Origin of the sequence: Xanthomonas vesicatoria ATCC 35937 (assembly GCF_001908725.1) — a bacterium.
Classification (GTDB): domain Bacteria; phylum Pseudomonadota; class Gammaproteobacteria; order Xanthomonadales; family Xanthomonadaceae; genus Xanthomonas; species Xanthomonas vesicatoria.
Genome location: NZ_CP018725.1, coordinates 4858618 through 4973960, shown reverse-complemented (window position 1 = coordinate 4973960; position 115343 = coordinate 4858618). Strand labels below are relative to the sequence as shown.

General features: G+C 63.1%; 104 protein-coding genes, 1 tRNA gene, 2 other RNA genes and 3 pseudogenes (2 of these 110 only partly in view). 54 read left to right on the top strand and 56 right to left on the bottom strand.

Annotated features, from left to right (window positions below; all coding sequences use genetic code 11):
• On the top strand, window positions 1–339 hold the end of the coding sequence (locus tag BJD12_RS21780) for a methyl-accepting chemotaxis protein (RefSeq protein ID WP_005996370.1). It extends 1773 nt beyond the left edge of the window; only the last 339 of its 2112 coding nucleotides appear in the window; its start codon lies off the left edge, out of view; its stop codon occupies window positions 337–339.
• 93 nt (window positions 340–432) lie between these two features.
• Here the strand turns inward: BJD12_RS21780 and BJD12_RS21775 are convergent, their stop codons facing one another.
• Entirely contained in the window at window positions 433–1038 is a 606-nt protein-coding gene (locus BJD12_RS21775) for a DUF488 domain-containing protein (protein ID WP_005996372.1), read from the bottom strand.
• 135 nt (window positions 1039–1173) lie between these two features.
• Window positions 1174–1320 (bottom strand): hypothetical protein, encoded by a 147-nt coding sequence (locus tag BJD12_RS24405; RefSeq protein ID WP_155616367.1) that lies wholly within the window; start codon window positions 1318–1320, stop codon window positions 1174–1176.
• A gap of 632 nt (window positions 1321–1952) precedes the next feature.
• Between BJD12_RS24405 and BJD12_RS21770 the strand changes: the two genes are divergently transcribed.
• The 3 genes from BJD12_RS21770 to BJD12_RS21760 all read left to right on the top strand — a co-directional run bounded on the left by BJD12_RS21770 (window position 1953) and on the right by BJD12_RS21760 (window position 5114).
• The gene (locus tag BJD12_RS21770) at window positions 1953–3332 is read left to right on the top strand and encodes a ParB N-terminal domain-containing protein (protein ID WP_074059623.1); all 1380 of its coding nucleotides are present in this window, start codon (window positions 1953–1955) and stop codon (window positions 3330–3332) included.
• A gap of 54 nt (window positions 3333–3386) precedes the next feature.
• The gene (locus BJD12_RS21765; RefSeq protein ID WP_005996376.1) at window positions 3387–4241 is read left to right on the top strand and encodes a DNA adenine methylase; all 855 of its coding nucleotides are present in this window, start codon (window positions 3387–3389) and stop codon (window positions 4239–4241) included.
• 531 nt (window positions 4242–4772) lie between these two features.
• Window positions 4773–5114 (top strand): hypothetical protein, encoded by a 342-nt coding sequence (locus BJD12_RS21760; protein WP_042828469.1) that lies wholly within the window; start codon window positions 4773–4775, stop codon window positions 5112–5114.
• Between the two features lie 52 nt (window positions 5115–5166).
• Here BJD12_RS21760 and BJD12_RS21755 read toward each other — a convergent pair whose 3' ends face one another.
• Complete coding sequence (locus BJD12_RS21755; protein ID WP_058564015.1) at window positions 5167–6762, bottom strand: MobA/MobL family protein; 1596 nt, start codon at window positions 6760–6762, stop codon at window positions 5167–5169.
• 266 nt (window positions 6763–7028) lie between these two features.
• Between BJD12_RS21755 and traD the strand changes: the two genes are divergently transcribed.
• A complete protein-coding gene (traD, locus tag BJD12_RS21750) occupies window positions 7029–7358 on the top strand; it encodes a conjugal transfer protein TraD (RefSeq protein ID WP_058564014.1) in 330 nt (109 codons plus the stop codon).
• A 20-nt stretch (window positions 7359–7378) separates the two neighbouring features.
• Here the strand turns inward: traD and BJD12_RS25060 are convergent, their stop codons facing one another.
• On the bottom strand, window positions 7379–8134 hold the full coding sequence (locus BJD12_RS25060; RefSeq protein ID WP_070698657.1) for a reverse transcriptase domain-containing protein: 756 nt from the start codon (window positions 8132–8134) through the stop codon (window positions 7379–7381).
• 477 nt (window positions 8135–8611) lie between these two features.
• Between BJD12_RS25060 and BJD12_RS21740 the strand changes: the two genes are divergently transcribed.
• Window positions 8612–8980: a TIR domain-containing protein gene (locus tag BJD12_RS21740; protein ID WP_005989439.1), complete on the top strand. Its 369-nt coding sequence runs from the start codon at window positions 8612–8614 to the stop codon at window positions 8978–8980.
• On the top strand, window positions 8977–9966 hold the full coding sequence (locus BJD12_RS21735; RefSeq protein ID WP_005989438.1) for a caspase family protein: 990 nt from the start codon (window positions 8977–8979) through the stop codon (window positions 9964–9966). The genes BJD12_RS21740 and BJD12_RS21735 overlap by 4 nt, the downstream gene beginning before the upstream one ends.
• Window positions 9967–10472: 506 nt before the next feature.
• Here the strand turns inward: BJD12_RS21735 and BJD12_RS21725 are convergent.
• From BJD12_RS21725 to BJD12_RS21685, 8 genes and pseudogenes are all read right to left on the bottom strand, one after another.
• Entirely contained in the window at window positions 10473–11123 is a 651-nt protein-coding gene (locus BJD12_RS21725) for a hypothetical protein (protein ID WP_012438624.1), read from the bottom strand.
• Between the two features lie 40 nt (window positions 11124–11163).
• Complete coding sequence (locus BJD12_RS24800; RefSeq protein ID WP_074059469.1) at window positions 11164–15183, bottom strand: hypothetical protein; 4020 nt, start codon at window positions 15181–15183, stop codon at window positions 11164–11166.
• A 36-nt stretch (window positions 15184–15219) separates the two neighbouring features.
• The gene (locus BJD12_RS21715; RefSeq protein WP_005997387.1) at window positions 15220–15879 is read right to left on the bottom strand and encodes a DUF1629 domain-containing protein; all 660 of its coding nucleotides are present in this window, start codon (window positions 15877–15879) and stop codon (window positions 15220–15222) included.
• Between the two features lie 117 nt (window positions 15880–15996).
• Window positions 15997–16675: pseudogene (locus tag BJD12_RS24675) on the bottom strand (thermonuclease family protein).
• 50 nt (window positions 16676–16725) lie between these two features.
• Window positions 16726–17115, bottom strand: coding sequence for a hypothetical protein (locus BJD12_RS25055; RefSeq protein WP_005991136.1), 390 nt, complete (start codon window positions 17113–17115; stop codon window positions 16726–16728).
• Window positions 17116–17459: 344 nt separating this feature from the next.
• A complete protein-coding gene (locus tag BJD12_RS21695) occupies window positions 17460–17660 on the bottom strand; it encodes a hypothetical protein (RefSeq protein WP_005991140.1) in 201 nt (66 codons plus the stop codon).
• 70 nt (window positions 17661–17730) lie between these two features.
• Window positions 17731–18210, bottom strand: coding sequence for a JAB domain-containing protein (locus tag BJD12_RS21690; RefSeq protein ID WP_005991142.1), 480 nt, complete (start codon window positions 18208–18210; stop codon window positions 17731–17733).
• Between the two features lie 399 nt (window positions 18211–18609).
• Window positions 18610–18834 (bottom strand): hypothetical protein, encoded by a 225-nt coding sequence (locus BJD12_RS21685; protein ID WP_005997168.1) that lies wholly within the window; start codon window positions 18832–18834, stop codon window positions 18610–18612.
• A 420-nt stretch (window positions 18835–19254) separates the two neighbouring features.
• Between BJD12_RS21685 and xopG the strand changes: the two genes are divergently transcribed.
• From xopG to BJD12_RS21665, 4 genes are all read left to right on the top strand, one after another.
• A complete protein-coding gene (gene xopG / locus BJD12_RS21680; RefSeq protein WP_005997167.1) occupies window positions 19255–19896 on the top strand; it encodes a XopG/HopH/AvrPtoH family type III secretion system effector in 642 nt (213 codons plus the stop codon).
• Between the two features lie 735 nt (window positions 19897–20631).
• Window positions 20632–21261 carry a hypothetical protein gene (locus BJD12_RS21675; protein ID WP_029217237.1) on the top strand — a complete coding sequence of 210 codons (630 nt, stop codon included), beginning with the start codon at window positions 20632–20634 and terminating at the stop codon, window positions 21259–21261.
• Window positions 21261–21857, top strand: coding sequence for a hypothetical protein (locus BJD12_RS21670; protein ID WP_005997165.1), 597 nt, complete (start codon window positions 21261–21263; stop codon window positions 21855–21857). The genes BJD12_RS21675 and BJD12_RS21670 overlap by 1 nt, the downstream gene beginning before the upstream one ends.
• A gap of 549 nt (window positions 21858–22406) precedes the next feature.
• Window positions 22407–23807, top strand: a complete 1401-nt coding sequence (locus BJD12_RS21665) for a site-specific integrase (protein ID WP_058563997.1) — start codon at window positions 22407–22409, stop codon at window positions 23805–23807.
• A 56-nt stretch (window positions 23808–23863) separates the two neighbouring features.
• Here the strand turns inward: BJD12_RS21665 and BJD12_RS21660 are convergent, their stop codons facing one another.
• On the bottom strand, window positions 23864–24661 hold the full coding sequence (locus BJD12_RS21660) for a DUF3800 domain-containing protein (protein WP_042827861.1): 798 nt from the start codon (window positions 24659–24661) through the stop codon (window positions 23864–23866).
• Between the two features lie 300 nt (window positions 24662–24961).
• On the bottom strand, window positions 24962–25282 hold the full coding sequence (locus BJD12_RS21655) for a helix-turn-helix domain-containing protein (protein WP_074059468.1): 321 nt from the start codon (window positions 25280–25282) through the stop codon (window positions 24962–24964).
• 103 nt (window positions 25283–25385) lie between these two features.
• Between BJD12_RS21655 and BJD12_RS21650 the strand changes: the two genes are divergently transcribed.
• The 4 genes from BJD12_RS21650 (at window position 25386) to BJD12_RS25135 (ending at window position 27580) form a co-directional block, all read left to right on the top strand.
• The gene (locus BJD12_RS21650; RefSeq protein ID WP_005991158.1) at window positions 25386–26138 is read left to right on the top strand and encodes a hypothetical protein; all 753 of its coding nucleotides are present in this window, start codon (window positions 25386–25388) and stop codon (window positions 26136–26138) included.
• A gap of 49 nt (window positions 26139–26187) precedes the next feature.
• On the top strand, window positions 26188–26502 hold the full coding sequence (locus tag BJD12_RS21645; protein ID WP_005991160.1) for a hypothetical protein: 315 nt from the start codon (window positions 26188–26190) through the stop codon (window positions 26500–26502).
• Entirely contained in the window at window positions 26499–26837 is a 339-nt protein-coding gene (locus tag BJD12_RS21640) for a hypothetical protein (protein ID WP_005991162.1), read from the top strand. Before BJD12_RS21645 ends, BJD12_RS21640 begins: the two co-directional genes overlap by 4 nt.
• A 620-nt stretch (window positions 26838–27457) precedes the next feature.
• The gene (locus BJD12_RS25135; RefSeq protein ID WP_267475509.1) at window positions 27458–27580 is read left to right on the top strand and encodes a hypothetical protein; all 123 of its coding nucleotides are present in this window, start codon (window positions 27458–27460) and stop codon (window positions 27578–27580) included.
• 329 nt (window positions 27581–27909) lie between these two features.
• Here BJD12_RS25135 and BJD12_RS21630 read toward each other — a convergent pair whose 3' ends face one another.
• From BJD12_RS21630 to BJD12_RS21615, 4 genes are all read right to left on the bottom strand, one after another.
• The gene (locus BJD12_RS21630; protein ID WP_005991165.1) at window positions 27910–28209 is read right to left on the bottom strand and encodes a hypothetical protein; all 300 of its coding nucleotides are present in this window, start codon (window positions 28207–28209) and stop codon (window positions 27910–27912) included.
• Between the two features lie 85 nt (window positions 28210–28294).
• Window positions 28295–29764, bottom strand: a complete 1470-nt coding sequence (locus tag BJD12_RS21625) for a site-specific integrase (protein WP_005991167.1) — start codon at window positions 29762–29764, stop codon at window positions 28295–28297.
• Window positions 29765–29848: 84 nt separating this feature from the next.
• A tRNA-Ser gene (locus tag BJD12_RS21620) sits at window positions 29849–29938 on the bottom strand.
• Between the two features lie 253 nt (window positions 29939–30191).
• Window positions 30192–31211 (bottom strand): LysR family transcriptional regulator, encoded by a 1020-nt coding sequence (locus BJD12_RS21615; protein WP_005991168.1) that lies wholly within the window; start codon window positions 31209–31211, stop codon window positions 30192–30194.
• Window positions 31212–31312: 101 nt separating this feature from the next.
• Between BJD12_RS21615 and BJD12_RS21610 the strand changes: the two genes are divergently transcribed.
• Complete coding sequence (locus tag BJD12_RS21610) at window positions 31313–31891, top strand: FMN-dependent NADH-azoreductase (RefSeq protein WP_042827873.1); 579 nt, start codon at window positions 31313–31315, stop codon at window positions 31889–31891.
• 525 nt (window positions 31892–32416) lie between these two features.
• Here BJD12_RS21610 and serS read toward each other — a convergent pair.
• Window positions 32417–33697: a serine--tRNA ligase gene (gene serS, locus BJD12_RS21605; RefSeq protein ID WP_005991172.1), complete on the bottom strand. Its 1281-nt coding sequence runs from the start codon at window positions 33695–33697 to the stop codon at window positions 32417–32419.
• Window positions 33698–33808: 111 nt separating this feature from the next.
• On the opposite strand from serS, the gene BJD12_RS21600 reads away from it, so the two are divergent.
• Window positions 33809–34465, top strand: a complete 657-nt coding sequence (locus BJD12_RS21600; protein WP_005991174.1) for an energy transducer TonB — start codon at window positions 33809–33811, stop codon at window positions 34463–34465.
• A gap of 246 nt (window positions 34466–34711) precedes the next feature.
• Window positions 34712–35290: an energy transducer TonB gene (locus BJD12_RS21595; RefSeq protein WP_080553063.1), complete on the top strand. Its 579-nt coding sequence runs from the start codon at window positions 34712–34714 to the stop codon at window positions 35288–35290.
• On the opposite strand, the gene aroA is transcribed toward BJD12_RS21595, so the two are convergent.
• The 3 genes from aroA to serC form a co-directional block, all read right to left on the bottom strand.
• Window positions 35274–36590, bottom strand: a complete 1317-nt coding sequence (gene aroA, locus BJD12_RS21590) for a 3-phosphoshikimate 1-carboxyvinyltransferase (RefSeq protein ID WP_005991178.1) — start codon at window positions 36588–36590, stop codon at window positions 35274–35276. The genes BJD12_RS21595 and aroA overlap by 17 nt on opposite strands.
• 109 nt (window positions 36591–36699) lie before the next feature.
• The gene (pheA, locus tag BJD12_RS21585; RefSeq protein WP_005991180.1) at window positions 36700–37935 is read right to left on the bottom strand and encodes a prephenate dehydratase; all 1236 of its coding nucleotides are present in this window, start codon (window positions 37933–37935) and stop codon (window positions 36700–36702) included.
• A 67-nt stretch (window positions 37936–38002) separates the two neighbouring features.
• On the bottom strand, window positions 38003–39088 hold the full coding sequence (gene serC, locus BJD12_RS21580) for a 3-phosphoserine/phosphohydroxythreonine transaminase (RefSeq protein ID WP_005991182.1): 1086 nt from the start codon (window positions 39086–39088) through the stop codon (window positions 38003–38005).
• Window positions 39089–39264: 176 nt separating this feature from the next.
• On the opposite strand from serC, the gene msrP reads away from it, so the two are divergent.
• Both msrP and msrQ read left to right on the top strand, forming a co-directional pair.
• On the top strand, window positions 39265–40233 hold the full coding sequence (gene msrP / locus BJD12_RS21575; RefSeq protein WP_005991184.1) for a protein-methionine-sulfoxide reductase catalytic subunit MsrP: 969 nt from the start codon (window positions 39265–39267) through the stop codon (window positions 40231–40233).
• Between the two features lie 153 nt (window positions 40234–40386).
• Complete coding sequence (msrQ, locus tag BJD12_RS21570) at window positions 40387–41043, top strand: protein-methionine-sulfoxide reductase heme-binding subunit MsrQ (RefSeq protein ID WP_005991186.1); 657 nt, start codon at window positions 40387–40389, stop codon at window positions 41041–41043.
• Here the strand turns inward: msrQ and BJD12_RS21565 are convergent.
• Window positions 40985–41794, bottom strand: coding sequence for an FHA domain-containing protein (locus tag BJD12_RS21565; RefSeq protein WP_042827864.1), 810 nt, complete (start codon window positions 41792–41794; stop codon window positions 40985–40987). The genes msrQ and BJD12_RS21565 overlap by 59 nt on opposite strands.
• Before the next feature lie 257 nt (window positions 41795–42051).
• Between BJD12_RS21565 and BJD12_RS21560 the strand changes: the two genes are divergently transcribed.
• From BJD12_RS21560 to BJD12_RS24670, 4 genes are all read left to right on the top strand, one after another.
• Complete coding sequence (locus BJD12_RS21560; protein ID WP_005991192.1) at window positions 42052–42327, top strand: polyhydroxyalkanoic acid system family protein; 276 nt, start codon at window positions 42052–42054, stop codon at window positions 42325–42327.
• Window positions 42328–42487: 160 nt separating this feature from the next.
• Complete coding sequence (locus tag BJD12_RS21555) at window positions 42488–43048, top strand: phasin family protein (RefSeq protein WP_005991194.1); 561 nt, start codon at window positions 42488–42490, stop codon at window positions 43046–43048.
• A gap of 503 nt (window positions 43049–43551) precedes the next feature.
• Window positions 43552–44562, top strand: a complete 1011-nt coding sequence (locus BJD12_RS21545) for a restriction endonuclease (RefSeq protein ID WP_042827866.1) — start codon at window positions 43552–43554, stop codon at window positions 44560–44562.
• 242 nt (window positions 44563–44804) lie between these two features.
• Complete coding sequence (locus BJD12_RS24670; protein ID WP_139052584.1) at window positions 44805–45038, top strand: hypothetical protein; 234 nt, start codon at window positions 44805–44807, stop codon at window positions 45036–45038.
• Between the two features lie 34 nt (window positions 45039–45072).
• Here BJD12_RS24670 and hutC read toward each other — a convergent pair whose 3' ends face one another.
• Both hutC and BJD12_RS21535 read right to left on the bottom strand, forming a co-directional pair.
• Window positions 45073–45810: a histidine utilization transcriptional repressor HutC gene (hutC, locus tag BJD12_RS21540; protein WP_005991201.1), complete on the bottom strand. Its 738-nt coding sequence runs from the start codon at window positions 45808–45810 to the stop codon at window positions 45073–45075.
• Between the two features lie 42 nt (window positions 45811–45852).
• Window positions 45853–47223, bottom strand: a complete 1371-nt coding sequence (locus BJD12_RS21535; RefSeq protein ID WP_039422888.1) for a formimidoylglutamate deiminase — start codon at window positions 47221–47223, stop codon at window positions 45853–45855.
• A 60-nt stretch (window positions 47224–47283) separates the two neighbouring features.
• On the opposite strand from BJD12_RS21535, the gene hutI reads away from it, so the two are divergent.
• The 6 genes from hutI (at window position 47284) to BJD12_RS24400 (ending at window position 55424) form a co-directional block, all read left to right on the top strand.
• A complete protein-coding gene (gene hutI / locus BJD12_RS21530) occupies window positions 47284–48489 on the top strand; it encodes an imidazolonepropionase (RefSeq protein ID WP_005991205.1) in 1206 nt (401 codons plus the stop codon).
• Window positions 48490–48506: 17 nt separating this feature from the next.
• Window positions 48507–50048: a histidine ammonia-lyase gene (hutH, locus tag BJD12_RS21525; RefSeq protein ID WP_042827867.1), complete on the top strand. Its 1542-nt coding sequence runs from the start codon at window positions 48507–48509 to the stop codon at window positions 50046–50048.
• 187 nt (window positions 50049–50235) lie between these two features.
• Window positions 50236–51099, top strand: a complete 864-nt coding sequence (hutG, locus tag BJD12_RS21520) for an N-formylglutamate deformylase (RefSeq protein ID WP_005991209.1) — start codon at window positions 50236–50238, stop codon at window positions 51097–51099.
• A 16-nt stretch (window positions 51100–51115) separates the two neighbouring features.
• On the top strand, window positions 51116–52783 hold the full coding sequence (gene hutU / locus BJD12_RS21515) for a urocanate hydratase (RefSeq protein WP_005991211.1): 1668 nt from the start codon (window positions 51116–51118) through the stop codon (window positions 52781–52783).
• Window positions 52784–53280: 497 nt separating this feature from the next.
• Window positions 53281–54384, top strand: a complete 1104-nt coding sequence (locus BJD12_RS21510) for an acyltransferase family protein (protein WP_005991213.1) — start codon at window positions 53281–53283, stop codon at window positions 54382–54384.
• A gap of 311 nt (window positions 54385–54695) precedes the next feature.
• A complete protein-coding gene (locus BJD12_RS24400; protein WP_005991214.1) occupies window positions 54696–55424 on the top strand; it encodes a hypothetical protein in 729 nt (242 codons plus the stop codon).
• Window positions 55425–55622: 198 nt separating this feature from the next.
• On the opposite strand, the gene BJD12_RS21500 is transcribed toward BJD12_RS24400, so the two are convergent.
• The 6 genes from BJD12_RS21500 to ligA all read right to left on the bottom strand — a co-directional run bounded on the left by BJD12_RS21500 (window position 55623) and on the right by ligA (window position 68093).
• Entirely contained in the window at window positions 55623–58094 is a 2472-nt protein-coding gene (locus BJD12_RS21500) for a glucose/quinate/shikimate family membrane-bound PQQ-dependent dehydrogenase (protein WP_005991216.1), read from the bottom strand.
• A gap of 223 nt (window positions 58095–58317) precedes the next feature.
• Complete coding sequence (gyrA, locus tag BJD12_RS21495) at window positions 58318–61026, bottom strand: DNA gyrase subunit A (protein WP_005991218.1); 2709 nt, start codon at window positions 61024–61026, stop codon at window positions 58318–58320.
• Between the two features lie 210 nt (window positions 61027–61236).
• The gene (gene mtnA / locus BJD12_RS21490) at window positions 61237–62301 is read right to left on the bottom strand and encodes an S-methyl-5-thioribose-1-phosphate isomerase (protein ID WP_005991220.1); all 1065 of its coding nucleotides are present in this window, start codon (window positions 62299–62301) and stop codon (window positions 61237–61239) included.
• A 1207-nt stretch (window positions 62302–63508) separates the two neighbouring features.
• Window positions 63509–64192, bottom strand: a complete 684-nt coding sequence (locus BJD12_RS21465; RefSeq protein ID WP_005991223.1) for a DUF3011 domain-containing protein — start codon at window positions 64190–64192, stop codon at window positions 63509–63511.
• Between the two features lie 440 nt (window positions 64193–64632).
• The gene (gene epmA, locus BJD12_RS21460; RefSeq protein WP_005991227.1) at window positions 64633–65595 is read right to left on the bottom strand and encodes an EF-P lysine aminoacylase EpmA; all 963 of its coding nucleotides are present in this window, start codon (window positions 65593–65595) and stop codon (window positions 64633–64635) included.
• A complete protein-coding gene (gene ligA / locus BJD12_RS21455; protein ID WP_005991229.1) occupies window positions 65592–68093 on the bottom strand; it encodes an NAD-dependent DNA ligase LigA in 2502 nt (833 codons plus the stop codon). Before ligA ends, epmA begins: the two co-directional genes overlap by 4 nt.
• A gap of 332 nt (window positions 68094–68425) precedes the next feature.
• On the opposite strand from ligA, the gene BJD12_RS21450 reads away from it, so the two are divergent.
• Complete coding sequence (locus BJD12_RS21450; protein ID WP_042827869.1) at window positions 68426–69550, top strand: pyridoxal phosphate-dependent aminotransferase; 1125 nt, start codon at window positions 68426–68428, stop codon at window positions 69548–69550.
• A gap of 96 nt (window positions 69551–69646) precedes the next feature.
• Here BJD12_RS21450 and BJD12_RS21445 read toward each other — a convergent pair whose 3' ends face one another.
• The 7 genes from BJD12_RS21445 to BJD12_RS21415 all read right to left on the bottom strand — a co-directional run bounded on the left by BJD12_RS21445 (window position 69647) and on the right by BJD12_RS21415 (window position 76518).
• Complete coding sequence (locus BJD12_RS21445) at window positions 69647–70030, bottom strand: hypothetical protein (RefSeq protein ID WP_005991234.1); 384 nt, start codon at window positions 70028–70030, stop codon at window positions 69647–69649.
• 8 nt (window positions 70031–70038) lie between these two features.
• Window positions 70039–70773 (bottom strand): cell division protein ZipA, encoded by a 735-nt coding sequence (gene zipA, locus BJD12_RS21440; RefSeq protein WP_005991236.1) that lies wholly within the window; start codon window positions 70771–70773, stop codon window positions 70039–70041.
• 56 nt (window positions 70774–70829) lie between these two features.
• The gene (gene smc, locus BJD12_RS21435) at window positions 70830–74333 is read right to left on the bottom strand and encodes a chromosome segregation protein SMC (protein ID WP_005991238.1); all 3504 of its coding nucleotides are present in this window, start codon (window positions 74331–74333) and stop codon (window positions 70830–70832) included.
• Between the two features lie 211 nt (window positions 74334–74544).
• Entirely contained in the window at window positions 74545–74994 is a 450-nt protein-coding gene (gene rplI / locus BJD12_RS21430) for a 50S ribosomal protein L9 (RefSeq protein ID WP_005991240.1), read from the bottom strand.
• A gap of 196 nt (window positions 74995–75190) precedes the next feature.
• Window positions 75191–75421 (bottom strand): 30S ribosomal protein S18, encoded by a 231-nt coding sequence (gene rpsR, locus BJD12_RS21425; RefSeq protein WP_005991243.1) that lies wholly within the window; start codon window positions 75419–75421, stop codon window positions 75191–75193.
• 11 nt (window positions 75422–75432) lie between these two features.
• The gene (rpsF, locus tag BJD12_RS21420) at window positions 75433–75864 is read right to left on the bottom strand and encodes a 30S ribosomal protein S6 (RefSeq protein ID WP_005991245.1); all 432 of its coding nucleotides are present in this window, start codon (window positions 75862–75864) and stop codon (window positions 75433–75435) included.
• A gap of 315 nt (window positions 75865–76179) precedes the next feature.
• A complete protein-coding gene (locus BJD12_RS21415; RefSeq protein ID WP_005996447.1) occupies window positions 76180–76518 on the bottom strand; it encodes a HesB/IscA family protein in 339 nt (112 codons plus the stop codon).
• 187 nt (window positions 76519–76705) lie between these two features.
• On the opposite strand from BJD12_RS21415, the gene asnS reads away from it, so the two are divergent.
• The 13 genes and pseudogenes from asnS (at window position 76706) to BJD12_RS21350 (ending at window position 89292) form a co-directional block, all read left to right on the top strand.
• The gene (gene asnS / locus BJD12_RS21410; protein ID WP_005996449.1) at window positions 76706–78100 is read left to right on the top strand and encodes an asparagine--tRNA ligase; all 1395 of its coding nucleotides are present in this window, start codon (window positions 76706–76708) and stop codon (window positions 78098–78100) included.
• Window positions 78078–78478, top strand: a pseudogene (locus tag BJD12_RS21405) (ADP-ribosylation/crystallin J1); the annotation flags it as partial. The gene asnS and the pseudogene BJD12_RS21405, both read left to right, overlap by 23 nt.
• A complete protein-coding gene (locus tag BJD12_RS21400; RefSeq protein WP_005996452.1) occupies window positions 78475–78780 on the top strand; it encodes a hypothetical protein in 306 nt (101 codons plus the stop codon). The pseudogene BJD12_RS21405 and the gene BJD12_RS21400, both read left to right, overlap by 4 nt.
• Window positions 78777–79112, top strand: a complete 336-nt coding sequence (locus BJD12_RS21395; protein ID WP_005996454.1) for a hypothetical protein — start codon at window positions 78777–78779, stop codon at window positions 79110–79112. The genes BJD12_RS21400 and BJD12_RS21395 overlap by 4 nt, the downstream gene beginning before the upstream one ends.
• Before the next feature lies 1 nt (window position 79113).
• Window positions 79114–79746 carry an FMN-binding negative transcriptional regulator gene (locus tag BJD12_RS21390; protein ID WP_005996456.1) on the top strand — a complete coding sequence of 211 codons (633 nt, stop codon included), beginning with the start codon at window positions 79114–79116 and terminating at the stop codon, window positions 79744–79746.
• 93 nt (window positions 79747–79839) lie between these two features.
• A complete protein-coding gene (can, locus tag BJD12_RS21385; RefSeq protein ID WP_005996458.1) occupies window positions 79840–80502 on the top strand; it encodes a carbonate dehydratase in 663 nt (220 codons plus the stop codon).
• An 85-nt stretch (window positions 80503–80587) separates the two neighbouring features.
• Window positions 80588–81118: a 3-hydroxyanthranilate 3,4-dioxygenase gene (locus BJD12_RS21380; protein ID WP_005996460.1), complete on the top strand. Its 531-nt coding sequence runs from the start codon at window positions 80588–80590 to the stop codon at window positions 81116–81118.
• A 60-nt stretch (window positions 81119–81178) separates the two neighbouring features.
• Complete coding sequence (locus BJD12_RS21375) at window positions 81179–83308, top strand: FUSC family protein (RefSeq protein ID WP_005996677.1); 2130 nt, start codon at window positions 81179–81181, stop codon at window positions 83306–83308.
• A 32-nt stretch (window positions 83309–83340) separates the two neighbouring features.
• Entirely contained in the window at window positions 83341–84615 is a 1275-nt protein-coding gene (gene kynU, locus BJD12_RS21370) for a kynureninase (protein WP_005996679.1), read from the top strand.
• 171 nt (window positions 84616–84786) lie between these two features.
• Window positions 84787–86154: an FAD-dependent oxidoreductase gene (locus BJD12_RS21365; RefSeq protein WP_005996681.1), complete on the top strand. Its 1368-nt coding sequence runs from the start codon at window positions 84787–84789 to the stop codon at window positions 86152–86154.
• A gap of 324 nt (window positions 86155–86478) precedes the next feature.
• Window positions 86479–87924: an exodeoxyribonuclease I gene (gene sbcB, locus BJD12_RS21360; RefSeq protein WP_005996683.1), complete on the top strand. Its 1446-nt coding sequence runs from the start codon at window positions 86479–86481 to the stop codon at window positions 87922–87924.
• Entirely contained in the window at window positions 87921–88607 is a 687-nt protein-coding gene (locus BJD12_RS21355) for a DUF2461 domain-containing protein (protein ID WP_005996685.1), read from the top strand. Before sbcB ends, BJD12_RS21355 begins: the two co-directional genes overlap by 4 nt.
• A 118-nt stretch (window positions 88608–88725) precedes the next feature.
• Entirely contained in the window at window positions 88726–89292 is a 567-nt protein-coding gene (locus tag BJD12_RS21350; RefSeq protein WP_005996687.1) for a DUF2939 domain-containing protein, read from the top strand.
• A 214-nt stretch (window positions 89293–89506) separates the two neighbouring features.
• On the opposite strand, the gene BJD12_RS21345 is transcribed toward BJD12_RS21350, so the two are convergent.
• From BJD12_RS21345 to BJD12_RS21295, 11 genes are all read right to left on the bottom strand, one after another.
• Window positions 89507–90250, bottom strand: coding sequence for a spermine/spermidine synthase domain-containing protein (locus BJD12_RS21345; RefSeq protein WP_005996689.1), 744 nt, complete (start codon window positions 90248–90250; stop codon window positions 89507–89509).
• Window positions 90247–91212: a 5'-nucleotidase gene (locus BJD12_RS21340; RefSeq protein WP_005996691.1), complete on the bottom strand. Its 966-nt coding sequence runs from the start codon at window positions 91210–91212 to the stop codon at window positions 90247–90249. Before BJD12_RS21340 ends, BJD12_RS21345 begins: the two co-directional genes overlap by 4 nt.
• Window positions 91213–91376: 164 nt before the next feature.
• Window positions 91377–92153, bottom strand: coding sequence for an NAD kinase (locus BJD12_RS21335; protein ID WP_005996693.1), 777 nt, complete (start codon window positions 92151–92153; stop codon window positions 91377–91379).
• 127 nt (window positions 92154–92280) lie between these two features.
• Window positions 92281–92355, bottom strand: a non-coding RNA gene (locus BJD12_RS21330) — sX9 sRNA.
• 146 nt (window positions 92356–92501) lie between these two features.
• Complete coding sequence (rlmKL, locus tag BJD12_RS21325) at window positions 92502–94637, bottom strand: bifunctional 23S rRNA (guanine(2069)-N(7))-methyltransferase RlmK/23S rRNA (guanine(2445)-N(2))-methyltransferase RlmL (protein WP_005996695.1); 2136 nt, start codon at window positions 94635–94637, stop codon at window positions 92502–92504.
• A gap of 167 nt (window positions 94638–94804) precedes the next feature.
• Window positions 94805–96418: an ABC-F family ATP-binding cassette domain-containing protein gene (locus BJD12_RS21320; protein WP_042828586.1), complete on the bottom strand. Its 1614-nt coding sequence runs from the start codon at window positions 96416–96418 to the stop codon at window positions 94805–94807.
• 253 nt (window positions 96419–96671) lie between these two features.
• Window positions 96672–96746: non-coding RNA, sX9 sRNA (locus BJD12_RS21315), on the bottom strand.
• A gap of 180 nt (window positions 96747–96926) precedes the next feature.
• Window positions 96927–97886, bottom strand: a complete 960-nt coding sequence (locus tag BJD12_RS21310) for an SAM-dependent methyltransferase (protein WP_005996698.1) — start codon at window positions 97884–97886, stop codon at window positions 96927–96929.
• 169 nt (window positions 97887–98055) lie between these two features.
• Window positions 98056–98562, bottom strand: a complete 507-nt coding sequence (locus BJD12_RS21305; protein ID WP_042828587.1) for a GNAT family N-acetyltransferase — start codon at window positions 98560–98562, stop codon at window positions 98056–98058.
• 44 nt (window positions 98563–98606) lie between these two features.
• Window positions 98607–99134 (bottom strand): alpha/beta fold hydrolase, encoded by a 528-nt coding sequence (locus BJD12_RS21300; protein ID WP_005996700.1) that lies wholly within the window; start codon window positions 99132–99134, stop codon window positions 98607–98609.
• Window positions 99131–99622 carry an MOSC domain-containing protein gene (locus tag BJD12_RS21295; RefSeq protein WP_005996701.1) on the bottom strand — a complete coding sequence of 164 codons (492 nt, stop codon included), beginning with the start codon at window positions 99620–99622 and terminating at the stop codon, window positions 99131–99133. The genes BJD12_RS21300 and BJD12_RS21295 overlap by 4 nt, the downstream gene beginning before the upstream one ends.
• Window positions 99623–99645: 23 nt before the next feature.
• Here BJD12_RS21295 and BJD12_RS21290 point away from each other — a divergent pair, with 23 nt between their 5' ends.
• Complete coding sequence (locus BJD12_RS21290; protein WP_005996702.1) at window positions 99646–100221, top strand: N-acetylmuramoyl-L-alanine amidase; 576 nt, start codon at window positions 99646–99648, stop codon at window positions 100219–100221.
• A gap of 44 nt (window positions 100222–100265) precedes the next feature.
• On the opposite strand, the gene BJD12_RS21285 is transcribed toward BJD12_RS21290, so the two are convergent.
• The 4 genes from BJD12_RS21285 to BJD12_RS21270 all read right to left on the bottom strand — a co-directional run bounded on the left by BJD12_RS21285 (window position 100266) and on the right by BJD12_RS21270 (window position 103785).
• Window positions 100266–101216: a DUF1684 domain-containing protein gene (locus tag BJD12_RS21285; protein ID WP_005996703.1), complete on the bottom strand. Its 951-nt coding sequence runs from the start codon at window positions 101214–101216 to the stop codon at window positions 100266–100268.
• A gap of 87 nt (window positions 101217–101303) precedes the next feature.
• Window positions 101304–102176, bottom strand: a complete 873-nt coding sequence (locus BJD12_RS21280; RefSeq protein WP_005996705.1) for a sulfurtransferase — start codon at window positions 102174–102176, stop codon at window positions 101304–101306.
• Window positions 102173–102970 carry a CoA pyrophosphatase gene (locus tag BJD12_RS21275; RefSeq protein ID WP_005996707.1) on the bottom strand — a complete coding sequence of 266 codons (798 nt, stop codon included), beginning with the start codon at window positions 102968–102970 and terminating at the stop codon, window positions 102173–102175. Before BJD12_RS21275 ends, BJD12_RS21280 begins: the two co-directional genes overlap by 4 nt.
• A 116-nt stretch (window positions 102971–103086) precedes the next feature.
• Window positions 103087–103785 (bottom strand): FKBP-type peptidyl-prolyl cis-trans isomerase N-terminal domain-containing protein, encoded by a 699-nt coding sequence (locus BJD12_RS21270; protein WP_005996709.1) that lies wholly within the window; start codon window positions 103783–103785, stop codon window positions 103087–103089.
• 164 nt (window positions 103786–103949) lie between these two features.
• On the opposite strand from BJD12_RS21270, the gene BJD12_RS21265 reads away from it, so the two are divergent.
• From BJD12_RS21265 to nth, 3 genes are read left to right on the top strand one after another with little or no spacing between them, the layout of a single operon-like run.
• Entirely contained in the window at window positions 103950–104732 is a 783-nt protein-coding gene (locus BJD12_RS21265) for an enoyl-CoA hydratase/isomerase family protein (protein ID WP_005996711.1), read from the top strand.
• An 8-nt stretch (window positions 104733–104740) separates the two neighbouring features.
• Entirely contained in the window at window positions 104741–105112 is a 372-nt protein-coding gene (locus tag BJD12_RS21260; RefSeq protein WP_005996713.1) for a hypothetical protein, read from the top strand.
• A 41-nt stretch (window positions 105113–105153) separates the two neighbouring features.
• A complete protein-coding gene (gene nth, locus BJD12_RS21255) occupies window positions 105154–105819 on the top strand; it encodes an endonuclease III (protein WP_005996715.1) in 666 nt (221 codons plus the stop codon).
• Window positions 105820–106019: 200 nt separating this feature from the next.
• On the opposite strand, the gene BJD12_RS21250 is transcribed toward nth, so the two are convergent.
• The 3 genes from BJD12_RS21250 to BJD12_RS21240 form a co-directional block, all read right to left on the bottom strand.
• Window positions 106020–107585 carry a SulP family inorganic anion transporter gene (locus BJD12_RS21250; protein ID WP_005996717.1) on the bottom strand — a complete coding sequence of 522 codons (1566 nt, stop codon included), beginning with the start codon at window positions 107583–107585 and terminating at the stop codon, window positions 106020–106022.
• 11 nt (window positions 107586–107596) lie between these two features.
• Complete coding sequence (locus BJD12_RS21245) at window positions 107597–108277, bottom strand: carbonic anhydrase (protein ID WP_005996719.1); 681 nt, start codon at window positions 108275–108277, stop codon at window positions 107597–107599.
• Between the two features lie 115 nt (window positions 108278–108392).
• The gene (locus tag BJD12_RS21240) at window positions 108393–108713 is read right to left on the bottom strand and encodes a hypothetical protein (protein ID WP_039420819.1); all 321 of its coding nucleotides are present in this window, start codon (window positions 108711–108713) and stop codon (window positions 108393–108395) included.
• A 336-nt stretch (window positions 108714–109049) separates the two neighbouring features.
• Here BJD12_RS21240 and BJD12_RS21235 point away from each other — a divergent pair, with 336 nt between their 5' ends.
• From BJD12_RS21235 to pstB, 6 genes and pseudogenes are all read left to right on the top strand, one after another.
• Entirely contained in the window at window positions 109050–110300 is a 1251-nt protein-coding gene (locus tag BJD12_RS21235; protein WP_005994742.1) for an OprO/OprP family phosphate-selective porin, read from the top strand.
• Window positions 110301–110494: 194 nt separating this feature from the next.
• Window positions 110495–111513 (top strand): annotated as a pseudogene (gene pstS, locus BJD12_RS21230) (phosphate ABC transporter substrate-binding protein PstS).
• Window positions 111514–111846: 333 nt separating this feature from the next.
• On the top strand, window positions 111847–112938 hold the full coding sequence (gene pstS, locus BJD12_RS21225; RefSeq protein WP_005994737.1) for a phosphate ABC transporter substrate-binding protein PstS: 1092 nt from the start codon (window positions 111847–111849) through the stop codon (window positions 112936–112938).
• 112 nt (window positions 112939–113050) lie between these two features.
• Complete coding sequence (pstC, locus tag BJD12_RS21220) at window positions 113051–114025, top strand: phosphate ABC transporter permease subunit PstC (RefSeq protein ID WP_005994736.1); 975 nt, start codon at window positions 113051–113053, stop codon at window positions 114023–114025.
• A complete protein-coding gene (pstA, locus tag BJD12_RS21215; RefSeq protein WP_005994735.1) occupies window positions 114025–114894 on the top strand; it encodes a phosphate ABC transporter permease PstA in 870 nt (289 codons plus the stop codon). Before pstC ends, pstA begins: the two co-directional genes overlap by 1 nt.
• A gap of 22 nt (window positions 114895–114916) precedes the next feature.
• Window positions 114917–115343, top strand: partial view of a phosphate ABC transporter ATP-binding protein PstB gene (gene pstB / locus BJD12_RS21210; RefSeq protein ID WP_039420807.1) — the 5' portion only. It continues 404 nt past the right edge of the window; only the first 427 of its 831 coding nucleotides appear in the window; its start codon is at window positions 114917–114919; its stop codon lies off the right edge, out of view.

The following is a 115343-nucleotide window of genomic DNA, read 5'->3' as shown; positions in this document are numbered from 1 at the left end:
TCCGATGCCGCCAAGGAAATCAAACGCCTGATCGAAGACTCGGTACAGCGCGTCGCCGATGGCTCGGCCTTGGTGCACAAGGCCGGTACCACCATGGGCGAGGTCGTCACAAGCGTGCAGCACGTCACCGACATCATGGGCCACATTTCCGCCGCCTCGCAGGAACAGGCCGGAGGCATCGAACAGGTCAACCACACCATCGCCCAGATGGACGAAACGACGCAGCAGAACGTCCGCCTGGTCGAAGCCGCCAGCACCGCCGCGCGTGCATTGGAAGACCACTCTGTGGAGCTGATCCGCACCGTGGAAGTGTTCAAGGTCAAGGCCACAGTGATGTGAGTAGCTGGGCGATCAGGGGACCTGTCGCAGCGCGTGCTGCGCAGGCAACCGGCGACGTACTGTCCGCACGACGCGAATCGCTCTAGGTCATGCCTAGTCGGCGCAGAACAGCCCCGCCTGTAACGGCGGATAGATCAGATCTCGCCCAACCGCGCGCGCATCCGGATTCAGCTGGTGGGGCTGGGCGGGTTTTTCGCTCAGGACATGCAACACCCGACAGCCGCGATGCAGCAGCAGATCAGCGATCAGGCGCCGATGGCATTGCCACCACACCGCTTCTGCACACATCAGCGTTGTGCGATGCACGCGCGCAAGTGCCAGCACCTGCGCTAATCCATCCTCGAATTCTGCGCTGGTCATGTGGTCGGCGTAGCCCTGAAATGCCGCATTGCGCCACCCGCCATTAGGTGAACCAGGCTGTGCGTTGCGCCGTCCACCTAATTGCGGCAGCCACACATAACGCACCGATTCCACTTGTAACGCCTGCGCCATCGTATCGCTGGCAAACCATGGATAGCGACGTGAGCCCGGAAAGCGCCGAACGTCCACCAGGGCCTGAATGTCGTGCGCCTTCAACAGCGCAACAAACGTTTCCCAGCTCTTGGTGGAATGGCCGATTGTCCAGACCGTCTCAATCGCATCGTCTGCGTCTCGTGGTGCCGCCATATCGGCGATAGCAGTCGCTGTCTTGTCGTGCATCGCAGTGACGGATCCTGGTAGTGGCGTGCCAGCATTACCATTCCCAGTGCGCACATGCGGTGATGCCACACAGCCTAGTCACAGCATCGCGCAACGATATCTTCAGCCGCATCTACCTGCGCGTGATGCCACGCATTAACACACGCAATGCGTCTCCAGATCGCCTTCGAAGCGGTAGCGCAGCTTTTTCAGTTCAGGCAACGCGCCGACCTGCAGCGCAACACCAATGGGATCGCTCAGGTGCCAGAGTCTGAAGTCGAGCGGTAGCGCATGCTTGATCACTCGCTCAAATCGGGCGTCGTCAGCTCGGGGCGACGGCCATGAAAGGGCGTTGCAGCCTACGGCCTTCGTCTTGAATTCGGCGCGCCCTTATCGCCGGCTGGGCGCGCGGCTAGCTGGCGCCCGAAAGAAGTATCTGCTAGAAGAAACCCGATGCCTGGTGCCGACACCAATTAAGGTTGTCTCGTAATTCAGGGTGTGGGGCGATGGTTCTACAGAAGCTTCGTTCTTGACTTGCGGAGCGAAAGACCATTCGTCGGAGTGTTGAACAGCAGAGCACCCGAACCAACTCACCCATGGGAAAACATGTGCTCAGTACTTTGCAGCGACATGTGGCGGAGAGAGTGGGATCGGATCACCTTCAACCTAAGCCCTTCTCACCGTTGCAGAAAGCCTGCTTGGCAGGTTTCCTTTCAATGTTTCCTCGATCATACCGGCACTTCAGGGAAAGCATCTACTTCTTGCGCGGCCAGCAATGCCTTGCTGTCGCCCTAGCGGCTTTGCGTGCTTGCCACCGAATCCTGAGCGCGCTCATCAGCAGTTCTGGCACGCCGCTGTAGGTAAAACCCTACTGCTTTATGAACGGACGGATGGCACACTACCTGAACGCATGCCAACAGGGGGAAACCAATCTCATGAGCTCAGAAGTTAAAGAAACGCAGGCTTGGCTACTCGGAGACCAACTGATTCAGGTCAGCAAACTTCATCTCAACCTAGCTAATCCCCGGCATGAGCCGGTTCAAAGTGAGGAAGAGGCCATTGCGGCGCTATGCGACAACGAGCTCATTGCAGAGCTTGCTAAAGACATTGTGCAACGCGGCTCACTAAGCCCACTAGAGGTCCTTGGGGTCGTCCCTATGGATGGGTTACCGGGACACTATGTTTCAGTGGAAGGAAATCGTAGGACCTGTGCACTCATCATTGCCAATGACCCGAGCCGGGCTCCCGAGTCGGTCCGACCACAGCTTCGTGCTCTATCCTCAAGAGCCCAGCTTCCAAAAGAAGTCAAAGCGTTTGTATTTAAGAGCGAAGCCGAGGCCCAGCAATGGATCCAGCTCCGGCATTTGGGACAACAGGGCGGGGCCGGAACGAAAGGATGGGACTCAACGCAACAAAATAGAGCGGCTGGTGGAAGTCCGAAGACTGCTGCACACGCCAATACCTTGGCAGTAGGTGTTCTCGACAGATTGGTAGCACGGGGCGTGCTCACCCCGCACGCAAGAAAATCTATCAATCTGACTACAATCACCAGATATTTGGGCACTCCAGGTGTCCGAGCAATTTTAGGACTGGGAAGCAGCAAAGAACTAATCTATACGCACGACGTTGATGAGGTTGATAATGCCCTATTGAAATTAGTTACGGATAGTGTGGCCGCGCTCCCGGACGGCTCATTCCCTGTGAACTCCCGAACGACAAGTTCCGAACGTCTGGCGTATGCAAACGACCTAAAAGCTCAAGGCTTTGCTCCCATTACTCCACTTGAGCAGTCGCAGACGGCTCCTGCTGCAACTAAACTTCGAGCAACTCAGGAGATTAGTCAAGGCGCAGCAAAAAAACGAAGCGCCAATCATCCAGAGTCGAGAAAACGACTTATTCCGAGCGACTTCCGAGTTAGCATAAACGATCCAGTCCTACTAAGGCTCCGGCGGGAAGGAATAAATCTAGAAATTCACGACTTTACTTTTAGCGGAAACTACCTGCTCCGGGCATTGGTAGAGCAGATTCTCACCTTATACGCTAGAAGTCATAAAAGACATCGTCCAGGCATGAGTGACGCTGCCCTTACGCAAGCTTGTGCTGAAGAACTGCGCAAATCCGGCGTCACAGGTAAAGCCACGACTAACGTCGAGAAGGCAGCAGGAGCATTGAACACTGGTCATAGCCTGCATAGCCTGGGTCACGCCGTTCATGGAGGAATCATTCCAACTTCTAACGATTTAAAGAAACACTTTGATACATGGCGGCCTGCACTCGAAGCTATGCTGGAACAACTTGAGAAAAATAGCCATTGAAATCATACAGTTAGATCGCTGGCCAGATTGCTTCAATTACGCTAAGGTGTGTGAATGCCCGTTACGAACTCCCCACTGCGCTACCCAGGCGGCAAGACGCAGCTTGCGCCATTCGTAATAGACCTCGCCCGTGCCAACGGCCTGTACGGCGGAGTCTATGCGGAACCTTTTGCGGGAGGAGCCGGCATCGCTTGGCGCCTACTGCTCAATGGCGATATGACCGAGGTTTGGCTCAATGACATTGACCCTGCCATTTATGCATTCTGGAAAACCGTGGTTCACTCGCCTGATAACTTGTGCAGTAAAATTGAAAAGACCGCCGTAACTATTGACGAATGGCACAAACAGCGGACCACCATTTCCTCCAGAGGATCTTCGGAACTAGATTTAGCTTTCGCAACACTTTTTCTTAATCGCACAAACCGATCAGGGATACTCAAGGGTGGGGTGATCGGCGGTAAAGACCAGCAGGGTAACTACAAACTTGACTGCCGATTCAACAAATCAGACTTGATCCACAAAATTCAGAGAATCCACGTCTACAAGGACGTGATTAAAATTACGCACCTTGACGCAGAAGAATGCCTCCGAAAGTGGGAGAAGGAACTTCCTAAGCGCGGCCTAATTAATATTGACCCACCCTATTACGCTCAAGGGCGCGATCTTTATCTAAGCTTTTATAACCCTGAGGATCATGTAAGGCTGGCACAGCTTGTCCGAAATCTGAAAAATCCGTGGATGCTGACCTACGATGACGTCCCTCAAATCGAGGATCTTTACTCAGGCATTCCAACATATAGGAAGGGACTGACTTACTACGCACAAATTAAGAGGCGCGCATCTGAGCTATTGATCCTTTCTCCCAGATTGGCGTGCCCTTCTTCACTTTCAATGCCCTTTGCAGCCTAGTTTTCAACCAAAAACTAACCTGAGATTTTTTAAGGACAACCCGCGAAGGGGGGTTCTTTAAATTAACGTCACCAAGTGACACCGATAGGCCCCGGTTTCTAATCGAGGTAATGATCAAGCTGACGGGAAAGCTTCCAGAGGCAAGGCAAAGCAGCGCTTGGCGGCAAAAAAGCAAACGCTCCCGCCCTTCACGCCCAGCGCCGTGGCCAATTTTGCTGCTCCACATAGTAAAGGCCTACAATCTGCTAATCGCGTAACGAGAAGACACTGGCGGTTGGTCGGTCAGCATCGCTGACAAGCTAGAGTTCACCGACCCACGTTAATTGCTGTCCTTAACTCGTCTCAAGTTGCCCGTCAGTGTTTGCGCAAAAACGAGAAGCCAGATTGCATTCGCAACACCCATCATAAGATGGCATAGCAACAATCAAATCTCGGCGCGCATTCAAATTTGTGAAATAGCTCCCGAAGCAAGCTCTTGCGGAAGTGGTGATTCTTGGTTGGATGAGGACTTCCCCACACGCAGGAGTTTTCATGACCACCAACCCCCAACAACTTGAGATCGCCGGCCACTTGCTCGCCGGGCTGATGAGCCAAACGCTCTCTGACGAGCCGCTGGTTCGTCAACGGAATGTTTGCAATGCCTGGGCGTCCGCCGGCGAACTGATTGTCTACAGCCAGAAGAAGCCCCCTGGTGGAGGCGCCGCCGCTCAATCGTTGGAGCACACTCCTCCCCAGCCCTCCCAAGCCGCGCGAACCCGGGAGGCCGTCATCGTGCGCGAGTTCCCGTCGGTGGAGGAATGGCGCGCGGGCCGGAATAAGAAAGACGCGCAGTTGGACCCAGTGCGCAGCAAGAAGCGCCCGACCCTGCACTGAAGCGGCCAAGACAGCACAAACATTGAGCCCCGCAGTGCGGGGCTCTTTGGTCTCAGTGGAAGCGCGGCGGCTTGGGAACGTAGGCCGGGGCAAGAGGAACGGAGATGGCAGGGTTGGGACGGGGCCCATCTGGCTTGGGCGCCATGTCGAATTCCAAGAGGTAGCGCTGAAGCATGTCCCGGCTCCACCCCTCCAGGTGCGCCGCGCTGTCCGACGCCTCTTTCTCGCAGAGGGCTTGCTCCTCCGGGGTCACCCGGGCCCTTGCATTGGCCAGCTCCGCGGCTCGGGCTTCGAGGGTGCTCAATCGACGCCCGCGCCGCTGCTTCCAGTCCCCCTGCGTCCATGAGGTCCCCGGCTCGGGATTGTTCGCCAGGAAGTCGTGCCATGAGTTCTCCGCCATGTGGTGCAGCTTCTCCGCTCGACGCACCCCCATTAGCCGCCGGGCAAACTTCATGGCCGCTGCCTTGAAGCGCCGCAGTCGACGGAGTAACTCGTTGAGGTCCGGGCGTAGCCGGGCCTCTTCGGCGAAGGCAGCCACGTGTTCCCTGATCCACTGCAACAGGCGCTGGGTTGCTTGGAGGGTCTGAGCCAAGCGGGGATCCGCTTGGACAGCCACTCCCCATTCGTCGCTGGCCTCCTCCGCGAGCTCGGCGACCGAACGTGGCTCGCGCGGCGGCTTGGCCTCCTCCGCCTCCATCAGTCCCAGCCCACGGGCAATGGTCGCCATGCTGCGGGACACCTCGATGTGCCCTGCCCCGCGCCCGAGCGGCAAGGACAGCCCATCAGAAGGTCGGCGAGCCTCGCGCTCGGCCTGGGCCTGGCTGTGACCGTCCGGCACGGGCATGGCGCGCCCCTCCTGCTCGAACACGGCGATGAGTTTTCGGAAGGTCTCCTCGTTGGTCTCTTCGATGAGCTGGTTGGCCTCGAACCGCTCCGACGCTTGGCCCCGCCGGGCCAGCGCGGTGCCGTTCTTGCCGACGTGCTTGGTGGGCTCCCGGGACAGGATGGCCGCCGCGGCCAGGTCGCCACGCGCCAAGGCGTCACTCGCCTGTGCTTCCAAACTGCGGTGGTCTACCCGAATCTCAAGCGCTGCCTTTTCGAGATGGGCGTTGATGGTGGAGGCGATGAGTTCGCGCACCCACTGCACCTCGACACGTCCCGACGGCCCGCCGTCCAGTTCCTTGGTTTTGTCCGTAAGACCGTCCGGTCCCATGCGCCGCGTCGTTGCCAGGACGTGGACGTGCCAGTTCAGGCCGTCCTTGCTGCCTGGGCTGTGGATGCTGGCCTGGGCCGCGAAGCCGTAGCGCCCGACCAATGCGCGGGTGACTTCCACGGCCAGCTCGGAGCGCTGAAGGTCATCGAGTTCGTGCGGCAACGCGAACTCGAACTCCCGTGCGACCGTCGAATCTTTGCGACGCTCAGCCGCTTCCGCCGCTGGCCAGAGCTCAGCGGGGACCAGGGCCCAATCGGGCGCGTCCTCGGGGGCGATGCAGCGCGTTTCGACGACGCCGTCCCGGCGGCGATAGTCGTGGCGCAGGCCGGTGAGCGCGTCCTCCAACAGCAGACCGGCGCGGTAGGCGGCGGCTGCGATGGACGAATGTCCTTTGGCACGGCTGAAAGTTTTGACGTTGGCGTGGTAGATGGCCATGAGGCGGCGACTCCGAAGCAGTGGGATTGCTTGGTTTATGCCTTGGCTTTGGATTTTCGCAAGCGCCCTTGGCGCTTGGGGTTCAAGGGGCGGAGCCCTTTGCGCACGTGTCACGCAGTGACACCTAGGTGCGCTCTTGCTTCTTTCTCCTAAGCCTTGTTTTTCAGCCTTTTCGATTCTCGGGGTGGACGAAATTCGAGACCAGCCCAAGGCTTGACGCAAGCCGTTTTCCTGGTTGACTCATTTCCACAAGGCAGGAGAAACGCATGACCGCAACGAATCACTACCGAGACCAAATCCAACGCGCCACAGAGCGCCTGGCTCATCTACAAGCGAAAGAGCTTTTAGCCAATCAGCGCCGCGAAGCGCAGGCACAAGAGATGACGAAGCGTGAAGAAATGAAACGACGGCAGCGCGTGGCGGACCTAGTCTTCTTGGCCGGAGCCCAGGAGTTGGATGATGCGGAACTCGTAGGGGCCTTACTGCTCCATGCTAAACGGCGAAACTCTCAGGAAATCCAAGTCGAGGCTCGCATGTTGGGAGCTATCAAGATAAAGAATCCAGCCAAATCACCAACGACGGCAGCTCCGCACTAATCCTATCGCAAGTGGTCACTTCACGCTGTTACAGCGGCAACCTGCGCGGAGTTAATCGAATGCACGTAGCGCACTATTCCATCTTCAACGTGCAATGAGCTTGCCGTGGCATACGACTCACGGAAGCGATCAAGCCTGTCCTGTGTCAACGTCAGCAGACCATGTGAGAGCTCGACGTTAAAGGCCGTCACTGTCAAGCCAGGCCCAATTGTCTTACCGGCACTAAGTGGCAGGCCTGCATCTGTCGCGAGTTGGGCAAGCTCAGTGGCTACGACATAGAGGCGCGCTTCGTCATTGGACGACAAGACGATGTCATCCATGTAAACGCTGACAGTCATGTCTTCGGAAGATTCGCACTGCCGTAGAAACCGCCCTACTCGACTGCGGTCAAGCGCCAAGGATGCCAAAATCGGGGATTGAACATATCCATACGGCAGCATGGTCTTACCAGTGTCGGGACGGATGACCACGCTATCGCTCGCCATCTTCCTGGCATCAACGTAGGAAAAACTTTCCTTCAAGCAGCGCGTGACTCTCGATTGATTGATGCGACCAAAGAAGTCGTCAAGATCGCAGCGAAAAAAATATTGATTTTTCAAATGGCGCCGGAGAGCCGCCACATGCCCACCCTTGCGAAGGTGAAAATAGAACTTGGGGCGGGCCCACACCTTTGACACAGACAAACGGATCGCATCACCAGCAGCCTTGCCCAGGGGAGTCGGCACATACACCCATCGCCCTGGCTTTACCTCAAAGCGGTGTTCCCATCTCTTCATCGCGAAGCCCACGAGTAGTTAGATGCCATGTTCATGAGCGCTGCCAGGAAACGGAAAAATCCGCCCCCAAACGACAGCAACGCATGAACTAGGCGGGTCTTACGAATAAATTTCTTCATAAGATCACTCCTCCATTCTTAGCTCCGGCTTGCCTAGCGCAGGGCGCATGGACACATAACCAACGGCGACCACCGAGTAGAGACATGCGGCGTCGAGTAAGTCACTGGGTGACGAATAGAGGGACAGGCGCAGAGCCTATCGCCAGAGCGCCCCTAGTGTAACGCACGAGGAGCGAATTCATCAATTTTGAAGAAATGAATCGAACTCTACCGAAAATCACGGGCAACCGTTTAACGAGCTCTACCTTGTCAGACACAGATCTTGTTGCGGCGCGTCGTGTGCGGGAAATCAGCGCCATGCTATAAATAAAACGTGACTGCAATCACCATTTCAACCCAGCCAATAAGGACGAGACCCATGATCAACAAAGTTGTCTTTGTCGCATTTGCAATTGAAGACGTTGCACTGCGCGACATGATCAAGGGGCAGTCGCTCAATACGAAGTCACCGTTTGAATACGTCGACATGTCAGTCAAGGAAGCCTATGACGAGGAATGGAAAAAGAAGGTTCGCACCCGGATCCGCAGGTCTGATGGTGTATTGGTGATCGTTACCAAAAACTCGTTGAAGTCTACCGGCCAAAAGTGGGAAATCGCGTGTGCCGCAGAGGAAAAAAAGCCGGTAAAAGGTATTTGGGGATACAAGGACGATCAGACCAAGCTGGAAGGCGTAAGCATCATGACTTGGACATGGCCGAACATTGCTGACTGGATCGATTCGCTGTGACGCGCCGCGCCTTGGTCGTTGGCATTGATGCTTACGAGCACGTGTCTCCGCTTTTTGGGTGCGTCAATGACTCCTTCGCCGTCAAAGCAATGTTGGACCGCCACTCAGATGGGTCACCAAACTTTGGGGTTCGCCACCTAACCGCCACCGGGCCCCAGGACCTGGTAACCCGGGAAGAGATGCGGGGCGCCATCGAAGAGCTGTTTGCAGGCGACGGAGAAGTGGCTTTGCTGTATTTCGCGGGCCATGGCCACATCGAGGAAACAGGGGGCTACCTGTGCTCCTCCGATGTCAGAAGCGGCCATGAGGGTCTGCCACTTACTGAGATCATGATCATGGCTAACCAATCGAAGATGGCCAACCGGGTCATCATCTTGGACAGCTGCCACAGCGGGGTCGCCGGAGGCAGTGCGCTTAACCAGCGGGTCGCTGAGATCAATGACGGCGTGACCATCCTCACCGCGTCGACAGCGGAACAATACGCAGCTGAGGAGAGTGGTGCCGGCGTATTCACTTCTCTATTTGTGGATGCGCTGGGTGGAGCTGCATCTAATTTAGTTGGAGACGTTACCCCCGGTGGGGTCTATGCGCATGTTGATCAGTCCCTTGGTCCTTGGGCCCAGCGCCCAGTGTTCAAAACCAATGTAAAGACATTCGTATCATTGCGAAAAGTTCAGCCACCCTTGGAGCTGACAGATCTTCGGCGGATTTCCGAGCTCTTCCCTGCGAAGGGCGTCTCTCTTCAACTAGACCCGTCATATGAGCCTGAGCGAGCAGCCGATTGGGAAAGGGATCCAGTCGGCATTCCGCCGCCGGACCCTGACAAGAACGCCATTTTCGCGGTTCTTCAGAAATACAACCGCGTCGGATTGCTGGTCCCCGACGGCGCGCCACACATGTGGCATGCCGCGATGGAGTCGAAACCGGTCCGATTGACGGCGTTGGGCGAGCACTACAGGGCTCTTGCTGCCCAAGGTCGCATATGACGCCAATCAGCCCTGAGGAAGCAGAGCGCCTTCTTAACACAATCGTCGAGGAGCTCGCATCAATTGAGCATGCAAGGTGGGCTCATTGGCAGTCCTATTTGCACGGGCAAGGAATTCGGCAAGAGGACGGAAGCATCGTCCTTCCGGCACCATTGGTCGAGAGATGGGAACGCCAGATCGCGACTGCATACGAAGACCTTACGCATGAAGAGAAGTCGGCTGACAGGGAGCAAGTTATGAAGTATCTGCCCACGATAAAGAAAGCGATCCTAAACGGAGCTGGTGGGACTCAGGGTAGTGGCCCTGCGCCGGTACAGGCGCAGAAACTGCCTAACTCCGGAACTTTTTGAGGCTCTGGTGCGCCGGAGGGTTGCAGCAGGCAAATGGTGGCCATCGACGGACAGCGCGACCGCCAAGCGTTCCTATCGAATAAAGCCGGCAGGCCAAAGACCAAAGCAGCCGCCAGCAACGTCGACGCTCCACTGACCGAATGAGGTCGGCCGGCATCACTGCGCAGCCGATGGTGTGCGCAGGTTGATCGCCCTGTATTGCCTCTGGTTGCCGTAACGCGGCCCATTCTTCTCGAGGGTGGCACAAAGCCGGCCTTCGCCACAGGGGGCCACGTCCGCACGCGACACGCGGTCCAGGTAATCGATGGACGCTCGAAGCTGTGCGAGTTCGGTTCGCTTTTCGTTGATGATGCCCACCGAGTAGGCCACAGCCCCCAGGCCAAGGACACCCGCTACGAGCATCGTGGCGGATGCAATGCCCATGCGGCGTGTGATCCGTGTTTCCAGGGACTGCTGGGCATGCGCGTAACGCCGAGTGGCTTGCTGCAGCGTCTCGTCCGCATGGGCCATCTCTTTGTTGAACCGCTTGGCGGCCGGTTCCAGCGTCTGCGTCAACGCCTGATTGGTCAGCTGCGTCAAGCGCGGCAACGCATTCTCCAGCACTCGATTGACCTTGGCATCGGCGCTGCTGGCCGCGTGTTGGACTACCTGAATTTGCTCGGCAACCACCTCGCGCAACCGTTGTTCGCGCTGCTGCATGGATGCCACCAACGTCGTCAGCACTTTGACCGTCTCTTGCAACGAGGTGTTCGATGCATTCAACGTGGCCATCATTTCCGCCATTGCGGCGGCGTCTTGCCTGTCCATGAGGTTTCCTGAGCTCGGCTGGTCACGGAAGAGATTTTGACTAACCGCCGCCCCCTCCACCACCACCTCCTCCTCCTCCTCCCCCGCCGCCACCGCCGTCTCCACCTCCACCGCCGTCCCCTTGGGGACCGCTCTGCATCGGTCCCTTGGCAAACTCCGGCAAGGTCATCACCATCACCGGCCCGCGGCTGGTGTTGATCTCCGCTGAGACATCCATCCCCAGCGCCTGGCGTGTGGCGGCGAGCTCCTGGGCCTCCTGCTGGGCCTGCGCCTCAAGGAACTCGTTGCCTCTTTTGATGAGCGCCTGCGTCGCTGCGCTGTTGGCCACCCGGTTCAGGGCCTGCTCGATCGCCAACTCGTTCTTGCTGTCGAGCGCGTAGAGCACTTCGTCAACGTCCGGGTCGCCCGTGATGGATTTCCGCGCCACCTGCGAAGAATCGTCTGGCGCATCCCTTCCCCCTGGACCGACGAAGCCCTGAGCCTGAGGCGGGAAGACATTGGTTTGCTCAGCCGTTTCGCTAGGAGAGCGGCGATCCAGTTGGTGCGCACTGAATGCATCGATGCTGCCACCCTCTTGGTCTAGCGCCCTCTTTTGAGCGAAGGGATAAGGTTCTCCACGATCGCGATACGCCTTCCATTCCTGGTGGAAGCGTTCGTCTTCTCGATCAGCCCGCTCAATCTCCTGTTGCAGCTGGCGCAGCGAGCGCATGGTCTCTTCCAGGAATAGAGCACCGCCCGGGTCTGCTGCGCTGCGGTCCTGCGCTGGGGTCGATTGAGTGCGATGGTTTTCTGCGTCTGCTGCCCCGACGGAGGAGCGACTCACGGCACTGGCTTCTGGGGACTGCTCGTGTGCTTGCGCGAGGTGTTGAGGTGGCAGCAACGGCGCACCATGAGCAGCGATCAAGGTGTCTGGAGGACGGAGCTGCTCTGCCTTGGTCTCTTGCTCAGGAGTTGAAAGCGCCCTGGCCTGTGGTGCCATCAATGGGTCTGCTGTCGCAGGCGTTGTTGGGGCCATGACGCGAACCGGCTCTGTCTCTTGCTCACGTGCCGCGTCTTGGTGGCGGATCGGCGTTTGCTCCATCTCCGCCTGCTGCGTTTGCACCTGGCGATACAGCGCCGGGGTCACCGCATCGGCCTGCGCGCTTTGCAAAGGTGGGTTGCCCGATTCCCGGTCCTCGGAGGGAGGCACCTGGATGCGCGCGGTGTCGCGGCTTTGCAACGATTGCGGTTCGAACGCGCGCTCCGCTTCTTGTGCTTGACGCAGCTGCGCATCACCTGGACCAGGGGTTTGCTTCAGTGGGCCAGGTGGGTTGTGAGCCAGCTGTTCGCCTGTCTGTTGGTTCTGGACTTCAAACTGCTGACCCGCGTCTTTCTGCGGCAACTCGGGCCGTGGCGTTTGTTGAGACAGCGCCGCATCTGGAGCGTGCAGCTGAGCGTCCGGTTGCTGCGAGGCGTGCTGGCTGGGGGCTTGCTGCTGTGCTTGCTGAGCCTGGCGTTCTTGGACCTCAGTTCGCGTTGCTTCTTGAGCCTGGCGGTCTTTTTGCTCCCGCTGTTGGTTGTCGGCCTGGCGTTCCTGCGCCTGACGTTGCTCGACATCCCTTTCCTCACGCTCCTGCAGTTCGCGCTGCTGGCTAGCCTGTGATTGCCGCTCCTGTTGCTCGCGTTCTTCCTGTTCGCGTTGCTGCGCTGCTTGGCGTTGCCCTTCCAACACCGCCTGCGCCTGGACTGCTTGTTCGCTTTGTGACCTGTCTTCGTGCTCAGGCTGTGCCTGCTGGAGGTGCTCGCGCACTTGCGCGACGTGCTGCTCGTGCGCAACACGATCTTGCTGTTCGCGTTCTTGTCGCGCCTGCGCCGCAATAGAAGCCTGCATGCGTGCCTGGAGATCGAGCACTCGCTGCGGACTGGAAGAATCGGAGGTCGAGGTGTCGCCATCTCCCGTCGCTTCGGACGCCCGAGCAGCGGTTGCGGTTGCCGTGTCCTGTCGGTGGTCCCGCGCCTCACTCAACGCCTGCCGGATGTCTTCGCTACTCGTGATGGCCACCACACGAGTGACCCCATCGCTGCCGCGTTGAAGGTGCGCGATGGGGCTGTCATACCCGTATTGCCCCAACTCGTTGCGTTGTAGCTGCTGCATGGTCGGCCCGGTGATGCCGTTGGCGTCCCTGGTCCGCTGTGCGGCCAGCTCCACGGCCTGTTGGGTCTGCGGGTTGACGTTTAAATAAATGCTTGCCGCCCGGTAACGATGCAGCAGTTCGTTGTGCTCCATCTGCGCAGCCGTCGGCGCGGGAAGTGCCTGGATCGCCGCCAAGGTTTCCTGGGAGCGCTCGATTGAGGGCTGCCGCAGTCGGTCGGTCAGTTCCAGCTCCATCGCCAGATTGCCGCTGGCGACGCCATCCTTGCCGGCCCACTGCCCTGACTCGTCCCGCCGGTAAAGCTGAGCGTCCGACCCCAGCACAGCGCCGGGCTTGGCCTGGGCGGCTTGCACGGCCGCAGGCACTTCGACACCGTAAGCCTGGGCACGTTGCGCGGCATGGTTTTCCACGTAAGCTGCGGCGATGGCTTCGCGCCCGGTGGCGATGTTGCTTTCGATGCGGCCCAGGGCTTCTTGGTTGAGTTGCTGTGCCCGTTCCGGGGAGGCGGTCTGGTGCTCGTAGCTGCCCCGGTCGTTGGCACCGGCCACGGCGGTTTTAACTTGGCGTTCCCATGCCTGGCTCTCGGGATTGCGATGCCAGTTCTGGTTGTCTAGTCCAAACTGGTCGCTGGCTCTTGCAGGGAGGTTGAGCGGGTCCTGCGGTGTTGGAGCCTTGCCCAGCGCCAGCTCCACTGCCTTGGCGTTGGCCATGGCACCGAGTTCCTGGGATTTTTCGTAGCTCGCAACCACGGGCTGCTCGCCGCTCGTGCGCCGGCCATCCTGGGCGAGGTCGATGGAAGCTTCGCGCTGCCAGTTGCGACCATTGAACTGCCACTCCACGCCAGCCTTGTCGGTTTGGTGGTAGATGGCGCGGTTTTCCAGCAAGTCGGCGCCTTTGTCGAACGCCTTGCTCATCAGGACCGCGTCGCCGACCACCAGCGCTGCGGGCACAAAGCCACCGCTGCTGCCCAGCGCCACTGCCGTGGACGCACCACCAGCCCAGCCGCCCGCGTTGCGCGCGATGGCGTGCTGAACCTCTGACTGCGCCGCTGTGGTGTTGCCCTGTTCCATTAGCGCGGACGCCGTGCGCGCGGTCATGACCGCATCCGTGCCGGTGGTCAGAAGCCCGCCTGCACGGGTCAGGCCCCGAGCTGAGGCCTCGCCCATCAACAGCTGCATGGCAACGTCACCGCGCTGCCCGCGCGGCACACGGAGGTTTTGTGCGGCTTCCTCTCCCAGGGTTTGCTCAACCTTGAGGATGCCCTGCTCGGACAGGACCACGCGCCCATCGTGATGGGCATTGGAAATGGCCAATGACAGTCCGTTGCGGTGGAGCACGTTGTCGCCACCCCGCGCAATGCCGCGGTCGCTGACTTGGATCTGGTTGAGCGCGGTGACAATGCGTCCTTCCGAGTTCGCAACTGCTCCCCAGGCGTGGTCAATATCCTTGAATCCCTTCAGCGTCTCGATTTGCTGGGCGTGGGAACGCTGATAAGCGGGCATATCGCGGAAAAACTCTTGAACCCTTCCGTTGGTCTGCGCAGGGGTCATGCCGACAGGCGTGTTGGTGTTCAAATCACCATTGATGAGGCCCACCTTCACGGTGTCGCGCAACTGTTCGATTTGCTTGACTACCCGGTCCATCGCCGCTGGATCGCCTTCCATTGCGGCTTGGCCAAAGCTGCCCTGTTGGATCTTGTCCAACCTTTCCAGCATGCCGTTTTGATACGCGCCCAGCGGGCCACCACTGTGCGGGGTGATGTCCATGGCGCGCGCGAACTGTGGGTCCGCCGGCAGCATCAGGCGGTTCTCAGGCGCATGAATATCGAACTTTCCCGCTCGCTGGAGGAGGTCTAGCAGCTCGCTGTTTTTCAGCGTCTGCTGTTCGATGTTGTGGTGATCTTGAAAATGCGTTCGGTAGTTCGACATGAATCCGGCTCCCTCCCTGTTGCCTCGGTCAAGCAGTTAGCGATTCACCACGTCGTAGAACCACAGCCCATCCGACTGGCCCTGGGTGCCAATACCTGCTGCTTCTACTGCGTCCTTGAACACACGGTCGCAGAAGACGCCGCCATGAAAGGGAAGCCTAAAGACGTGTGCCCCAGCGAGAACGTCACGCTTAAAAGCCAGCCGTGTGCCGCCAGCCATGTCGTAATACTTGCCATCTTCGTAATCGTCGCTGATCTCAATGGTCAGCTCTGAAGCGTCTTCGTCCAGGGCATCTACAGTGCGCACCACATCACAGAGGAAAACGCGCGGCCCCCTGGACCCGTCCGGCAATCTGTAGTCCGTGTCCGCAAAAACGAATGCGGACGGGTCTACGTGCTCCATGACCTGCCGCAGACGATCAGAGACCAGCCAGTAGCCGCTGAACCCGCCTTCCAAATCTTCGGGCAGGGATCCCTCGCTCGGGATGTAGACCAGACGCGGCGTTTCTCGCAATGTTGGAAAACCACCCTGTTTCGGCTTCAGAATCAGTCGCGGAGGAGTCAGCAATGCTTCCCGGTTTTCGAAGACCACGCCATGGCCTTTTCCGCCTCGACGAGCATCTGGCCGCAACTGGAAGAATTCACCCTCTTTTGGTTCATTGGTCATCATCGTTTCCACGCGTTGAACCCCGTCCATAGGCTTACATCCATTGAACACTATGAGCGGAGTCCAGCGCTACCGGTAGCTGTTTGGGCAGACAAAGGGGGCAAGGACCCTGACCTCCCGTCACCGCCTATGCTGTGCCCAAAGGCCTCAGCGCTTTGCCGGCTGCCACCCTGCCCGCATGGCCTCCTCAGGGCTGCAGAACATGCGCTCGCCGCGGCTCAAATCGGTGCTGGTGCGCTCGTAGTCCCGCTGCCCAGGAACATGGTAGATTTTCTTGCCTTGGCGAGAGATGTTGCCCTTGATGCGGCATCCACCCGGCATAGGTGGCGCAGCCACTGGAATCTGGCGTGCCGCCTGCTGGCGCTTGCTGCGGCGGTAGTCCTCGGGCATCTGGAAAGACCCTTGCCAGAGGTTACGCCGCTGCTGGCGCGCATTGGCTTCGTCTGCGATGAATGCCGTGGCGTATTCGCGATAGGCCACTGCCCAACCGGAACGCACCATCCAACGGTTAACGGATTGCTCTTGGACAAAGCACTCCGCGACCACCTGCCATAGCGGTCCGTGTCTTTAGGATGGCAGCGAACGGTCTTGTCCAACACGTAGCTGTCCAGCGCGGCGGCGGACCGCCGACCACAAGGCCAGGAGCGTCCGTCCTTGGTGTTGTATTGCTGGGTGCTTCCGGGGCATCAATGCCCCACAGGCGGATGCGCTGCTTCGCCACGGTGAGGGTGTCTCCGTCTGTAACGGTTGCGCGGCCGACCAGCTCTGCTGCCACGCCAGGAACCGAAGCAAAAACCAACAGCAGAACGACTAGACCTTTAAACACCCTGCACTATGCTTAACGGAAACGCTTCACCAAAAATAGTAGGCTATTGGTTACTGCTGCCTTAAATTTCTAAGCACCCGCTCTAAATCCGCTTCTTCAGGAGCCGCGAGAAGTAAGTCCTTCTCCTGAGTGCTGATCGCAAAATAAATCATGCGGCCATTAGGTGTCTTTTGGAAAAGATAAAATCCCGCGAGGGTGCGTTGGTTCGTAACCTCGTAGACACCATCATCTTCAATGATGAAGTGAATATTTTTCGGCTTCCCTTTCTCATCAACCGCCCTTGGGTGCCACACCGTCACGTTACCACTAACGGAGGTTTTGTTTCCCTTAGGACGCAGACGAAAAAACTGAGAAACAGCCTCGGATTTATTGCACTGCAAAAGGATGCCCCGCTTCCCGCCAATAGTCTCAAATGTCAGAAATCTCTTGTAATCAGGCACTTGACTTTCCTTTTTTTTACTGTATCAAGTGGAGCCTTCGCTGCTGTAGATCGCAAATGTATTGGTTAGAGGTGTTCAACCATGATGGGCTTTTTCGCCGCATCGAAAATTTGGGCGATGAACAACTGCAGCCACTGACCTGCCTATTCTTATCCACAGAACTCGCTTGGCAGTATGGGCACATGGGCGATGAGCATATCTTGGGTGGCTGCCTACTAAGAAGCAAAGAAGCGCACAACGAGCATATCTTAGCATTGGAGCTTCAAGATTCTGGGTCATCCGCCACATTGTTGAACTGACTGGACTATAGACTTTTTCGTCTGTGCTTTGATCACTCGACCGTGTCAGAACTCTCCAGATCTATCAGCGCCGCTGATGTCGAACTCTTCTACAGCGACGAAGTCGCTCACCACCCAGCCGTATGTATCACTGAGCGCATCAGCGATACCCTCTTCGCTCTCGCATTCGACCGTGGCTTCCCCCGGCAATGCTGGAAGCTTGCCGCCGGTCTGCCAGACAATCCCACGCACGCGAAACGCTTTCATTTCCTGCTCCTTGGAAGTGCATCTGCCGCAGCAGTCTAGCTTCGGCAGACCGCACAGGTGAAGGGGTGGGCTATGCCCACCCCCTTGCCGCCAGGCTGACGTGCTGCCGGCCGCCGATAACCAAGTGGTCAATGACCCGAATGTCCAGGAGGCCCAATGCTTCCTGCAGGCGCTTGGTGACTTGGCGGTCAGCTTGGCTGGGCTCCGGGTTCCCGCTCGGATGGTTGTGGAAGAGGATGACAGCGACCGCGTTGAGCTCCAGGGCAAGCTTGGCGACGACCCGAGGATGGACTTCGCAGCCGTCGATGGTGCCTGAGAACAAGTGCTCGGTAGAAATGATGAGGTGCTGATTGTCCAGGAAGACGACCCCGAAGACTTCGTGACTCAGATGTGCGCAGCGGGCAACCAAGTAATCGCCGGCTTGGTCGGGGCTGTGGATGCGGCCTTGGCGTTGAAGGCGCTGCTCCAGGATATTCGCTGCCGCGAGGAGAATCCCCTCCTCGTCCATCTGGAGTTGGTATTGAGCCTTCAGGTCTTGGGTGCGCTTCATCGGTTCTTCTCCACCAGCGCGTTGTGCGCCTCGTGGGAACCGACAGGCGAAGCGTCCGGCCCTACCGCACCCGAGAGCGAGCACCGCGCAAGCGGCGCACAGCGAAGGGCCGCAACAAAGCGCCAGCGTCGAGAAGGAGGCCTGTCCTTGCGGATAGGGGCAGCGAAGCTAGGATTCCCTTCAAGAGGCCCAGCGTTGGTGGAGACAGCACCATGCATGCCCTAAAAGGCCTACGAGCCAAACAGCATTCGGATGGGCGGGGTCAACTAATAGAAGCAGGCGATGACTGGGCTTTGCAGCCAGTGATGGGCTTCTGCGGACCTGTGCTTGCCTTACGCACGCATCGCTGCGCAGGAGAAGCACGCAGGCGTCGGGATAGACTGGTCGGCATCAATGGGCTCAGACGTGTTCGTCTATGTTTTCCAGCCCGTGCCACGACAAGATTTCCTGGGCCCGACGGCCGACGAACTGCGCGTCCTCGCTCGTCATCGCCTTGCTCTCGATGGCAGCAGCCATGTTGGCAAAGGCTTGCCAAAAATGACAGCGATCAGGACTTGAGGCCCGCAGGGCGGGCACCGCAGCATCCAGGCGTTCGAGGTGACGGCGAAGCTCGGCTCTGTCCATGGGGCTGAGTATCGGCAGTGCGGTCGCACCGCTTGAGACGCCGCGGCCAACGCAGGGCAGCTAGCCCCCTTCACGTGCCGAGATGGCGCTGCTCAAGCGCCCCGTAGGGTGAGCGACCATTGGGTCCCACGTCCGGCAAGGTCAGATTGCGCTCTTAGCATTCGTCGCGCCATCGGTATCGCGCCCCATTGGATGCCAGAAAGTTCCGAGGCACACATATCGCTGCTTTGAATATAAATCTGATTAATTCAACCGCGTCGCGGAGGTTGAACTGCTCTGCGACAACTCAATCCACAGAGCCCGAAATGGAACATGCATTCGCCATTGATGACAGGATTTCACATGCCGGCGACATGTCAGCCTCCTCACCGTTACCATTCAAGTGCAACTCCTACAGACACTTCGACGACACATACTCACATGCCAATCAGTCAAACGAACTTTCCAGGAATCTATATTTCCACTCAGACAAGCGCTCGAGAAGAGCCATACAAGAACCAAGTTGAATCAGCGCTTGAGAAGATTGCGGCCGGCAGCTCAGGCAGCGCTCTTCTTCAAGGCTTGAGCGCTATCAGCGCTCGCAAGAATCGAAAAGTGACCATAGCGGAGATCGGCGCTGAAGCGCAGCCCAATACCAGAGCCGTACTTAGCGCGAGCGAAGTTGAAAAATATGATCCAGAGACTTTCGCCGATAACCTAGAGCTCGCCAAGGAACGAGCAAGAAAAGGAAAGGGATGCAATGCCATTATAGAATGGAGCCCGCAGAGTCATATCGAACTGAATTCAAACGGCTCCCCTCTTCGTCTTGGATCGGATCCCGAGGAGTCGTTTGTAGTTCTTGCACACGAGCTTATCCATGCTCAGCATCTATTGGCGGGCACGTCGAGAGCCTACAAGGGTGGAGATCGCTACGACGAAACATCCGAAGCCGGAAAGGAGGAACTCAGGGCCGTCGGCGTCGGAAAATACGAATATCGAAAGACCAGGCAACCGAGCGAAAACTCCATCAGGCAGGAACATGGGCTACCTGTCCGCAAAAAATATAAGCCTCACGGCATGTGAGGCCGCATATCGGTTAAGCACTTGATTAGATCGTCACACCATCTCAGAGCCACACATCCTGCCGCTTCACAAGTGCCCGGCATGCCCCGGCTGCTCAGTTGGGGATACTGCCTGGAACATTTTTATCAAGCGGCATTACTCGTCAACGCTACTCCAGTCCCAGCGCCGTCTTCCCGAGCGAAGCGCTGCGCGTGGCTAAGCTAAGCATTGGATGACCATGTGCTACGACTAGAGCACAAGCTCGCTAAGCGCGGCCTAACCGCAACTTGGCATCAACCCTTGTCGTCCGCGTCCGTTAGCCCGTGCCACGACAGGATTTCCTCTGCTCGACGGCCGTCAGGCCCAGCCTCAGACCAGATTTTTGTGGGCGTTGGCCGTCAAGTGTGACCGAGCTCTACATTCCAAAATTACGACTGAATTTAGGTTTGACGATAGGAGGTGGCGGGGGTGAACCTGCCATGGCAGGGGATTAAAAAGGGGTTCTTGATGATTAAGACGATTGTGATGGCTGGCAGCCTAGTGCTCGCAGGATATGTCGGACAAGCCACTGCGAATGACATCTACTTCTGTGATGCCTGCACACAGGCGCAACGAGGAGCGCTTGCAAATCAGCTGACTTCGGGTCTCGGTCAAGCCTACATCGGTGATCGTTCGACCGGCATTCCATACCTCTACACGGTCAATACTGTAAACGGTCCCGTCTCTGTGGCGCCGCCGGGGATTCAAGAGCGACCTGTGGCACAAGCAGATATCGACCAGTTCGCCGTTTATTCGTCTGTATATCGGAGTTACGGAAATATCGGCACTCTCAACGTGAAGATTGACTTAGCTAATGGAACTGTCACACCCAGCTCAGTCAGGAAGATGGCCACGCCTGCAGCAGACCAGTCAGCAGCATTTGCTAGTGCATTTGATGTGCGTCGGGAAGGCGCAACGCGTCAGCAGGTCATACAGTGGCTTGAAGCAAACGACTGGCAAGTGCCCAACACCGGCGAAAATTTCATCTTCTTCATTCAACAGGTTCTGTCCAACGCTTACAAATGGAGGAGCTCGGAGGATTACAGCATCCGCATTGACACAACGTTCAATGATAAAAGCAGGGCGATTTTCGCTTACGACTCTGCTAAGCGAGCCATTGTTTACGTTGAAGCCTACGATTCAGCAGGCAACCTCATTGGGACATCTAGCAGCGAGCCTATCAACGTCGATTACAGTTCTTACGAAAGCCCGGACGCGGCGTCTCGACCTGATTACCAGCGTGGGATAGACTGGCTCACGTCAAGTGGCGCAGCGACCATTTCTGGAGGCACAGTGACTGTAGGCAGCGGAACCGTCCTTGTCGGCGATGTAGTGCAAGTTAAGTAATGAGCACAGTCCATTTCAGGGAGCGCAGGCTTAGCCTGCGCTCCCGCGAAGTAACTCTTCTCCTTGGGACAGTGGCTTGCTCGGCCCTTTTTCTGGTGACTCAAAACCAATTTGGGCTACTTGGCTACGCAGTAGCGCCACTTTTGCTGTTAGCATTCTTCGTGTTGCAAGCAGATTTGGTGTGGCGTGGACACAAAACACCAGGGGCAGCCTTCGCTATCTCCGGCGCGGCTTGGCTGGCGTTCTCAGTCCTAGCCACCTACGTCTTCACTGGTCCCGGACGAACACAGGTTTTCTTGGAAACTTGGCTAAAGGCGCTTGCGGGTGCAGGATTCTTTGCCGCCCTTTTCTTTTTGTCGGTGCTGACCGCTAGAAAGCGATCAGTGAACCTGTATTGGTGTCTGGCCGGAAGCTTAGCGGTAGCAACTGCAGCCGCAGCAGTTCATCTTGATAAATCTGGAAAAATAGAAATCCAATGCGAGCGAGGCACCTGTGCTGCGGGTGCTATTGCCTTTTGGCCTGGCGCATTTCAGGCCTCAAATGGCAAAAGATCGATTTCCGTTGTCCTTCCTCAATCCAATGGCAAGGCACAGTAAGCACTTGTCAGGTCGGCCACCGTCTTCCACTGTTTAAGACACATCGTCACAAGTCAACACTACCAGCCCCCTAGCAGATGCCAGCACGACGCTGCTCAAGCGCCTGCAGGGGAAGCGGTCATTGGGGTCCACGCCCGGCAAGGTCAGATTGCGCTCCTGCCATTCGTCGGACCATCGGTGTCGCGCCCCATCGGATGTCAGAAAGTTCTGAACCAAGCAGATCGCTGCTTTTAATATAAATCAGACTAACAATAACAGGCTAACATTTAACTTAAATTCATTTTTAAAATCGAGAAATAAGGTCATTTAGTTAGCTTATTTACTGCAAACAGTACGCAATTGACTGCGATAAATCGACCTCGATTCGCTGCAAACCTTTGGCCCATAAGGCTTCTCGCCAGATAACAGATTGGCGAGTCTGGGAAGCATCCCAGCGGCTATGCCTCAACGCCTAAGGACTTCGCCGCCGCCGCAAATTTTTGTATCGCCCCCGTTGACGAATTTTGGTGGTGTCATATCCCTACTTCCATCTAAAGATGGAAGTGACCCATGACCGCTCTACCCTCCGCCGCACTCAACGATTACATCGCCTCGCCGTTCGGCCTCCTGCAGTTGGAAGGCATCCACGTCGGACGGTTTCGCATCGACCGTGCCATCATCCGAGGTCGAGAAGCCGCCATCAATCTCCAAGAGTGCATCCTCGCCGCGCTCGACGAAACCGGACGAAAGAGCGGCCTGAAGAACAGCACGCGCTACCCCGCCCAGCTGCCTATGGGCACCCCGTCGCGCCCTTTGGCCAAGGAAATCGAAGACCACCTAGAGGACATGCGTCGCCGCCAGCTTGACCCGAAGACCGTCCAGTCCACCGAGCGCACGTTGAAGCTGCTGCTTCTTACCTGCGGCAACATCTCTGCGGCTCGAGTCGACTACTACCACATCCAAGCGCTCTGGAAGCTCCTGCGCTGGGCCCCAAGGAACCTATTGTCGGATCCGCTGCTGAAGGACCTCTCCTTTGATGAAGCGATCGCGCTGGGGAAAGAGCAAGACGTGCCGCCGCTGGCGCCTGCCACCGAGGAACGCCACCGCCGATTCCTTGTTGCCTTCTTCAACCACCTGGTCAACGGGCAAGCCATCCACTTGTCACCGATGAAGTCATTCCGAAAGCCCAAGAAGGACGACACCATCGATCCCGACAAGGCGATCCGCCTGTTCGAGGACGCAGACCTGCAAGCCATTTTTGACCCCGCGACATTCATTCCTTGGGCAAAAAAACCGCAGTATTGGTGGGCACCGATGATCGGCCTATATACCGGAGCCAGGGTCAACGAAGTCTGCCAACTGAAGTTGACTGACATCATCGAGGAACGTGGCATCTGGTGCATTGCCTTCCAGAAAACGGTGGACAAGGATCTGGATGCAGACCCGAAGAAAAGGCGCCGCAGCCGGCAAAGCATGAAGGGAGCCGGCTGCATGCGCATCATCCCTATCGCCAAGCCGCTCTTGGAGGCAGGCTTCCTGGAGTTCGTGGAAGACATGAAGGAGACGGGCCACCCTCGGCTGTTCCCGCTGCTCTCTGCTGGGGTGAACCGCACCACCGGGGAAACCAACGCACGTTACAGCCAGCAGTTTGTCGTGGACTTCGGGCGCTACCTGAAGAGCTTGGGCTTCGCGAAAGGAATTGGGTTTCATGCCTTCCGCCATACCCTTGCCACCGAGCTTGATGTCAACGATGTTCCAGAGAAGGAGATTGCCCTGGTCACCGGCCACAGCACCGATCCACGGGACCGGGTCCAGGTCTTGCGCCAGCACTACCTGCATAAGAAACCGCAGGTGACGCGAAGCAAGCAAATCAGCGCGTTAGAGCTGTATCAGCCCAACGTGGAGCTGCCGCGCTACCAGCGGGGGCAGTTCGCTTCGTGCTTGGCAGATTCGAACAAGTTCTATCCTTGACCGATGTTATTCCTTTCGGAAAGTGCGTGACGAATCATGCACTTTATCGATACCCATTAATCTTCTAGAAGATCGGCAGGAACTATCTGTGGCTTTTTACGTATAGACGAGCGCCGCGAGACCTGGCGTAATCGAGCTGCAAAATATTTCTCAAAGGCAAGATGCTTTGGCACAACATTAGGCTCGATCTCATAGCGAACAAGTCTACCAACAAGTCCGCAAATCCAATCAGCACATTGCAAAGACTGATAGAGATGACTTTCTGCCTGCATAGGCGGCTCTATCAAGGTTCGCCTCTTCTCAGCACCGAACATCGACAAAGCCGCGCTGCATACGATTTCGTGCCTCATGCTCGTGGACGAACCGGCCTGCTGCATATCATCCTGCTGGTCGAGAAGGATCATGAACTGCGATTTTTGACCCCTAAACTCAGAGTCTAGGCGCTTAATCGCTTCATGCATAACAGCTTTATAAAGGCCTTTCGCATTAGAGGTATCCGGCGACTGATCCTTTTCGATACCAACATAGAAAATGAAGCCGCCATCCTGCTTAATTCTGTTAAAAATCCTATAAGTCGCAGCTCTCAACTCACGATATTTTTCGACATTGGTAAGCGTAAAAAGTGAGCCGCCCTTCTTTTCCCAGTGCGCGGGATGTTTTCCCGACTTCTGCACCTCGTAAGCGAGCAATTTATTTTTTAGAGTAAAAAAGAAAGAGGTAAAAGCACGAACTTTATCGGCGGGCAATTCTAACCCTGCCACCCCAAAAGCTGGATGAGTGCTGTACTTGGGATCATTAGGCCCAACGTATGGACCGATGTGACCGAATTCATCCAAATAGACTAGGTAATGCATCCTGCCTCCTTGTCAGAAACACGAAAGCCCAGCAGGAATCCTGCTGGGCCTCGGAAGTGGAGCGCATTTCTGCGCTTCCGGATTTGATGCTAGCTGCGTGAGCATTGCATGTCAACACCTAGACGCAACAGCATGGAAATTTGTGGTAGTCAGATACACGAAAGCCCAGCAGGAGTCCTGCTGGGCCTCGGAATTGGAGCGCATTGCTGCGCTTCCAGATCTAATGCTACAGCCATATCAACTCCTTGTCAACACCAGGCCACAGCCACTTTCAAGACGTGAAAGCTATCAGCCATCATTTTACAGACCATGAACAATCTTCTTTGCCAGCGCGGCCCTGTCCTCTACGGACAGTTCGGACAGGGCTAAAACGACTGCCGCCGTGGCGTCGTCTTCGGCGACCAGATAGGCCATCGGCACCCCCAACGTGTCGGCCAGCTTCCCCAGCCCATCCAAGTCGATGCCACTGGTCTCGTTCTCGTAGCGATTGACCCGGCTACTGGCCAACTTCTTATCGAGCCCCATCAGCACCCCCAACGCTCGCTGGCTTGGGATGCCTTGCAGTTCCCGAGCCTGTTTCAGGCGGGCAGCAAAGAGAGCTCGGGGTGAAGCCTTCGGCACGTGAACGGATGTTGAAAAGTTGGCCGGACAGCATGACTTGCTCCTCCACTGCATGGCAGACTCTTCATGAAATGTAGCACCCTCACCAACAGACGGGGATTTCATGAAGATCGCAAGGATTGCAGGCGCCGCCCTGCTCGCATTGACCGTGGCCGGCGTCGCTCAGGCCCAAGATGCAGAAGAACAGAAGCCCGGCTTTTTCCGTCAGCTCGGAAAGAGCTTGGCTGACTCAGGGAAGCAGATGGTGGGCATCAAGCCGCAGGTCGCTGGCAAGGCCAGCGGTCAGGGAAATAACTCGATCTATACGCCCATCAGCGGCGCCGGGAAGCTGCCCAACCTCTTCAAAGGCGACAACCACCAGCAGGCCCAGCTCGGGAACCTTGACTGGCCCCGAGTCGCGTTGACCTTCACCGAGTGGGGCGCCTCCCTGCCCTGCTGGACGGCGGAGGCCCGCATCTGGACCAGCCCCACGGCCTCGACCACGGAGACCTTCCGGACCTGCTTCGATGCCCCGCTGACCGAGACCGATGACTTGGGCGAGACCGCGGAGCTCAACACCTCGGCTCTGTGGAGAGGCAGGGATACCCTCAACAGCGTCCGCGTGCCTTCCAGCAAGCCCAACACGGGCGCACAGCGCTCCACGGGGCCCAACCCTCCGGCCCAGCCCTTTGTCGTCAACGTCAGCCGGCCAAGGGTTGCTGACCGCGCCGTGGACGTGTCGCTGCGCGTCGCCTGGGTCTCGGGATTCCTCCAGACCGCGGACCTGCACCCAGGCCCCTCGGGAATGCTGACGCCCTTCAAGGACACCAGGCTCTGGATCGCTGGCTTCAGGCCCGACGGGAACCGCGACAAGTAAGAGCCCGCTCGCCCTCACCTCCTCCCTTTCTACCCAGCAAAGGAACGACATGAAAAACGCATGGATTGGTCTGGTCGCGTTGACCATGGCCTTGGGCCTCACCGCCTGCGGCGGCAAGCCCTCATCTGATAATGCCAAAGAGGCGTTCGTCCGATTGCTGAAAGACAGCGGTGCCGGCCAAGTCACCGACGTTCAAAGCTTCCAGCTCTCGGGCTGCGTGAAAGCGGAAGGCGCAGACGGATACCGGTGCGACACGCGCGGCCAGGCCGTGCTCAACATCGAGGGCCGGCAGGTGCCGATTCCCGTGAGCAAGAACCTGCGCTACGCCAAGAGCGACGGCGCCTGGAGGGCCTACTCTAAATGAGCGCGCCTCCTCTGCTTGACCCGCCGGTGCACGCCCGGCGCAAGCTCATGACACCACGAGACCGATTTTTCTGGTGGTATTCGGGGACATTGCTCCTCCTGGGACCTTTTGGGTTCATTGTTGGGCCAGTGATGGCCCAACGCGGAAACCGGAAGGCGGCTCGCCTCTACCCGGCAGAGGCCCGCGTGGCCCAAGCGCGGGACAAAGGTTTCGCCTGGTGGCAGTGGTGGGCCATGACCATCCTCACCGTGATGGGCGCATTTGGGGCCTTCGCTGTCCTGAGCGGGCTGCCGATGTTTCTCTTTGTGCTTTACGCGCAACTGACTCAATCCTAAGTAATCGCCGGATCAAAGAAGGTCCCCAGCTGGGGCCTTCTCGTTTCTGATGCTTAGGCCGCCGGAGCTAAGTAGCCCCCGTCCACTACTAAAGTGGCGTCAGAGCGCCCAACGATGCTGCCCTTGGCAGAAAAAGCCCGCTGCCGTTGCATTACCCCAGAATTCAAGCTCGAACTGGTCGAGCCCGCCAAACACGGATTCAGAGCCCGGGGCCCAGCATTTGATGATGAGCTTGGCCGTAAACCCGGCGTGGTCGCCCTGCTTAGATCCTGAATACGTGTAGCCGGAGTCGCCGCCATTGGACACCCTCTCCTTTGAACACGGCGAGACCCTCGCCCACTCCCTGCATGTTCGACGAGAAACGAACATGGTAAATGCCGTCTTTCATTGCCGCACCTCCACTGGTAGGAGCATCGATTAGGCCACCTCCAAGTCTCACCAATCGCGACACTTAGGGGTGGAACTTAGAGAGGAAGCAAGTTATGCAGAAAAGGCTAACTAGACTACTATTACGTCTGACGCGTTTTCCATTATGACCAAAGGACGGCCCTGCTGAGTCAATCAATTTGACTCCCCAAATATCTGTGCTAAAAGGTGTTCCCGCTTATGAGAACACTGACGTGAAAGACAAAAAAAATACAGAAGAAACTAAGAGCTACTACGCCTTCTTGGGCGCGGCATTGTTAGGAATATTTTTCTTCGCAGCGATAGGTGCTGCAGGACTGATTGACTTAATTAAATAGCGTGCCATCCCCCCAAAGCCCAAACACAGTTAGGCCGATAGAAGCACTAGCTGCGATCATGACCCATAAAAAGTGAAGCTTCAGGCTTCGACAGGCTCCAACAAACGCCTGAGTTCCAGTCAGACCGAAAGACAGGATCGCAAGATATATTGACGGGGAGGAGCCAAGTGTTTTCGCCTGATAAACGAGATACACAGAGATTGCGCATGAAAAAGCGGAGATCACCGCAAGAACCAAGAGCACAAGATCTCGCCCAGGATGGGCTTTAATCTGGTTGTTCAGAACCAACCTCGACTTTGCTTTTGCGCGATCCCACCATGAAGGGTTCGTCATGACTCGCCCCCAGTCCTCGCCGGAGTTTTATAGGGCGTGCCAGCCCCTCCCGACCACTTTCCATCCACGCATTTTGATATTCTGATCAAAGAATCTCTTTCCAGCGCCTTTTTCTTAGCCCTTGTCACTTCGTCCGCGCTGGCACACCCGAGCTCCTGGGCAGCTTCGAGGGCAGCCACAAGAGCCTCCCAGTCAACACCCTCCATGCTGTACTTATCGAGCTGTCCGAGAACAGACTTGATCCTTACCAGCGCCGGAATCGCTGCATCGTCCTGACCGTGCTTGTTAACAGCCATGTTGAATCCTCTCGCGTTGTGGCGGTCATTGAAACGTCAATAGTTACTACTCAAGACAGTAGATATGCGGCTACATCATGCAGTGTCATATGATGAATGTCAGGACTGCCAAACCGGGGGATGTTCGGCTCAGACCATTAAGCTTTTCTCTTGGACTAAACTCCCGGCTGTAGGTCGAATGGTGCTCATCATCGAGCTCATGACCAACAATCTGCGCACGCAGTTCTGATACCACTCCCGCGCCCTGTAATTCTTGAATGAAAGTCTTACGAAGCGAGTGGAAACCGCGCTTGGCCGGCTCCCATCCCTGCCCCACTTCGGCAAGGTGGCGACTAAACGCCTTGGTGATCCAGTTCCCCTGCCCGTTAACCGCAGTGGCCTTGGCAGCCGGGAACAACCTCGTTTCACCAGCCTTGCGCTTGCCATCGACCCAACCCAGGAAGCCCATCTTGAGGAGTTCAAGATGGAGGGGCACCGTCCGAAGGCTCACTTCCGTTTTCACTTTTTGGTGCTCGCCTTCGTCTGAGATACGGACGCACGGAATGCCGTCCTCCTCGAACACGTCTCGGACCAGCAACTGGCCGACCTCTGACGCCCTCGCCCCCGTATAGAGTCCCAAGAGGGAGGCCCAGCGGGTCGACTCGGACAGCTTTGCAAGCGCCTCCGGGGCAAACAGGGCTTGGATCTGGGCCCTGTCGTAGGCTTTGAACCCCAGCTTCTTTCGGGCCCGCTTCTCACGCTGGGAATAACTGACATGACCGCTGGCCGGGTTGTCGCCACGGGGATAATACCCCGACGCCATGGCCCACTCGAAGAAGCCACCCTTGCCACCGATGTAGCTCTGCTTGTTCGTGAGCGTTGGCGTGGAAGCGCCCTTCTCGCGCATGTCTTGATACCACCGCGCCAGATCGGAGCGGGTGATGGCATGGACCTTTGCCTTCGAGCCCAAGAATGCCACCAGCGCCTCGATGGCCGTTTTTTTGATCGTGTAGGTCTTGGGCAGCGTCGAGCCCTTGAGGGTAGCAAGGAACGCGTCTCGGGCCTTTCCCAGCGTCATCGTCTCGATGGCCGGCGCAGGTGAGTGCCGAACTGGGCTGGCCAGGTGCGTAGATCCGAATGCGTTGAAGGCCGCCACCGGGAGCCGCGATGCTTGGACGGTTGCCCCAGCCCTTGCTTCCAGCTCCATCAACTGTCGATATAACTTCAGGTCTTTTGGGCTGTCGATCTGCCACTGTTCGATCACCGTCCCATCCGGTTGGCGGGTGCGGTTGAGCGTCAGTTCCTGAAGGTTCTCGGCGCTCGTCAGGCGAGCGATGAGCAGGTCAGCGTCCGTCTTGCTCAGCTTGGCCACGCGTTGATCCTTCAACTGTGCGAAGAGCCGAGCATAGCCCGCTCCAAGCACCACCGCACGCACGTGAGCCTGCGGCAAGTCCTTCGTTTGCAGGGTGCGTTTGATAAGCCGGCAGCCCATCACGGTTTGCAAATCGATGGGCACACGCTGGACGAACGACCAGCGGCCAGTGGACGACCGGCTCAAATGATGAGGGATGCGCATGCGAGTGTTTCCTCTGCATGCTTCCTGCCTTCCAATCGAACCAGATCAGATTTTTACATTTAAAATCAATGACTTGGAATCGATTGGCGGAGAGAGTGGGATTCGAACCCACGGAAGGTTTGACCCTTCGCCGGTTTTCAAGACCGGTGCCTTAAACCGCTCGGCCATCTCTCCGATGATGCTGCGCATGAACGCCGAAAGCATCGGCCATCACTTGGGCGATCCGCATTGCGCAGGTGGTGTCTGACAGAGCCGCACGGTCATCTAGTGCGGTTCTTCCAGTCCCGGGACCGCTCCCGGGCGCGCATTCTCGCATGCCCGGGGGTGATTTGCTAAGCGGCAACGCTTGCCTCATGCGCCCGGCTTGCGGGAAGACAAGTTACCCCCCGTGCAATGAGCGGCACCGACCAACTCAGCGATACATCGCTCAGCCTGCTTCGGCCACCAGACGCGGAGCGTTGGCGGCACCAGCCGCGCGCTTGAGCTTCTCAGCCAGCTCGGCGCAGTTGCCGCCGCAATCCAGGCGCGAGCGTTCGATTTCCTGCGGTAGGTGTTCGGCCAGGAAGTCGATGAACACGCGCACCGCCGGCAGCAGACCGCGACGTGAGGCGAACACGGCATGGCAGATGCCCTGCGGCAGCGACCAGTGCGGCAACACCACTTCCAATTCGCCGCTACGCACCGCTTCGGCGCAGACCGTTTCCGGCAGCATGGTGATGCCGAAGCCGTCGCGCGCCATGGATTGCAGCAGCGGGAAATCGAAACCGGCCAGACGCGGCTGCAGGTCCACACGGCGCATTTCGCCGTTGGGACCGTGCAGTTCCCAGCGCTGATGCGCTTCGTCCTCGCTGGTGCTCATGGTGGTGTGGTTGGCCAGCTCGCTCGGGTCTTTCGGGCGGCCGGCGCGGTCCAGATACTTGGGGCTGGCGACCAGCAATTCCTGCACCTGACCGAAGCTGCGCATCACCAGGCTGCCGTCGTCGTCCAGGCGCGACCGCACGCGTAGCGCGATGTCGTAGCCCTCGTTGATGACGTCGACGCGGCGGTTGCTGATGTTGAGCTGCAGCCGCACCTTCGGGTACTTGGCCAGAAATTCGGGCAGCAACTTGGGCAGCTGGATCTGCGCGAGCGAGACAGGAACGCTCACACGGACAAGACCGCGTGGCTCCGCGCTAAGACGATCCACCACCTCGCGCGCGGCCTGGGCCTCGGCCAGCATGGTCTGGGCATGCCGGTGCACGCTGGTGCCGACGTCCGTGACGGCGAAGCGCCGCGTGGAGCGCTGCAGCAAGCGCACGCCCAGGTCGGTTTCCAGTTGGCTGATACGGCGGCTCAGGCGCGACTTGGGAATCCCCAAAGCACGCTCGGCAGCCGCAAAGCCGCCGTGGTCCACCACCATCGCAAAGTAGTACAGGTCATTCAGGTCGTGCATGGCGCAGGTATCCATGGATAGAACGATAAGTGATATTTAACCACCTTTATCCCAACAGGGCAACGACCTAATCTGCGCCCCTCCGCGGGGTTGCCGCTTGCCCATAGATGTTCGCCATGAAGCTGCTCCATCTCGATTCCAGCGCCCTGGGCGCCAATTCCATCAGCCGCGAACTGAGTGCCGCCGCCGTCGCCCAGCAGCGCCTGCTACACCCGCAACTGCAAGTGACCTATCGCGATTTGGACCAGGAGCCGCTACCGCACCTCACCGGGCGCTCGCTGGCGCAGGCCGATGCAACCGAGGCTGCGGCGGCCGAACAGGCGATGCAGCAGTTTCTGGAAGCCGACGTCATCGTGATCGGGGCGCCGATGTACAACTTCGCGATTCCTTCCACGCTCAAGGCGTGGATCGACCGCATTGCGGTTGCCGGGCGCACCTTCCGCTACACCGCAACCGGTCCGGAAGGCCTGGCCGGCGGAAAGCGCATCATCATCGCCAGCGCGCGCGGCGGCATCTATCCCGACCGGAGCAACGACTTTCAGGAACCGTATCTGCGCCAGTTGTTCGGCTTTTTGGGCATCGAGGACATCACCTTCGTGCGCGCCGAAGGCGTGGCGTATTCGCCAGAACATCGGAGCAATGCGCTTGCGCAGGCGTTGGCCGAGCTGCAGCAGCCAGCGGAAGCTGCAGCCTGAGGGCGCAGCCCTGGCGCGGCTGGGATTGGAGAATCGGCATTGGGGATTTGTAAAAGCCGATTCCCGATAGACCGGTCACTCTACGCGGCACCTTTCCAGCACGGCACGCCGCGCAAGATGTGGTCCTGCTAATGCGCGGTGACGGCGGGCGGGCGCACCGCGCTGGCAGTGTTGCCTCGCACGCTTAGCGCCTTGCGCGTTGCCGTAAATCTCGGCAGCCTGTGGCGGCGCATTACTGCCTGCATAAAGACGGGACCAGTGATGGTCCCGTCTTTGACGTTTTTTATTTTTTCTGGACGCGACTGCCCCTCGAGCATCGAAGGCAGCGCTAGGCAGTCCGTCAGGGCTCGGGCACCTGGCGCGGTCCCGGCACCCCTTCGGTCGTCCGGCCGCGTTATGTGCTGCACGCACGGCAGGATCAAAAACCGGACTCGGCCTACAAGTGCAGCGCGATTGCCCAATCGTGCGACACCGAGCTATGTGCATCGATCCGTCAACAGCTGCCGCACGCCCGAAGCAGGCGTTTCAGCCAATGCGCTCCAGACCGCCCATGTACGGGCGCAGCACCTGCGGCACATCGATCGAGCCGTCGGCGTTCTGGTAATTCTCCATCACCGCAATCATGGCGCGGCCCACGGCAGTGCCGGAGCCGTTGAGCGAGTGCAGCAGTTCCGGCTTGCCGCTGGCCGGGTTGCGCCAGCGCGCCTGCATGCGCCGCGCCTGGAAATCGCCGCAGTTGGAGCAGGACGAAATCTCGCGATAGGTGTTCTGCGAAGGCAGCCAGACTTCCAGGTCGTAGGTCTTGATCGCCGCGAAGCCCATGTCGCCGGTGCACAGCAGCACCTTGCGATACGGCAGGCCGAGTCGCTCCAATACCACCTCGGCACAGCGCGTCATGCGCTGATGCTCGGCATCGCTGTCGTCCGGCGCGCAGGCGGTGACCAGTTCCACTTTCTCGAACTGGTGCTGGCGGATCATGCCGCGCGTGTCGCGACCCCCGCTGCCGGCTTCGGCACGGAAACACATTGAATGCGCGGTCATGCGCAGCGGCAGGCGCTCGGCATCGACGATCTCGTCGCGCACGATGTTGGTCAACGGCACTTCGGAGGTGGGGATGAGATAGCGGCGTGATTCACCCACTTCGGTCTGGAACAAATCGTCTTCGAACTTCGGTAGCTGCCCGGTGCCGCGCATCGACTCGGCATTGACCAGCAGCGGCACATTGGTTTCTTCGTAGCCATGCTCGCCGACATGCAGGTCGAGCATGAACTGCGCCAGCGCGCGATGCAGGCGTGCGATCGGCCCGCGCAATACGGTGAAACGTGCGCCCGACAACTTGGCGGCGGTTTCGCCATCCAGCCAGCCGTGCGGCGCGCCGAGTTCCACATGATCCTTGACCGAGAAATCGAAACTGCGCGGCGTGCCCCAGCGCGACTGTTCGACGTTCTCGCTCTCGTCCTTGCCCAGCGGCACATCGGCGGCCGGCAGATTGGGCAGGCCTAGCGCGATGGTTTCCAGCTTGGCGCGGATCACGTCCAGTGCGTCTTCCGACGCCTTGAGCTCATCGCCGAAACCGGCTACCTCTGCCATCAGCGCGGCCACATCCTCGCCCTTGGCCTTGGCTTGCCCGATCGCCTTGGACTTGGAATTGCGCATGCTCTGCAGTTCCTGCGTGCGCACCTGGATCCGCTTGCGCTCGCTCTCCAGCGACTCCAGTTCCGCAGTGTCCAGGGAGAAACTGCGCGTGCTGCGCAGGCGCTCGGCAAGGTCGGCGGGATGTTGGCGAAGCAGGGCCGGATCTAGCATCGGAAGTCTGTGTGTCGGTAGGAAGCACAAGATTATCGCCTGTTCCGCCACCTGCTGCGATCGATTCACCGGGGCTATGCCAGAATTACCGCGATCCTTCAGGTGAGCCCTATGCCCGCGCCCCGCCCTGCATCCGATCGTCAGATCGTCCTGCGTCTGCCCCGCCACACCCTGAAAATTGCCGGTATCGCCTTCGGCGCCGGCCTGTTGCTGTTCCTGCTGGTGTGGGCCACCGGCCGCAAGGACAATTTTTACAAGGCATCCCCGACACAGCCGACGGCTGGCACGCCGGCCGCCGACGATGCCATTCAACCGCTGCCGGCGCCGCTGCCCGCCCAGGACGGCGCCAGCGATATGCCGCAGGCCAAGCCGCCGGCAGAAACGCCGACCCTGGTGGAGACGGCACCACCAGCACCGGCTCCGTTGCCGGAAAACGCCGTTCCCGGCGCGCCAGACACCTCGGCGCCGTCCAATGCGCCAGTGGCAGGCGGCAACCGCCCGGTGCCCGTGCAGGGCCAGATGCCACCGCCGCGTTACCCGTCGGCGGCACTGCGGCGCGGCGATGCGGGCGATGTGGTCGTGCGCGTGGATGTGGATGCGACCGGTCATCCGGGCGGCGTGACCCTGGTTCAGCGCAGCGGCTCACGCGATCTGGACCGTGCGGCGATGGAAGCGGTACGCCGTTGGCGTTTTCACCCGGCCCAGCAAAATGGCCAGCCGGTGGCTGGCAGCCTGGACATCCCCTTCGAGTTCAAACCGGCCCAGTAAGCACAGCCAGGATGCTGGGCAAGCAGACTCTGGCCGTCATCGCAGGCAAGTGCAACCAACTGTTTTACAAGGCATTCGTAGCACTTCTTGGAGGACTCCAGGTTTTGCCATAGCGCCGTCAGCGCATCACTAAGCTGAATGAATACAGCCTTGTAACGGCAACCTCAGGCCTCTGCCTTAGCTGCGCCTCAGGCAGCGCCGCCCAGACTGGCTGTGTCATCCCAAAGATGCGCCAGGAGGCCGGCCATGTCCTTCATTTCGAATCCTTCTTCCCACCACACGCCGTCGCTGTCTCGCTCCTCTCCTGCAGCGTCGAGCCGTAGGCGGGATTCGCACGATGACGGTGCTTCGCCGTGGCTATGGGCGACGCTGCTGGCCTTGCTGGTGGTGATCCCGGCGTGGTGGTGGGCGCGGCACAGCGACGAGTCGTTTGCTACCGACACCGACCCTGCCCCTGTCGCGAGCCGGCAGATTCTGCCGAGCGCGGATGGCCCGCGCGCAATGACCATGATTGCCCATCAACCGGTCCGCGCGGCGATCAGCAGCGTGGATGCCAAGCCATTAGCCGGCAATACAATGCCCAGTTACCCGGCGGAAGTGGTACGTGCCGGCATTCAGGGCAATCGCACCGCACGCCTGCAACTGGACATGCAGGGTCAGGTGCGCGCGGTGAGCATCATCGACCGCAGTGGCAGTAACGATCCGCGTCTGGACGCAGCAGTGATCGAGAGCCTGCGCCAGTGGCGCTTCGAACCGGCTACGCGCGACGGCCACGCGGTGGTCAGCAGCGTGCAGGTGCCAGTCGAGTTCAGCCCCGAGCGCTGAGCCCAAAACCGGCGCCCTGTGCCAGGGTGTCGAAGCCAGGGAACGAAGTGGCGACGTTGGCGATGTCATTCACCTGCACGGTGCCGGTCGAACACTGGCCGGCAATGGCAAAGGCCATCGCAATACGATGATCGCCATGGCTTTCGATCACGCCACCGCCGATGGTGCCGCCGTGAATCGTGGCGCCATCCGGGGTTTCATCGACCTGCACGCCAAGGGTACGCAGGCCGGTGGCCATGGCAGCCAGGCGATCCGATTCCTTGACCCGCAATTCGGCCGCGCCTGTGACCACGGTTTTGCCCTTCGCGGCCGCAGCGGCGACGAACAAGGCGGGGAACTCGTCGATCATGTCCGGCACCAGCGCTTCGGGGATCTGCACCCCCTGCAATGGCGCGTAGCGCACGCGCAGATCGGCCACCGGTTCGCCGCCGTGTTCGGCATGGTTTTCCTCGCTGATGTCCGCGCCCATCAAACGCAGCGCGGCCAGCAACCCGGTGCGGCGCGGGTTCAAGCCCACCGCGCGCAGCACCACTTCCGAATCGGGAATGATGCTGGCAGCGACGATAAAAAACGCTGCCGACGAAAAGTCCGCAGGCACCGCAATGTCGGTCGCACGCAAACGCTGGCCGCCACGCAAGCGCGCGGTGCCCGGCGAGAACGCGATCTCCACACCGAATGCAGACAACATGCGCTCGGTGTAGTCGCGCGTAGGATGCGGTTCGGTCACCGAGGTCTCGCCTTGCGCATACAGACCTGCCAGCAGCACTGCGGATTTGACCTGCGCACTGGCAACTTGCGACACAAAGTCGATGCCGTGCAACGGCTGGCCGCCGTGCACATGCAAGGGCGGCGTGCCGTCGTCCTGGGTCAGGATCTTCGCCCCCATCTGCGCCAACGGGCCGGTTACGCGCCGCATCGGCCGCTTGGACAAGGACGCATCGCCGACCAGCACGCTGTCAAAGCGCTGCGCAGCCAACAGGCCGGCGAGCAGACGCATGCCGGTACCGGCGTTGCCGCAATCCAGCGCCTCTGTAGGCGGCTGCAAGCCGTCCACGCCAACGCCATGTACGATGCGCTGCGATGCCGACGGCGTATCGATCCGCACGCCCAGCTTGGCGAAAATGGCCGCGGTCGAGCGCGTGTCTTCGCCTTCGAGAAATCCGTCGATCTGCGAAATGCCATCGGCCAGTGCGGCAAACATCACCGCACGATGCGACACCGACTTGTCGCCGGGAATGGCCAAGGTCCCGCGCAATGCGCTGCCTTGCTGCGCGACCCAATGTTGCGTGCTGCTGCTCATGCGAATGATCCGATTGCTGCGCGGCCATGCAGGCGATGCGCTTGGTAAGAGTTGGCAGCGCCGTCATCGCCGGAGCGGCGGCGCGCCGGGTGGGCGGCTGGCCGAGTGCTTAGGGAATCGCCACCGGATACGAGCCCAGCACCTTGATCTGTGCCGAATGCGCTTCCAGCTCGGCAAGCGCCTGCTTCATCGCATCGTCTTCCACATGGCCGACCAGGTCGATGAAAAACCCGTATTCCCACTTGGCTTGATGCGAGGGCCGCGACTCGATGCGGTTCATGCTGATGCCGTGCCGTGCGAACGGGCTGAGCACATCGAACAGCGCGCCCGGCTTGTCGTGGATGAACACCAGCACCGAGGTACGGTCGTGCCCGGACGACGGGAATATCTGCCGGCCGATCACCAAAAAGCGCGTGGTGTTGTCGTCGTCGTCCTCGATCGACTTCATGATGACTTTCTTCAAGCCATATACATGCGCGGCGCTCTCGCCGCCGATGGCTGCAGCATCTTCTGCATTGCGGGCGCGTCGCGCGCCCTCTGCATTGCTGGAGACCGCAATCTTTTCCACCTTGGGCAAGTGCGAGCGCAGCCAGCCGGCAGTCTGTGCGAAGGATTGCGAATGCGCGTAGATGCGCTCGATATCTTCCAGCCGGCCGTTGCGCGAGAGCAGGTATTGATGCACGCGCAACTCGACTTCGCCGCAGATTTTGAGGTTGGAGGTCAGGAACATATCCAGCGTGACCTGGATGGTGCCCTGTCCCGAATTTTCCACGGGTACCACGCCGAAATCAGCGTTGCCCGCTTCCACTTCCTGGAACACTTCCTCGATGGTCGCCATCGGCAGGCCCACGGCCGAGCGGCCGAAATGCTTGAGCACGGCCTGCTGGCTGAAGGTTCCTTCCGGGCCGAGGTAACCGATCTTCAACGGCTCCTGCTGGGCCAGGCAGGCCGACATGATTTCGCGATACACGTGCACCAGCACTTCATCGCTGAGCGGGCCTTCGTTGCGGTCCACCACCATGCGCAGCACCTGCGCTTCGCGCTCGGGGCGGTAGTAATCCACCGCTGCGGCAAGCTTGCCCTTGGCTTTGCCGACCTGATGGGCAAAGTTGGCGCGCTCGGCGATCAAGGCCTGAATGGTGCGGTCGATCTCGTCGATCTTGGCGCGCACGTCGGCCAGCACCGGCGCGGCAGCAGCCGGCTTGCCGAGGGCCTTGCCCGGCTTGGCCGCGGGCTTGGCCGCGGGCTTGGCAACCGGCTTGGCCACCGATGCGTCTGCCGACGTGCTCGCTGTTCTGGTCTTGCTGCCCTTGGCAGCAGCGGGTTTGTTGGACTTGGGAGCCATCGCTGGGGCATTCCTTGAGAAACGGCGCAAGCGCCTGCGCGGCCTGCGCCGCGGTCGAAGATAGGACTCAGCCGTGACGCTGCTGAAAGTCATGCATGAAGGCCACCAGCGCCTGCGCGCCAGCCACCGGCATGGCGTTGTAAAGCGAGGCGCGAATGCCACCGACGGCCTTGTGGCCCTTCAATGCCAACAGACCGGCGGCCTTGGATTCGCTGACGAACAACGCGTCCAGCTGCTCGCTTGGCAGGAAGAACGGGATGTTCATGCGCGAGCGCACGGCCGGCTTGATCAGGTTGCGATAGAACCCTCCGGAGCGATCGATGGCGCCGTACACCAACGCGGCTTTCTCGGCATTGCGACGCGCAAACTCTTCTACCCCGCCCTGCTCCAGCATCCACTTCACGGTGAGCCCGAGCAGATACCAGTTCCAGGTCGGCGGGGTGTTGAGCATCGAATCGCGCGCGGCATGCGAGGCGTAGTTGAAGATGTCCGCACGCGGTTGGCCGGCGCGCTCCAGCAGATCGCGACGCACGATCAGCACCGAAATACCGACCGGGCCCAGATTCTTTTGCGCACCGGCGTAGATCAATCCATACCGCGAAACATCCAGCGGCTCGGACGCAATCGATGAACTGAAATCGGCAAACAGCGGCAGCGTACCGACGTCCGGCGTGTCGCGAAATTCGACGCCGTGGATGGTCTCATTGGCAGTGATGTGCACGTAGGCCGAGTGCGGCGACAAGGTCCAGCTGGCCGCCGGCGGGATGTCGATAAACCCGTCTGCCTGCGCGTCTGCGGCAATGCGTGCATCCACGTACGGCACCGCCTGCTTGATCGCGGTCTTGCCCCAGTGCCCGCTTATCACATAATCGGCGGCCTGACCGGGCGCGGCGAAATTCAGCGGCAGCAGCGCCTGGATGGTGGTGGCGCCACCGGCGGTAAACAGCACCGCATAGTCGTCCGGAATCGACAACAAGCTGCGCAGGTCGGCTTCTGCCGCGGCCGCCACGGCCATGAAATCCGCGCTGCGATGGCTGATTTCCACGATCGAGGCGCCCACGCCATTCCACTCGACCATCTCCGCCTGCGCCTGCCGCAGGACCGATTCCGGCAATGTCGCAGGGCCGGCACTGAAATTGAACGCGCGTGTCATGGCACACCTTGTCGAGCTAGCCTTCTAGTATGCCGCAGCGCATCGGGCTTGGCAGCGGGCAAAAAAGTTGCAGCTGCATCCTTTTGACTGAGCCTCACGTAACGTGGTGACAGCCACGGGACGAACTTTCATCCCGGTGGGCTACTCTCACGCTGCAGCCACTGCCGGAGCCTGCCATGTCGTTTCGCGATGCCTTCAAACTGCCGTCCAGCGAGATCACCGATGAGTCCGTCTACCGTGACCGACGCCGGCTGCTGCAGCTGTTTGCGCTGACGCCGGCACTGGGCATTGCCGGATGCGCCGAGGCGGACCCGCCACCACCGCCCAAGACCGTGGTGACGCCGGCGCAGGCCCGTAGCGGCTTCCGCACCGCCGAAGAACTGACCAAGCTGGAGGACGTCACCAGCTACAACAACTTCTACGAGTTCGGCACCGACAAGACCGATCCATCGAAGGCCGCCAAAACGCTCAAGCTGTCGGCATGGTCGGTGAAGGTCAGCGGCGAATGCGAAAAGCCCGGCAGCCTGTCGCTGGACGAATTGCTCAAGGGCATCGCCCCGGAAGAGCGCATTTACCGGCTGCGGTGCGTGGAAGGCTGGTCGATGGTGATCCCATGGACCGGCGTGCCGCTGGGCGAGGTGCTCAAGCGCTTTGCGCCGACCTCCAAGGCCAAGTACGTGGCCTTCACCACGCTGGCCGACCCACAGCAGATGCCAGGCGTGCGCTACCGTTCGATCGATTGGCCTTACCGCGAAGGCTTGCGCATCGATGAAGCGATGCACCCATTGACATTGCTGGCCACCGGCCTGTACGGCAAGCCATTGCCGCAGCAGAACGGTGCGCCGTTGCGGCTGGTAGTACCGTGGAAATACGGCTTCAAGAGCATCAAGTCGATCGTGGAAATTCGCTTCGTCGAAAAGATGCCGGAGACTGCCTGGCACGATCTGCAGCCGTCCGAGTACGGGTTCTTTTCCAACGTCAATCCGGCGGTCGACCACCCGCGCTGGAGCCAGAAGACCGAGCGCCGCATCGCGGGCACCGCCAGCAAGTTGTTTGCCGAACGCATCGCAACCAAGCCGTTCAACGGCTATGCCGACCAGGTGGCATCGCTGTATGCAGGCATGGACTTGAAGAAGTGGTTCTAGGCCCGCAAGACCCAACGTGATCTACCGCGTAGGAGCGCACCACGGCGCGACGGGGCATCACCCGGAAGGCTCGTCGTGCTCTGGTGCGCTCCTACGTTTCATGCCAGCGCGCGTCGCACGTCGGCGCGGCATTGCTTCCCCCTTCGAGATCGCATGGCCAAGACGTCTACTTCCCTGATTGCCGCCAAGGTGGCGGTGCATGCCGCCGCACTGACGCCGATCGCACTGCTGGCCTGGCAGTTCTGGCAGGTGTGGCAGACCGGCAGTGATGCGCTCGGCGCCGACCCGGTGGCCGAGATCGAGCATCGCACCGGGCTGTGGGCGCTGCGCTTTCTGTTGATCACGCTGGCGATCACCCCGCTACGCCAGCTCACCGGCCAGGCCGTGCTGATCCGCTTCCGCCGCATGCTGGGGCTGTACGCGTTTTTCTACGCCAGCGTGCACCTGGCGGTGTATCTGAGCCTGGATCTGCGCGGCTTCTGGACGCAGATCTTCGAAGAGATCCTCAAACGCCCCTACATCACCGTGGGCTTTGCGGCATGGCTGTTGTTGCTGCCGTTGGCAATCACCTCGACCCAGGGCTGGATGCGTCGGCTCAAGCGCAACTGGGGCCGCCTGCACCAGTTGATCTATCCGATCGGCGTGCTGGCAGTGCTGCATTTCTGGTGGCTGGTGAAGTCCGATATCCGCGAGCCGGCGCTGTATGCCGGCATCCTGACCGCCCTGCTGGGCTGGCGAGTGTGGAAAAAACTCAGCGCGCGCCGAACCACAGCAACGCGCTCAGCGCCGCCGCCAGCAACACCGCGCTAAGCAGCAGCCACGGCCAACGCGCCACCTTCATCGGCGCGCGCACCGGATCGGTGGTGGCGCGCTGCGGGGGTGGCGGCTCTGAATCGAGGATGTCCCAGGTGGTGCCGTGATGGATGCGCGGCACCTCGACCACAAAGCGGTGGCGGCCATCGAACACGACTTGGTCACCGGCCTGCAGCCAGCCATCGCGCACCTGCACGCCATTGATCCAGCTACCCTCTTCCGACCCCAGATCGCGCATCAGCACGCGGTCGCCGTGACGCTCCAGGCGTGCGTGCTGTGCAGCGAAGGCCGGATCGTCGATGAGGATGTCCGATGCCGGGTCGCTGCCGACCAGACGCGAGCGGTCCAGAGTGAAGCTGCGCCCGTGATGACGACCGCCCAGCCCACGTAATAGCAAGCAGACTTCGCTCAGGCCGGCATCGTCTGGCGGCGCATCGTTGGCTGGTGCGCTGGAGGGCGCACTGCGCAACAGCATCTCCACGCCGTCGGCATAGATCGCATCGCCCGGACGCAGCAGCGCCATGCGGCGCACCGGGCGCCCGTTGACGTGGATGCCGCGGATGCCGTTGGCCACCTGAAGCCACAGACCGCGTTGGTCCAGGCAGAACTGCGCCAACAGCAGCGCCCCCTGGGCATCAGCCACCACCCGTACGCTGCCGGAGGCATGACGGACGATCCGGTGGACGCCGGGCTTGAGGGAATGATCCGGCTGCTGCCGGTGAGTGAAATGAACTTGCAGGTCGCGCACCCGCCGCAGACTAGCAGGTTTGCTCACGCCAGCGGCCAACAACGTCGCGCTTGATCGAATGCCGGCAGCGCGCGCCGTCGATGTCGTGCATGTGCAGAACCCGTGCCGCGGGTTCGACATGCGGGCCGCGCCGCTCATCGCATCGCTGGGCGGTCGCTCGGCTCGCCTCGAGGCGCCTTGCCACGTACCGCCACACTTGGAGCCAGACACGCGCATGCGCACAATGCGCCACTACTTTCGTCTTTCCCAGGCAACTCATGTCCAGCATCGATATCCGCCACGACCATTCCCTGCCACCGGCACAGGCCCGCGCGGCCATCGACGAGGCGGCGCGCAAGCTGACCGATCGCTATGGCGTCGCTTCGCATTGGGAAGGCGACACCTTGCGCATCTCCCGCGCCGGTGTGGATGGCGCGATCGCACTGCTGCCGCAGCAGGTGCATGTCACAGCCGAGCTCGGCTTCCTGCTGTCGGCCATGCAGCCGATGGTGGAATCGGAAATCCGCCGCCTGCTCTCGGAAAAGCTGGCCTGATCGAACGCGTTTCTGTCAGTGCTTCAGCGCCAAGTCACCCGCCCCGCAGGCGATGGGCGGATGCTTTGGTCCTGCCGGTCGGGCACTGCTTCACCTGCCCGATGCAGGGCTGGCACTAGGGTGAACGCAACGTCACTTTGGCAATCGACAGGAGCATCGCATGACGACCGCATACGATCAGAACGGTAACCGCGATAGCACGGCATCGGGCTTTCAGGCTCAGGCGGAGCAGATCTCGCGGCGGCTTGGCGAGTCCGCGCAGACCGTGTGGCTGGCCGGACTTGGCGCACTAGGCCGCGTGCAGAGCGAAGGCGGCAAGTTGTTCGACTCGCTGGTGCGTGAAGGCGCTGCCTATGAGCGCACCGGGCAGCGCAAGGCTGCCGACAGCGTGGACGAGCTGCGCGAAGAAGTGGAGACCCAGTTCGAGCAGGCCCGCGATACCGCAGTGCGCGGCTGGGACAAGTTGGGCAAGGCGTTCGACGACCGGGTCAAAGGCGTGCTGCGCACGCTCAATATTCCCGAACAAGACGAACTGGAAAACCTGCGTCGCGAGGTCGAATCGTTGAAGGCGCAAGTGCGCGCCAATACCGCCGCAACCAAGCGGGCGAACCGCACTGCAAATCAGGCGGCGCAGGCTGCCAGCAGCGACACGGGCGGCGCGGGCGCGTCGACAGGCAATACGTCTGGGACCGGCAATCCCGCTGCGTTCGACGGAGAATAAGCGTGACCGCCGCTGGTGATTGCGGAATCTGTGCCCCAGCGGCGGCTAGATGCCGGTAGTACTCGGATCTGCACGTGGGTTGCCCGTGCAGATCTTCAAAAGATGGATCATCCGTGCCGCTAGCGACATTGAGATGTCCTTTGAGGTGCCCTTCAGGTGGACGTTGACGAGCGCCAGAACAAGCGGGACGCCACCGCACTTGATGGTGCGCCATCAGAGGCGGTTCAAGGCCGTTAGTCACGCTTGCACGCCGGTGGACGGTCACTCGCTACACTTAAGCGCGATGTTGCAAAGCAACATTATTTTGCAGACAATCGGGAACGACCCGCCAGTCCTGTACCACGAAGTCCGTTTGCTCCCCTCCCCTCACGGCTTCGGACTGGCGGGTCTTTCGTCGTCTGGGTCACGGCTCGTGACATCCTCGCCTGCGATCCATTGACGAAACCTGCGCGAAGGATTCTTCTAGGCGCACCGATTCGTTATACGCGCCATACCTTCGCTTGATGCTTATGCCTTCCTGGATCTTGGCGCTCCTGGCTGCACTGCTGCTCTGGCTCGCGGTGTCTGCCTATTTCTGGCTGGTGCGGCGCCGCGCCAATGAAACCGATGCCGGCATCCGCGCCCTGGCGGCCATGCACTGGCGCGATTTTTCTGCAGTGGTGCTGCGGGTTCTGCAGGAGCAGCGCGGCTGGCAACCCACCCAGCTGCCGCAGGACGGTCTGCCGACCGCCGACTTCATGATGCAGACCGATCACGGCACGCGCCTGGTGGCCTGCAAACATGGTCGCGGCTATCGCATCGGCGTGGCGGCAGTGAACGAGCTAGGCGCAATGGCGCGACTGGCCGGCGCCGGTGGCGGGGTGATGGTGACCGAAGGCCGCATGGAGCGCGAAGGCCTGGCCGCCGCAGAAAAGCAATCCATCGAAGTCCTGGATGGAACGCGGCTATGGCCGCTGCTCAAGCCATATCTGCCGGGCGATGTAGAGACCGGCGTGGTCAACATGGCGCGGCGACGGGCGATCCGCCACAGCATCATCGCCGGTGCCGCATTGGCCACGCTGGCGCTGACCGTCGTGCTAGCGCTACGCCCGCCCGAGCCGGCATCGACACCGGCGCAGACAGCGGCCGCACCGCAGGCACCGGCTGCTGCGGAACCGGGCACGCCATCAGCGGCCATCTCGCCAGTGACTGCCCCGCAACCTGCCCCCGCTGCGGGGTCAACGACGGCCGCCACTGCCCCGCCCATCAATGGGCTTGAGCCCGACGACGCAACCCTGCAGGGCTATCGTCACGAGGTATCCAAGACGTTGGCACAGACGCCAGGTTTGGTGCGTGGCATCTGGATCACCCAGGCTACGCTGGCGGTGGACCGCACCGTGGAAGACAGCGTGGCTTGGCCATTGATCTGCAAGGAGCTTGAACGCTACCCCTACCTGCGCACGGCCCGCGTGCAGCTCAATCCGCGCCCCGGTGTGGACGAGCCGGTGCGCTGGCGGCAGTGCACCACGATTTGACGAGGTGCGGCCGATAGCAGGTGACGACGAGCAGATTGCGCGGCACGCACCAACCACAGCAGTTTGCTGTGGGCACGACTGGTCGGGACGGCAATCTTGTTCACCATCCCCTGCAAACTGGCGCAGACCTCAGCACGATTGGCTGCACGCTCGCTCTGGCGCGCCACAGAGGTACAGGCGGGCCATCGGCAGCATATGACGGTGCGAGACTGTATTAGCCCGATCTCACCAGAGCAGGGGTCATGCGCATGATCGGCGGCAGCCAGATATCGCGACGCAGCGGTATCGGTTTGATGCCTGCAACCATCCAAGTCACGCGCTGCAAGCGTGATAGTGGATACACGGAGTTGCCGACCCGCGACTCAGACGTATTCCGCGTTCGATCTGTAGAGTGTCTGCCGCCGCTGACCAACGCTGGCGGCCATGCCTGCTGCACGTCGATGTCGATCTCGCCAACATCAAAAACAGCACCGTGACCGCCACCCCGTCCAAATATCCCGGCACCCGCCCTCACCGCATCCCGGGCGCGAACCGCGCTACCAGATCGTACGAGCCACCCAGAAACATTTGGCGCACATAGGTCACCGGTTGATCGCCACGCCAGGTGTGGCGGTCGATCACCAGGCACGCCGCACCTTCGTTGACCTGCAGGCACTTGGCTTGCGCTGCGTCGACGCTGACCGCACTGATGCGGTGCTCGGCGCGCGTCCACGGCACGTTGCGCAACAGCCAGCTCCCGGGCGCCATATCGGTGAATGTCTGCGCCAAGGCGTCGGGCACGGTAGTCACATCGATCACGCGCTGCTCCAGCGCGAACGGGCTGCCGTCGGCCAGATGCACGCTTTCCAGCGCCAGCAGCTTGCCGGTGCTGCCCAGCGCACGCTCCTGCGGCACCCGCTGGCGCACGCTGCGCAGCCGACGCGATAACAGCGAAAACGTGTAGAGGTGACCGCGCGTGGTCATTTCCACTTCGATATCCGGGATCGAGAGCGCCACCTGCTCCAGATGCGGATGCGGCCGGGCCACGAACGAACCGGTGCGGCGGCGGCGCTCGATCATGCCGGCATCGGCTAACAAGCCGAGCACCTTGTTGACGGTCATGCGCGAACAGCCGTACTGCGTCATCAGCTCATGTTCGGGCGGGATGCGGTGGCCGGGCGGCCAGTCGCCGCTATGAATGCGGTGTTCCAGATCGTGCCGGATACGTTGATGCAAGGTGCCGGGCGCGGCAGTGGGGGTGGCGGTCAAAACTGCGGTCTCCGGTCAGACCTGCATTGTGCGCGCATCGTCTCAATTGCCCAGCACTGTTCGCAACACTTCGGCAAACCGCGTGGCAATGCGGGCGCGATCGACATGCCGCCCATCGCACACCACCTGCCGCCCGGCGCGCCACACGTGACGCACCGCGGTGGCGCGCGCGGCGAACAGCCAGCTATCCAGCAATGCATCGTCGCTGCGTGCGAGCAGGGACGGATGGGCGGCGTCCAGCTCCACCAGATCGGCCGCGGCACCCGGCTGGATTCTGTGCCACGCCATACCCAGCGCCTGCGCTGCACCCTCGCCCGCCCGGTCGTACAACCAGCGCCCGCTCGACACGTCGGCAGGCGCGAGCACGTTGCGCGCCTGCAGGCGCAGTCGCTGGCCGTATTCGAGCAGGCGCAGTTCTTCGGCCGCATCGATCAACACGTTCGAATCCGAGCCCACCCCAAAACGCCCGCCGGCCGCAACGAATGCACGCATCGGAAACAGCCCGTCGCCCAGATTGGCCTCGGTGATCGGGCACAGCCCGACCACCGCGCCACTCTCGGCAATCGCCTGCAGCTCGCTGGCATCCACGTGCGTGGCATGCACCAGACACCAGCACGCCGCCACCGGTGCGTTGGCCAGCAACCATTGCACCGGGCGCTGGCCCGACCACGCCAGGCAGGCGTCGACTTCGCGCTGCTGCTCGGCGATATGGATATGGATCGGGCCATCGGTGAGCGGCACCAGCGCCTGCAGTTGCTGCGGCGTGACCGCGCGCAAGCTGTGCGGTGCCAGTCCGAGCACGGCATCCGGCAGCGACTGGAGACTGTGCCTGCAGTCGTCGAGCAGGCGCGCAAAGCCATCGATGTCATGGATCAGGCGCTTTTGCGCAGCGCTCGGTGCAGCCCCGCCGAAATCCGAATGCGCGTAGAACACCGGCAGCAAGGTCAGGCCGATGCCGGTGTTAGCAGCCGCAGCGGCGATGCGCTCGGACATCTCGCCGGCCTGCGCGTACGGCGCGCCGCTGACGGTGTGGTGCAGGTAATGGAATTCGCCAACCCGGGTGAAACCGCTCTCCAGCATTTCCACATACGCCTGCTCGGCGATCGCCTGCAGGCTGTCCGGGTCCAGCCGCTCGACGAAGCGGTACATCAGCTCGCGCCAGCTCCAGAAGCTGTCGCCGCTGCGTCCGCCGACTTCGGTCAGGCCGGCCATGCCGCGCTGGAACGCATGGCTGTGCAGGTTGCCCAACCCTGGTACCAGCACCTCGGCGCGGGTATCGGTGGCGGCCGCGGCTGCATCGGCTTGCACGGTGGCGATGCGCCCCTGGTCCAGGGTGATCCGGACGCCGCTCGCCCAGCCATTGGGCAACAGCGCCCGCGCTGCCCACAACGCTCGTACCGGTTGGTCTGCCACTGGACACCCTCGATTGACGACTTTATTGTATATACATATCAGACACCACGAGCCTGCGCCATGCATTGCGACGTTCTCTGGCACAACGCGCAGCTGATGACACTGGATGCCGCCGATGGTGGCCTGGGCATCGTGGACGACGGGGTGATCGCCTGCCAGGACGGCCGCATCGTCTATGCCGGCGCGGCAGCGCAAGCGCCCGTGCTTGAAGCCGATCACACCCATGATTGCCAGCGGCGCTGGATCAGCCCGGGCCTGATCGATTGCCACACCCATCTGGTGTACGCCGGCAATCGCGCCAACGAATTCGAACAACGCCTGCGCGGCGCCAGTTACGCCGACATCGCCGCCGCCGGTGGCGGCATCGTGGCGACCGTACGCGCCACCCGCGCCGCCGACGATGCCGCGCTGCTGGCAACCAGCCTGCCGCGCCTGGACGCCATGCTCGCCGAGGGCGTGACCACGCTGGAAATCAAATCCGGCTACGGGCTCACGCTGGAGGACGAAACCAAGCAACTGCGCGTGGCGCGCCAGCTCGCAACGCTGCGGCAGGTCGAAGTCGTGCCCACATTTCTCGGTGCGCACGCGGTACCGCCGGGAAGCGATGCGCAGCACTACATCGATGTGGTCTGCACGCAGATGATTCCTGCCGTGGCCGCGCAGAGGCTTGCCGAGGCGGTCGACGTGTTCTGCGAGCACCTGGCGTTTTCGCCTGCGCAGGCCGAACAGGTCTTCGTCGCTGCGCAGGCGCAGGGCTTGCGGGTCAAGATCCACGCCGAGCAATTGAGCAACCAGCACGGCGCAGCACTGGCCGCGCGCTACGGTGCATTGTCGGCCGACCATATCGAATACCTGGACCAGACCGGCATCAATGCAATGGCCGCTGCCGGCACCGTGGCGGTGTTGCTGCCGGGCGCGTTCTATTTCACCCGCGATACCCAGCTGCCGCCGATCGATGCGCTGCGTGCGGCTGGTGTGTCGCTGGCATTAGCCACCGATTGCAACCCGGGCACCTCGCCACTGACCAGCCCGCTGCTGGCGATGAACATGGCGGCGACGTTATTCCGCATGACCGTGGACGAATGCATCGCCGGGTTCACCCGCGAAGCGGCGCGTGCGCTCGGCCGCAGCGCGCGGCTTGGCCAGCTGCGCGCCGGCATGGACTGCGACCTGGCGATCTGGAACATCGACGCGCCGGCCGACCTGGTCTACCGCATGGGTTTCAACCCTCTTCATGCCCGCATCTGGCGCGGGCATTCCACCTGATTGTTCGTGGAGTTGTCATGAGTGCTTCTGTTGTCTTGCAACCCGGCCAGGTGACGCTGGCGCAATGGCGTGCGTTGTATCGCGGCGCCCATGTCGCGTTGGACGCCGCCTGCGCCGCCGCAGTGCTGCGCAGCGCGCAGACGGTGGAGGCGATCGTCGCGCGCGGCGAGCCGGTCTATGGCGTCAATACCGGCTTCGGCAAGCTGGCCAGCGTGCGCATCGAACGCGAAGACCTGGCCACCCTGCAACGCAATATCGTGTTGTCGCATGCCGCCGGCGTCGGCGACCCCACGCCGATGCCCGTAGTGCGGTTGATGATGGCGCTCAAGCTCACCAGTCTTGCGCAGGGCGCCTCGGGCGTGCAGCCGGGCACGCTGGCGTTGCTGGAAACGATGTTGCGCGCGGGCATCACGCCGGTGGTGCCGTGTCAGGGCTCGGTCGGCGCATCCGGCGATCTGGCACCGCTGTCGCATCTGGCTGCGGTGATGATCGGTGTAGGGGAAGCCTTCGTCGGCGACCAGCGCCTGCCAGCCGCCGACGCACTTGCGCAGGCGCAGCTGCAGCCACGCGTGCTCGGCGCCAAGGAAGGCCTGGCGCTGCTCAATGGCACGCAATTTTCCACCGCCTGCGCATTGGCCGGCCTGTTCGAGATCGAAACCGTGCTGCAGGCCGCGCTGGTGACCGGTGCGCTGTCGGTGGAAGCAGCCAAGGGCTCGGATACGCCGTTCGATGCGCGTATCCATGCGCTGCGCGGGCAACCGGGGCAGATCGCCACCGCAGCGGCCTTGCGCGCCTTGATGGCCGACTCGGCGATCCGCGAATCGCACCGCCTCGGCGATGTGCGCGTGCAAGACCCGTATTGCCTGCGGTGCCAGCCGCAGGTGATGGGCGCGGCGCTGGACATCATGCGGCAGGCCGCGCGCACGCTGGAAATCGAAGCCAATGGCGTCTCCGATAATCCATTGGTCTTCAGCGATACCGGCGAGGCCTTGTCTGGCGGCAACTTCCACGCCGAGCCGGTGGCCTTCGCGGCCGACATGCTGGCGATGGCGGTGTGCGAAATCGGCTCGATCAGCGAACGCCGCACCGCGATGCTGGTCGACCCGGCGTTGTCCGGTCTGCCGGCGTTTCTGACTCCACGTCCGGGATTGAATTCCGGTTTCATGATTCCGCAAGTCACTGCTGCCGCATTGGTTTCGGAAAACAAACAGCGCGCGTATCCGGCCAGCGTCGATTCGATCCCGACCTCGGCCAATCAGGAAGATCATGTGTCGATGGCTGCGCATGGCGCGCGACGCCTGCTGGCCATGGCAGAAAATGCCGCGCACGTGATCGGCATCGAGTTGCTGGCGGCGGTGCAAGGCTGCGATTTCCATGCGCCGCTGCGCTCCAGCACCGCGCTGGAGGCCGCGCGCGCGCTACTGCGTGCGCAGGTGCCCACGCTGCAGGACGACCGCTACTTCCATCCCGACATGCTGGCGTCCAGCGCGCTGGTGCGCTCCGGCGCATTGGCCGACGCAGTCGCGATCGCATTGCCAGGCGTGGAGCGGGACGCATGACGCGGCGATGTGCAGATCGCCGGCGCAGCGCCTTGGCACCCCGCCGTGCATTGTCTGGTGTCGCCGTCCTGGCAAACGCCACTCATGCCGGCGCTGCAGGTGCAAGCTGCGCGCGGCGCACTGACCAAACCCACGCGCATCACCGGCACGAATCGCGCGCCGCTGCATACGCAACCGGAGCCCCGCGATGAGCGCCCTGCCCGACTGGTTGGAGGTGCATCGTGGCGAGGCGCCGTTGCTCATCAGCTTCCCGCACACCGGCACCGCGCTGCCCGACACGGTGGCCGACCAGTTCGTGTCGCCCTGGCTGGCGCGCCGCGATGCCGATTGGTGGGTGCACCAGTTGTACGATTTCGCCCAGGCGATGGGTGCCACGACGGTGCGCACCGCCATCTCGCGCTCGGTCATCGACGTCAACCGCGACCCAAGCGGCGCATCGCTGTACCCCGGCCAGAACACCACCGGCCTGTGCCCGCTGACCACCTTCGACAATCAGCCGCTGTATGCCGATGGGCAGGGGCCGGATCAGGTGCAAATCGCGCTGCGTCGCACGCACTGGTTCGACCCGTATCACGCCGCACTCGCCGACGAGATCGCACGCCTGCGTCGGCACCACGCAAACATCGTGGTGTACGACGCGCATTCGATCCGTTCGTTTATCCCGCATCTGTTCGACGGCGAGTTGCCGCAGTTCAACATCGGCAGCAACGACGACCGCAGCTGCGATCCGGCCCTGGCCGACGCTGTAGAACAGCTGTGCCGCAGCAGCGGCTCCAGCACGGTACGCAACGGGCGCTTCAAGGGCGGCTGGATCACCCGTCACTACGCGCAACCCGAGCAAGGCGTGCATACGCTGCAGATGGAACTGGCCTGCCGCGGCTACATGCGCGAGCCGGACACCATCACCCCGGACAACTGGCCCACGCCGTGGCTCCCCGCGCATGCGGTCGCCCTGCGCGCGGTGCTGCGTCACGTGCTGCTGGCGTGCCTGCAGTTTGCCAACGCGGCCGCGCACTCCTCCGCCACCACGCCGCCTGCGGCGCCCCGTTGATTGCAAGGAAACCGGCATGACCCGTCACGATGCAACCCGCGTCATCCGCGCCGCCACCGGCACCACGCTCACCGCCAAGAGCTGGCTCACCGAAGCGCCGTTGCGCATGTTGATGAACAACCTGGACCCGGACGTGGCCGAGCGCCCGCAGGAACTGGTGGTGTATGGCGGCATCGGCCGCGCCGCGCGCGATTGGGAATCCTTCGATGCGATCGTCGCCGCACTCACCCGCCTGGACGACGACCAGACCTTGTTGGTGCAATCGGGCAAACCGGTCGGCGTGTTTCGCACGCATGCCGATGCACCGCGCGTGCTGATCGCCAATTCCAATCTGGTACCGCGCTGGGCCAGCTGGGACCACTTCAACGCATTGGATAAAAAAGGCCTGGCGATGTACGGCCAGATGACCGCCGGCAGCTGGATCTACATCGGCGCGCAGGGCATCGTGCAGGGTACTTACGAAACCTTCGTGGAGATGGGCCGCCAGCATTACGGCGGCAACCTGGCAGGCAAGTGGCTGTTTACGGGCGGGCTTGGCGGCATGGGCGGCGCGCAGCCGCTGGCTGCGGTCATGGCCGGTGCCTCGTGCCTGGCGGTGGAATGCCGCCGTTCCAGCATCGACATGCGGCTGCGCACCGGCTGTCTGGACACCTGGACCGACTCGCTGGACGAGGCGCTGCGCCTGATCGAGGACTCGTGCACGGCGAAGAAGCCGCTGTCGGTCGGCCTGCTCGGCAACGTGGCCGACGTGCTCGACGAACTGCTGTTACGCGGGATAAAGCCGGACCTGCTGACCGACCAGACCTCCGCCCACGACCCGGTCAACGGCTATCTGCCGCAAGGCTGGAGCGTGGAGGAGTGGGACGCAAAACGCCTCAGCGCGCCCAAGGAAGTGGAAGCGGCCGCGCGCGAGACGATGGCCAATCACATCCGCGCCATGCTCACCTTCCACGCGCTCGGCGTGCCCACCGTGGACTACGGCAATAACCTGCGCCAGATGGCGCTGGAGCAAGGCGTGTCCGACGCGTTCGACTTCCCCGGCTTCGTGCCGGCCTACATCCGCCCGCTGTTCTGTCGCGGGATCGGCCCGTTCCGCTGGGTGGCGCTGAGCGGCGACCCGGAAGACATTGCCAAGACCGATGCCAAGGTCAAGGAATTGATTCCCGACGATGCACACCTGCACCGCTGGCTGGACATGGCCGCCGACAAGATCGCCTTCCAGGGCCTGCCCGCGCGCATCTGCTGGGTCGGCCTGGGCGACCGCCACCGGCTCGGCCTGGCCTTCAACGCGATGGTGCGCAGCGGCGAACTGAAAGCGCCGGTGGTGATCGGCCGTGACCATCTGGATTCTGGCAGCGTCGCTTCGCCGAACCGCGAAACCGAAGCGATGGCCGACGGCTCGGATGCGGTGTCCGACTGGCCGCTGCTCAACGCCCTGCTCAATACCGCGTCGGGCGCAACCTGGGTGTCGCTGCATCATGGCGGCGGCGTCGGCATGGGCTTCTCGCAGCATGCCGGCATGGTCATCGTCTGCGACGGCAGCGAGGCCGCCGACCAGCGCATCGAACGCGTGCTGTGGAACGACCCCGCGACCGGTGTGATGCGACACGCCGATGCCGGTTATGCCATTGCAGCCGATTGTGCTCGTGAGAAAGGCCTGGATTTACCTGCCATCCTGTCCTGACTCCCGCACGCGGCTTGCGCGGCGAGAGCAAATAGCGGATGGCGGATGGCGGATGGCGGATGGCGACTGTGGACGCTGCAACACACTGTGGCGTGCGAGCGGCCTTTCGCATCCGGCGACTACCGCCGCTTGCAAGCGGCCGGGTCGCGCACACGACCACTCCTGAATCGCCGCACACAGGCGCCGGGTTACTCGCCCGATGCCTGCCGCCGACGTCGCGCTTCATCCGCTGCATCGCGCTGCACACTTCAGCTCGCCACGCACTCATTGAATGCAGATCAGTGGATGAGCTGGACGCAGAGTGATCTTGGTCACGACTCTCGATCACGCCAGACAAAACGATAATGCGCAACCTGCCAATCGAGTAAGCTCGCGGCACGTCAGGCGAACGAGGGGGAAGCGTCTGACCGGCACTGATCTTGACACGCACGCAAACGACATCGCGCCCTCAGCAGGCGCGGGGTTGTTCGTATGGATCACACTGAGAGCCCCCACTCATGCAGCAGGAACAGCGCATCGATTCGTTGACCGGTATCCGCGGTCTTGCTGCTTTGCTTGTGGTCTACGCACATTTGGCGGAAGAAAGATTCTTCACCGATACCCACCTGTTTCCCGGTGAGATGGGCGTCATGGTGTTCTTTACCCTGAGCGGGTTTCTGATGGCCTTTCTCTACGGAGAAAAAGAGCCCAATTACACGTCGGTGGCACGCTACGCCATTTCCAGATTCTCGCGCATTGCGCCGGCCTACCTGACCGTCGTGCTGGCGTCATACCTGATCTACAACCTGGTCGATCCGCAGTTCGTCTACGCCATCAGCCACGACAACCTGCTACGCCATCTGTTGTTTTCCGGCAACGTGTCCGCGCTCTGGAGCATTCCGCCGGAAGTCCAGTTCTACGTGATCTTCGTGGGTATCTGGTTTGCGCTGCGTGCATTTCGCACCAACAGCAATGTCAGCCTGATGGTGGCGGTGCTCGGCACCATCCTGATGCTCATCGCCTATAGGGCACAGCTGCCCGGCACCTTCGTCGGCTCCAAGATCCATTATTTCCTGGCTGGCGTGGTGTTCGGCCTGGTGCGCGCCCGTGTCGGCGCCAGCGTCAACATGACCACCCTGGCGGTGCTGCAAGCCGGCGTCATCGGGCTGCTGCTTGCGGTCATCCTGGGCATTCTCGATGTCGATCTCGGTTCCAAGCGCGAGCTTTATCTCACGCTGGAAACAGCCGGCTTCGCCGGCATCTTCGTGTTTCTGTTCTCCTTCGACACCGGGCTGAGCAAGCGCCTGCTCGGCAACCGCTTGATGATGCTCAGCGGCGAATGCAGCTTTTCAATGTATCTGCTGAACATTCCGATCATCTATGCCGCGCTGGCGGTGATGGGTGGCGTGCCGCCGAGGCCGGTCCTGGCGGTACCGGTCATCGCCATCACCATTGCTGCGGCATGGGCCATGTATCGGCTGGTCGAAATGCCGGGGAACACCCTGCTGCGCAGGCTGGGCACTCGCCTGCTGCTGCGCCCCGCGTCCGCGCCAGTGCTGCCGCCCGGTCCTCCCACGACACTGGCAACGCAGGCGTCGCCCGGTACGCCCCTGCAGCCCTGACACTCACCCCCAGTCTGCTACCTGGGACGGACGCCTCCTGATCGGAGGCGTTTACGTTTAGAGCGGCCGACAAAATGGTGGCGTGACAAGATGGCGGGCGCAGTTCATGCCCGGAAGCGGCAACCGCCCGTCTACCGCGGTTGTGTTGCGTGCTCCACATCTGCCTGACAGCCGCCCGTTGCGTGTTAGCGCCGGCAACCAAGGGGGCCGGATGGTGGCGATTGGGCCGATGAGCCGGCTGCCTGCCCACGATTGCCCTCAAGAACATCGTCGCCAAGCCGACAAGGTATGCAACGTTTTGAGGAATTCCCATGGGTGTGCTGATCTACCTGGTGCCTGCATTCGCACTCTGGGCGCTGATCGCCACGGGATTGGCGTTCGTGCGCGGCCGGCAGTTACGTGCAGAATCAGGGCAGCTGGCCAGCACCCAGGACAGTTTGGGGCGCTATCAAGCGGCGTTGTCGCAACTGAAGGCGCGCGCAGCGGCCACAACGCTGGAGTTGGAATCGCTGCAGCGCAGCTATACGGTCCTGAAGCAGTCGCTGGAGCAACAGGAACAGGACGCTGCAGAACAGCACGACGCGGACACGCCGGAGCAAGTGATCCCGATGGTCATGGTGCAGCGGCTGGATATCGCCAACGAGATCGGCACGCTGTTTGCCCACGTCGCCCGTGTTGCACGCAGCCTGCGCCGGTACAGCGCCTATAGCCGCGGACACAATGCGCCCGAGCCCAGCACGGCGCGCTACGATCTGCATTGGCTGGCCGACTGCCTGCACAGCTTCGATCAGGTCGGCCACGCGCTGCTGCGCGGCAACGTGGCCGCGTTGATCACCGCCTGCCAGGACCTGCTGTCGATGTACGAGCACTATCTCAAGGACGGCTCGGGCTACAACAGCCGCGACACCTTCCAGCGGTTGAGCAGCGATGTGCCGCTGTCGGAAGCCACCGACGCGCTCCGCTCGATCATCGTCAAGGCGACGCTAGCGCAGGATGTGCAAGATGCGGTGCAGGACGATGCGGTGGCGGTGGTGCAGTGAGTTCGGGAATCGGGAATCGGGAATCGGGATTCGAGATTCGAGATTCGAGATTCGAGATTCGAGATTCGCAAGAGCGTGCGTGTTGAGTAATTATTGGGTCAACGCGTCCACGTGAATTAATGGCCTTGAAGCTGCGCTTCGCTAGCGCATAAAAAAACGCGCCGTTGCCGGCGCGTTTTCTTGTTCCCACTTTCAATATTAGTGCTGCGGTAATGCATAGGCGATCAACGCGTCGCCTGCCGGGGTTTCCATGAAGTGGTGGCCGCCGGCCATGATCACCAGATATTCGCGGCCACCATAGGAATACACCATCGGGTTGGCCTGCCCGCCCGCCGGCAGCTTGGCGTGCCAGAGCTCCTTGCCGGTGGCCAGGTCGATGGCGCGGATCAGGTCGTCCGTGGCCGCCGCGATGAAGATCAGCCCGCCTGCAGTGACCACCGAGCCACCGTTGTTGGGTGTGCCGATCTCGATCGGCAGGCCGGAGCGGATGCCGAACGGGCCATTGCCGCGCGCACTGCCGAACGGGCGGTCCCACAGCGTCTTGCCGCTGACCAGATCGATGGCGCGGATGCCACCGTACGGCGGTTCCTTGCACAGCAGCTTGGTAAACGGCAGCCGCCAGCCGGCGTTGACGTTGACCGCATACGGCGTGCCGGCCTGCGGGTCGCCTGCGCCTTCTGCGCCGCCTGTATCGCCGCGCACCTGGTCGCGCGGTGCCCAACCCAGCTTGTCGGCCTTGGCGCGCGGTACCAGCAGGTTGTAGTTCGGCATGTCGTTGTAATTGGCCACGATCACGCCATGCTGCGGATCCACCGCCACACTGCCCCAATCGGAGCCGCCGTTGTAACCGGGGTATTCGATCGAATGCCGATCGGCTTCCGGTGGCGTGTAGATGCCCTTATAGCTGGCGGTGCGGAACTGGATACGACACACCAATTGGTCGATCGGGGTCATGCCCCACATATCGCGTTCGGTCAGATCCGGCTTGCGCAACGTGTGATACAGCGAAAACGGCTGTGTCTTGGCGCGCATCTGTGGCTCGACGCCACCACCGGGCACTGCACGTTCTTCCACGCCAACCAGCGGCTTACCGGTGCGCCGATCCAGCACATACAACTCGCCCTGCTTGCTCGGCAGCAACACCGCCGGCACGTTGACGCCGTCCTTGGGGAAGTCGATCAGACTCGGCTGCGAACCCAAGTCGTAATCCCACGCATCGATATGGGTGGTCTGGAAATTCCACGCCGGCTTGCCGGTAGTGACGTCCAGCGCCACCAGCGAGGTAGCGTAGCGATTCTCTTGCGGAGTGCGCGAGCTGCTCCAGTAATCGGCGGTGGAATTGCCCATCGGCAGGTACACATACCCCAGCTGCTCGTCTGCAGCGGCGGTGGTCCACATATTGGGCGTGCCACGCGTCCAGGTCTGGCCCGGCGGCGGTGCGCCATTCCAGTCCGGATGCGTCATGTCCCAGGCCCAGCGCAATTTACCGGTTACCGCATCGAAGCCTTCGATCACACCGGACGGCTCGTACCGCTTCTGACCATCGAGCACCTGATGACCGGTGACAACCACCCCGCGCACGATCGCAGGCGGCGAATTGATCGACACATAGCCAGGCGGCGTCTCGACCATACCGACTGTGATGTCTACCTGCCCATTGTTGCCGAAGTCCGGGCACAGCTGACCGCTGCGTGCATCCAGCGCAATCAGGCGCCCATCCAGCGTGCCTTCGATCACGCGCGTGCGGCATAGCGCCGAATCAGCGGTTGCTGCCTCTGCAGCGCCAGTCGTGGCCGCCGCCGGCACCTCGTAATACGACACGCCACGGCACGCGGCGGTATACGGAATCGCCTCGTCCTTGACCTTGGGGTCGTAGCGCCAGCGCTGCTTGCCGCTGGACGCATCCAGCGCAATCACCTGGTTGCGCGCCGTACACAGGTACAGGCTGTCGCCCACCTTCAACGGCGTGGTTTCCGCGCCCCAACGCTTGCTTGGCAGGTCGCCGGTGTGGAAAACCCAGGCTTGCTGCAGCTGCGCGACGTTGTCGCGGTTGATCTGTTGCAGCGGTGAATAGCGTTGACCGGCTTGGCTGCGCCCGTAGGCCGCCCAATCGCCATCGGCCGGCGCGTTGGCCGGTTGCACATCGGTCGTTGCAGATGCTGCCGGTGCACTGCGCTTGACCAGGCCACCGACCATCCCGGCGGCATGCGCCAGCGCGCCATCGGCCTCGGTCACGCCATGCGGAATGAACGCCAGCACGAACGCGACCACGAACACTGCCGCCAATACACCCGCCACGCTGCGCGACAGCGCGCGCGATACCGGTCGTTGCAGTTTCGGCAACAGCAGCGCAAGCACGAACGCCAGGCCCACGATCAGGCCCAGACGCGGCACCCAACGCCAGTAATCGCTGCCCGACTCCCACCAGGTCCACAACAGCGAGCCGGCTACCACGGCTGCAAACCACCAAGCGCCCGCGTTACGGCCACGGAACAGCAACACGCCTGAAACCAGCATCGCCGCACCGGCCGGTGCGTAATACCAGGAGCCACCAAGCGCGGCCAACCACACGCCACCGGCCAGCAACACCGCGCCCAGCACGGCAATCACGCCTCCCAGGATCGCAAGCGCCCAATGGCCGCGACCGGAAGGACGATCCAAATTCGTCATCAGTTGTTCCTCTTCGACTCAGCGGCGACGCAACGCCGCCGCACCGCCGGTTACCTTCGACCCGAGACAGTGAAAACACCGCGTTTTTTGCGGGGATCGCGCTTAAACACTGCGTTGCACATGTCATCGCCTGCAACAAACCAACCACGCGATAAAACGCATGCAATAAAAAACGCCGGCGTTGCCGGCGCTTTCGTTCAACTGCAGCGATGACACTACACCATCATTCTTCGGTGACCGGCGGCGGCGCCATGGACTCGGCGCTTACGCTCGCTTCTTCCATCACATCGTCCACCTCATCCAGCGATGCGTCCAGGCGTTCGACCGCCTGCAGCTTCTCGCCCTTGGACAGCCGGATCAACGTCACGCCCTGGGTATTGCGACCCACGCGCGAGATTTCCGAACCGCGCGTGCGCACCAGGGTGCCGCCATCGGAGATCAGCAGGACCTCGTCAGTGGCGCCCAGCAGCACCGCACGCACCAGCTTGCCGTTGCGCTCGGTGGTCTGGATACCAATCACGCCCTGCGTACCACGCCCCTTGCGCGGGTACTCGGTCAACGGCGTGCGCTTGCCATAGCCGTTCTCGGTGGCGGTGAGGATGTAGGCCACATTGCCGTCGTCGGCGACGTCGATCACGGCTGCATCGGCGCCGTCGGTGGTATCGACCACCTCATCGGCCGCGTCTTCGTCGGACTCGATCTCGATCCCACCCGCCGGGTCGGACACGATCAAGCTGACCACCTCCTCGCCCTTGGGCATGCGGATACCACGCACGCCGGTGGCCGTACGGCCCATCGAACGCACGGTGGACTCGCCAAAGCGCACGGTCTTGCCATTGGAAGCGAACAACAACACGTCGCGATCGCCATCGGTCAAGGCAACGCCAACCAGCGCATCGCCATCGTCGAGATTGATCGCGATCTTGCCGCGTGCCAGACGGAAGGCGAATTCGCTCAGCGGAGTCTTCTTGACCGTCCCGTTGCGGGTGGCGAAGAACACATAGCGGTTGTCGGCGTATTCGCGCACTGGCAACACCGCCTGCACCCGCTCGCCGGATTCCAGCGGAATCCAGTTGATGATCGGGCGGCCGCGCGCATTGGAGCCGGCTTCCGGCAATTGATGCACCGGCAGCCAGAACACCTTGCCGCTGCTGGTAAAGGTCAGCAGCGTGTCGTGCGTGTTGACCAGCCACAGCTGGTCGATGAAATCTTCTTCCTTGGTCGCCGCGGCAGAACGGCCACGCCCGCCACGCCGCTGCGCGCGATACGCGCTCACCGGCTGTCGCTTGGCATAACCGGCGTGCGACAACGTCACCACCACGTCTTCCGGTGCGATCAGATCGAGAATATCCAGATCTTCTTCGCTGTGACGGATCTCGGTGCGGCGCTCGTCGCCGTACTCTTCGCGGATGTTGATCAGCTCGTCGCGGATCACCTGCAGCAGCACGTCGGGGTTTTCCAGGATACGGATCAGGCCCTGGATGACCTCGAGCAACTGCTTGTACTCGTCGGTCAGCTTTTCCTGCTCCAATCCGGTCAGGCGATGCAGACGCATTTCAAGGATTTGCGAGGCCTGCACTTCGCTGAGCTGATAGAAGCCATTGGCCAGGCCCACGCCCGGCGCCAGGTCTTCCGGCTTGGACGCTTCGGCACCAGCGGCACCCAGCAGTGCACCGACCAGCCCTGGTTCCCAGGTCTTGGCCAGCATGCGCTCGCGCGCTTCCTGCGGGTTGGCCGAGGTCTTGATCAACTCGATCATTTCATCGATGTTGGCCAACGCAACCGTCAAGCCTTCCAGCACGTGCGCACGTGCGCGCGCCTTGCGCAGTTCGTAAATGGTGCGGCGGGTGACCACCTCGCGCCGGTGGCGGATGAACGCCTCCAGCATCTGCTTGAGGTTCATCAACTGCGGGCGGCCGTCGATCAGCGCCACCATGTTGATGCCGAACACCGACTCCATCTGGGTCTGCTGATACAGGTTGTTGAGCACAACCTCGGCCGACTCGCCGCGCTTGATTTCGATGTAGATGCGCATGCCGTCCTTGTCGGACTCGTCGCGCAGCTCGCTGATGCCTTCGAGCTTCTTTTCCTTGACCAGCTCGGCGATCTTCTCGATCAGCCGCGCCTTGTTGACCTGGTACGGAATCTCGGTGACGACGATCGCCTCGCGGCCGTTGTCGGCCACTTCCACATCGGCCTTGGCGCGGATACGCACGCGGCCACGGCCGGTGCGATAGCCCGCAGCAATGCCGGCGGTACCGTTGATGATGCCGGCGGTGGGGAAATCCGGGCCCGGGATGTATTCCATCAGGCCTTCGACATCCAGCTCGGGCGTATCGATCAGCGCGATGCAGGCATTGATCGCCTCGGTCAGATTGTGCGGCGGGATGTTGGTGGCCATACCCACCGCAATACCGGCCGAACCGTTGACCAGCAGGCTCGGGAACCGGGTCGGCATGACCGTCGGTTCCAGTTCCTTTTCATCGTAATTTGGCTGGAAATCGACGGTTTCCTTGTCGATATCGGCCATCAGTTCATGCGCCAGCCGCGACATGCGCGACTCGGTGTAACGCATCGCCGCGGCGGAGTCGCCGTCGACCGAACCGAAGTTACCCTGGCCGTCCACCATCATGTAGCGCAGCGAGAACGGCTGCGCCATGCGCACCAGCGTGTCGTACACCGACTGGTCGCCGTGCGGATGGTATTTACCGATGACGTCGCCGACGATACGCGCCGACTTGAAGTAGGCCTTGTTGCTGTGGGCGCCCAGTTCGTGCATCGCGAACAACACGCGGCGGTGCACAGGCTTGAGGCCATCACGGGCATCGGGGAGTGCGCGGCCGACGATCACGCTCATCGCGTAATCGAGATAGCTCTTGCGCATCTCGTCTTCCAGATTGACCTGGATGATTTCCTTGGCGGTTTCTGCCATTCGGGTTCCGTAAGTGAGGTGGCGGGCGAGCCGGAAAGCCGCGTTGGGGGCGCCTTAGTGACAGGCTGCCGACCCCACGCTCCCGCCGATCGATTCAAGCCCCGGATTGTACCACGAAGGGGCTTCCCGATACCGTCGCTTTACGGCCAGAAACAAGCACTTGCAAGGATTTTGGTGGAGCGTTGGCGGCAACCTTGCCGCCGGTCCGGCTCAGCCGCCGAAAGCGGCCTGCATTCGGGCCGGATCGGGGCGCTCGATCACCCCCCGTTCGGTGACGATGGCATCGATCAGCGCGCCGGGGGTGACGTCGAACACCGGATTCCAGGCGTGGATGCCCTCGGCCACCGTCCGCACCCCTCCCACGCCGAACAACTCACCAGGATCGCGCTGTTCAATCTCGATCTGATCGCCATCGCTGGTGGCCATGTCCACCGTCGACGACGGCGCCACCACCATGAACTTGACCCCGTGGTGGCGTGCGGAAATGGCCAGCTGATAGGTGCCGATCTTGTTGGCGGTGTCGCCGTTGGCGCAGATGCGGTCGGCACCGACGATGACCCATTGCACCAGGCCGGATTTCATCAGATGCGCCGCAGCCGAATCGGCGATCAAAGTGGCATTGATGCCGTCCTGCTGCAGCTCCCACACGGTCAGCCGCGCGCCCTGCAGCCAGGGTCGGGTTTCACCAGCGAACACCTTGGCAATGCGTTGCTGCGCCATGCCGGCGCGGATCACGCCCAGTGCGGTACCGAAGCCGGCGGTGGCCAGCGAGCCGGTGTTGCAGTGGGTCAGCACGCCGCTGCCCGCTGCGACCAGGCCAGCCCCGAGCGCACCCATGTGGCGATTTGCGGCCAGATCCTCATCGGAGATGGCCTGCGCCTCGCGTGCGATCACTTCGCGCCAGTCGGCAGCGGCCGCGCCCAACACTCGGCGCATGCGCATCAATGCCCAGGCCAGGTTGACCGCCGTCGGGCGTGCGGCATTGAGCCGGAGCAGCGCCGGCTCGAGTTTCTGCAAGGCAGCACTACCATCGTCAGCATCGATCTCGCGCGCAGCCAACACCACACCCCACCCGGCCGCGATCCCGATCGCCGGGGCACCGCGTACCGCCAACGAGTGGATGGCCTCGGCCACCGCATCGCTGCTCTCGCAGCGCACATGCTCCACCACGAAAGGCAGCTTGCGTTGGTCGAGCAGTTCCAGGGCATCGCCGGTCCACAACAGGGGGCGGATGTGGTCGTAGCGGGCGTAATCGATATGGGCGCTGTCGTTCATGCCCCTATTGTAAGGCGCGCGGGCAGCCCAGTCAGTGGAACGGCATTGCTCAGCCTGCGAGGCGCGGCAGCGGTGCATCAAGCGCAAAAGCCCGGTTGGCCGAGTGCGCGGTGCCCTCGCCGCTCGCGGGACTCGCCGTGAACCCATCCATGGGGGCTCGATGGCGGCATCCATGCCGCCAACGGTCCCACAAGCGGCGAGGACACCACGCCAGACAGTTCGCTTGTGTTTTTGCTGAAAAAAGCGAAAACACCGCGTTGTGCAATTAGGAGTTGCTGGTTGCTGTGCCGAAACCCTGGGCACCGATCAACTCTGCCGGTCCTTGCCCGCCCACCGTCGCAGGACCCTTGGCGGCATGGATGCCGCCAAGGAGCTTACATGGACGTACTTGCAGCGTGTCCTGCGATGGTGGGCGGGCAAGGGCCCTGCAGCAAACGCCAAGACCTCGAGTGCGCGGTGCCCTCACCGCTCGCGGGACACGCCGTGAACCCATCCATGGGGGCTCGATGGCGGCATCCATGCCGCCAACGGTCCCGCAAGCGGCGAGGCCACCACGCCAGACAGTTCGCTGGTGTTTTGCTGAAAAGCCAAACCACCGCGTTGTGCGATTAGGAGTTGCTGGTTGCTGTGCCGAAACCCTGAGCACCGATCAACTCTACTGGTCCTTGCCCGCTCACCGTCGCGGGACCCTTGGCGGCAGGGATGCCGCCACGGAGCTTACAGGGACGTACTTGCAGCGTGTCCCGCGATCGTGGGCGGGCAAGGGCCCTGCAGCAAACGCCAAGACCTCGAGGGCGCGGTGCCCTCACCGCTCGCGGGACTCGCCGTAAATCCATCCATGGGGGCTCGATGGCGGCGTCCATGCCGCCAACGGTCCCGCAAGCGGCGAGGACACCACGCCAGACAGTTCGCTGGTGTTTTTGCTGAAAAAAGCGAAACCACCGCGTTGTGCGATTAGGAGTTGCTGGTTGCTGTGCCGAAACCCTGGGCACCGATCAACTCTACTGGTCCTTGCCCGCCCACCGTCGCGGGACCCTTGGCGGCATGGATGCCGCCACGGAGCTTACAGGGACGTACTTGCAGCGTGTCCCGCGATGGTGGGCGGGCAACGGCCCTGCAGCCAAGCCGCCGATCACCCGCCCTGTACAGCGAAAGCCAAGATCCGGCGCACGGCAATGGACCAACACGCAACAGGCAAGACAGCCGCTCAGTCGACGATGAATTCGGCGCGGCAACCGTCGTTGACCCATACCCCGTCGCGGCTCCAGCCCCAGGTCTGGCCCTCCACGCAGGGCGTCCGTGATATCTGCCGGCCCAGTCGCACCTTGCGCTCCACCGATACCCCACAGGTGCGGCGCGTGCTCTTCTTCGACTCGCAGGTGACCATGCGTGGCACTGCCACGAAACCGGAGCCATCTTCGGCCCCCACCTCGAACTCGCCATCACAGCCACGCGAGACCCAGATTTCGTTACGCCGCGTTCCCCAGGTGCGGCCCTCCTTGCACGGCCACATCGAGCGCTGACGCAACAGGCGTACCGGCGCGCCGCGCAGCACCACCGGGCATGCCACCTTGCCGCCATTGGAATCGCAGCGCACCACACGCCGCATCACCGTAGCGGCTGGCGCGGTGGTGGCAAATTCAGCACGGCAGCCCTGCTCCACCCAAACTCCGTCGCGGTCGACATCCCATTCGCTACCGCGAATACAGCTGGTTTCAGAGAGCTGGCGTACCAGTTGCACGCCGCCCGCGACATGCATGGCGCAATGCACGCGCGCCATGTCCTTGGATTCGCATCGCACCACACCCGAGCCTCGCTCGGCAGCACGCGCATCGGCTAGCATCAGCAGCGGCAGGCACCACAAACCGCATAAGCTGATCAGCCACTTCATGCCAACAATCCTCACCCGAAACGATCGATGTCGCGCCCCCGTGGACGTGAAGATGAGAGCATCATCGATGTGAAGATAGCAATACGGTGGCGATGACAACGGCATGGCAGTGCCAGCGATCGTTCGCGTTGCTGTGCCCGGTCTGGGCAGCATTGCGTGCATGGAGTGGATTGCGCAGGACCAGAACTTCGCCGTGATCGTCGGTGGCAAGCACGGGGTCTGTCGCGATGCGGCAATCGCATTCCCGCGTGCGTTAAGCGGCCAAGAACGCCCAGCGAGGAAGTGTCAGTAGGTTGCGAAGATTACGCTCAGAACCAGGGCGAGGCGCGGTACTGGCGGTACGCACCGCATCGAGCACCAGCTGCACCGACTGGGAACGCGCACAGCAGATTTATTGGCCGCTCTTGGGGCTTGTTGCACGATCGATCCATCGATAAACCTCAGGCGCGCGCGAAGTCGAACGCCAGCACGTCGGCAATCTGCGTGGTGTCGCACAAGGCCATCAGCAGCCGATCCACTCCCACCGCCACGCCAGCGCAGTCGGGAAGCTGCGACAACACCGCCAGCAGGTGCTCATCCAGCGGCAGCTGCGGCAGGCCGCGCAACGCGCGCACGGTGTTGTCGCGGATGAAGCGCGCGCGTTGCTCTTGCGCGTCGTTCAATTCGTGGTAGCCGTTGGCCACTTCATAGGTGCCCAGATACAGCTCGAAGCGCTCGGCCACCGGCGGGCTGTCGTGACGAATCCGCGCCAGCGCGCATTGGCTGGCGGGCCAGTCGTAGACCACGGTCAAGGTATCGCGGGCAAAGCCGGGCTGGATGCGATGGGTCATCAGCAGGTCCAGCCAATCGTCGCGCGTCAGTCCCTGCGGATCGATGGCCACGTCATGCAGTGCTGCACGCAGCGCATCGACAGGGTCCAGCAAGGGGTCGATGCCCAGGCGCTGCACGAACAACTCGCGATAGCTGAGCACCTGCACCGTTGCCTCGCGTTGCACCAGGGCAAGTGCGCGCTGGACAAGTGCGATGGTTTCCTGCGCCAATGCGCGGTCGTTCCAGCCTACCCGATACCACTCGAGCATGCTGAATTCCGGATTGTGCCGACCGCCGGCTTCGCCATTGCGAAACACGCGCCCCAGTTCGTAGCAATCGCCCAGTCCCGCGGCAAGCAGGCGTTTGAGCGGGTATTCCGGCGAGGTACGCAGCCAGCGCACCGGCACGCCGGCATCCACGTGCCCACTGAAGCGGGTGCTGAAGCTGTCGATATTCGGCTCGGTATTGCCGGCCTGCGACAGTATCGGCGTCTCCACTTCCAGCACGCCGCGCTCGGCGAAGAACGCGCGAATCGCGGCATTGAGCTGCGCGCGCAATTGCAGCGCGGCCAGATCGAGTTGCGCTGCCGTCACGGCTGTTGCCCGTGCTCGGCCAGAAAGGCCAGCAGCCGCGCTTCGTCCCAGATCTCCACGCCCAACGATTGCGCCTTGTCGAGCTTGGAACCGGCCTCTTCGCCAGCCACCAGGAACGCGGTTTTCTTGGAGACACTGCCGGCCACTTTCGCGCCCAAGGCTTCGAGCCGCTGTTTGGCGGCATCGCGCGTCAATGCGGTCAGGGTGCCGGTGATCACGACCGTCTGCCCGTCCAAGGGGCCGGCCTGCACGGCCTCGGCCTCCGGCAGGCGTGCCAACACCGTTTCCATCGCTCGTTGCGCCGACGTGGCCAGTGCCGCATTTTCCGGGCGATCCAGCCACTGCAGCAGCGCAGCGACTACCGGTGCGGGCACGCCGGCCTGCAGCAACGCGTCGCTGCCGGCGTCGCGCAACGCGTCGAACGACGGCACCGCTGCCGCCAGTTGCTGCGCGCGCACCGGTGTCACCTTGGGAATGTCCATGTCTTCCAGCACGCTGGCAAAACTCAAGGCATCGCGCAGCTTGGGCGATGGCGGATGCGCATCACCGATGCGCACGCCACGTTGCAGCAAGTCGTCGATGGCCTGCTGATTACCCGGCTGGTCGAAAAAGTGCCCGAGCGAGCGCGCCACTTCGCCACCGATATCGGGCACGCGCTTGAACAGCGGCCACGGCAGATGGCGAATCAGCTCCAGATCGCCGAACCAGGCCGACAGCGCCTTGGCGGTGCTCTCGCCCACGTGCTCGATGCCTAGCGCAAACAGAAAGCGCTCCAGCGTGGTGTTGCGCGATGTTTCGATCGCCTCGATCAGGTTCTCGGCCCATTTCGTGGCGATCTTGCGGCGGTTCCAATCGAAGCTCGGCAGCCCTGCACGCAGCAGATCGGCTTGCCAGGTCTGCGGCGCCTCATGTTCGCCGGCCAGATCCACGCCGATGCGCATCATGGTGGCTTCCAACTGCGCATACGCACCGGTTGCCAGGTGCTCGCGCGCCTCGCGCAAGAACGCGTGCGGGCTGTCGGCGGTACTGATCAGGCGCAATTGCAGCAGTTGATCGACGGTGAGCAGATACAGATCGGCCACACCCTGCACCAGCCCGCTATCGACCAGCACTTCGATGAATTTCTCGCCAAGGCCGTCGACATCCATTGCACGCCGCGACACAAAATGCCGGAACGCCTCCTTGCGCTGTGCCGGGCAGGTCAACTCGCCCGAACACCGCCACACCGCCTGCCCTTCCTCGCGCACGATCTCCGACCCACACACCGGGCAGTGGGTGGGCATGCGCCACTCCTGCGTGCCCGGCTGGCGTTGATCGGCAACCACGCCAGCCACTTCGGGAATCACATCGCCGGCACGGCGCACGATCACCGTATCGCCCACGCGCACATCCAGCCGCGCAATCTGGTCGGCGTTATGCAAGGTCGCATTGGTGACGATCACGCCGGCCACATGCACCGGCTTCAGTCGCGCCACCGGCGTTGCCGCACCGGTGCGACCGATCTGGATCTCGATCGCCTCCACCGTGGTGGATTGCTCCTGCGCGGGGAATTTGTGCGCAATCGCCCAACGCGGTGCGCGCGAGACAAAGCCCATCTCGCGCTGGCCGGCCAGATCGTCGAGTTTGTACACCACGCCATCGATATCGAAGGCCAGCCCGTCGCGCGCCGCACCGATGCGCTGGTAATAGGCCAACAAGCCGTCGCTGCCCTGCACCACCTCGACCAGTTGGCTGACCGGAAACCCCCAGTCGCGCAGCTGCGCCAGAATGGCCGAATGCGTCTGCGGCAGGGCACCGTTGCCCACCTCGCCCACGCCGTACGCAAAAAAGCTCAGCGGGCGTTGCGCGGTGATGCGCGCATCCAGCTGCCGCAGCGAACCGGCCGCACCATTGCGCGGATTGGCCAGCACCTTGCCGCCCTGCGCACGCATGTGCGCGTTGTACGCCTCGAACGCGGCGCGCGGCATGTAGACCTCGCCGCGCACTTCCAGCACCTTCGGCCAGCCCTGCCCACGCAGGCGCAATGGAATTGCCTTGACCGTACGCAGATTTGCGCTGACATCCTCGCCGGTGGCGCCGTCGCCACGGGTCGCACCCTGCACGAATTCGCCGTCTTCGTAGCGCAGGCTGATCGCCAGGCCGTCGAGCTTGGGCTCGGCCGAAAACACCGGCTGTTTGACTTCCAGCCGCTCGCTGATGCGACGGACGAACTCGCTCACCTCCTCATCGCTGAAGGCATTGCCCAGCGACAGCATCGGCAGCGCATGCCGTACTTCGGCAAAACGCGATGCGGCCAGATGGCCCACACGTTGCGTTGGCGAATCGGCAGTGGCCAGTGCCGGGTGCTCGGCTTCCAGCGCCTCCAACTCACGCATCAGGCGGTCGTAATCGACGTCGGCCATTTGCGGCTCGTCGAGCACGTGATAGCGGTAGTTCGCGTCTTCGATTCGACGACGCAAGGCATCGATGCGCTGAGCGGGATCCGGGCTGACAGTCATACGATCGCTGGGCTGGCACTGGGCTGCCTATTCTAACGGGCCATGCCGATGCGCAAGCGACGACGGACCAGACCTTGATGCACGACTCACGCCCAGACAGATCGACCGACGCAGGCAACCGTGCAAAGCCAGATGCGATGACAACCCAGCGCCTGGAGCTCGACCGGCGAGCACAGCAGATGTGCCAGAGCGCGGCAGGGCCCGGCGGCCCCTGACCGCCGGATCTGCCCGCTCACGACCGACAGTTTGCCGCCCGGGGTTTTCCCGATAGGCAGACCGGCACAAACCCGCTAGCGTGGCGCCCTCTTCGCCGTCCCGTCTGGAGCTCACCCGTGTCGTTGCCCGTTTCGCGCCGTTCGTTTCTCAGCCTTGCAACCACTAGCGTGGCGGTTTCCGCACTGGGGCTGGCACCCGCGGTCGAGGCGGCCCGCAAGCGCGCAGCCACGCCGGCAGCGCCGGGCGTCGCACCGGCAGCAGGGACGGTGTTGCTCAATCTAAACGAGCACCCGCTTGGGCCCGCCCCGGCGGCGCTGGACGCAGCAACACGTTCGCTGGCCCGTTCGGGCCGCTACCTGCAGGAGATGGAGCAGGACCTGCGCAATCTGATGACAGGCGAGCTGCAGCTGCCCAACGACCATCTGGCGTTGTTTCCCGGTTCCAGGGATGCGTTGAATCGCGCCAGCAACCTGTTCACCTCGGCGCGCGCCGGCCTGGTAGTGGCCGACCCGAGCTTCGACCCGGTGATCGACAGCGCCAACGCCCGCGGCGTGCCGGTGCGCAAGGTGCCGCTACGTGCCGACGGCGCGCACGACGTCAAGGCGATGGCGAAGGCCGACCCGACCGCTGGCCTGATCTATCTGTGCAATCCCGGCAATGCCACCGGCAGCACCACCCCGCGCAGCGACATCGAGTGGCTGTTGGCCAACAAGCCAGCTAGCGCGGTGCTGGTGGTCGATGAGGCGTACATCCACTACAGCAACGAGCCGTCGGTGGTCGATCTGATGCGCCAGCGCCAGGACCTGATCGTGCTGCGCAGCTTTTCCAAACTCTATGGCATGGCCGGCCTGCGCCTGGGCGCGGCGCTGGCCCCGCCGGGCCTGCAGACCAAGCTCTCCAGCTTCGGCAGCAACCCGTTGCCGGTCCCGGCAATGGCCGCCGGCATCGCCAGCCTGCGCGACCCGCAATTGGTACCCACCCGGCGCGCGGACAACGCACGCGTGCGCGACGAGACCATCGCCTGGCTCAAGAGCAAGGGCTACACCTGCCTGCCCACGCAGGCGAACTGCTTCATGCTGGACGTCAAGCGCGAGGCCGGCGTGTTTGCAGATTCGATGCAAAAGCAGGGCGTGATCGTCGGCCGCAGCTGGCCGATCTGGCCCAAGCGCGTGCGCGTGACCGTCGGTACCGAGGCAGAGATGATGCGGTTCCGCGAGGCGTTCACCAAAGCCAAGCGCTAACCCTTCACTCCTCGGGAGAAGGGCCCTGCACCTGCAGGGAAATCACGCGCGCCGATGGCGCGCAAGCGGCGCCTTATCGCCCCGCGGAAAGAGTAGCTACTGCTCCAACGCGTCACGCTGCGGTGCGCGCAGGGTGCGCCGGATCCACAGATAGCTGATGACGAAGGTCAGTGCCATCGAGCCTGCATGCAACAGCAGCAGCTCGTGCAGCATCGGCGGGCCTTGCAGGATATGCGCGTAATAGCGCCGATCAAACAACGCGACCGCATGCGGCAGGAACACCCTGATCAACGGCGTCGGCACCGGCGCCACCAGCAGGGTGATGACAACGGCAAAACTACCCACCACCCACGGCGAGTTGCGTGGGCGTTTGCGAAGGCGCGCAGCGATCAACGCAAAGATCCACAACAGCGGCATCGCCAGGATCGCCCACAACACCAGCAACAATGCCGCTGCCAAGACGCCCTGCAGACTCAACATCGCTCAACTCACCAGCGCGGGGACTTGGTCAGCGGCGGGGCCTGGTGCTGACGGTCGTAGGCACGTAGTTCGTCGCGGATATGCGCCACGCGCTGGCGGCCCAGCGCATTGCGGCTGTCGTCCAGCACCACGCCATCCAGCAACTCGGCCATGCGCTGCACGGTTGGCAGCATCTTTTCCCAGGCGTCCAGCGCGGTCATCGGCGCCGGCAAGGTCAGGAAGAACGCGATCGCCGGCGTCTGCATCTCGCGGATATTGGCCATGTCGAAACTGCCCGGCTTGAGGATGCTGGCCATGCTGAAGATCGGCCCGCGCTCCGGATGCCCTTCCACCAGGCGGTGGAACACATTCATGTGGCCGAACACCAGGCCGGTCTTTTCCGCAGCAACCACCACGTCTTCGCCACGCAAGACCTGGCCGGCCTTGGCCGCCACGAACAGCGACACGATCTTGTCGAAATCCTGGTTCGGGCGCTTGCCGACGTCGTTGCCCCCGGTTCCATCCTGGTCGTCCAGGTTGAGCTCGCTCTGTTCGACGCTGCCTTCGCTGCGCTCGAACGCGTCCGCGTCGATCCCGGCATCGCCGGAAATCACCGGCTCGCGGCGTTCGCGCGGTTGGCCGTCGTCCTTGTCGACGCGGCGCCCCTGTGGCGATTTCTTCGGGCGGCCGAACAAAAAGATCGCAGCGACCAGCAGCAATCCCGCGATCAGGATCCCGATCCGGATCATGGCCATGTCGGACATTCAGCGTGCCTCCGCATCAAAGTGACAGGTGTCGATATTCCGGCAAGCATGGCACGTCATGCCGCACCCACCAAACGTGCAGCTTCTTCAAGGTCCACGCTGACCAGGCGGCTGACACCCGGCTCGCGCATGGTCACGCCGGACAACTGGCGCGCTGCTTCCATCGTGGCCTTGTTATGGCTGACGAACAGGAACTGCACCTTCTCGCTCATCTCGCGCACCATGTTGGCCAGGCGGCCGACGTTGGCTTCGTCCAGCGGCGCGTCCACCTCGTCCAGCAGGCAGAACGGCGCCGGGTTGAGCTGGAAGATCGCAAACACCAGCGCCACGGCGGTCATTGCCTTTTCGCCGCCGGACAGCAGCGAAATGCTGGACACGCGCTTACCGGGCGGGCGCGCCATGATGGTCACGCCGGTGTCGAGCAGGTCTTCGCCGGTGAGCTCCAGATACGCGTGCCCGCCGCCGAACAGGCGCGGATACAGCGCCTGCACGCCGGAATTGACGCGGTCGAAGGTGTCCTTGAACCGGCCGCGGGTTTCGCGGTCGATCTTGCGGATCGCCTCTTCCAGCGTTTCCAGTGCGGTGTTGAGGTCCAGGTTCTGCGCGTCCAGATATTCCGAGCGTTGTGCGGCCTCGCCGTACTCCTGGATCGCGGCCAGGTTGACCGGTTCCAAGCGCCGCATGCGGCCGTCAATCTGGTTCACCGCCGCTTCCCATTCGGCCACGTTGGCGGACTCTGACAGGCCGTTGACCACGTCTTCGAGCACGAAGCCGGCCTTGACCACCGCAGCAGACAACTGCTCGGCGTTGAGCACCAGCGCCTGTTGATCGAGCTTGCGCTGGTTGATGCGCTCACGTTGCGCCAACGCCTGTTCGTCGCGCTGCTGGCGGGTCTGCTCGAAGCTGCGCAGCTCGCCGTCGATGCTGTCGAGCAGCGTGCGGGTTTCGCTGAGCACGCGCTCGGTGCGAACGCGCTCGCTGAGCGCGGCCTGATGTTCGTGTTCCAGCGTTTCCACCGGCGAATCGCCGTCGCTGAGCTGGGCAACCAGATCTTCCAGGCGCGTATCGAGCTGGCCGCGCTGGCTGTCCATGCGCTCCAGGGTCTGGCTGAGCGAGGTAATCTGGGTGCGCTGCGATTCCAGCGTGAGCGCCAGCGCATGCATCGCATCGCGCACGCCGCGTGCGGCATCGCGGGCCTGGTCGCGCGCATCGGTGAGCTGGCGGCGTTCGTCTTCCAGCGCCTGACGCGTACCTTGCAGATCGCCCATCAGGGTGACCGCATCTTCGAGTTTCGCGCGGGCCTCGCGGGCTTGTTCGCGGCTGGTGTCCAGCGTTTCCAGCAACTGCGACAACTCGTTTTCGATGCGCTCGATGCGCGTGCGCGCCGCATCGACCTTGCCCTGCTGGCTCTGCAACTGGCCTGCCAGTTCGGACACGCTGCGGTGCGCCATGTACAGCTGACGCTGTGCATCCTCGCGTTGCTGTTCGGCGGCCAGGGATTGTTCGCGAAAGCTGGCGAGCCGCTGTTCGAGCTCGGCTTCGCGCTCTTGCAGGGTTCCGATCTGCGTACGCAATTCCTGGATTTCGCGCTCGCGCAGCAAGGCGCCCTGCTTGGCCGCGCCGGAGCGCGACACACGCACCCAGCCCTCGCCCAAGCGCTCGCCATTGCGGGTGATCACCGAGTCGCCTTCCGGCAACGAGGCTTGCAACGCGCGTGCGGCCTGCAGATCGTCGGCGGCGTGCAAACGCGCCAACAGACGGCGAATCGCGATCGGCCCCTGCACCTTTGCCGCCAACGAGGTCGGTGCGAAGGTGGCCGCATCGGTGGCGTCGGACACCAGCGCGATGCGGCCTTCGCCCAACTCGCCCAGCGCATCGACCAGCTGCTCGGGCGCATCCACCAGCACGCCTTCAATCAACTGCCCCAGCGCGCTTTCGACGGTGTTTTCCCAGCCGCTTTCCACCGTGATGCGCTCGCCCACGCGCGACGCCGAATCCAGCCCACGCGACTTCAGCCACGCCACCGCCGCACCCTGCTCCTGGCCGAGGGCCGCCTGCTGCAGGGTTTCCAGCGACGACAGGCGGCCGCGCGCGGCCTGCGCCTGCTTACGCACTTCGGCCAGCTCGCCCTGGCTTGCCCGCTGCTGTTCCTGCAGACCGCTCAATGCGTGCTTGCGGGCTTCGACCTGCTCGGTCAGCCCGTCCAGCGAGGTCTTCTGCGTTTCATGGCGCAGCTCGATCTGTTCGAACGCTTCGGCCAACGCATCTAGATCCAGCCCGGCACGTTCGTTGACCAGCGCTTCGCGGCGGCGGTCGGCTTCCAGCGATTGGCGGTCCAGATAATCGACACGTGTGCGCTCCACTTCGCCGGCGCGCGAGGCTTCGCCGGTGTCGCGGTTATGGGCTTCCCAGCGCTGCTGCCAGTCGGCCAACCGCGCTTCGGCGTCGCGCAGCGATTCCTGGCGGAATTCATGGTCTTCGCGCAGCTGCTCCAGTTGCGGTTCGGCTGCATCCACGGCCTCGCGCAGCACCGCCAATTTTGCCGAGTCGCCGCTGATGTGCTGGGTCAGTTCCTGCAGCTGGCTCTGCGCCTCATCGCGCGCCTTGTGCAAGCGATGCGAAAGTTCGCGTTGATGCTGGATCTGCTGCTCGATACGCGCCAGCGCGCTACCCACCTGGTACACATCGGCCTGCGCCTTGGCCACCGCTTCGGCGGCCTCTTCGCGACGTACGCGCCCGGTTTCGATCCGCGCCTCGGCATCGCGCTGGTCGGCAATCAGCTGCTGCAGGCGGGTTTCTTCCTGATTCAATTTTTCGCGCAGGCCCTGCAATTGTCCATCCAGACCGCGGTACTCCAGCGCCTTCCACTCGGCGTCCTTGATCCGGCGTTCTTCCTGCAACGCCTGGTACTGCTCGGCCTGGCGCGCCTGGCGCTGCAGATGCGCCAGCTGCTTGGTGATTTCTTCGCGCAGGTCGCCCAGGCGGTCGAGGTTTTCGCGGGTGTGGCGGATGCGGGTTTCGGTTTCCTTGCGACGCTCCTTGTACTTGGAAATGCCGGCAGCCTCTTCCAGATACACGCGCAGGTCTTCCGGGCGCGCCTCGATGATCTGGCTGATCATGCCCTGCTCGATGATCGAGTAGCTGCGCGGGCCCAGACCGGTGCCCAGGAACAGGTCGGTGATGTCGCGGCGCCGGCACTTGGTGCCGTTGAGGTAATAGGCGCTGTTGCCGTCGCGGCTGACCAGGCGCTTGACCGAGATCTCGTTGAACGAAGCAAACTCACCGGTGATGGTGTGATCGGAGTTGTCGAAGATCAGCTCCACCGTCGCCTGCGACACCGGCTTGCGCGCCGAGGAGCCGGAAAAGATCACGTCGGTCAGCGAGTCGCCACGCAGCCGGCTGGCCGAGCTTTCGCCCATCACCCAGCGCACCGCATCGATGATGTTGGACTTGCCACAGCCATTGGGGCCGACGATGCCGGTCATGTTGGTGGGCAGGTGCAGCGTGGTCGGGTCGACGAACGACTTGAAACCGGACAACTTGATCGTGGACAGGCGCATGGGACGGACGGGTTCCGGGCACCGCGCGGACACAGCCGGCAGGCGCTTTTCCTGTGGAGCCGGCCCCTAAGCCCTTGATCGGCAAGATCTGCAGGCCGTGGAACCGACAATGGGGCATGAGTATAACGGGCGCCGTCGCTGTGCTGCGGCTGGCCGTAAAACACGAAGGGCGCCTAACAAGGCGCCCTTCGATTCACACATGCGGCAAGGATCAGGCGTCGGATTCGACGATGACCTTGACGGTGGTTTCCACATCGGCGTGCAGGTGCAGCACAACGTCGTACTCGCCGACATTGCGGAATGCGCCTTCGCCCAGGATCACTTCGCTCTTTTCCAGCGGCAGGCCGGCGGCAGTGAATGCCTCGGCGATGTCGCGCGGGCCAACCGAACCGTACAGCTTGCCTTCGGTCGACGCATGCGCGCCGATGGTGACGCTGGCGCCTTCGAACTTGGTGGCGCGGCTCTGTGCATCGGCCAGGATGGTGTTGGCCTTGGCTTCGTACTCGGCGCGCTTGGTTTCGAACGCTTCGACGTTGGCAGCGGTGGCCGGCACGGCCTTGCCCTGCGGCACGAGGAAGTTGCGGCCGTAACCCGGCTTGACGCTGACCTTGTCACCCAGGTTGCCCAGGTTGGTCACTTTCTGCAGAAGAATCAGATCCATGGTGGTACTCCGTTATTCGTTAGCGCCGGCACGTGGGCTGGCGCAACGGGTGCTGTCCGAAAAGACGGGATTCGGGACTCGGGATTTGGGAATCGCAAAAGCACGATCAACACCGCATCTCGAATCACCAGACCTCTATCTATTAACAACCCGCACATGGATGTGCGGGCTTTTGTGAGGGACTCACATCAACGACTTAAACGTCGTGATTGTCCGTGTACGGGATCAGCGCCAGGAAACGCGAGCGCTTGACGGCCGTGGCCAGCTGACGCTGGTACTTGGACTTGGTACCGGTCACGCGGCTCGGCACGATCTTGCCGTTCTCGGTGAGGTACTGACGCAGGGTGTTGAGATCCTTGTAGTCGATCTCTTTGACGCCTTCGGCGGTGAACTTGCAGAACTTGCGACGACGGAAGAACTTGGACATGACAGCGCTCCTTAAGCGGCTTCGGCGTTGTCGCCGTCGGTATCGGTGGCAGCGGGGGCATCGCCCTCTTCATCGTCACGACGACGACGCTCGCTACGCTCGGGCTTGTCGCCCTTCTCGTCCTTGCTCTTCATGATCAGCGACTGCTCGGTGTCCGGGCCATCGCGCTTGACGACCAGGTGACGCAGCACCGCATCGTTGAAGCGGAAGCTTTCCACCAGCTCGCTCAGCACGGCCTGGTCGACTTCGATGTTGAGCAGCACGTAGTGCGCCTTCACCAGGTTCTGGATCGGGTAGGCCAGCTGACGACGGCCCCAGTCTTCCAGACGGTGGATGGTGCCGTTACCGCCCTCGATCAGCGACTTGTAGCGCTCGATCATGGCCGGGACCTGCTCGCTCTGGTCCGGGTGGACCAGGAACACGACTTCGTAATGACGACTCATGTTGTTTTACCTTTCGGATGTGGCCACGTGGGCCGGACAGCTCCCCGGTGGTCCGCGCAAGCGGCCGGTGGAGCAAGGGTTCCCGCCCGGAATCGGGCAGGAAGCAGGAAAGTATGGCAGTTCAGGCATTTAGCCGCAACCAGCCGTCCAGCAAGGACGTTCCAAAGCCCCTCTCCCGCCGGGAGAGGGGTTGGGGTGAGGGTACGGGGCGAAGCCTCTCGAGTCGTTCAACTCCACGAGGCTTCGCCCCGCACCCTCATCCGCCCTTCGGGTACCTTCTCCCGATGGGAGAAGGAATAACGCGCGCCGGCCGGCTCAGCGATGCTCGGCTTCAGTGGTAAAGCTCTCCCCGCAGCCACACTCGGCGGTGGCGTTGGGATTGCTGAAGGTGAAGGTCTCGCTCAGCCCGTGCTTGCCGAAGTCGATGCAGGTGCCATCCACCAGCGGCAGGCTGGCCGGGTCTACGAAGATACGGACCCCGCCTTGTTCGAACACCGCGTCGTCGTCGCGCTTCTCGCGTGCCAGGTCGGTGATATGGCCCCAGCCGGAGCAGCCGGTCTTGGTCACGCCAAAGCGCAGACCCAACGCACCCGGGGTCTGCTGCACGAAACGCTGCACGCGCTCCAGCGCGGCGGGGGTGAGGCTGATGGTCATGCGGGCACTCCAACACAATGGCGACAAGTATAGGGGCCGACCAGGGAATCGGCATGCAGTCCAGATGGGGCCGGCCACGCCTGCACGCAAGCCGCCGCGCCACGACGCCTGTTCAGGCGCTCGCGCCAGCGCGGTCGCAGCCAGTAAACTCGCAGACCATTCAAGGTCGCTACGGCGAGGAACAGTCATGACGGTGGTCAGCGTTGAACATGCGCTTGCGGGCAAGCTTCCCGAAGGCGGCGAAGTCACGGTACGGGGGTGGGTGCGCACATTGCGCGGATCTGCCGGACTGGCCTTCATCAACGTGACCGATGGCTCGTGCTTCGCTCCGATCCAGGTGGTGGCCAATGACACGCTGCCTAATTTCGACGAGATCAAGCGCCTGACCAGCGGCTGCTCGCTGATCGCCAAGGGCGTGCTGGTGAAGTCGCAGGGCAAGGGCCAGTCGTTCGAGATCCAGGCCAGCGGCGTGGAGATCGTGGGCTGGGTCGAAGACCCGCTCACCTACCCGATCCAGCCCAAGCCGATGACGCCGGAATTCCTGCGCGAAGTGGCGCACCTGCGTCCGCGCACCAATCTGTTCGGCGCGGTGACGCGTATCCGCAACTGCCTGGCGCAGGCGGTGCACCGCTTCTTTCACCAAAACGGCTTCAACTGGATCAGCACGCCGATCATCACCACCTCCGACGCCGAAGGCGCCGGTCAGATGTTCCGCGTTTCCACGCTGGACATGGTCAACCTGCCGCGCGATGCCACCGGCAATGTGGATTTCAGCCGCGACTTCTTCGGCAAGGAAACCTTCCTCACCGTGTCCGGCCAGCTCAACGTGGAGGCGTACTGCCTGGCGCTGAGCAAGGTCTACACCTTCGGGCCGACCTTCCGCGCCGAAAACAGCCACACCACGCGCCACCTGGCCGAGTTCTGGATGATCGAGCCGGAAATTGCCTTCGCCGACCTGGCCGAGGACGCGCGCCTGGCCGAGCAGTTCCTGAAGTACCTGTTCCGCGCGGTGCTGGACGAGCGTGGCGACGACTTGGCCTTCGTGGCCGAGCGCGTGGACAAGAACGCGATCAGCAAGCTGGATGCCTTCATCAATGCCCCGTTCGAGCAGATCGACTACACCGAGGCGGTGAAGCTGCTGCAGAACTCCGGCAAAAAATTCGACTTCCCGGTCGAATGGGGCCTGGACCTGCAGACCGAGCACGAGCGCTGGCTAACCGAGGAACATATCGGCCGCCCGGTCGTGGTGACCAATTATCCCGAGCACATCAAGGCCTTCTACATGCGCCTGAACGACGACGGCAAGACCGTCGCGGCGATGGACGTGCTGGCGCCGGGCATCGGCGAAATCATCGGCGGTAGCCAGCGCGAAGAGCGCCTGGATGTGCTGGATGCGCGCATGGCGCAGTTCGGCCTGGATAAGGAGCACTACAGCTGGTACCGCGATTTCCGTCGCTACGGCTCGGTGCCGCATGCCGGTTTCGGCCTGGGGTTCGAGCGGCTGGTGGTGTACGTGTGCGGGCTGAGCAACATCCGCGACGCCATCCCCTACCCGCGCGCGCCGGGCAGCGCGGAGTTCTGAGTGAGCACGGCGGCGGCCACCGTCACGATGCATCGCCCGTTGCGGCCGGAGCAAGACGCCCTGGTGCGTGTCCCCGGCTTTCGACGCTGGCCGCCGCGATTGCCGGAGCAACCGGGCTTCCCTCCTGCCACCGATCGGCGCTATGCCGGGGAAATCGCATCGCGCTGGAACGTCAAGGACAGCGGCGTTGGCGATGTGGCCCAGTTCGCTGCGCTCGCTGCGTTCGTCGACCAGTACGCCATGCAAACAGTCGGCGGCGCGCATCACACCGAGTGGTGGATTCCGGCCGAAGACTTCGACAAATTCAACGCGGCGATCGTCGGCTCCATCACGATCATTGCCCGCTTCGATGCTCCGCCTGCCGAGCCCCGCCCATGACCCTGTTCTTCGCGCTGTGTTTTGTCGGTGTGGCCGTTGCCGGACTGACCGCATTGCTGATCTTCTGGCCGCTGACCCTGGTGCACCTGCGCGATCGTCACCCGGAAGCACTGGACAGCTTCGGCGACCCCGCCTTCATCAGCCCCATCGCGTGGCGCTGGTTGCTGGCGCGCCGCTACCGCAGCTACCGCGACAATGCGCTGTCCGGTCTGGCCACACCCGCCTGGCTTTCGCTGCTGACCATCTTTTTCGGCCTGGGCATGGCGGCCCTGCTCGGGCTGCTTTCCAAGGTACTGACATGAACATCATCGACATCGACCCAGCGCACAACTCCGACAGCGGCGACCAATGGTGGCTGGCCACCATCGGCCGCACCCTGATCTGGGCACGCCTGCGCATCAAGGAGGCCGGCACCGCCGAAGTGCTCGACAGCGATGGCAAGACGCTGGCCTACGACAGCGAGGACACCGCACGCGCGGCCTTGTTCGATGCCGAATTCGTGGCCCTGGATGGGCTGGACGAAGAAGACGCACTGATGCGCGGCTTCTCGCTGCACGAAATCTCGCCACCGCGCGGCGACACCGATGCCGACCTGCGCGAACGCATGGTGGTGAGCATGGGCGGCCGCGCCTGAGATGTACGCACCGCGCGCGTTCGCACAGACCGATCTGGCGCTGCTGGACTGGCTCCTGGCGCGCGACCCGTTCATTACCCTGATCAGCCAGGACGATGACGGACAACCGGCGATCTCGCATCTGCCGGTGCTGTACCGGCGCGACGGCCAGCAGGTGCTTATCGAGGGCCATTGGGCACGCCCCAATCCGCAAGCGCGCCATGCTGGCGATACGGTGATTGTCGTGCAGGGGCCGCATGCCTATGTATCGCCCGGCTGGTACCTAGACAAGGAAGCGGCCGCACGCGTGCCGACCTGGAATTACGCCATCGCGCATCTGCATGGCCAGTGCAGCGAGGTTGCCGATGAAGCGGCGGTGGGCGATCTGATCGGCCGGATGAGCGCGCACTTCGAGCAGCGCATTGGCCGCGACTGGCAGTTCGAGATGGAACGCGACAGCCACCGTCGGCAATTGCGTGGGCTGGTCGGCTTCTGCTTCGTGCCAAGCCGCATCGAACTCACTTTCAAGCTCAGCCAGAACCATCCGGCCGGTAATGTCGCCGCAGTGGCCGATGCACTGGAGCACCAACGTTTAAGCGATGCGCAGGACGTGGCCACACTGATGCGCAATGCGTTGCGTGCGCGCCAGCGCTGATCGCCGTGTCATCGTGTTCGCGTTCCTGCACCACCGCTTTATGGCCCGCCTCCCGCTTGCTTCCTCCCCGTCGTCTTCTGGAATACTGCGCGCATGAACGAGCTCAACCATTTACTTGAAAACAACCGTGCCTGGTCCGAGCGTATCCGCCGCGAAGACCCGGAATTCTTCTCCAAACTGTCGACGCAACAGACCCCGGAATACTTGTGGATCGGCTGCTCCGACTCGCGCGTACCAGCCAACCAGATCATCGACATGGCTCCAGGCGAAGTGTTCGTGCATCGCAATATCGCCAACGTGGTGGTGCATACCGATCTGAACTGCCTGTCGGTGATCCAGTTCGCCGTCGACGTGCTCAAGGTCAAGCACATCCTGGTGGTGGGCCATTACGGCTGCGGCGGCGTGTTCGCCAGCCTGACCCAGAAGCGCATGGGCCTGGTCGACAACTGGATCCGCCACGTCACCGATGTGGCCGACAAGCACGAAGCCTGCCTGCACGATGCCGGCGATCTGCCGGTGCAGCATGCGCGCCTGTGCGAGCTCAACGTGCTGGAACAGGTGGTCAACGTCTGCCGCACCACCATCGTGCGCGATGCGTGGGAACGTGGGCAGGAGCTGTGCGTGCATGGTTGGGTGTATAGCCTGCGCGATGGACATGCGCACGATCTGGGCATGTCCATCGACCGCGCCGACCTGCTGCAGGAGCGTTACGACGCGGCACTGGCAAAAATTCAGGCCGACCACGCCGAACGCTGAGTCGGCGCTGCATGTTCGATCCGCCGCGACGCCCATCGGCGTCGCGGTTGGCTATGCTGGACGCCTTCTGCGCCGAGGAACGTCGATGCTGGTCCCGCCGATCAATTTGCAAGCCTGGATCGAGCAATACCGTCACCTGCTCAAGCCGCCGGTGGGCAACAAGTGCATCCAGCAGGATGGCTTCATCATCATGATCGTCGGCGGGCCCAACGCACGCACCGACTATCACTACGACGAAGGCCCGGAGTGGTTCTTTCAGCTCGAAGGCGAGATGGTGCTGAAGGTGCAGGACGAAGGTGTGCAACGGGATATCCCGATCCGCGCCGGCGAGATCTTTCTGCTGCCGCCGAAGGTGCCGCATTGCCCGCAACGCGCCGCCGGTTCGATCGGCCTGGTCATCGAGCGCGAACGCCTGCCGCACGAGCAGGACGGCCTGCAGTGGTATTGCCCGCAGTGCAATCACAAGCTGTATGAGGCGATGTTTCCGTTAGGCAACATCGAGACCGACTTCCCGCCGGTGTTCGATCACTTCTATCGCTCGCTGGCGCTGCGTACCTGCACGCAGTGCGGGCATCTGCATCCCGCGCCGGAGCGCTATGCCGCGGTCCAAGCCTGAGTTGCGCTGGCGCCAGCGCATGCAATACACGCACCGGTCGCACCCACACAAGCACACAGCATGCTGCGCGCACTGATCGACCTCAAGCCGCGCGATGTGCCGCTGCGTGTAGCCCTGCGCAACACTGCGGCGGTCGTGCTGCCGCTGGCGATCGGCGTGGCCACCGGGCATGTCGCCGCTGGCCTGGCGGTGTGCAGCGGGGCGCTCAACACCATGTTTTCCGATCAGCCCGGCCCTTATCGCGCGCGTTTGCAGCGCATGCTGATGGCGGCCCTGGCCGCCGGCCTGGCGGCCTTGCTGGGCATATGGGTCGGCCATGACACACCTGCCCTGGTGATCGCCGGGCTGCTGCTCGGCCTGGGTGGCGGACTGCTGGTGGCGCTGGGCCCGGTTGCCGCACGCGTCGGCCTGACCAGCATGATCCTGCTGGTGGTCAGTGCCGACATGCGGCTGCCGGTGGAACAGGCGCCCGGCGTGGCCGCACTGATCTTTGCCGGTGGCCTGCTGCAGGTGTTGCTGGCCCTGGCGGCCTGGCCCTTGCAACGTTATCGCCCGGAACGCTTCGCGCTTGCCGACCTGATGCGGCAATTGGCAGCAATCGCACGGCAACGCCCGGAGGCCAGCGCGGCACCGCCCGCAACGCAGGAAGTGCTGGATGCGATGGTGATGCTGCACGGCGAACATCGCTCGCGCGCGATCGCGGTGCAGAGCTTTCGCATCATCGCCGAGCTCTGCGACCGCGTACGGCTGGAGCTGCTGTCGCTGGCCGATGCCCACACCCGCCTGACCGACTCGCAGGCGCGCCCGGCGATCGAGCGGGTGCTCGAACGCAGCGCCATCGTGCTCGAGCAGCTGGCCCACGCCATGACGGTGGGCGAAGACCCGGTGGCGGCCGATGCGTCGATGACCGGCTTCGACGATCTGGTCGGCGCACTGGCGCAGTTTCAGCACGACAACGCCGACACCCGGGAGCGCCGCCTGGTGCGCGTGGCGGTGGCCCGCGCGCAGGGCTTGGGCGGCCAGTTGCGCGCATTGATCCGTAATGCGCATTGGGCCAGCAGCCGCGGCGAAATCCAGGCGCAATTGGCCGAAGCGCGGCTGCCGGCGGCGCTGCGCCCGGCAGCGACCTGGGCAACGCTGCGCGCGAACCTGGCCCTGTCGTCGGTGGCGTTCCGGCATGCCTTGCGCTGCGGCGTGTGCCTGGCGCTGGCCATCGCGTTTGAGCGCTGGCAGCAGATTCCGCATGGCTTCTGGATCCCGATGACCACTGCCATCGTGCTCAAACCCGATTTTGGCGGCACTTTCAGCTTCGGCGCCTTGCGCGTGGCCGGCACCTTCATCGGTTTGTTGGTGGCCACCCTGCTGGCTCATTTTGCGATGGATGGCGCCGGCATCCGCATGGCCTTGTTGGCGCTGTTCTGCCTGGGCTTTCGCTTGTTGACCCAGGTCAACTACGGCATCGGCGTGGCCTTCCTCACCGGCATGCTGGTGTTGTTGCTGTCCTTCGAAGGCATGACACCCGGTGAGGCGGTCGGTGCACGGCTGCAGGCCACCGTGGCCGGCAGCGCGCTGGCACTGATCGCCTACGCACTGTGGCCGACGCGCGAGCGCCGGCATATCCGCGCGTCGCTGGCGCAGTTGCTCACTGCCTATCGCGAGCATCTGCACAACCTGCTGCTGGGCCAGATGGATCGGCTGAGCGACAGCCGCGCCGCCGCACGCGTGGCGCGGACCAATGCGCAGGCGTCGATCGAACGCCTGCGCGGCGAACCACGCAGCCGCCGCAATCTGCACGAACTTAAGCTGGCCGAATCGCTGCTGGCCAACGGCAACCGGCTGATTCGCGCCACCTTGCTGCTGGAGGCAGTGCTCCGCGATGGCCACCCCTTGCCCTCACTGGACGCACTGCCCGCCTTCGCCGATGACGCCGACCAGGCGCTGGCCGAGCTGATCGATTGCCTGCACAACGGCGGCACGCCGGTCGCGGCCACGCTACGCAGCGCCGAGCGCAAACTTTCCGATGCGCTGGCCGCGCTGCCGGACGGTTCGCCGACCACCGCCGCCCTTGCCGACACCATCGACCGCGTCACCGACAGCATCGGCACGCTCACCCATCTGCTGCGCCCTGCCCGACCGGCCTCGACCGGGACACCAGCAGTGCATGACGGCGCGCAAGGGACCGGCAGGTAAACTGCCGCATCGATTCAGACCCTGCGAGCCCGATGAGCACCGAACCGTTGTCCCGTTCCCACGCCGCGGCGCTGGATGCCGCCGACCCGCTGCGCAGCCTGCGCGATGCCTTTGTGTTCCCGCAGCACGAGGGCCGGGATCAGACCTATTTCGTCGGCAATTCGCTGGGCCTGCAACCGCGTCGGGCCCGCGCGATGGTGAGCGAAGTGCTCGATCACTGGGGCGCGCTTGCAGTGGAAGGCCACTTCACCGGCCCCACGCAATGGCTGACCTATCACCAGTTGGTGCGCGACGGCCTGGCACGCGTGGTCGGCGCGCAACCGGGCGAAGTGGTCGCGATGAATACCCTCAGCGTCAATCTGCATCTGATGATGGCGAGCTTTTATCGCGCCACGCCCGAACGCGGCGCGATCCTGATCGAAGCCGGTGCGTTCCCGTCCGACCGCCACGCGGTGGAATCGCAGCTGCGCCTGCACGGGCTGGATCCGGCCACGCAGTTGATCGAAGTGGAGGCCGATGCACCCGATGGCACGTTGTCGATGGCGGCCATTGCCGATGCCATCGCCACGCACGGTGCGCGCCTGGCCTTGGTACTGTGGCCCGGTATCCAGTACCGCACCGGCCAGGCCTTCGACCTGGGCGAAATCGCGCGACTGGCGCGTGCGCAAGGTGCGGCAGTGGGCTTCGATCTGGCGCATGCGGTGGGCAATATCCCGCTGACCCTGCACGACGACGGCGTCGATTTCGCAGTGTGGTGCCACTACAAATATCTCAATGCCGGGCCGGGCGCGGTGGGTGGGTGCTTCGTGCACGAACGCCATGCCAATAGCGACCTGCCGCGCATGGCCGGCTGGTGGGGACACGAGCAGCAGACCCGCTTCCGCATGGAGCCACAGTTCGTGCCCACGCCCGGCGCGGAAGGCTGGCAGCTGAGCAATCCGCCGGTGCTGGCGTTGGCGCCGCTGCGTGCATCGCTGGAGCTGTTCGACCAGGCCGGCATGCCCGCGCTGCGCGGCAAGTCCGAACACCTCACCGGACATCTGGAGCAGCTGATCCACGCCCGGGTGCCGCAGGTGCTGCAGATCGTCACCCCGGCCGAACCGACGCAGCGCGGCTGCCAGCTGTCGTTGCGGGTGGCCGGCGGACGCGCGCAGGGGCGCGCGTTGTTCGAGCATCTGCATGCGGCTGGCGTGCTTGGCGACTGGCGCGAACCGGACGTGATCCGCATCGCACCGGTGCCGCTGTACAACCGTTTCAGCGACCTGCACACCTTTGTGGAACAGGTGGAAACCTGGGCCGCCAGCTGAGTGCCGCACGCTGACTGCAACACCACCGGCCATGTGGCAGGCATACGCGAAACCCGCGCACGCCCACGTACACTCCGAGCGCGCCTGCGGTAATGCAGGTGCGCGCGCTAGCCAGCTGCTTCTTCCCTCCCCTTTGCCGGCTCCCGCGTCCGGCTGCTGCCGGACATTGCATTGAGCCCCGTCTCCCCTCGCTCCCTGACCCTGATCGGCGCCGGCCTGGCCGGTTGCCTGCTCGCCATCCTGCTGTCGCGTCGCGGCTGGCAGGTCACCGTGTACGAACGACGCGGCGACCCGCGCATCAAGGGCTACGAATCCGGCCGTTCGATCAACCTGGCGCTGGCCGAACGCGGACGCCATGCGTTGCGTCAGGCAGGTGCCGAAGAGGCGGTGATGGCCAAGGCGGTGATGATGCGCGGCCGCATGGTGCACCCGATCGCCGGCGACCCGCAGCTGCAGCGCTATGGCCGCGACGACAGCGAGGTGATCTGGTCGATCCACCGCGCCGCATTGAATATCGCCTTGCTCGATCTGGCCGAACAGGCCGGCGCGTCGGTGCACTTCTATCGAAGGCTGCATACGGTGGACTTCGATGCCGGCTACGCGCGGTTTATCGATGACCGCGACGATCAGCCGCACGAGATCCATTTTCAGAGCCTGATCGGCAGCGACGGTGCCGGCTCGGCACTGCGCGCGGCCATGCAGCGCAAATCGCCGTTGGGCGAGCGCACCGAATTCCTGGATCACTCGTACAAGGAGCTGGAAATCCCGCCGCTGCCCGATGGCGGCTTCCGCATCGAACGCAACGCGCTGCACATCTGGCCGCGCGGGCGTTACATGTGCATCGCGCTGCCCAACGATGGCGGCACCTTCACCGTCACCCTGTTCCTGCCCAACGCAGGCGAGCCCAGCTTCGCCACCACCCGCACCGGCGAAGAGGCGCATGCATTGTTCGCGCGCGATTTCCCCGACGCGCTACCGCTGATTCCGCAGCTTGAAGAACATTGGGAAGAGCATCCGCCCGGCCTGCTCGGCACCCTCACCCTGGAGCGCTGGCATCTGGACAGTCGCGCACTGCTGATCGGCGATGCCGCGCATGCGATGGTGCCGTTCCATGGCCAAGGCATGAACTGCGCCTTCGAAGATTGCGTGGCGCTGGCCGAGCAGATGGACGCGCACGACGACATCGGCAGCGCGTTTGCCGCGTTCGAAGCCGCACGCCGCGACGATGCCGCAGCGATCCAGCAGATGGCGCTGGAAAACTACCTGGAAATGCGCGACCGCGTCGGCGATGCCGACTTCCTGCTGCAGCGCGAACTCGAACAGCAATTGCAGGCGCGTTGGCCCACCCGCTTCGTACCGCACTACACCATGGTGACGTTCCTGCGCACGCGCTATTCGATTGCGTTGGCGCGCAGCGATATCCAGCGCGAGATCCTGGTCGAGGCCACCCGCGGACATACCGACCTGTCGCGCATCGACTGGGCAGCGCTGGAAGCGGTGGTGCACGCACGTCTGGAGCCGCTGGAAGGCGCGCACTGAGAACCGCTGCCAACCAGTCTGCGCTCACCGCCAGACATGCTCGGCATGCTCAGGACCGTGCTTTCCCTGAGATCATGAGCGCAGCGTCCACACCACCCGACAGCGGCTCACCACGTTGTGGCAGCAGCTCCAAGGTCATCCCAGCGTCTGCGCACTGCACGCAAACGCTCAAGCCGTACTCGCCAACACCTACCGCACACGGTCTGCAGCAGGCGCCTGCCCCGCGCACAGCTGCGCCTCAGCGAGCCGGCGCTGCGATGAGGGATACTAGCGGCCACTGGCGGCGCATACGCCGTGCGCCGCGGATCTGGATCTTGCACCCGCATGCCTGACAGCTTTCTCTTCTACGACCTGGAAACCTTTGGCCAGGACCCGCGGCGCACCCGCATTGCGCAGTTCGCCGCCGTGCGCACCGATGCGCAACTGCGTGTAATCGACGAGCCGATCAGCTTCTTCGTGCAACCGGCCGACGATCTGCTGCCCTCGCCCTACGCGACCATGGTCACCGGCATCACTCCGCAACACGCCTTGCGCGAAGGCGTGAGCGAGGCCGAAGCGTTTGCGCGCATCGCCGAGCAGATGAGCCGGCCGCAGACCTGCACACTGGGCTACAACTCGATCCGCTTCGACGACGAGTTCGTACGTTGCGGGCTGTTCCGCAATTTCTACGATCCCTATGAGCGCGAGTGGCGCGGCGGTAATTCGCGCTGGGATCTGCTCGACGTGCTACGGCTGGTGCACGCATTGCGCCCGGAAGGCATCACCTGGCCGCAGCGCGAAGATGGCGCCACCTCGTTCAAACTCGAACATCTGGCCGACGCCAACGCAGTGCGCGAGGGCGATGCGCACGAAGCCTTGTCCGACGTCTACGCCACCATCGGCATGGCGCGCAAATTCCAGCAGCACCAGCCAAAGTTGTGGGACTACGCGCTGCGCCTGCGCGACAAGCGCTTTGCCGCCACGCTGCTCGATGTGATTGCGATGGAACCGGTGCTGCACATCTCGCAGCGCTACCCGGCCTCGCGCCTATGCGCTGCGGCCGTGCTGCCGCTGACGCGGCATCCGCGCATCGACAGCCGCGTGATCGTGTTCGATCTGGACGGCGACCCTGAGGTGCTGTTGCGGCTGAGCCCGGACGAGATCGCCGACCGGTTGTATATCCGCGCCGCGGATCTGCCCGAAGGCGAGCAACGCATCCCGCTCAAGGAAGTGCACCTGAACAAGTCGCCGGCACTGGTGGCCTGGCACCATCTGCGCGAGCCGGACTTCCAGCGCCTGGGCCTGGACCGCGACGCAGTGCTGGCCAAGGCCGCGCGATTGCGCGAACTGGGCCCGGCGCTGGCAGAGAAGGTGCGCCAGGTCTACGGCAACGAGCGTGCCGCAGCTGCCGCGGTCAACGATGCCGATGCCTCGCTCTACGACGGTTTTCTGGCCGAAGGCGACAAGCGCCTGCTTGCCCAGGTGCGCGCCAGCGCGCCGGAGGAACTAGGCGCGCTGGAAACGCGGCTTCGCGATCCGCGGCTGGTCGAGCTGCTGTTCCGTTACCGCGCGCGCAACTGGCCGCAGACGCTGTCATTCGACGAGCAGGAACGCTGGAACCAGTACCGCCGCAAGCGCCTGCTCGAAGACCATGGGTTGGGCGAAGTCACCCTGGACCAGTATCACGCGCAGATTGCGGATTTACGGCTCGCTCACCCCGACGATGCTACCAAGCAAGCCCTGCTCGACCAGCTCGCCGCCTGGGGTTCGGATCTCCAACGCACGCTATGACGACCTACTTTTCAGATGCCAGCTTCAAGTTCCTGCGTGCCCTGGCCCGCCACAACGACAAGACGTGGTTTGCCGATCATCGTCACCAGTACGAGGCGCATGTGCGCCAGCCGTTTCTGCAGCTGATCACCGATCTGCAACCCGCGCTTGCCGAGGTCAGCGAACACTATCGCGCCGACCCCAAGACCCAGGGTGGCTCGCTGTTTCGCATCTATCGCGATGCGCGGTTTTCCAACGACAAGTCGCCCTACAAGAACTGGCAAGGCGCGCGCCTGTTTCATGAGCGCCGCCGGCAGGTACCGGCACCTTCTTTCTACATCCATCTGCAGCCCGGCGAGAGCTTTGTCGGTGCAGGCCTGTGGCACCCTGAACCCGACACACAACGCAAGCTCCGCCAGTTCATCTTCGAAAACCCCGGCGGTTGGAGGACGGCCGCATACGATCCCAAATTGCGTCGCAAGTTCGCCCTGGATGACAGCGAAAAGCTGGTCCGCGCACCGCGCGGGTTTCCCAACGATTTCGAATTCATCGACGATCTCAAGCACCGCAACTGGGCGTATCTGCGCCATCTGGACGACGCCATCATGACCGGGCCGCGCCTGCGCCAGACTATCGAGGCGGACCTGGTGACGCTGGCGCCTTTTGTGGATTATCTGTGCGCCGCCCTGGATCTGGAATTTTGAGGCGAGCTGCGGCGCAGGCACTGCGCGCCATGCCGTTGCGACGGTCGCAACCTGTTGCTGTGGTCTGGCCGCTGTCGAACATCCTCCCCACACCATGCATGGCAACGGAGTGCGAACGATGAGAAGGCGCTGGTGGATCGTGCCATTGCTGGGCGTAGTGCTGCTGGCGGGTTACGTGGTTGCAGGGCCGTATCTGGCTATGCGCGGCATCAGTCAGGCTATCGCCGACCGCGATGCCGCGCAGCTGGACAGCTACGTGGATTTTCCCAGCCTTCGCGTCAACCTCAAGGCGCAACTGGATGATTACCTGATCCGTCAGGCCGGCAGCAGCATGCAATCAAGCCTGCTCGGTGGCTTTGCATTGCAACTGGCCAGCGGCATCAGCGGCGCCGGCGTGGATACCTTGGTCACGCCACTGGGCATCGGTGCGTTGCTGCAAGGCCACAGCGTGTGGAACCGCCTCATCGGGGACACTGTCAGCGCCGACACCTATGCGGCGCCGGCACCGGCGCGCCCGCTGCAAGGCGCCACGCAGCGCTTCGAATCCACCCGCCGCTTCACCGCCACCACGCAGACCGCCGACGGTGCGCCGGTGAACTTCGTGCTGACCCGCCAGGGCCTGCGCTGGCGGCTGACCGATATCCAGTTGCCATTGCCGGCCACACCCAGCGAGCAAACGCCGTAATCGCCTAGTGACGCGGTCCAGATGCGTCGACGCACACGCGCGTATCCCTGATGCAGTGAACCAAACGCCTGCGGGGCCCAGGCGGGCGTGGCCGGTGTGCGGCATCGGCATGTCCCTGCGTGCACCCGGGTACGGAGCACGCCGTCTGTGCTCACCGATGACGACTGGCTAGGTTTCGCTGGCCACTGTTGGCAGGATCTGCAGACGTACCGCCTCAGGAAAACCGCCAGGCCCGCTCCAGCCATGCCGCCTGCAAGCGCAGCATCGACGGCCGCAATTGCCGGCGTGCCGACCATGCCAACCCGGCCAGCGCGGCGTCCGGCGTGCCCGGTGTGCGTCGGCCTTTCCAGGCAAACACCACTTGGTTGCGCAAATCCGGTTCGGGCAGCAGCAACACCAACCCATCGAACAGCTCTCGCAGCTGCGCCAGATGCTCGGCCATCGGCACCTGGTAGAGATTCAGCGCCAGCACCCCGCCCTCGCGCAGGGCCGCGCGACAGTCGGCGTAGAACTGCGGCGTGCACAACGCCGGCGGAATACCATTGGCGTCGTAGGCATCCAGCAGCAACAGGTCGTAGCGCCCGCCTCGGTTGCCGATCCAGTCGGCGCCGTCCCCCAACGTGATCTCCAGCCGCGCGTCGTCGCGCGGGATGGCGAATGCATCGCGCACTGCCAGCACCTGCGGATCGGCTTCGACCGCTTCCAAGCGCGTACTGGGCAGATAGCGATGGCAGAACTTCAGCTGCGCACCGCCACCCACGCCGATCAGCCCGATGCACTCCGGACGCGGCTGCAGCCACAACGCCGCCAGCATGCTGCGCGTATACGGCAGCATCAGCCGATGCGGCGCCCAGCGCGACATGCGGGTCTGCACCGTGTCGTCGGTGAAGGTCAGTTCCAGCTTGCGCCAGGTCCGCAGCAGCCCGGCACGCGCTGGCGGCTGCGGCGACTCGCTCATCGGCTCGGCGGATCGTTGGCCACGCCATGTGGCACGTGGCCGGCCGCCACATGCTGGTGCTGGCGTGCGCTGTCGATGTTGTGTTGCGAGTCGTCGAAGAAGATGTCTGCGCCAAACGCTTCCAGAAACGGCCCCTTGTGGCGGCCGCCGAGAAATAGCGCTTCGTCCAGGCGCACGCCCCACTCGCGCAAGGTCCGGATCACCCGCTCATGCGCAGGCGCCGAACGCGCAGTGACCAGCGCCGTGCGGATCGGCGACGCTTCGCCGGGCGGGAACGCCGCCTGCAAGGTATGCAACGCCGACAGAAAATTACGGAACGGCCCGACCGACAGCGGCTCGCGCGCACGCTCGCGCTCATGGCGGCCAAAGGCTTCCACGCCTTGCTCGCGCGAGATACGTTCGCTCTCATCGCCAAAGATCACCGCATCGCCGTCGAAGGCAATGCGCAGCTGCGTGGACAGACGGCTTTCGTCGTTGTCCACGATCGCGGCGGCCGCCTCGGCACGCTCGCCCGGCGCGCGCGGCATGATGGTAGCTGCGGCAATGCCGTGGGTCAGCGCTCGCCGCACCGAGTCCGGATTGGCCGACAGAAACAGATCGGTGCCGAACGGTTTGACGTACGGCCAGGTCGGCTCGCCGGAGGTGAAGGTCGCGCGCACGATGCCAAGGTTGTAGTGCTGGATCGAATTGAAGATGCGCAAGCCGGTGTCGGCAGAATTGCGTGACAGCAGAATCACCTCGACCCGCGGGGTTTCTTCCGGCACATCGTGGTTGAGCGCCAGCAACTTGCGTACCACCGGAAACGCGACGCCCGGCTGCAGGATGTCATCTTCGTGCTCGCGCTGAAACGCCGAATACGCCTCCACCCCGTTCGCCTCGAACAGCGCATGGCCTTCTTCAAGATCGAACAGCGCGCGCGAGGTCACCGCGACGGTCAATAACCTGGGGGAGTTGTCAGCCATTTGGGTGCCGGGATTGGGGATTGGGGAGTCGGGATTGGTGAAAGCAACAACGCAATGCTGCTGCAGCCACAGCGCTGCATCCTACCGTTTCCACAGCACGCGCCGCGCAATGCCGCGCTGTTGATCTGCCCCATCCCAACTCCCAAATACCCAATCCTCGCTCCTCACACCGCAAACTGTTCGCTGAAGATGCGCTCTTCCAGATTGTGCTCGGGGTCGAACAGCAGCGTGACGCGGCGCTCGGTGGATTCGCGGATGGTCACTTCCACCACATCGCGGATCTCGTGCGAATCGGCGGTGACGCTGACCGGACGCTTGTATGGGTCGAGCACGCGGAAGCGCACTTCGGTATCGGCCTTGAGGATGGCGCCGCGCCAGCGGCGCGGGCGATACGGCGCGATCGGCGTCAGTGCCAGCGTATGCGAGCCCAGCGGCAGAATCGGCCCGTGCGCGGAATAGTTGTAGGCGGTGCTGCCGGCCGGCGTGGCGACCATCACGCCGTCGCCGATCAGTTCGGCGATGCGGGTCTGGCCATTGAGATCCACGCTCAGATGCGCGGCCTGGCGGGTCTGCCGCAACAGCGAGACCTCGTTGTAGGCCAGCGACCCGGCACTGGTGCCCGATTCAGTCTGCACCAGCATTTCCAGCGGCCGCAGATGCGCAGGTTCGGCCCGTTGCAGACGCACCAGCAGGTCGTCTTCGTCGTCGCGGTACTGGTTCATCAAAAACCCGACCGAGCCCAGCTTCATGCCGAACACCGGTTTGTCTGCCGCACCATGACGATGCAGGGTCTGCAGCATGAAGCCATCCCCGCCCAGAGCGCAGACGATCTCGGCGGTCTCCAGCGGATGATCGCCGTAGCGCTGCACCAGACGCGCCCGCGCGTTCATCGCGGGCTCGGTGTGACTGGCCAGAAAGGCAATGCGGGGTGATGCGGTCATCGTTGACTCCGAAGCATGCGAATCAGCATACCGCAGCGCTGTGGTGGGCTTGTCGCCGGCGCGCCCTGCCCTCGCCTGCGCGACCAAGATTGCGTCCGCGGGTTCAGGCGCTACTACGCCCTAGAGCGGCTAACAAACGTAGCGGGCAGTCGTCAGGTGGGTGCGGACGGCGCGAAGGAGCCGGAGTGTACGAGTGGCACATGCCGGTTCCGAGCACCGGCCGCGCCCGCCTGGCGGCGAGCGCATTCGTTTTGGTACTACTCTTCGCCGTGTGCACATGCGGCAACCGCGCCGGCCGGCGACTTCGCCACCGCACGCAGTCCTGCATCGGGCACAACCGGCCTGGGCTCAGGCCGTCAACCGCCATGCGCGATGGATGCGTGCATGGCGTTCGAAATCCGGGTCGATGGTGCGCGGGCTGATTTCCTCGCATTGCGCGAACTCGGCGACCGCTTCCTCATCCAGCTTGAAGCGGCGGAAGTTGTTGGAAAAATACAGCACGCCGCCCGGCGCCAGACGCGCCACCGCCGCACGCAGCAGGCGGACGTGCTCGCGCTGGATATCGAAATCCTCGGCGCGCGCGGAGTTGGAGAACGTTGGCGGGTCGCAGAAAATCACGTCGAAGTGCGCACGCTCGGCTTCCAGCCAGGCCAGCGCATCGGCCTGCACCAGCTTGTGCTTGGTGCCGGCCTGGCCGTTCAAGGCCAGGTTGTCGGCGCACCACTGCAGATAGGTCGCGGACAGATCCACGCTGGTCGTGGCGCTGGCGCCGGCCACCGCCGCCTGCACGCTGGCCACGCCGGTGTAGCAGAACAGGTTGAGAAAGCGCCGGCCCTTGGACTGCTGCGCCATGGTGCCGCGCAACGGGCGGTGGTCCAGGAACAGGCCGGTATCCAGATAATCGAACAGGTTCACGCGCAGCAGCGCGCCGTGCTCGCGCACGTGGACGATTTCGTTGCGCTGTTCGAAGCGGCCGTACTTGCTGCCGCCCTTGCCACGCTCGCGCGACTTCAATGCGACGCGCTCGGCCGGCACCTCGAACACCTCGCGCGCAGCCGCCAACAACTCGCCCAGGCGACGACGCACATCCGCCTCCGGAATGGTCGCCGGCGCGGCATATTCCTGCACATGCAGGAAGATGCGCCGGTCGCCATCGGCTTGCTGATACACGTCGATGGCAGCGGAATATTCCGGCAGGTCGGCATCGTAGACGCGGAAGCACTCGATGCCTTCGAGCGCACGCCACTTCTTGAATTTCTGCAGATTCTTGCGCAGCCGGTTGGCCACCATCTGCGCACCTTCGCTGAGCGCGGTCGGTGCCGCCAATGGCGTACGGCGCGGCACCGCGATCGGGTCGCAGACGATCAACGCGCACTCGATCGCGCCATTGAACAACTGATATTTCTTGCCCGCGCGCAGGCCGGTGGCGTACGCCAGCTCGGCATTGCCGCACAGCAGGCTCGCACGCCACTGCGGCACGACGCGCTGCAGGGTGTCGCCCAGCTTGCGATACAAGGCCGCATCGGCAGCCAGGCGCTCGTCGTACGGCGGATTGCAGACCACCACGCCGGTGGCCTGCGGCGGGGTCTGCAGATCGCCCACTTCGCGTACACCGAACCAGATCGCCTCGGCTACCCCGGCCACCTGCGCGTTTTCCTTGGCGGCGCGGATCGCGTGCGGGTCCATATCGCTGCCGTGGATCACCTGCTTCAGCGCGGCACGGCCTGCACTGTCGCGTTCGCGCGCTTCATCGACCAGCTGCTGCCAAACCGCGCGATCGAACCCGCGCCATCGGCTGGGCACATCGCTGCCGTAGCGCTGCAGGCCGGGCGCGACGTCGGCGGCCATCAAGGCGCCTTCGATCAGCAACGTGCCGCTGCCGCACATCGGGTCCAGCAAGCCGCCGCCATCGGCATACACGCGCGGCCAGCCAGCGCGCAGCAACACTGCCGCGGCCAGGTTTTCCTTCAGCGGCGCCTCGTTCTGCGCCATGCGCCAGCCGCGCCGGTGCAACGGGCCGCCGCCCAGGTCCACCGAGATGGTGGCGCGGCCCTTGCGCAGCGACAGGTTCAACCGCAGGTCGGGGCTTTCCACATCCACCGACGGGCGTTCCAGCCCCTGCCGGCGCATGGTGTCGACCACCGCGTCCTTGATGCGCTGCGCGGCATAGCGTGCGTGCGTAATCGCGGTGCCGGAGACGTGCGCGTCCACCGACAAGGTGTGGCCTACCGACAGGTGCTCGTCCCACGGCAACTCTGACACGCCGGCATACAGCGCGTCCTCGTCCGGGCAGTCGAACTCGGTGAGCGGCCACAGCACGCGGCTGGCCAGGCGCGACCACATGACGGCGCGCAGCGCGTCGCGCGGTTCACCCTCGACATTGACGCCGGAGATGGTGGCGGTGGCCTTGCTGGCACCGAGCGCGAGCAGCTCGTCGGCAAGCAGGTATTCCAGGCCCTTGGCACAGGATGCGAAGAATTTCACGTAGGCAGGTATCGATAAGACGCTGGCGCGGCGGCGAGCGTGGGAGCAGGACAAGCGGGCCGGCGCCCGGGTGGGCAGTGCCGTGGTCGCCGTGGATGGGCCGCAAATGGTCGGCCATCGCGGCCGGCATTACCACCCCCCGCCGGCCGCACCGCCCGCCGCGCGGTTCACCACGGCGCCAGCCGCCACTGCGCCTGCCCGGTGTCCAGCCGCTGCTGCAGGCCCAACCGGTCGAGGAAGATGGCATCGTGCGAGGCCACCAGCAGTGCGCCGGTAAAGCTGCGCAGCAGTGTCTCGAGCGCTTCGATCGAGGCCAAATCCAGCTGATTGGTGGGCTCGTCCAGTAACAGCAACTGCGCCGGCTGGGCCCGATACAGCGCGCAGGCCAGCGCCGCCTTGAGCCGCTGGCCGCCGCTGAGCTGGCCGGTGGGCAGGTAGGCACGCTGCCGGTCCAGCCCAAGCAACGCCAGGCGCAGCCGCTGGGCGTGCTCGGCTGCGGCAGGATCGGCATCGCACAGCTGCGCGGCGGCCGAGCGGGCCGGGTCGAGCATGGCCAGGTCCTGATCCAGATAAGCCACCGGCACATGCACCTCGCACTGGCCCGCCTGCGCCGCCAGGCGCCCGCCCAACAGCTGCAGCAGCGAGGATTTACCGCTGCCGTTCGGGCCGACCAGCCCGATGCGGGGCTGGCCGTGCAGCAGCAGGTCCACGCGTCGCCCACCCAGCCGCCCATCGGCCAACTCCACCTGCCGCAGGGTCGCCAAGCGTTGCGACGCGCCTGCAGCCCTTGCCGGTGCCAGCAGTGCGATGGCGTCTGCGGTCTCAAGCCGTGCTGCCGCCTGCGTCACCGCCTCCGACAAGCGTGCCTGCTCGGCCTGACGGTGCTGCTGCAGCTGGCCGGCACTAACCTCGCTGCGCTGCCGCTGGCCGCCGAGCAGGATGGGCGCCTGATTGGCCTGCGCCGCCGCCCGTGCACCCCGCGCCTGGCGCTGTTGCTGGCGCATGTGCTGCTCGCGCAATGCCTGTTGCCCGCGTGCGCGTGCCTGTTTGCGCTGTGCAAGCAGCGCGCAGGCCGCCTGCTGCTCGCCTGCGTGCTGCCGCGTGTAGTGGGTGTAGTTGCCGCCATAGCTGCGCACCCCGTGCGCGGACAGCGCCAGGATGCGCTGCATGCCGTCCAGCAGCAGACGGTCATGACTGATGATCAGCAATCCGCCATTCCACGCCTGCAACTGCGCCATCAGCCGCTGTCGCTGTGGGCCGTCCAGATGGTTGCTGGGCTCATCCAGGATCAGCATGTCAGGTTGCATCAGCCAGGCACCGGCAAGCGCCACCCGCATGGCTTCGCCCCCACTCAAATGCGCGGCAGGCGCCTGCGGATCGCGGCCAGCGAGCCCTTGCTGTTCGAGCGCTGCAGCGAACTCGGCGTGGGCATTCCAGCGTTCGCCCACCCGCTCGAAATCGGCAGGCGCCACGCTCCCGCAGGCGATTCGCTCCAATGCATCCAGCAGCGGAGCCACACATGCCAGATCGGCGATGCGCTGCCCCGGCGTCGCGCTCACGCGCTGCGGCAGGTAATGCACGCTGCCATGGCGCACGCAGCGGCCGCTGCTGGGTGCCAGCTGGCCGGCCAGCAGACGCCCGAGCACACTCTTGCCCACACCATTGCGACCGACCAGTCCCGTGTGGCGCTGATCGATGTGCAGGGTCAGATCGGAAAACAGCGTACTGCCATCGGGCAGCACGAACGCGACGCTTTCCAGCGTCAACGACGGACAGGTCATCAGTGTCTCCATTGCATGCCAGGACACGTCGCGTTCCAGACGGAACGGCAACGGGTATGGCCGTCATCACGACGGCGGCATCAATGGCGCATTGGACCAATCCTCGACGAGTAGGTGCGGCACAAGTGTATGCCCGCCCACGGCTACGGCGAAACCCCCGGACATCACGGCGCCGAACAGTCCGCTCAACTACAGCGGGATATCGGCAGGAACCTGCACGTCTGCAAGCTTTAGTGCGCCTGCTCGATAGAAAGGCTAGCAAGACATAGCGAGAAGTCGTCAGGTAAAGGTGGACGGCGCTCAGGCCCGGAGCGTGCGAGTGGCACATGCCACGCCGAGCATCGGCAGCACGTGCCTGACAGTGAGCACAGTCGGTTTGTTCGCTGCTCGTAGCCGACGCGCGTCCGCTCTTATTGATATGCGCAAGACCGCGCCGACGCATCGGATACTCGCCGGCACCGCAGCGACACTCAGACCGCAAGATGCGCGGTGCCTGATCGCTTCGCCGTCAGGCACCCATCGGCTTTTGCGCAATGACGGTGGGAAAAATGCTGGCGCGATCGTCGATGAAGCGCACCCGCGCAAAGCCGGCACTTTCCAGTTGCGTGCGCGTCTGCGCGTGGGTGCGAAACGATGCCCAGCGCGCCTGGACGATATCGATGAAGACCTGGCTCTGCAGCACCAGCGATTCCCGGTCCAACAGCGCCAGTTTCCAGGGAGATTCCGCACACAGACTGGGAGGAGGCGTCAGGAAACTCGCCACCAGCGTACCGCCCGGCCGCAGCCTGTTGAGGAACGCGCGATAGAGCGCGACCACGCGCGCATCGTCGGGCTCGTACAGATTGAGGCCGTTGCTGGTCACCACGTCCACACTGTCCGCGTCGCCCCGCGCCCAGGCATCTTCCAGGCGCAGCGACAGCTGCTGCTCCAGCCCGTAGCGACGTGCCAGTTCCAGCGCACCGTCCAACGCCTGCGGGTCCAGATCGATGCCGATCAAGCGCACATCCGCACACTGCCGATAGTCCAGGCTCAACACATCGCCCATCCACCCACACGGCACCGACGCGATCGTCATGCCGGGTCGCAACAAAGCCTGCAATTGCGCGCGGAAGATGCCGAACCGCTCGCGGGTTGCAAGCACGGCCGGCGTCTTCTCGAAGATTTCGTACTCCAATGCCGGCGTGGCGTCCTGCGGCAGGGTTCCCGCCTCATAGGTGACCAACCGATGCGTCCACTCCGCATTGAGCCCGCGATTGCGAAGCAGGAACCGCCCCAGTTCCATCGCCCACAACGCATCGACCAGTTGCAACAGACGCTCCACTTCGGCAGCAGAACGGCCGCTGTCCTGCTGCAGTCGCGACCTGATCGACGCAAGCAGTGTCGCATCGTCGTGCAAGGTATCGCCGGCGTGCGAGATCAGGCGCGCATGCGGCGCGGTGGGCGGCATGGAGGGCTCGTCGCGTTGCATCGTTCACCTCGGCACGCGTTGATCGCGGGTGCCGAGCATGGTGACGAACCTGGCGGTGCACTACGGCCGGAAGCGCGATGCAGAGTCCCGGTGAGCGAACGGGCGTCGCGTGCGCGCAGGATCGCGACGGCATCCGGTCATGCGTGTGCAGTACAGCGCAGCACGCGACTCAGCCCAGACCGAATGCGGGGTGATAGGCCACGTCGGCCAGCGGCAACAGTCGGTCGCCGAATGCCAGCGCCTGCAATTCCGATACGGGTGCATCGGGCACGCTCAGGCCCGGCTCGACGGCAAACCCGAACCGGCGGAAAAACCCCGGTTCGCCGAACGCAACGCATCCCGCCGCGCCGCGTTCGCGCAAGGTGGCCAGGGCTGCGTGCACCAGACGGGTGCCCAGGCCCTGGCGTTGGTGGCCCGGGCCCACCGCCAGCGGCCCCAGCGCGAACCAGCCGGACGAACCGTCGGACAAGCTCACCGGCGACACTGCCAGATGGCCGACCACATACCCATCGTGATCGGCGACCAATGACAGTGCCAGCACATCATCGCCCCGCAGCGCAGCGATCACGTGCTGCTCATCATGGCGGCTGTGCTCGGCGCGCATGAATGCCACCATGGTCAATATCTCGATGGCTGCCGCGTCGCCGTCGCTGGCCTCGCGGATCAGCACCGCCATCGGCGGCTCGGGCTGCGCGGGCGGCATGTCGTCGGCCTCGTGCATCACAGGCTCTGCAACAGCTCGGCGAACGCGCCCGCTGCCGTGTCCACATGCGCGGCAAGATCGTGCTCATCGTCGACCAGCAACAGCCGCGCACGACGCGCCTGTGCCCAGGCGATGACGTCTGCGGCAGGAATCAATGCATCGCGCCACGCATGTACCACCGAGATCGGCACCGGCGCAGCATCCAGCGCCGGCAACGGGCCCATCGAGGTTGGCGGTACCATCAGAAACAGCCCGCGTGTCGGCACCTGCAGCGACACCTGCGCGGCGATATACGCGCCAAGGCTGGATCCCACCAGCACCAGTGGCCCCTTGTCTGCCGCATCGCGTGCAATCTGCAGCAAGCGCTGCAGGCGTCCACGCACGTCACCGAGTGGGCTGACGTCGCGTTGCGCATCCAGATCGGTGAAGTCCGGGCGGTCGTGAGTCCAGCCCAGGCGCGCGGCAACCTCGGCCAATGCGCTCACCTTGCGTGCCGCCGGGCCGCTCTCGAACCCGTGCGCCAGAATGCAATGGCCGCGGCTCATAGCGCCTTCACCATATCGCCAACACGCAGCACACCCCCGCGCAGGACACGCGCGCACAAGCCGCCATGTCCACGCATCGCGTTGTACCCGCCGGCGCCAAGCGCGTCTTCCATCCGCGAACACGGGTCGCACGGATCGGTGCCTTCCAGCTCGACATCGCCGATGCAAAAGCGCCGCCCTTTCAACGCGATCAGCGGAATGCCCGACACCACCAGATTCCGTCGCAACGTGGCCGGCGCGATCGTCGCATGCCCGGCCAGCGCTGCGATCACCGGCAGATGCTCGGCCTGGATCAAGGTGATCCCACGCTTGCCGCTGCCGCCCTTGTAACGATCGCCTACAAGGCCGATGCCGGTGGTGGCCTGCGCGGCGTCCACCTCCAGCATCTCCACGTCACGCGCAGGACGCACGCCGATCCAGGTCACCAGACCGGTCTGCGGTAGCGTCGCCATCAATTTGCCCAGCGGGCTGTCGGGATTCAAAGCCATCGGGCAATGCTAGCATTCGCTTCATGTCCGATGCCGTCCTGCCGTCGCCGCCGATCACCTACGCGCCATTGCCTTACGAATCGCGACTGGCGCGACGCCGGCGCGAGCAGATCGACATGGTGGTCATCCATTGCACCGAACTGCCGGACATGGCGATGGCGCGCGATTACGGCGAGCGCGTGCTCTACGACAGCGGCACCGGCAACAGCGGGCATTACTACATCGATCGCAACGGCAGCATTCAGCAGTACGTGGCGCTGGAGCGCGTGGCGCATCACGTGCGCGGCCACAATCCGCATACCCTGGGCATCGAGCTGGTCAACAGTGGGCGCTATCCGCATTGGCTCGACTCGCGCCATCAGGTGATGCACGAGGCGTATCCGGACGTGCAGATCGCCGCCTTGGTCACCTTGCTTCAGTGGCTGCAGCAGCAGCTGCCATCGGTGCGCCGCATCGCCGGCCACCAGGAACTGGACACCACCCAGGAAGCGGCCAGCGACGATCCCGCACACAAGATCCAGCGCAAGCTCGATCCAGGCCCGTTGTTCCCATGGCCCCGTATCGAAGCGGCGGTCGGCTGGGCGCACGCATTGCGTTGAGTGCGCCGGTCACGCGCTAGGCAACGCACGCACGACCAGAGCGATCATGGATCGACTGCGCGATAGGTCTTTTCGCCCGCATTTACCGCCACCGCCAGCCGGTTTTCCGGCGGCGCGATCGGGCAGACCACGTGCGGGGTGAACGCGCAGGGCGGGTTTTCGGCGAGATTGAAATCGAGCAGCACATGACCATCGCGCGGCATCGCGGTGAACAGGTAGCGCGCGCCGCCATAACTTTCCTTGCCACTGGTGCGATCGGTAAACAGAAAAAACAGGCCGCTTCCGTCATGCTGCGCAATTGGCTGCAGATGGTATTCGTGACCATCCCGGGTAAACACCGCCTCGCCGGGAACTTCGGCCGTCAGCGGCGTGCCGATGGATGTCAGCAAGGTCACCGACCGCGGCGCGGCATAGGGGTGCCAGCGCGCATCAACCCGCCACTGCGGGTCGATCGGGAAATATTCAAAGCCCTGAAATGCGATCAACGCCGGCGCCACCGGGTCGCGAAAACGCCAGCCAAACAATGTGCCGGTTTGCACCAGATAGAACTGCCGGTTGCCCACATCGAGCCGGTCGCCACGCTGGTCCGCGCGTTCCGGCTCCAGGCTGACCTCATCCACGGGCTGTCCGTTCAACCTGACGGCCGCACCGGCGGCCGCCTTGAAGCGCACATGGCCCCGCACATCCAGGCTGAGCTGGCCCAGCTGTCCAGGGCCGGCCGGCAAGACGAGATCGTTGTGCGGATCGCTTCCCACCCGGTACTGACCTGCACGCAGGCGGCCGGAGCCGGTATAGCTCAGCCAGCCGTCGGGCGCACGCACCTGCGCCAATCGCTGCGCGCGCGCGCGTTCCAATGCGAGCCGATACACCTGAGGCTGATCGGTCGTCGACCGCTTGGAGACACGCACATCGCCAGCGTCGCCCGAGCTTGCCGAACACGCCGCCATCGCCATCACTGCGACGCACAAGGCGCCCTTCTGCAACTGCAACCGCATGCATCCACCCGCCACTGCAAGAAACTGCGCTCCGCGCAGCGAGCCTGCGTCCCCACAGACCACCATTCCTGCGCGTATTGTGCCTGATCAGGAAGCGGTCGCGACCGGGCGCGCCGGATCCTGCAACCAGCCACTCCAGGACCCGGCATAGACGCGCGCGCCGGACAAGCCAGCCGCTTCCAGCGCCAACAACAGATGACAGGCGGTCACGCCCGATCCGCACATCACCACGGCCTGCTCGGGCCGGTACGCGCCGAGCAGTGCAGACAGCTCGGCACGCAGTTCATCGGCAGGCTTGAAGCGGCCATCGCGGATGCTCAGACCCAGCGGACGACTCAGCGCACCCGGCACATGCCCGGCAACCGGGTCGATCGGTTCCACCTCACCGCGAAACCGCTCGCCTGCGCGCGCATCCAGCAGCCAGCCCGGCGCCTGGCCCAGCCGCGCCAGGATCTGTTCGGCGTCCACGACGGCATCGGCGTCGAAACTGCCGGGATATGCAGCGCTGTCGTGCCCTGCCGGCAGCTCGGTGGTGTCGGCAAAGCCAGCGGCGCGCCACGCGGCCAGCCCGCCATCGAGCACCGCCACGCGGCGATGCCCCATCAGCCGCAGCATCCACCACGCGCGTGCGGCGGCCATGCTGCCGTCGCCCGTGTCGTAGACCACCACCTGGCTCTGCGGATCGATGCCCCAGGCGCCCAGGCGCCTGGCGAAGTCGGCGCTGGGCGGCAATGGATGCCGTCCTTGGTCGGCACGCGACAGGTCGGCCAGGTCATGATCGAGATCGACGTAGTGCGCGCCGGGCAGGTGCCCTTGCACATACGCCTTGCGCGCGGCCTGTGGGTCGGGGGCAGTCGGCGGCGCAGCGCGCGCATCCAGCAGCCGCAATTGTGGATGCGGCAATGCCGCTGCCAGGGCGGCGCTATCGACCAGCGTGGTCCAGTTCGGATCGGCACTCATGCAACCTGCTCCAGGCGACGACGAAGATTGAGAAGGATGGCCGCGGTAGCGCCCCAGATGCGTTGTCCGGGCCAGGCGTACTCAAGCACGCGACGCGGGCGGCCTCGGAACTCCAGCTCCACGCTGCGCAAATTGTCCGGGTCCATCAAATAGGTCAGCGGTACTTCGAAGATTTCGGCCACTTCCTCCGGTTGCGGTACGGCCACGAACGCCGGGTCGATCACCGCTACCACCGGCGTTACCCGGAATCCGCTCACGGTCAGGAATGGATCCAGATACCCCAGCGCATGCACCTGCTGCGGACCCAACGCGATCTCCTCGCAGCTCTCGCGCAGTGCCGCCGCTGCCGCATCCGCATCGGAAGGCTCCATCCGCCCGCCGGGGAAACTGACTTGCCCGGCATGATGGCGCAAGCTGTCGGTGCGCCGGGTCAGCAGCACCATCGTGCCCTGCTCGCGCGGCACCAGACCGCACAGCACCGCCGCTTCGGCGGAAGCGCCATCTTCGGTCAGGTCGATCAGTTCGGCATGGTTCCAGCCTGGACCCTGGGGTGCGGTGTCCAGCGGATACAGCGCCCGGCGCAACTGCGCGTACTCGGGCAGTGCCGCCACTAGCCCACGTGCAGGCAACACGGCGTGCAACAACTCCTGGCGTTCGGCGTCACTCATGCTCATCCAGCGTGCAATTTCATCCAGGCTGCGAAAGCAGCCGACACAGTGCGACTGCGCGTCCAACGAACATACACCGATACACGGGCTGGGCAGGTCACCGTCATCGGAATCGGTGTCGCTCATCGCTCGTTTCCGCAGATGCGGCGTGGGTATTTCATCGATCTCTTCAGCAGGTTGGCGACGCCAAAACGACAACGCCGGCCTGGTGGCCGGCGTTGTCAGTGCAACAGCAAACGCAATTACTTGACGCTGACCAGCTTGATCTCGAACTGCACGGCCACGTTCGGCGGGAACGGCGTACGCGGGTCGGCGCCATAGGCCTGATCCGACGGCAACGTCACTTCCCACTTGGAGCCGGCCGGCATCTGCAGCAGGGTCTCGCGCATGGCCTTCATTTCGACCTCGCTGACCTTGATGGCCGGGATCTGCTGCGCCGGACGCGCCTTCTCGCGGTCGCCGAAGGGGAACGGACCGGCCACTTCCAGCTGCACGGTGCTCGCCTGGGTCGGCTTGGCGCCCTTGCCTGCTTCGATCACGCGGTACTGCACGCCGCTCGGCAAGGTCTGCACGCCTGCGGTGCTCTTGTTCTTGGCCAGGAACGCTTCGCTCTTGGTCTTGTTGGCAGCAGCGGCCTTGTCGTACTCGGCCTTGGCCTGCTGGGCGCGGCCCTGCTCACGCTTCTGGAACGCTTCGACCGCAGGCTTGAGCTGGTCGGCGGTGATCGCCGGCTGCTTCTTGGCATAGGCGTCCTGCAGACCCTTTACCACCGCGTTGATGTCGAGCTGCTCGCCGCGACCGGTGAGCTCGGCAAGGTTATTGCCGTAGTCGTAACCGAAGTAATAGCTCAACTTGCCCTTTTCGGACGTCGTGTCCTGGGCCAGTGCATTGCCCGTCAGGGCCAGGGCCGCCACAGCGACCGCGATAGAACGCAACTTCATCAAACAATTCTCCAGGGTGGTGGCACAGGACGGGTCTGCCGCCTGAGATGACGCGCTAGGATAGCGGCCGCGATACCGAACCGCTACTTATCACGAAAGCTAGGACCAGCAAGGCTTTCGGAAGTTCCGTATTTACTTTTTTTTTACGTTCGCAGGGGTTTGCCATGTCCAATGACGCCATTCTGATCGCCGATCACGCCAGTGTCCGGACCATTACGGTCAATCGGCCGGACAAACTGAACGCATTGAACCGCAATACCATGCTTGCGTTGGATCAGGCGTTCTTAGACGCGGCGAACGCCGACGATGTACGCGTGGTGATCCTCACCGGCGCCGGGCCCAAAGCGTTCGTGGCCGGTGCGGACATCGCGGAAATGAGCGATCTGTCGGCGATGGATGGCCGCGAATTCTCGCTGGTCGGGCAGCGGTTGATGCGCCGGATCGAGCGCATGCCCAAACCCGTGCTCGCCATGGTCAACGGATTCGCGCTCGGTGGCGGGCTGGAGCTGGCAATGGCCTGCCATCTGCGCATCGCCGCATCCACCGCACGTCTGGGGCAGCCGGAAATCAACCTCGGTCTGATTCCCGGCTTCGGCGGCACCCAGCGCCTGCTGCGCTTGACCGGACGTGCCGCAGCACTGGAGTTGTGCCTGCTCGGCATGCCGATCGATGCAGCGCGCGCTATGCAACTGGGCTTGGTCAATCGTGTGGTCGAGCCGGATGCCTTGCAGGAGGAAACCCAGGCCTTGGCCGAGCGCCTGGCCAACGCCGCGCCGCTGGCATTACGCGGCATTCTGGACGCGGTCGTGTTCGGCGGCGAATGCGGGATCGAAGAGGGACTGCAGCTGGAAACCGCGCAATTTGCCCTGTTATTCGCCAGCGACGACATGCGCGAAGGCACCCGCGCGTTCCTCGATAAGCGTCCCGCACAGTTCCGCAACCGCTGAGCACCCTGATGCCGCACGACCCCATCCCGGCACCGCGCGCACTGGTCATGCACCTGTTCGACTGCGTGCAAGCGGACGATCTCGATCGCGCACTGCAGCTCGGCCTGATGGACTACCAGCCTGACCCGCACCTCGATGCAGCAGATGCACCGGTCGTTGCAGCCCTGCTCGCTGCGCAACAGCGCCTGCACGTTGCGTGGGCCGCACGCGAACGCTATCGCGCACGTGCCGCGCGGCTGCAACGCCGCGCCGCCGAGCGCGACGCACGGCGCGCACCCGCACCGGTGCCCAGCCAGCCGGCAGTGGCTGCGTTGCCGCCCTTGGCCGCGGCGATCCTGGCGCGTGCCAAAGCCAAGGCAGCGGGAGGGACACAGCCTTGAACGCTGCACGCCCTGCACCGCCGGCACGCCGCGGCAGCACCATGCGCAAGCCTGAAATACAGGAAATGTTCGAGCGTCTGCGCGAACTGAACCCCCACCCGACCACCGAACTGGAATACACCACCCCGTTCGAATTGTTGATCGCGGTGCTGCTGTCGGCGCAGGCCACCGATGTCGGCGTCAACAAGGCTACCCGCAAGCTGTATCCGGTCGCCAATACGCCGCGCGACATTCTCGATCTCGGCGAAGAAGGGCTGAAGCGCTACATCGCCACCATCGGGCTGTTCAATGCCAAGGCCAAGAACGTCATCGCCACCTGCCGCATCCTGCTTGAGCAATACGGCGGCGAAGTACCGCACGATCGCGCGGCACTGGAAGCCCTACCCGGCGTCGGCCGCAAGACCGCCAACGTGGTGCTCAACACCGCATTCGGCGAACCGACGATGGCCGTGGACACGCACATCTTTCGCGTCGCCAACCGCACTGGCCTTGCACCGGGCAAGGACGTGCGCGCGGTCGAAGACAAGCTGGTCAAGGTCATCCCCACAGAATTCTTGAACGACGCGCACCACTGGCTGATCCTGCATGGCCGCTACGTGTGCAAGGCACGCAAACCCGATTGCCCGGGCTGCGTGATCCATGACCTGTGCCGATACCGCGACAAGACCCAGCCGCCCCCAGAGCGGCCAACAAGAACCAAGGGGTGATGCAGCATGGCATCGGAGCACGGTGCCGCGGCGAGTTCTGATCCGCACCCAGCAAACGCAAGGCTGCAAGTTTTGCCGATTGCCGATTGCCCAATCCCGGCCCAAAAAAAATCGTGGCCGGATGATGCGTCTTTCGGCGCCATGCATCATCCGGTCACGACAGACTGATCCCGGCGCGAACGCCGGGACAACAACAGGTATTACGCCGCCTTACGCGGTTCCGGTGCCGGCACCGAGACGCTTTCCTTGGCCGCTCGGCCTTCGACGCGTCGCTCCAGCTCCTTCCAGTCCACGACCAACTCGCATCCGCGCGAGGCCGCATTCCGGCTCCAATCGCGCAGCAACTCGATGCAGGCATGGTCGACGTGATGCAGTTTGGCCACGTCCAGATGCAGCGCGGTGTTCGGCGGCACGCTTTCCAGCGTCCGCGCCATTGCCGGCACCTTCAGGAACGTTGCCGAACCCTGCAGGGTCAGATGCATCTCGTCCTTCTTGTCGGCGTGCTCGCGCACTTCGACCTTCAGACGCGAGGAATGCAACGCCAGGCGGAACAGCGACAGGCCGAAGCCGATCAGCACGCCGGTCAGCAGGTCGGTTGCCACGATCGCGAAGGTCGTGGCCAGGTAGATCGCCGCCGTTCCACGACCGTAGGTCGCCAACTCCTTGACCTGCCCGATCTTGATCATCTTCACGCCGGTATACACCAGGATGCCAGCCAGACACGCCACTGGCGTCATCCGCAACAGCCACGGCAACAGCATTGCGAACACCAACAACCAACTGCCGTGCAGGATGGTCGACGCACGCGTCGCCGCACCGGCCTGCACATTGGCCGCACTGCGGACGATCACGCCGGTCATCGGCAGCGCGCCCAGGAAGCCGCACAGCATATTGCCCACGCCCTGCGCCGCCAGCTCACGGTCGTACTGCGTCCGTGCACCCTGATGCATGCGGTCCACTGCGGCCGCCGACAAGAGCGTTTCGGCGCTGGCGATGAAGGCAAAGGTCACCGCCGACACCAGCAAGGTGTGGTTGAACACACCAAAGATGTCAGAGATGCTGGGGATGCTGATCGCTGAAAACAGGTTGCTCGGAACGTCGACACGATTGACGTCCAGGCCCTGCAGCTGCGCCGTCGCAGTTACCGCGACCACCGCGATCAACGCACCCGGCAAGAAGCGCAGACGCTGCGGACGCAGCTTGTCCCACGCCAGGATGATGCCGATCGTTGCCAGACCCACGAACAACGCCGTGCGACCGGTGCCTGCGCTGATCGCCTGCCACAACACGGCAGGCAATGCAGCGAAGTTCTCCAGACCACGCGCCTTGGGTGCGGCGTCCATCAGTACATGCGCCTGAGATGCGACGATCAGGATGCCGATGCCCGACAGCATGCCGGCCACCACGGCCGGCGATGTCATGCGGAACCACACACCTGCCCGGCACAGACCGGCCACCAGCTGAATCGCACCGGCCACCAGAATCACCGGCCCCAGCGCGGCAGCGCCGTGCTCACGCACCAGTTCAAACACCAACACAGCCAGGCCGGCGGCCGGACCGCTCACCTGCAAGGGAGAGCCCGCCAGGAAGCCAACGACCAGCCCACCGATGATGCCGGTGATCAGACCTGTGGCCGGCGGCATGCCGGAAGCGATCGCAATACCCATGCACAAGGGCAGCGCGACAAGAAAGACCACCACAGACGCCAACAAATCACGCCCAAACAGTCCCTGACGGAAATATCCGCCGACACCTGATGTGTTCATCGTCGACTCCCTCAGGCGAGTTCAGCGCGAACGACTTGTTGCAGTCGCGGACGCGGAGTGGCTTCGGGGGTGCTTTCGGCCAGCAATGGGCGGAAGCCACCCTTCTCGGCATCGAAGGCGCGGATCTCCCCGTGGGCGATATCGTAGATCCAGCCATGAATGCGCAAGGTGCCTGCCGCCAGACGGGCCGCAACCACCGGCTGGGTGCGCAGGTGATCGAGCTGCGAGACCACATTCTCTTCGGTCATGCAGCTCAATGCGTCCTGGCTCGCCGGATCGTGGCCGTGATGCGCGGTGACGTGACGCGCCGCATCGGTGTGCTTGAGCCACGCCGCCACGGACGGCACATCTTCCAGCGACTCCGGCTTGAGCACAGCTTTCATGGCGCCGCAGTCGGTGTGGCCGCAGATCACGATGTGACGCACGCCCAGCACTGCGATGGCGTACTCGATCGCCGCAACCACGCCGCTGACATGCTGGGAGTACGGCGGCACCACATTGCCGATATTGCGGTAAACGAACAATTCGCCGGGCTGCGCGGAAAAGATCAGTTCTGGCATGACGCGCGAGTCGGCGCAGGTGATGAACAGCGTATGCGGGCTCTGGCCGCCGGCCAGTTCCTGAAAGCGCGCACTCTGGCGCGGATACACTTCCTTACGGAAATGGCGAAAACCTTCTAGCAAACTTTCCATGGGAGATTCCTCTAGGCAACGGATAGCGATCCGCGGCGCAAACCGCGAATTGCAAAGACAAACAAATCAATAGGAAATCCGGCGCGCAACGCACCGGGTACAGCGACAGCGGGGATCAGCCAAGCAGTGCGTTTGGAGGACGCAGTTGCGGGATCAGGTCGCGTTTTTGATTTGCCGGCGCATGATGCGCGTGCCAAGAGGGGGAATACCGCGCCAGCATCGGCCATGCTTGGGAGAGCAAGGGGATATCGTCTGCAGGCTGTGTATCGACTTGGCTTTGTGTATCGCCTTCGTCCTGCGGATCTTCTGCTGCATCGCGTTCTTCGCCAGCATCCACCATCACCGCCAATCCGTCGCTCATCAATGCATCATGGATGCGCGTATGTGCGCTGGCTGCCGACCACGCGGTGAGCGCGAGCAGGCAGACCAGGAGCAATTGGAGGAATCGAGGAAACATGGCCTCGAAACTAACAATTTAGAAGCTGCATGCGCAAGTGGTGCATTGCACAAGCTGACATAAAACATGCCCGCCAATGGCTGCGGTTCAGGTCGCCACGGCAGACGCTTTCAATGGCTCCCAATTCAGCATTGCGGGATGCACTGTCATATAGCCGAGTCGTTCAGGTTATTGACACACGGCGACACAGTACAAACGCTCGTAAACTCTTGTCTTCAATGGCAAAAATCATTTATTACGTTTCTGTGGTTTTGTCACATTAACGCAACTTTCACGCCATAGCCTGCGCCCACTTTCTCAGGTCGCAAGGCATCTATGAAACTCGCTCCCACCCTGCTTGGTTCGGCACTGTTGCTGGCACTTGCCGCACCCGCCGCGCATGCCGAAATCGCCATCGATGTGATCGGCGGCTCGGAGGTCTCGCTGGAAGGCCTGGTCCAGGCCGACGGCAACTGGTTCCACAACGATGTGCAGGATCTCAACGGCGCGATCGGCGCCAATGGCGACAATTCAGAATTCAGCATCCGTCGCGCCGAATTGGTGCTCAAGGGCAAGGGCCCGGGCAACGTTGAGTGGGTGGCCGGGTACGATCCGAGCGTGCTGAAGGAAGTGACCATCCGTGGCACCACCATCCGCAGCACCGGTCGCTTTCTGGACAACAACGTCAAGTACAAGTTCGGCGGCAACGCCAACAATTACCTGCAGATCGGTCAGTTCAAGCAGCCCAATAGTCTGGAAGAGCTGTCCAGCACCAAAAACAACGATTTCGTCTCCAAGGCGTCGGTGACCAATACCTACGGCATGTCGCGTCGGTTGGGCGTGGCGTACGGCATGGGCGACAACAACTGGAGCGTGACTGCCAGTGCCTTCGGCCGCGAACTGACCCGTAACCAGGCCCATGGCAGCGGTTACGGCGCGCGCGGCACCTGGGCGCCGATCAACGAGAGCGGCAATGTGCTGCACTTCGGTCTGAGCTACCTGGGTTACGACACCGACGACGACACCCTGCGCCTGCGTGCACGTCCGGACGCCGACCTCACCACCATCCGTCTGATCGACAGCGGCGCCATCACCAATGTGGATCGCGTGGGTGTGGCCGGTGCCGAGGCGATGTGGGTGACCGGGCCGTTCAAGCTGCAGAGCGAATATTTCCAGGAGAACGCCAAGCGCATCGGCAACAACGCGCAGGATTACAAGAGCGACGGCTGGTACGTCAGCGGCGTGTGGAACATCAGCGGCGAAACCTGGGGCTACAAGGCCGGCGTGCCGACCACCCCGCTGCCGAACGAACCGGCGTCGGGCCTGTGGCAGCTGGCCGTGCGCTACGACACCCTGGACCTCAACGATGGTCACCTGATCGCCAACGGCAATACACCGTTCGTGGATGGGGTGCTGGGCGGCAAGATGAACGTGTGGACCATCGGCGCCAACTGGTACTGGCGCTCCAACTTCAAGTTCGCGCTGGACTACGCAAAGGTGGAAAGCACCCGTTACAGCAGCGCCACGCGCAGTCTGGTCGATGACAACCCGTCGATCATCGAAGCGCGTGCGCAGTTCTATTGGTAAGCCTCTGCGTCCCTGTCCACCGTGTGCGCTCGCCTGAGTGTAGGCGGTGGTCGGACTCGCCTCGGCTGCCCCGGTATGCGTTCGCATACCCATCTTAGTTCTGTCATCTGTTCGACACCTCACGGTCATGCCCTTGCCCTGCAATGGCGCCACCGCGGGACGTCGTGATCCCTACCCTTTTCTGGAGCTGTTCCGTGACCCACTCCTTCAAGACCCGTCTGGCCGTCGGCGTGCTCGCCGCTTCGCTGGCGTTGTGCGCCCAGGCTGCCGATGTCACCGGCGCCGGTGCGTCCTTCATCTACCCCGTCATGTCCAAGTGGTCGGCCGACTACAACGCCGCCACCAAGAAGCAGGTCAACTATCAATCGATCGGCTCCGGCGGCGGCATTGCCCAGATCAAGGCAGCCAGCGTGGACTTCGGCTCCTCCGATGCCCCGCTGAAGCCGGAAGACCTGGCCGCTGCCGGCCTGGCGCAGTTTCCGTCGGTCATCGGCGGCGTGGTGCCGGTGGTCAACGTGCCCGGTATCGCCCCCGGCACGCTCAAGCTCGATGGCAAGACCCTGGCGACATCTTCCTGGGCAAGGTCAGCACCTGGAACGATCCGGCGATTGCCGCGCTCAACCCGGGTGTGAAGCTCCCCGACGGCAAGATCACCGTGGTGCACCGCTCCGATGGTTCGGGCACCAGCTTCAACTTCACCAACTACCTGTCCAAGGTCAACCCGGACTGGAAGAGCAAGGTCGGCGAAGGCACCGCCGTGCAGTGGCCGACCGGCATCGGCGGCAAGGGCAACGAGGGTGTGGCTGCCTATGTGAAGCAGATCAAGGGTGGCATCGGCTACGTCGAGCTCTCGTACGCACTGCAGAACAAGATGGCCTATACCGCGATGAAAAATGCGGCCGGCAAGGTTGTGCAGCCGTCCGATGAAACCTTCGCCGCCGCGGCCAACAGTGCCGACTGGGCCAACACCAAGGACTTCTACCTGGTGATGACCAACGCCGCCGGTGACAACGCCTGGCCGATCACTGCCACCAACTTCATCCTGGTGCAGAAGAAGCCGAAGAATGCCGCGGGCCTCAAGAACACCCTGGAATTCTTCCGCTGGGTCTACAGCAAGGGCGACGCGCAGGCCAAGGCGCTGGACTACGTGCCGCTGCCGGACAGCCTGGTGACGCAGATCGAAGGGTATTGGGCCAAGAACCTGCCGCGCTAAACGCGTGCAGCGACGCAGCGGCGTGCATCACCAGGTGCGCGCCGCTGCAGGTGACGACGGCGGTTGCGCATGAGCACCGACTCCGGCGCGCTTCCACCAAGCCAGGCTGACACCTCCGTGTCACGTTGACTGGCCACTCTCAGCAGGACAGGAACGACGCCGTCTCTCTCCCCGGCGTCGGGACCGGGACGCGGATCCCGGGGGTGCGATCCCCCGCGATTCGCGTCTTTTTTTGTGATGCCTCTCCGGAAGGCACTGTCATGCGGGTGTAACAAAAACATCATTTCATAGCGTGGTCTGCCGGACACCGGCCCATCCAGCCTCGGAGCTTCCATGAAACTGCAGTCGGCCAGCCTGACCGCCCTGTCCCTCACCATCGCCCTTGCCCTGGCCGCGTGCTCGCCCGGCAAGGACGCGCAGTCCGGCGACGCCGCCAAAGGTGCGCCGACCGCAGGTACCGCCGCCAGCGACAGCAAGGGCGCAGAAATCTCCGGCGCCGGCGCGTCCTTCATCTACCCGCTGGTGTCCAAGTGGTCGGCCGACTACAACGCTGCTACCGGCAACAAGGTGAACTACCAGTCCATCGGTTCGGGCGGCGGCATTGCGCAGATCAAGGCGGGTACGGTGGATTTTGGCTCGACCGACAAGCCGCTCGATAGCGCCGAACTGCAACAGGCCGGCCTGGGCCAGTTCCCGTCCGCCATCGGCGGCGTGGTGCCGGTGGTCAATCTGGAAGGCATGGCACCGGGCAAGCTGCGTCTGACCGGCGCGCTGCTGGGCGACATCTTCCTGGGCAAGGTCACCATGTGGAACGACGCGGCCATTGTCGCGGCCAATCCCGGCGTGACCCTGCCGGCCACCAAGATCAACCTGGTGCATCGCTCGGACGGTTCGGGCACCACCTTCAACTTCTCCAACTACCTGTCCAAGGTCAGCCCGGAGTGGAAGAGCAAGGTCGGCGAAGGCACCTCCGTGCAGTGGCCGGGCGGCGTGGGCGGCAAGGGCAATGAAGGCGTTGCCTCGTACGTGCAGCAGATCAAGGGTTCGATCGGTTACGTCGAGCTGGCTTATGCGCTGCAGAACAAGATGCCGTACACCTCGCTGCAGAACGCTGCAGGCCAGTGGGTCGAGCCGAATGCAGACAGCTTTGCCGCCGCTGCCGCCAGTGCCGACTGGGCCAATGCCAGGGACTTCAATCTGGTGATCACCAATGCGCCGGGCGAAAAGGCCTGGCCGATCACGGCCACCAACTTCATGCTGATGCACAAGCAGGCCAAGGATGCGGCGCGCAGCAAGGCGACGCTGGACTTCTTCAAGTGGGCGCTGGAAAACGGCCAGGCTCAGGCCAGCGAGCTGCATTACGTGCCGCTGCCGCCGGAGCTGGTGAAGCAGATCGAAGCCTATTGGGGCAGCGAGTTCAAGTAATGCCTGCATCCCGCCTGCATGGCGGGCTGCGCGGCGGTGAGGTGCCTGCGGGTACCTCCCCGTTCCTGATGTTTCACGCTCCCGCCAACGCGCGGGTGACGAGTTCAATCGAATGAATGCCACCGCCCTTCCCGAAGCGATGACCGCCCCCCGCGGCCGCGATCTGCGCGATGCGCGTGCCGATCGCCTGTTCAAGCTTGCGCTGGCCGCCACCGTCGTGTTCGCCCTGTTGGCGCTCGGCAGCGCAGCGCTGTCGATGTTGTGGGGCGGACGCCATGCACTGCAGATGCAGGGTCTGAGCTTTTTCTATTCCGCCGACTGGAATCCAGTCGAAAACAAGTACGGTGCGCTGGCGCCGATTTACGGCACCCTGGTGACCGCATTGATCGCGATGGTGATCGCGGTGCCGGTGAGCTTTGGCATCGCCTTCTTTCTCACCGAAGTGGCGCCGCGCTGGTTGCGCGGGCCGGTGGGCACGGCAATCGAACTGCTGGCCGGCATTCCGTCGATCATCTACGGCATGTGGGGCCTGTTTGTGCTGGTGCCGGTGATGACCGAGCACGTGACGCCGTGGCTCAACGATCACCTGGGCACGCTGCCGGTGATCGGTCCGCTGTTTCAGGGGCCGCCGCTGGGCATCGGCCTGCTCACTGCAGGTTTCGTGTTGGCGATCATGGTGATCCCGTTTATCTCCTCGGTAATGCGCGAAGTGTTTCTGACCGTGCCGACGCGCCTGAAGGAGTCGGCATACGCGCTTGGCTCCACCAAGTGGGAAGTCAGCTGGGACATCGTGTTGCCGTATACACGCTCGGCGGTGATTGGCGGCGTGTTTCTCGGGCTAGGACGCGCGTTGGGCGAAACCATGGCGGTGGCCTTCGTGGTCGGCAACACAGTGCGGCTGTCGCCCTCGTTGCTGGAGCCTGGCACCACCATTGCGGCATTGATCGCCAATGACTTCGGCGAGGCCACCGAAACCTATCGCTCGGCCCTGCTGCTGCTGGGCTTCGTATTGTTCATCGTGACCTTCATCGTGCTGGCGATCGCGCGCTTCATGCTGATGCAGCTGTCGCGTCGGGAGGGCAACTGATGTCTGCGTCTTCGGTCTCGCAATCGCTGTACAACCGTCGCCGCATCACCAATGTGGTGGCACTGTTGTTGTCGTGCATCACCGCGGTGTTCGGGCTGTTCTTCCTGGCCTGGATCCTGTGGACCTTGTTGTCCAAGGGCGTGCCCGGCATCGATCTCAATCTGTTTACCAAGATGACGCCGCCACCGATGCAGGAAGGTGGCCTGCTCAATGCTTTCTTCGGCAGCGCGGTGATGTGCGGGCTGGCGCTGGCGATCGGGACGCCACTGGGCGTGGCGGCCGGCACCTGGCTGGCCGAGTACGGCAATGCGCGCAAGGCGGGCATCGTGGTGCGCTTCGTCAACGACATCCTGTTGTCGGCGCCGTCGATCGTGCTGGGCCTGTTCGTCTACACCTTGTATGTGATCCAGACCGGCGGGCGCTTCTCTGCATTTGCAGGCGCGTTGTCGCTGGCCTTCATCGTGTTGCCGGTGGTGGTGCGCACCACCGACGAGATGCTGCGGCTGGTGCCGGCGCAGATGCGCGAAGCCGCGTTGTCGCTGGGCATTCCGCAGTGGAAGGTCACCGTGCAGGTGCTCTATCGCGCCGCTTCGGCCGGCATTCTCACCGGCGTGCTGCTGGCGCTGGCACGCATCAGCGGTGAAACCGCACCGTTGCTGTTCACTGCGTTCGGCAATCAATACTGGAACAGCAACATCTTCCAACCGATGGCCAGCGTGCCGGTGATCATGAACCAGTTTGCAGGCAGCCCGTACGAATCCTGGCAGACCCTGGCCTGGTCCGGCGCGCTAGTGCTGACCGTGTTCGTCTTGTTGGTGAGCCTGGGCGCACGTGCGCTGCTGCTGCGTAACAAGATTTCCAATGACTGACCTTTCTTTCCGGACACCCGATATGAACGATCTCCAAAACGCCAAGCCGATGCATCGCATCGCTGTTCCGGCCGCCAAGGGGGCGCCGACGGCGCAGGCGCCGGTGAAGGTGGCCGCACGCAATCTGGATTTCTATTACGACAAGTACCACGCGCTCAAAAGCATCGACATCGAGATTCCGGAAAAGCGCGTTACCGCGCTGATCGGCCCCTCCGGCTGCGGCAAATCGACCCTGCTGCGCATCTTCAACCGCATCTATGCGCTATACCCCAAGATGGAAGCGCGCGGCGAGGTGCTGCTGGATGGCGAAAACATCCTGTCGCCGAAGTATCCGATGAACCGCCTGCGCAGCAAGGTGGGCATGGTGTTCCAGAAGCCGGTGCCGTTTCCGATGACCATCTTCGAAAACGTCGCCTACGGCATCCGTCACCACGAAAAACTGTCCAAGC

Excerpts from the sequence above, each read along its gene's own strand:
- BJD12_RS21775 (WP_005996372.1), bottom strand. The coding sequence starts at position 1,038 with ATGCACGACAAGACAGCGACTGCTATCGCCGATATGGCGGCACCACGA.
- BJD12_RS21770 (WP_074059623.1), top strand. The coding sequence starts at position 1,953 with ATGAGCTCAGAAGTTAAAGAAACGCAGGCTTGGCTACTCGGAGACCAA.
- BJD12_RS21765 (WP_005996376.1), top strand. The coding sequence starts at position 3,387 with ATGCCCGTTACGAACTCCCCACTGCGCTACCCAGGCGGCAAGACGCAG.
- BJD12_RS21760 (WP_042828469.1), top strand. The coding sequence starts at position 4,773 with ATGACCACCAACCCCCAACAACTTGAGATCGCCGGCCACTTGCTCGCC.
- BJD12_RS21755 (WP_058564015.1), bottom strand. The coding sequence starts at position 6,762 with ATGGCCATCTACCACGCCAACGTCAAAACTTTCAGCCGTGCCAAAGGA.
- traD (WP_058564014.1), top strand. The coding sequence starts at position 7,029 with ATGACCGCAACGAATCACTACCGAGACCAAATCCAACGCGCCACAGAG.
- BJD12_RS25060 (WP_070698657.1), bottom strand. The coding sequence starts at position 8,134 with ATGAAGAGATGGGAACACCGCTTTGAGGTAAAGCCAGGGCGATGGGTG.
- BJD12_RS21740 (WP_005989439.1), top strand. The coding sequence starts at position 8,612 with ATGATCAACAAAGTTGTCTTTGTCGCATTTGCAATTGAAGACGTTGCA.
- BJD12_RS21725 (WP_012438624.1), bottom strand. The coding sequence starts at position 11,123 with ATGGACAGGCAAGACGCCGCCGCAATGGCGGAAATGATGGCCACGTTG.
- BJD12_RS24800 (WP_074059469.1), bottom strand. The coding sequence starts at position 15,183 with ATGTCGAACTACCGAACGCATTTTCAAGATCACCACAACATCGAACAG.
- BJD12_RS21715 (WP_005997387.1), bottom strand. The coding sequence starts at position 15,879 with ATGGACGGGGTTCAACGCGTGGAAACGATGATGACCAATGAACCAAAA.
- BJD12_RS21695 (WP_005991140.1), bottom strand. The coding sequence starts at position 17,660 with ATGAAAGCGTTTCGCGTGCGTGGGATTGTCTGGCAGACCGGCGGCAAG.
- BJD12_RS21690 (WP_005991142.1), bottom strand. The coding sequence starts at position 18,210 with ATGAAGCGCACCCAAGACCTGAAGGCTCAATACCAACTCCAGATGGAC.
- BJD12_RS21685 (WP_005997168.1), bottom strand. The coding sequence starts at position 18,834 with ATGGACAGAGCCGAGCTTCGCCGTCACCTCGAACGCCTGGATGCTGCG.
- xopG (WP_005997167.1), top strand. The coding sequence starts at position 19,255 with ATGCCAATCAGTCAAACGAACTTTCCAGGAATCTATATTTCCACTCAG.
- BJD12_RS21670 (WP_005997165.1), top strand. The coding sequence starts at position 21,261 with ATGAGCACAGTCCATTTCAGGGAGCGCAGGCTTAGCCTGCGCTCCCGC.
- BJD12_RS21665 (WP_058563997.1), top strand. The coding sequence starts at position 22,407 with ATGACCGCTCTACCCTCCGCCGCACTCAACGATTACATCGCCTCGCCG.
- BJD12_RS21660 (WP_042827861.1), bottom strand. The coding sequence starts at position 24,661 with ATGCATTACCTAGTCTATTTGGATGAATTCGGTCACATCGGTCCATAC.
- BJD12_RS21650 (WP_005991158.1), top strand. The coding sequence starts at position 25,386 with ATGAAGATCGCAAGGATTGCAGGCGCCGCCCTGCTCGCATTGACCGTG.
- BJD12_RS21645 (WP_005991160.1), top strand. The coding sequence starts at position 26,188 with ATGAAAAACGCATGGATTGGTCTGGTCGCGTTGACCATGGCCTTGGGC.
- BJD12_RS21640 (WP_005991162.1), top strand. The coding sequence starts at position 26,499 with ATGAGCGCGCCTCCTCTGCTTGACCCGCCGGTGCACGCCCGGCGCAAG.
- BJD12_RS21630 (WP_005991165.1), bottom strand. The coding sequence starts at position 28,209 with ATGGCTGTTAACAAGCACGGTCAGGACGATGCAGCGATTCCGGCGCTG.
- BJD12_RS21625 (WP_005991167.1), bottom strand. The coding sequence starts at position 29,764 with ATGCGCATCCCTCATCATTTGAGCCGGTCGTCCACTGGCCGCTGGTCG.
- BJD12_RS21615 (WP_005991168.1), bottom strand. The coding sequence starts at position 31,211 with ATGGATACCTGCGCCATGCACGACCTGAATGACCTGTACTACTTTGCG.
- BJD12_RS21610 (WP_042827873.1), top strand. The coding sequence starts at position 31,313 with ATGAAGCTGCTCCATCTCGATTCCAGCGCCCTGGGCGCCAATTCCATC.
- serS (WP_005991172.1), bottom strand. The coding sequence starts at position 33,697 with ATGCTAGATCCGGCCCTGCTTCGCCAACATCCCGCCGACCTTGCCGAG.
- BJD12_RS21600 (WP_005991174.1), top strand. The coding sequence starts at position 33,809 with ATGCCCGCGCCCCGCCCTGCATCCGATCGTCAGATCGTCCTGCGTCTG.
- BJD12_RS21595 (WP_080553063.1), top strand. The coding sequence starts at position 34,712 with ATGTCCTTCATTTCGAATCCTTCTTCCCACCACACGCCGTCGCTGTCT.
- aroA (WP_005991178.1), bottom strand. The coding sequence starts at position 36,590 with ATGAGCAGCAGCACGCAACATTGGGTCGCGCAGCAAGGCAGCGCATTG.
- pheA (WP_005991180.1), bottom strand. The coding sequence starts at position 37,935 with ATGGCTCCCAAGTCCAACAAACCCGCTGCTGCCAAGGGCAGCAAGACC.
- serC (WP_005991182.1), bottom strand. The coding sequence starts at position 39,088 with ATGACACGCGCGTTCAATTTCAGTGCCGGCCCTGCGACATTGCCGGAA.
- msrP (WP_005991184.1), top strand. The coding sequence starts at position 39,265 with ATGTCGTTTCGCGATGCCTTCAAACTGCCGTCCAGCGAGATCACCGAT.
- msrQ (WP_005991186.1), top strand. The coding sequence starts at position 40,387 with ATGGCCAAGACGTCTACTTCCCTGATTGCCGCCAAGGTGGCGGTGCAT.
- BJD12_RS21560 (WP_005991192.1), top strand. The coding sequence starts at position 42,052 with ATGTCCAGCATCGATATCCGCCACGACCATTCCCTGCCACCGGCACAG.
- BJD12_RS21555 (WP_005991194.1), top strand. The coding sequence starts at position 42,488 with ATGACGACCGCATACGATCAGAACGGTAACCGCGATAGCACGGCATCG.
- BJD12_RS21545 (WP_042827866.1), top strand. The coding sequence starts at position 43,552 with ATGCTTATGCCTTCCTGGATCTTGGCGCTCCTGGCTGCACTGCTGCTC.
- BJD12_RS24670 (WP_139052584.1), top strand. The coding sequence starts at position 44,805 with ATGCGCATGATCGGCGGCAGCCAGATATCGCGACGCAGCGGTATCGGT.
- hutI (WP_005991205.1), top strand. The coding sequence starts at position 47,284 with ATGCATTGCGACGTTCTCTGGCACAACGCGCAGCTGATGACACTGGAT.
- hutH (WP_042827867.1), top strand. The coding sequence starts at position 48,507 with ATGAGTGCTTCTGTTGTCTTGCAACCCGGCCAGGTGACGCTGGCGCAA.
- hutG (WP_005991209.1), top strand. The coding sequence starts at position 50,236 with ATGAGCGCCCTGCCCGACTGGTTGGAGGTGCATCGTGGCGAGGCGCCG.
- hutU (WP_005991211.1), top strand. The coding sequence starts at position 51,116 with ATGACCCGTCACGATGCAACCCGCGTCATCCGCGCCGCCACCGGCACC.
- BJD12_RS21510 (WP_005991213.1), top strand. The coding sequence starts at position 53,281 with ATGCAGCAGGAACAGCGCATCGATTCGTTGACCGGTATCCGCGGTCTT.
- BJD12_RS24400 (WP_005991214.1), top strand. The coding sequence starts at position 54,696 with ATGGGTGTGCTGATCTACCTGGTGCCTGCATTCGCACTCTGGGCGCTG.
- BJD12_RS21500 (WP_005991216.1), bottom strand. The coding sequence starts at position 58,094 with ATGACGAATTTGGATCGTCCTTCCGGTCGCGGCCATTGGGCGCTTGCG.
- gyrA (WP_005991218.1), bottom strand. The coding sequence starts at position 61,026 with ATGGCAGAAACCGCCAAGGAAATCATCCAGGTCAATCTGGAAGACGAG.
- mtnA (WP_005991220.1), bottom strand. The coding sequence starts at position 62,301 with ATGAACGACAGCGCCCATATCGATTACGCCCGCTACGACCACATCCGC.
- BJD12_RS21465 (WP_005991223.1), bottom strand. The coding sequence starts at position 64,192 with ATGAAGTGGCTGATCAGCTTATGCGGTTTGTGGTGCCTGCCGCTGCTG.
- ligA (WP_005991229.1), bottom strand. The coding sequence starts at position 68,093 with ATGACTGTCAGCCCGGATCCCGCTCAGCGCATCGATGCCTTGCGTCGT.
- BJD12_RS21445 (WP_005991234.1), bottom strand. The coding sequence starts at position 70,030 with ATGTTGAGTCTGCAGGGCGTCTTGGCAGCGGCATTGTTGCTGGTGTTG.
- zipA (WP_005991236.1), bottom strand. The coding sequence starts at position 70,773 with ATGTCCGACATGGCCATGATCCGGATCGGGATCCTGATCGCGGGATTG.
- smc (WP_005991238.1), bottom strand. The coding sequence starts at position 74,333 with ATGCGCCTGTCCACGATCAAGTTGTCCGGTTTCAAGTCGTTCGTCGAC.
- rplI (WP_005991240.1), bottom strand. The coding sequence starts at position 74,994 with ATGGATCTGATTCTTCTGCAGAAAGTGACCAACCTGGGCAACCTGGGT.
- rpsR (WP_005991243.1), bottom strand. The coding sequence starts at position 75,421 with ATGTCCAAGTTCTTCCGTCGTCGCAAGTTCTGCAAGTTCACCGCCGAA.
- rpsF (WP_005991245.1), bottom strand. The coding sequence starts at position 75,864 with ATGAGTCGTCATTACGAAGTCGTGTTCCTGGTCCACCCGGACCAGAGC.
- BJD12_RS21415 (WP_005996447.1), bottom strand. The coding sequence starts at position 76,518 with ATGACCATCAGCCTCACCCCCGCCGCGCTGGAGCGCGTGCAGCGTTTC.
- asnS (WP_005996449.1), top strand. The coding sequence starts at position 76,706 with ATGACGGTGGTCAGCGTTGAACATGCGCTTGCGGGCAAGCTTCCCGAA.
- BJD12_RS21400 (WP_005996452.1), top strand. The coding sequence starts at position 78,475 with ATGACCCTGTTCTTCGCGCTGTGTTTTGTCGGTGTGGCCGTTGCCGGA.
- BJD12_RS21395 (WP_005996454.1), top strand. The coding sequence starts at position 78,777 with ATGAACATCATCGACATCGACCCAGCGCACAACTCCGACAGCGGCGAC.
- BJD12_RS21390 (WP_005996456.1), top strand. The coding sequence starts at position 79,114 with ATGTACGCACCGCGCGCGTTCGCACAGACCGATCTGGCGCTGCTGGAC.
- can (WP_005996458.1), top strand. The coding sequence starts at position 79,840 with ATGAACGAGCTCAACCATTTACTTGAAAACAACCGTGCCTGGTCCGAG.
- BJD12_RS21380 (WP_005996460.1), top strand. The coding sequence starts at position 80,588 with ATGCTGGTCCCGCCGATCAATTTGCAAGCCTGGATCGAGCAATACCGT.
- BJD12_RS21375 (WP_005996677.1), top strand. The coding sequence starts at position 81,179 with ATGCTGCGCGCACTGATCGACCTCAAGCCGCGCGATGTGCCGCTGCGT.
- kynU (WP_005996679.1), top strand. The coding sequence starts at position 83,341 with ATGAGCACCGAACCGTTGTCCCGTTCCCACGCCGCGGCGCTGGATGCC.
- sbcB (WP_005996683.1), top strand. The coding sequence starts at position 86,479 with ATGCCTGACAGCTTTCTCTTCTACGACCTGGAAACCTTTGGCCAGGAC.
- BJD12_RS21355 (WP_005996685.1), top strand. The coding sequence starts at position 87,921 with ATGACGACCTACTTTTCAGATGCCAGCTTCAAGTTCCTGCGTGCCCTG.
- BJD12_RS21350 (WP_005996687.1), top strand. The coding sequence starts at position 88,726 with ATGAGAAGGCGCTGGTGGATCGTGCCATTGCTGGGCGTAGTGCTGCTG.
- BJD12_RS21345 (WP_005996689.1), bottom strand. The coding sequence starts at position 90,250 with ATGAGCGAGTCGCCGCAGCCGCCAGCGCGTGCCGGGCTGCTGCGGACC.
- BJD12_RS21340 (WP_005996691.1), bottom strand. The coding sequence starts at position 91,212 with ATGGCTGACAACTCCCCCAGGTTATTGACCGTCGCGGTGACCTCGCGC.
- BJD12_RS21335 (WP_005996693.1), bottom strand. The coding sequence starts at position 92,153 with ATGACCGCATCACCCCGCATTGCCTTTCTGGCCAGTCACACCGAGCCC.
- BJD12_RS21320 (WP_042828586.1), bottom strand. The coding sequence starts at position 96,418 with ATGACCTGTCCGTCGTTGACGCTGGAAAGCGTCGCGTTCGTGCTGCCC.
- BJD12_RS21310 (WP_005996698.1), bottom strand. The coding sequence starts at position 97,886 with ATGCAACGCGACGAGCCCTCCATGCCGCCCACCGCGCCGCATGCGCGC.
- BJD12_RS21305 (WP_042828587.1), bottom strand. The coding sequence starts at position 98,562 with ATGGCGGTGCTGATCCGCGAGGCCAGCGACGGCGACGCGGCAGCCATC.
- BJD12_RS21300 (WP_005996700.1), bottom strand. The coding sequence starts at position 99,134 with ATGAGCCGCGGCCATTGCATTCTGGCGCACGGGTTCGAGAGCGGCCCG.
- BJD12_RS21295 (WP_005996701.1), bottom strand. The coding sequence starts at position 99,622 with ATGGCTTTGAATCCCGACAGCCCGCTGGGCAAATTGATGGCGACGCTA.
- BJD12_RS21290 (WP_005996702.1), top strand. The coding sequence starts at position 99,646 with ATGTCCGATGCCGTCCTGCCGTCGCCGCCGATCACCTACGCGCCATTG.
- BJD12_RS21285 (WP_005996703.1), bottom strand. The coding sequence starts at position 101,216 with ATGCGGTTGCAGTTGCAGAAGGGCGCCTTGTGCGTCGCAGTGATGGCG.
- BJD12_RS21280 (WP_005996705.1), bottom strand. The coding sequence starts at position 102,176 with ATGAGTGCCGATCCGAACTGGACCACGCTGGTCGATAGCGCCGCCCTG.
- BJD12_RS21275 (WP_005996707.1), bottom strand. The coding sequence starts at position 102,970 with ATGAGCGACACCGATTCCGATGACGGTGACCTGCCCAGCCCGTGTATC.
- BJD12_RS21270 (WP_005996709.1), bottom strand. The coding sequence starts at position 103,785 with ATGAAGTTGCGTTCTATCGCGGTCGCTGTGGCGGCCCTGGCCCTGACG.
- BJD12_RS21265 (WP_005996711.1), top strand. The coding sequence starts at position 103,950 with ATGTCCAATGACGCCATTCTGATCGCCGATCACGCCAGTGTCCGGACC.
- BJD12_RS21260 (WP_005996713.1), top strand. The coding sequence starts at position 104,741 with ATGCCGCACGACCCCATCCCGGCACCGCGCGCACTGGTCATGCACCTG.
- nth (WP_005996715.1), top strand. The coding sequence starts at position 105,154 with ATGCGCAAGCCTGAAATACAGGAAATGTTCGAGCGTCTGCGCGAACTG.
- BJD12_RS21250 (WP_005996717.1), bottom strand. The coding sequence starts at position 107,585 with ATGAACACATCAGGTGTCGGCGGATATTTCCGTCAGGGACTGTTTGGG.
- BJD12_RS21245 (WP_005996719.1), bottom strand. The coding sequence starts at position 108,277 with ATGGAAAGTTTGCTAGAAGGTTTTCGCCATTTCCGTAAGGAAGTGTAT.
- BJD12_RS21235 (WP_005994742.1), top strand. The coding sequence starts at position 109,050 with ATGAAACTCGCTCCCACCCTGCTTGGTTCGGCACTGTTGCTGGCACTT.
- pstS (WP_005994737.1), top strand. The coding sequence starts at position 111,847 with ATGAAACTGCAGTCGGCCAGCCTGACCGCCCTGTCCCTCACCATCGCC.
- pstC (WP_005994736.1), top strand. The coding sequence starts at position 113,051 with ATGAATGCCACCGCCCTTCCCGAAGCGATGACCGCCCCCCGCGGCCGC.
- pstA (WP_005994735.1), top strand. The coding sequence starts at position 114,025 with ATGTCTGCGTCTTCGGTCTCGCAATCGCTGTACAACCGTCGCCGCATC.